Source organism: Martelella mangrovi (assembly GCF_040545495.1).
Lineage (GTDB): Bacteria > Pseudomonadota > Alphaproteobacteria > Rhizobiales > Rhizobiaceae > Martelella > Martelella mangrovi.
In genome coordinates this window covers 55,776-164,233 of the sequence record NZ_JBEPLY010000013.1, presented here as the reverse complement: position 1 = coordinate 164,233, position 108,458 = coordinate 55,776, and the positions used below count along the sequence as shown (strand labels likewise).

The window sequence follows — 108,458 nt, the reverse complement described above, 5'->3', positions numbered from 1 at the left end:
AATGAAAATGGCACTGGAAAAACAGGCCGCTTGAGGCCAGATTAAAAACCCAAGACTCTCCCGAAAAATGGAGGGAAGTCGGGTCTCAGGTCAGGGGGTACGGCCTAGCGCCCCACTTTGTTATCAAACCGGCGGTCGCGGGCACGCAGATGCCGTCGTAGCCAGTAAACAGCCCGGCGTTTCATACGGTCTGCCGCAGTCTCGGCCCATGGCGTTTCATTGCGATAATCCCAGTAGAGCTCGGTAAATGGATGCGTGCATTTAAGATGCCAGGGCTTGCGTTTGTCGGTGAAATGGACAATCGCCGGATCACTGGCCGCTTCCAGCGCTTCTTCTTCGTCATAAGATGGCTCAAGCGGATTGTCCCGGTAGATGCGCGAGCCGGCATTCCACCGCAAATGCAGCATCTTCGTATTCTCGCTGAACAGGATGTTGAGAATGTCCTGATCCTGCGAAATGATGCAGGAACCATGCTTGCGGAAGGCTGAAATAATATCTTCCTTCAACTCCATCTTCCTGAAAGATGCGACGTCAAATATCATGATTCCAGCATTAAAATAACGATGCCTGCTGCTAAGCTGCAACCTTCTGGCCTGCTGGAAACCTGCATCGTCAGGCGCGCCTGCAACGGGATGATCTTCTAAATCAGTCATCCAGAGGTCTTCCAACGGATCAACCACAACGGTATCGGCGTCAAGATAAATAGCCTTCTCTACCGTCTTTGGCAGATACTCCTGCATTACCAGCCGGTAATAGGTGGCTATGGAAACATAATCACGGTTTAAGGGCAGCCATCGCAAGTCGCTGTCATCGATATCAAGAAAATTGAGCGTTGCCCCTTCACCTTCGATCAGCGTTGTCAGTTTCCGGCGATTGTCATCTGTAATATTTCGGCCGTTCAGGACATGAAAACGGAGTTGGTCCGGCATGGATGAAGTCCTGATCGCGGACAGCATCGTGACTGCAGAATGAGGAACATAATTGTCATCTACCGCGAGAACGACTTCGATTTTACTGTCGGAAGACGTTTCCGCTAACCTTTCCCGGTGACGCTTCGTGCGGGCCTTGGCGAGCACGGCCTCCGGTGAAACAGATGGTCGGGGTCTTGTTCCCCAAGTCAGAGGTAGTTCCTTTACTTTCGCCTTGTGGACCGACTTTGCATAGGCAACATACGCATTTGTCAGATATTCTGCCAAAAAGCCCCAGGTGCGCGCCTGATAGCCATCATATCCAGCTCGATCAATCCGCTGTTCTGCCACTTCCAGCGTATCAATAAGCCAATCGGCATATTCGCGAAAAAGAGCCTTCTTCATTACAGAGATATTATTGAAAAAGACCTTCCGGCCCGTCAGAATCTGGACAAGATAAGGATAGATTTCGGGCGAACGCTCTTTGACGATCGCCTCCAAGATGTCCATGTCGCGGCCATGGTGCTGATGCGAATAAAACTCGCTGGCGGTCATCAGTACTCCCGGCATACCGGGCAGATAGATATCGCGAACCGGCGGGGTCAGGATATCGGCGCTCTCACAGGCCTTCTCGATCAGGGCATCATCCCAGCCAAAGCGCTCGAACTCGCGTTCGGTAATATCGGAAAATGTAACAGCTTTCGGCTTTTTCTCGGCGAAAACCATCAACCGCCGATAATGCATCAGCCCGTAATATTCAGCGTCGACATTATGACGCATCCAGTAAAGCGCTGTCAGTTCATTCCAGCTGACATTCTTTTCTGAAATATTCTTGCCGGTGTCGTCACCGATCGCGCCCTCGACATCATAACGCCCTAACGCTCGCCCAGCCTGCACGGGGTTGAGATACTCCGTTTTGACCAACGGTGCCGGTTTGAAATACACAACCGAGATAAAGATTTTCTTCGAAATCATAGACGCTGCACTATCGCCGAAATCTGACCGGCATCCCGTTTCCAATTGATGACGACGTTATTGCGCAAACAGCTGGCATAGTCGAGACCGTCCCGATTCCGAACGGCACCCATACAGATGATCACCAGTGGAAAAGCCTCACCGCATGATTCTGCGTGCTTTCCGGTTCTCGAAGCGCCAGCTTTATCGCGTCGCCCCTGACATCAGCGGGAATACGGTTCCAAACCGGCGATGGAGTCGATGAGCGATCCTCCAGCCCCCAACGCCAGATCGCTGAAACCGGCCACGCCAGCGCTAAAAGGTCTGCTGTGGAATGGCGAGTTGTTCCATTCTCTGCTCGGCCGCGACCTCTTTCAGGTCGCGTGTTTCCCAACGTGATGCCTTCACCTCATCCGTCTTTGCGACCTCTGCTGCATGGTCGGCCAGCCACCGCTTGCCGGCCTCGAGAAATTCCTTCGACCAAATGCAATACGTGTGTTTAGTCCCGGCATTTGATGGATTGGGCCGAGCATGAAACCCTCGGTCTCTTTTTGTCCAAACGCTGGGATCAAACCAATAGAAAAGCTTTTATTGTTCCATGTCTTTGTTTTGTATAGTAGTGCCTGAAGACCATAAAAAGCTAGGGAAACGTTGATTTGGATATCAAAAACACCGAGATCGGTGACCTGATCCTCCTAACCCCCAAGCGGTTCGGTGATGAGCGCGGGTTCTTTTCGGAAAGTTGGAACAGGAAGACGCTGGCTGATGCCGGCATCGATATTGATTTCGTGCAGGACAATCACTCGCTGTCGCGCGCGGTCGGAACTGTCCGTGGTCTTCATTTTCAGTCGCCGCCACATGCACAGGCGAAGCTGGTGCGTTGTGGGCGCGGCCGGCTTCTTGATGTCGCTGTCGATGTGCGCAAAGGCTCGCCGACATACGGTCAGTGGTTCGGCGTTGAGCTCTCTTTCGAGAATGGAAAGCAATTGTTGATTCCTGCAGGTTTTCTGCACGGTTTCATGACGCTCGAGCCTGATACAGAGATCGTTTATAAGTGTTCGGACTACTATGCGCCGGAATGCGATGGTTCCGTACGATTTGACGATCCCGATATCGGCATTGAATGGCCGCTTTCAGGCGTTGAACTCACGATTTCAGCCAAGGATCGTGAAGCACAGTCCTTCGCTGACTTCGAAAGTCCGTTTACTTACTAAGGTGATCTATGAAAATCCTTGTTACCGGCGGCGCCGGCTTTATCGGGTCAGCCGTTGTTCGTGCGGCGATTGCCAAGGGCTATAGCGTTGTTAACCTCGATGCTTTGACCTACGCTGCATGTCTCGACAACGTTGCCAGCGTGTCGGAAAGCCCGGCTTATGCATTTGAGCATGCCGATATCCGTGACCGCGCAGCACTTGACCGGATTTTTGCTGAACATCAGCCCGATGTTGTGATGCATCTTGCGGCCGAAAGCCATGTCGACCGTTCGATTGATGGACCGGGCGAATTTATCGGGACCAACATCAACGGCACCTACAATATGCTGGAAGCCGCCCGTAGCTACTGGGTTTCAAATGACAAGCCGACGGATTTCCGGTTCCATCATATTTCGACAGACGAAGTGTTCGGGTCTCTTGGGGCGACAGGTATGTTCACCGAAGATACGCCCTATGATCCGAGATCGCCATATTCTGCTTCAAAAGCGGCTTCCGATCATCTGGTGCGCGCATGGCATGAGACCTATGGTTTGCCGGTGCTGATCACCAATTGCTCGAATAATTATGGTCCATACCACTTTCCGGAAAAGCTGATCCCGGTGGTTATTTTGAATGCGCTCGCTGGAAAGCAGATCCCGATCTATGGCAAGGGTGACAATATTCGCGACTGGCTTTACGTCGAGGATCACGCTGACGCACTGCTGACAGTCGTTGAAAAAGGCAAGCCTGGCCGCAGCTATAATATTGGCGGGGAGAATGAGCGGACCAATCTGGAGCTTGTTCAAACCATTTGCAAAATTCTGGATGACAAGCGGCCTCTCGATACGGCTTCATACGCCGATCAGATCACTTTTGTGACTGACCGGCCCGGTCACGATATGCGCTATGCCATTGATCCGACACGTGTTCGAAACGAGCTCGGCTGGCGACCGTCAGTGACGGTCGAGGAGGGGTTGGATAAGACAGTGCAGTGGTATCTCGACAATGAGGACTGGTGGCGTGCACTTCAAAGCCGTTTCGGTGTTGGCGAGCGACTGGGAGTAAAGGCATGATACTGGTATTCGGTAAAACCGGGCAGGTAGCCTCGGAGCTTCAAGCGCTTGTTCCTGATGCTCGCTTTCTTTCACGCGAAGAAGCTGACCTCTCCAACCCACTGGCTTGCGGGGACCTGATCCGCGAAATCAAGCCGGAAGTGGTGATCAATGCAGCAGCTTATACGGCGGTCGATAAGGCTGAAGATGATGAAGAGCTGGCTCATGCCATCAACGGTGCCGCGCCCGGTGCGATGGCGAAAGCCTGTGCTGAATTAGGCATCCCCTTCGTTCATATATCGACGGATTATGTGTTTGACGGCGGTGGTGATCAGCCGTTTTCACCGAGCCACGCGACGAACCCGCTGGGTGCTTATGGCCGGACCAAGCTGGCGGGTGAGACGCTGATTGCCGAAGCGGGGCCGGTTTATGCAATCCTGCGCACAAGCTGGGTGTTCTCATGTTTTGGCAATAATTTCGTGAAAACGATGCTGCGTCTTTCTGAAACGCGTGACACGCTGAACATCGTCTCAGACCAGATTGGTGGCCCGACATCGGCGCACTCAATCGCCGTTGCTGCCATGACCATGGCTCGCCAGCTGATCAATGCACCTGAGAAGGCGGGCATCTATCATTTTTCCGGAAGGCCAGATGTAAGCTGGGCTGATTTTGCAAGAGCGATCTTTGTCGAGGCCGGCAAAGAGATGACGTTCAATGATATTCCGTCTGTTGAGTATCCAACGCCGGCAGCGCGCCCGATGAACTCAAGGCTTGATTGCGCCACACTTGCCGAATTCGGGTTGTCTCGGCCGGATTGGCGCGCAGATCTCAAAGATGTTCTGACCAAGCTGGGAGCAAAAGCATGACTGCACGCAAAGGCATTATTCTGGCCGGTGGCTCCGGCACCCGGCTTTATCCGCTAACGCTTGCGACTTCCAAGCAGCTCATGCCGGTTTATGACAAGCCGATGATTTACTATCCGCTTTCTGTCCTGATGCTGAGCGGCATTCGGGAAATCGCGATTATCACCACGCCTGGAGATCAGGCTCAGTTCAGGCAGCTTTTGGGGGATGGCAGCCAGTGGGGACTATCGCTTACCTATATCGTTCAGCCTTCGCCGGATGGACTGGCGCAAGCTTACATTTTGGCCGAAGACTTCTTGAACGGCGCACCATCAGCCATGATCCTTGGCGATAATATTTACTTCGGACATGGCCTTCCGGAGATGTTGGCAAAAGCCGATCAGAAGGAAAGTGGCGGAACGGTCTTTGGCTATTATGTTGCTGACCCGGAACGCTATGGTGTCGTTGCTTTCGATAAGGCAGGAAAAGTCAGCGAGATCGTTGAAAAGCCCGAAAAACCGCCATCGCATTATGCCGTAACCGGGCTTTACTTCCTTGATGGCGAAGCCCCGAAACGTGCAAAAGAGGTTAAGCCTTCAGCGCGGGGGGAGCTGGAAATCGTAACTCTGCTGGAAAGCTATCTTCATGATGGCAACCTCAACGTTGAGCGGATGGGACGTGGTTATGCCTGGCTGGACACCGGCACGCATTCAAGCCTTCTGGATGCGGGCAATTTCGTGCGAACGCTTTCGGTTCGGCAGGGCATGCAGTCCGGTTGCCCGGAAGAAATCGCATATCGTCATGGCTGGATTGATGCGGATCAGCTCAGAAATCATGCTGAGAGGTTCAAAAAGACAGCCTATGGTGCGTTCCTCTTCGATCTCCTCGAAGCATCGCCTGAATACCCGATGGGATGACGCCTCTCTCCGATCGAATGCCATCTGTCATAAAAGGAAAATCTCAGGAGCAGGGGCGTGTTTGGACGTCAAACGTGCCCCGGTTTCTGAGCACAGATATGTCTCACATAAATGTTGAACAAAAATCTTATGCCATTGATTTCTTATTGGCTTCAATCGCTTTCGGGTGAGGGGAGCGTGGTTCGAATCCATGTTACCCAGCCAAATCAATCTTCAAGTCATTGAAATTAAAAATAGTTTTATATGTTTCCCTGAGAAAACACACCGCAGTGTCACACATGACTGTATTACAAACGGTATCAGATTGCTTCAGATAAGGTTGAAGCCGATGCCGATGATCGCCCATGTTTTCCACCAAGGTGCCGTATACACCTGGCGCCGTCGCCACTCAACCCTAGGATGGAAAAGTCCCTTGGCTTTCGAGCGAAAGGTAGCTTAAGTGAGAAATCGGAGCGGCACAAATACGCGACAGGTCCAATCGATAAACTAGACGAGCTATTATCCTCCTGATAACCGGCCCCCGGTCTGTCCATAATCATTCGACGACGGACATCGACAGGACCCAAACACCGCTTACGATAGGTCACATCATTACCCGTCTTCCTCATTAGCGTTCTCACATGCGGATGCCCGGCGAGAATGCTGCTCTTCAATCACAGATTTTGAGGGTGAACGGTGAGAGATGGCAGCGTGGGGGTGAGGTCACGCAAGCTCGAGGCGAGATAGACGAATTGCAGAAGTGCAGCCGGACGGTCTGCTTCGAGCGAGTTCACAAGTCGTCGGAGCGCGTCTGAAAGTGGCGCAAGCCCGGCCTTGTCGAGACGGGCGCCCGCTGTTTCGAGTCTGGCCATTCGACGGTGATCTGCCATGCGCCCGCCCAGTTCAGCGAGAGCCAGAGCATCGTCAATCGCAGTTTTGATCCACTGATCCGTGAGGTTTTGACCACCGTTGTATCGTTTGTAGACAAGCGCCTTCCCGCCACGCTGCAGCCCTTCCACAAGCTGGTCCAACACGGTCCGGTCACCTGTACTGTCAGAGCTTCCGCTATTCGATGGCAGTATGTCGAACAGAACGAGTTCATCAAACCTGATGGCATCCGACTTGTTCTTCTGACCGATAAACTTGCGCCCGAACGTTGCCAGTCGGTCTGAAACGCTTTCCTCTTTGGGAGCGCGGGCGAGAAGCCCGAGTGGTGTCAATCGGGTGTTTCCTTCGGCCGCCGTCACATTCACGGCAATGGCACTGCTGGCGGCTTGCTCACGCACCAAGGTGATATATTCAAGTGCACGAAGCATTGCTTGTTCGCTGCCCGACACAGTCAGCTCCACCCAAAAGCCTTTATCGTCGCACACCGGAATGGCCAGTTCCTGCGCGAGGGGGTCGAACCAAGGCTTGCCGATTGTCTCCACATCGATGAATGCGGCAATGGGGCCTTGTCGATCCGGGTGGGCAGCAGATGCTACGAGCGCGGCAAGACTGGAAAAATCTTGCAGCAACCCCGTTTTTTGCGTCGCCTCTTCCTGCCTTCCTTCCGCAACGTCATCGGTCTCGCGCGAAATAACGCCTGCGATCGTCTGATCGAGCTTCACAGCACTGCCGTGATTGCCGACGGAAAGCCGCCCTTCGGAACTGCAGCGGGCACCGCTAAGCCTGAAAACCGACGTGGCGAGTGCGGCGAGTGAATGTCCGAAGACCTGTTCGCTTTGCGCTGCGGATGTCGGGTCAAAGCCGGGGTCCTGACCCGCTGCGCGGGCGAGCGTGATCGTGTAAATCACCGGGGCGGCGTCAGCGCCGTTATCGAGAGAACGAAAATAGGCCGTCACGCCGCGGGCGCCGGTGTCCGTTCGCCAGATCGAAAGCCCGTGGCCTGCGAGGATCCGGTCGTCCAAAGGTTCCAGCTTCGCCCGCACTTCGCCGCGCAACTGGACATCATCCGGATGCGACGTCAAAGCGGTCGCCAAGGCATAGGCCTCGGCGATATTCTCCAGAACCGCCAAGGGCGCTGCACCCAACTCACCCTTGTCAGCCTTGCGGCGTATCTGACCGGCAACCTGAAGGACCGCGCGGGAGAGACGCGGCAGGGCGTCGGCGCGCGACGAAAGCGCAAGATCGAAAAGCCGGTCGGCAAGCGCTTCCGATGGCGTGGACAGACCAAACCGGGCTGCATTTTCCAGAGCATCGCGGACCTGATTGAGAAAGCCTGCATCGCTCGCCTCAACGGCCGTTCCCGTGCTCTTGTCCGCCGCCGCCCGCTGGAACGGTGCCTCCGGTTCGGCCCCGGTTTGCCGTCGCAGAGCAAGAAAGGCTGCGGCATGGCGAACCTTCGTAGCGCGGATACCCGGATCGCCTTTCGAAATCATCGCCTGCGGTCCGCCCCCGGCGATATAGTGCACGCCTGGTTCGCCCGGCACATCTATCAACGCCTTGCGCTCTTCAAAACGAATGGTTGGCTCCTTGCCTGTTTCGGACAGCGCGGCAAGAAGCGTTTCGGCATCGCGCAGCACGGCACGGCCGAAGAACCTGGAAAGCTGTGATGAGCGGAGTTCAGCAACTTCCGCTGCAATCGCCGTTTCACCGGTCCTGTCAGGGGCCATATCCGGCTCGGACGGGGCGACGATGCCGGTTTCGTTCCCGGCTGGCGCGGTTTCCTGAATAACGGGTTCCACACCCGTATTTGGAGCCACGTCATCGGGAGCGCTCGCTCTGACGGCCAGGATGCCGGAGAGGATATGGCGGCAGATACCGGTCGCGCTACAGCTACAGCTTGCGCCGTTGAGCCCTTGGGCGACAAGCCGTTCATCCTCAAAACGGACGGTCTCGCCATCGACGGCGAGCATGATTTCGGTTGAACTTTCTCCTTCAAGATCGACCTTGCCCGATTCACAATCGCGCGCTGCCCGGCGAAGAAGACCGCGCGATGTCGCCGCCTCCAGGGCAGCGTCGTCGAACAGGGTGAGGCGTGCGCGTATCGATGAGGGGCGGTGGGCAATGTCAGTCATCGCATTGTCTCGGATACCCAGTCGGCCAGACGGTCGGGCGTTAATGCGGAAACCGGCATGCCGGCATCGGCCAGACGTTCGGCCATGTTGCGGTCAAAGTCCGCCCGCCCGGTTTCATCAAGCGCTGCAACACCCAGAAGCCGCGTTCGGGCCCCGGCCATGCGGCGTATGGCGGCAAGCAGCGGTCCCGGCGCTGCACCTTCGTAAAAGTCGCTGACAAGAATGAAAAGCGTGCGGGCCGGCACCTTGATCAGCCGGTTTTCACAATAGGTAACGGCATTGCCAATATTGGTCCCGCCGCCGAGCTGCACGGCCAGAAGCAATTCGACCGGATCCCCCACCTGATCCGACAGGTCGACGATCGAGGTGTCGAAGGCAACGAAACGAACCGTCACGCCGGGCAGGCTGGCAAAGATTGTCGCCATCACGGCAGCGTGGATCAACGAAGGCGCCATGGAGCCAGATTGATCGACGCACAACACAATGTCCCAAGGCATGGTGCGTCTGCGGCGCTCGTAAAAGCGCACCTTGTCGACGATCAGCTTCTTCCGTTCGGGGTCGTAATTTTTCAGATTGGCCCGAATGGTTCTGTCCCAGGCAATATCGCGCACCGAACCCTTGCGGGACGTTGTCGAGGCGCGTGCCCGCGCACCGGTCAGCGCCGGAAGGGTTTTCGTCCTGAGACGCTTCAAAAGATCCTCGACGACACGCCGGGCAATCGCCCGCAGAAGCGTTGCCGCCGCAGGATCGGCACGGTTTTTCAAGGAGAGCATCGCTGCCAGAAGCTCCGGTTTTGGCTCGATCTCTTCAAGAGCCTGTGCGTCCTCGAGAAGTTCGGTCATGCCGAACGCCTCCAATGCGTGGCCCTGAACATCTTCACGGACGGATTGCGGAAAAATATCACGCATTTCGCCAAGCCATTCCGGTAGCGTCATCTGTGTCGGCTCGAGGCCCGCCGAACGCTTTTTGCCACGGCTGCGGCCGCTTTCAAGGTCAAGCGTCAACCCCCGCTGACGATATGCACGGCCATAGACGTGATCGAGGGCGTGATCCATCCGCGCGTCGCTGCCGGTAAGGCATGCCCCGCCGCCCATGCAGGTGCTCAGTTGATTTTCCGAGAAGCGGCCAAGGGCAAGTCGCCAGCGGCGCAGGCTATGCTGTGTGTCATCCGGTCTTTCGGTCATTTTCCTGTCTCCGGTTCAATTCCGGCATGGACCCAATTGCCGAGGCCGCGTGCTTCCATCAGCTTCGTGAGCGCATTCGCGCGTTCGATATTGCCGAGCAGCTCCCGTTCGTCGAGACCGTTCATCTCAAGATCGAGCGGGCTGGACGACGACTTCAATGTCGCGATCTGTTCGGCGAGCGCATCGACTTCATCCGGGTTCAGCACGCTCAATGTCTTGCGCAGCGCCGGGAGAATTGAAACAAACGCGTCTTCACTGGATCGGGCCAGGAAATCGTCGACCACGGCCAGAACCTCTTCCGACCGGCGCAGCAGGACCGACGAGACGGCCAGCGCGCCGGCAAACGGACCGCAGCGTTCATCCGGGGAAAGGGTGGTCGCATCGAAGCCCTGACGGATCGCATCGGCGACATCGCGCTCCGAGCGCCAGCCCGAAAGATAACCGATCGCGGCCAGGACGCCGGAAAGCGGCCCGCCCGGCACGGCAGCGGCCAGAGCGCGAAGTCTTTCCTCCAGAACAACCGGATCCAGGCGGGGAGCGGCCAAAGCGCCGGACTTGTTTTCACCTGCCGAAGGTCCTTCCGTCCGTGCGTCAATGGTAAACCGTTCGGTGAGGTGGTAGAGATCGGCGAGCGCCCGGCTGTTTGAAGCCATGGCATCCTCGCCGGCCTCGGCAAGCATCGGGATGAGATCAAGGGCGCGGCGATAGGCGGTTTCAAGCAGCGGACCGAGAGCCGCGGTTCGCTCCAGGCCAAGCACCCGGCGGCCGCGCCACAGGCCTTCAAGGCGGGTGAGCGTGCGCACCAGCCGGGAAAATTCTGCATCTTTGGTCAACGCTCTGGTCAGATGCGGAACAATATCCGCAGCATGCGACAGAACCCCGGCCTTGGCCGCATCGCCAAGGAGGAACACCGCCGCTTCGGAATCATCGCCGCGTCCGGTATCCTCAAGCGAGGTTATGGCATCGCGCAGCACAAAAACGCAGGCCGCCTCCAGTGTATCTCCGGTCGCGGCAAGTGCTGCCAGCCGTGCCTCCACAGAGGGCAGCCACGCATAGGACCAGACCTCGAAGAGTATGGGTTTCATGCCGTTGGCCGCCGAAAAATCCGGTCCCCGCTTCAGCGTTGCAAAGCCTGTTGAAAGAAGCGCCATGGCATGGGCAAACCGGCTGGCTGCGCGGTGGCGCGGCTTTCGATGAATATCGAGCTCGCGTGTTCTCACCGAAGGGTCTTCGATTGTGAAGCGCAGCGCCTCGGCCCGTTTTCGCGCGGCGGCAAGAAGCGGCGGCGCTCCGGCTTCTTTGGGAACCGTTCCAACGCCGGAACCCGTCATCAGTTCGTGAAGCGTTTCCAGGACGGGCGAGCCATAGATGAGATCCTCGTCTTTCAGAAGACAGGAGCGCGCCGCATCCAGTATCTCGAAACGTCCCGGCCCCGGCAGGTCGCGGAGCGTCGCCAGGGCCTCGGCGTGGCGGACCGCTTCCCTCAGGCTTGGCAAGGCCGGCGGCAATGCCGTTTCCTTGCGGCGCAGAGCCTCCGACAGGTCCAGGAAGGTTTCCACGGCAAGGCGCGAGGCAACGTCTTTCGAGGAAAGACCATCCCCCTCGGCCATGGTGAACAGCCGTGCGTAATGGCGTGGGCTCGGCATGCCGCTGGCATAGCCGTTCAGCCGGTCCAGGGCGGCCTCGGTATAGCGCACGACATAGGAGCGGGCGGCGCTCTTCGTCTTTGTCCGGAGCGTGTCATCCGTTGTTTTTGAGCGTTGCGACGGATCGACAAGCGCCGGTGTGTGAAAGCCGCCGAAGATCGCCGCAACCGGGCGTTCGCCTGCCTTTTCCTTTGCCTTGGCAAGAACGCTTCGCATCATTTTTTCGCGCGCAATAGTGCCGTCTTCGACGATCTGGCGCGCAGATGTCGTTTCGCGGCAGAGCAGGCAGTCCCGGCCGACATCGGCGAAGAAGGAGCGCCAGTCTCCATCGCCCAACCGCGCCTCGAAAAGCCGATCCCAGACTTCATTGTAATCCCGCGCCCCGATCCTTCGAACAAGGCCCCGGGCGTAGTCCGAATAGGTTATCGACTGATCGTCGGCGAGAACCCGTGGCGCAAGGCGCGGCGTTTCTCCGTTGTCTTCCTCCGCATCGCCCTGACTGGCAAGCCGTGTGCCGCTTGGCAGGTCGGCAAGATGCAGCGTCGCGCCAGTCTCGGCGGCAGCCTTCAGCGCCACCCATTCCGGCGCGCTGGCCGAAATCGGCCAGTAGCCGACGACTGCCGGTGTAAACCGGTCCTGACTGTCACGATCCATGACCGACACAATGGCTGCCGGCGGTTCCGTCTCCGGGTGTAGAAGAAGCGGCACCAGAGGTTCGAAGTCGGCAGGCATTTCGACGACGATAGCCGCGGGCTTTAACTCTTCAAGTGCGTATTTCAGATGAAGCGCGCAGGCCGGGCTGTGGTGTCGGATCGGAAAATGAAAGACCCCGTCGACGCCGGCAACGAGCCGTTCTCCATACGCCTGCAGCCGCTGTCGCAGTTCATCGGCATTCTCCTGCCTGCCGGATGCGGCGTCTGTTTCCTGACTTGATGGCGCCTGGCTCACCGGCTCCCGCCCTGTCGTTCGCCCTGTCGTCCGATGGTGTGCGCGATCTCGTAAAACTCGCGCCACGCCTTGCTGGACCGGGCCCGATCCTTGACGACATGATCGACATAAGACTGGAATTTGCGAATATCAGCCTCGTCGTCCTTCAGGACAACGCCGGCCATCTGCCGCGCCATATGCGCGCCGGTCACCTGCCCGTCCGACAGATAGGCGGCTTCAAGGCTTGCCGAATGCGCAACATTGACGGCCTCGGCCGTCGACATGACCGCCGTTGGCTTGTCCAGGGCAACGCCTTCCGCCGTCTTGCCCGAGCGCAGATCCGAGAAGACGGCGACCAGCACGTCAAGAACGTCATCCGACAGGCGAGGTTCGACGCCCTGACCGACCAACCGGGCCGCGACGCGCTGCCCGATCAGCTCGCGCTCGAAGCCGCGATCGGCGATCGGCAGCACGGTTTCGAAATTGAACCGGCGTTTGATGGCGCTCGACATTTCATTGACGCCACGGTCACGCAGGTTGGCTGTGCCAATGACGTTGAAGCCGGGGGCCGCGCGCACCGCCGTTTGCCGTCCCAGTTCGGCAATCGCAATGGTCTTTTCCGAAAGGATGGATATCAGCCCGTCCTGAATTTCCGGCGGACAACGGGTAATTTCCTCGACGCGCACGATCTGCCCGGCCTCCATTGCCTGCATCACGGGTGAGGGAACGAGCGCGCGGCGACTGGGCCCTTCAGCGATCAGGAGAGCATAGTTCCAGCCGTAGCGGATCGTATCTTCGGACGTGGAGGCCGAGCCTTGAATCAAAAGATCGGAAGCCCCCGAAATCGCGGCGGAAAAGAGTTCGCCCAGCATGGACTTGGCTGTTCCGGGCTCACCGACGAGCATCAGTCCCTGTTCGCCCATCAGTGAAACGATAGCCCGCTCGACCAGCGCGTCATCGCCGTAAAACTTGCGCGCGATGCCGAGCGCTTCGTCGCCGAGCACGAAACGGCGGACGGCCTTTGGCGAAAGACGCCAACCGGGGGGACGCGGGCCGCTATCAGCCTCCGCGAGACGCTCCAGCTCCTCGCGATGGAGGGTTTCGGCGGGTTGACGCAGCACAGCGTCCTCGGCGTTTTCATCCATCGTCAGCACCACGTCTTCTTCTGCCATTCAGGGTCATACCCGATCCCGGCCGCCGCCATTGCGTGATAATCGCCAATCGCTTCGGCAAGCATCACCTTTGGCAGTGAATTCAGGGGAAGCGGCTTGGAGTAGGCGAGAGCCTCATTGCCCCGCATGCGCACGAAATTGAGATTTTCGAGCGCCGTCAGGCTTGTCAGAGCAATGGCATCGCCAACGGGATCGCCGGTAAAATTCACCACCGCGGCGAGTTTTGCGCCCGGAAAGTGACGCTCATAGCTGGAAAAAACACCGCCATCTTCGACAGATCCGCGCCGCCAGCCAAGCTTGTCGGCGGTCGATCGCAGGGCCGAAAGCGAGATCAGCCAGCCTTCGCGGTCCTTTATTTCCGTTGCCTTGCCGTCGGCGATCTCCACATTGCGGGAAAACTGATCGAAAAGCGGCGCAATCTCGTAGTCGCGGAAATGCTCGCTCCAGGCGCTTGCCGCATCTTCGCCTGCTGTCATGCGATGGGCGATGGAAACCTGGTTGACCGTGTCGAGTTGAACGGCGTCGTCTTCGACATCCGTCAGCGTGCCATCGTCCATCGGGCGGAACAGGCACAGGATTTCGCCTTTCGCATCGCGGCCCTCGAAAACAAGGTGCTGGGCGAGGCGGTTCATGATCGGATGACCGAGTACGAAAGACTCGAAGTCGTCGCGCGTCCAGCGCCGCTCGGTGCACATCGCTTCAAAAAGACGCGCTTTCTGGTTTTCGACGGTCTGTTTCAGCTCCTTGCGCGCGTCCGACAGAAGCTTCCTGGCGGCCTTGGCCTGGGTCGCCTCGTCCTCTTCGCCTTCCGCTGCGGGAGGGGCGTCCGGATCGGGCTTGATCATCGGCAGGGAACTGACCGGCTTGCCTTGCGGGTTGAGCAATTGCAGTTTGAGCGTCAGTTTCTCATCCTCGACAAGGCGGGCCGCATAGGCCTTCTCGCCGATGGAAAGATCGAGAAGACCGGCGTCGTCAACCCCTGCGGTCGGTACCACGCGGTCCGCCATCTCCTCACGTGTCCAGTCGTTTTCCTCCGCGATCCGGTCGACAAGTTCGCCGGCAAGCCTGCGCCCGCCCGGCTGCTTGTGGCGCTTGGAGACATCAAGAAGCGCCTGAATGACGACCGGCTGGGGATTGGCGGCCATGGCTTCGAGAATGGCCCGGCTTTGCGGCGCGCGCTTGCCATAATCCTTGAGATAGCGGCGTCCCACGCGCGCCATCTCCGCCGCCGGCATGAAGGCGCAAAGCGCCAGAAGTCCGCGATGCGGCTGCGCCGAGTTCGGCAGGCGCGCCAGAACCTCCCGCCGGATTTCGGCATAGGCCATGGCTTCCGTGAAGTCAGGGTTGTATTTCTTCCGCCAGTTCGCGACCTGTGCTGCATTCGCGGCCGCCTCGGCATCGGCCTCCTCGCTGGAGAAGTGCACCGTATCGAAAGCAATCCAGGCGTTGAAGATTGTCTGGCCAAGGGTTTCGGCGTCTTTACGTTTCAGCTTCTCCAACGCCATTCTGAGCAGCGGATCGCCGCCGGGCGCTTTCAGCTTGTGCGCGCGTGCGAACCACCATTTGACAATCGTCTCGTCGACCTGTTCGCCGCTTTCCCAATGGAGAACCGGCAGATTGTCGGCGTCGAAGAGGTCCGAATAGTCGGCCCTGGTCTTTGCGAGCCCTTTTTCGGCCTCGTCTTTCAATGTCTCCCGCGAGAAGAAATGGGAAACATCCTGGCCGAGCTGCGTCAGCGCTTTCAGGATTGCCGCCTTCGTCGCGACATCCTTCTCCTTCTTCGCAGCCTCCAGCAAAGGCGCGACAGCATCCTGACTGCCGCGTTCGGCCAGCCACTGCGCGGCATCGCCACGCGCTTTCGCTTTGCCGTCCGTCAACCCCTGGGCAATGATCGGGGTGATGCCGTCGACGGGTGCGAGAAGAGCGCGGCAGTCCGCTTTCATGTAGCGATCGCCTTCATAAGCGCGGGTCAGAACCGGGTTGAGGAAGCGGCCGGGCAGTTCCGGAAAGACCCACAGCATTGTAATGGCATTGTCCTCACAGCGTTGGCCGCGGCCGCGATGAAACTGCTTCTCGATGACATCCAGATAGGGAAGCAGTGCCATCCACGCTGAAGCATTGGCAATATCCCAAGAGCCGCCCATATAATACTCGTCGAAAGCTTTTTGCAGGCGCTCTTCGATATCAACGCCGCACCGTTGAAGTTCAGCGAGAACGCGGCGCAGGTCTTCACCCTTGCGCAGCCTGTCCACGCGGGCAAGGGTAGCGTGTGATAAATTGTCCCTTTCGTGGAATGCGGATCCGATGAAATCAGAATAAAAGCCCCAATTCCGATCGGCGGCCAGGACTATTCGTGTAAGGGTCTCCAGCGTCACGTCGGGTCGCGCTAAAATCCGTTTGATACCCGCGTCATACTGCTCTCTTGCCTTGCGATATACCCAACGGACAGGGTAGGTGAAAAGAGATGCAGCCTTTCGGCGCGCCTCTTGGTCGAGGGGCTCATCCCGAAGAAGCGCCATCATCTTGTCGGCGGCTCCGGCGGGGAAGGGGGCATCGAATGGCTCTTTCTTTATGTCGTCGCGCTCCGACCGCTCGACCCATTCGGCGTGGTCGATTTTCGCCTGTGCGGTTGTGGCGGCAATCAAATCGGCCAGTTCGGCCCGAACCTCCTCGGCCACCAGAGTCTCGTCCCGCGGTTGAGGTGGTTCAGTCGGGATCAGCCGACCGTCATAGGTGTAATAGCCTTCAGGCCCGTCTTCCGGGCGCGTCGCGCCGGCAGTGTCAGGAGTGGCGACAGCAAGCGTTTCGTCCAGGACAAGCGCCGCTTCGATTTCCTTCTTCAATGCCTTCGCGGTTTCGTTTGGTGCATGTTCACGCAGGATACGCAGCGATTCCGGGTCGCCGAATGCGCAAAGGATCATGATCGCAGGCTTGCGGTCTGCCGCTGCCTTCGCGCCCAAAGCGGTTTCAATAAGAGGCTTGAGCGGCTCGACGCCGCCACTGCGTAGCAGGGCGATTGCGGACGTGCTCACTTTGCGGGAACCATCGCCGGCGGCACGGAATGCGATTTCGCGATAGGCCGGTCCGGCCTTTTCATCGCTCAACAAATCGCGTTCGAGCGCCAGGCGCAACATATCCTGTCGTGCCTTGGCGTCCAGCCAGTCGAGCGCGGCGTCAAAATGCTGCGGTTCTGCAAGCATGAAATCATTCAGATCGTTCAGGTACTGCCAGTCGGTTCTCCCGCTGTAGCGCAGTTCGCCATTCGGATAGAGCAACTGGTAGAGCTGATCCCGCGATGCGCCGGTCATGGCAAAAAGCTCCGCCAGTCGCTCTATCGATTGGGTGGACGAGCCGAAGTTCTCAACTGGATTTCGGGTACGCTCATTGTCGGGCGAGAGAAGTTCGCTTACGTCAGCGGAGAGAATGAAGGAGTGGCTCTCACGCAGATAGACACTCAGCCAATCCACCAGACCTGCTATTTCGTAGTAGCCATAACCCCAACTTCGATTGGGCACGACTTCATAAAGCACGTGCGCAAAACGTTGCATGGCAGGCGCATCCCAACCTTCGGCAAGAACGAGCAAATGCGCACGCGGCAAGGCCCGCGCTTTCCAGGCGGCTTCGTTTTTTCGCGCTTCGGCAGAAGATGGGTTCGAACTATACGGGGAGTAAGGAAGCACATTCAGTGCCTGAAAGACCGCTTCTTTGTTTGCCTGGACGTGCGACTTCAAACGCAAGAGCGCCGTTTCCGGCGCGCCCAGCACCACATAACGCGCCAGATCATAGCCAAGCCCCGGTTCAAGCGCATTGGCGTGACGCATGTCCTCAATGATCGCGGCTTTGTCGACTTCAGTGAGATTGCCCGGAGCCTCGCGGACATCCCGCAATTGTTTCTGGGAAGGCTCGAAGAAGGACCGAATTTTTTTAAACACCGGAAGATCCTATGAATGCGGGAAAACTACAGGATGATACGTTGACGCTTTGGCTGAGCTAGGCGCCAAGATTGGCGAAATTGGGTTGCTGGACGGTCATGTGAAGCGGCTCGGATTGTTTAAACAGGCGGATAAGTGGTTGTCGGTTTCATTTATGCTGCCGCTGATATTGCAGCCGTGCGTAGAATTATGTCTCATCCTGTTCCTGCCCGTAGAGCGGTGAATGCCGATGGAGGCAATTGTAAAAGGTCAGGTATCGTCCGACGCTGGAGCGGATCTCGATGAAAGATTCGCAAGTATGGAGATAAACCTCTTCGTACCTGATACCAGTTTCCTTCAAAACGCCAGTGCAATCAATGGGTGTGCGTTGCGATCCCCGATCCGATCTGAATATTTCGGGCTTGTCGTCTGCAACCGGTTGACCGACAGGCACAAACTGCAAGTTTTCTTGATGAAGTCTTGCGCCTCTTGACGGCATCGGCCGCTTGCCCGTTTTCGGGTCCGTCACCATGTCACGCTGAAACAATCCTGGTGACGGATGGGACACGAAGCCGGGCATCCTTCGCGCGGAGCCGCCATTTTCTTCGGCAGAAGTGACGTTTGAAATGCCTTATGTGGTTTCAGCGCTTGCAGTCATGCTCCAGTCGAGGCCGAATTTCGACAGGTATTTGCGCAAACGGTCGGCATCGTTCTGGACGCGCCGTTTGTCGCGGGACTTTGCGTAGAGCGCGCGCCCTGCCTGACTGAGACTTGAGGATTGGCGGCAGGTGCGGATGACCAGAGCCAGTTGCACCATGTCGAACGGGTCGATCTCGCCCGCCTTCTCTCCCAGCAGCGCCTCCACGAGTTGTAAATCGCTGTCGGCGCTTGCGCTGTTCCAGTCGCGCTGAAGGTTTTCGATTTCCGTTTCCACCATCGCTTTGGTAATGCGCCCGCGTGGCGAAAGAATGCACAGGCGGCGCACGGAACCGCGAAAATCACGAAAATTTCCCGGCCATTGCGTTGCCGGACTGGTTGCGAATTTCAGATATCTGTTGCGGGCGTCCGCATTGAAACCCACCTGGTTGCCCAGTTCCTTTTCCGCGCGGGCCAGTTCATGGAGCAGGTTTGCCTCGATATCCTCGCGCCGCTCACGCAGCGGCGGAAGCTCAAAGCGCCACATATTGAGACGCGACAGCAGATCGGGCCGGAAACGGCCCTGGGATGCAAGCGTGCGCAAATCACGATTGGCGCCCGCGATGATCTGGAAGCGGCTTGAGACCTCGTGGTCCGAGCCCAGCGGATAGAAACGCCCCGTTTCGATGGCATGCAGGATGATAGACTGTTCGCTCAGGCCCAGCTCGTCGACCTCATCGAGAAACAGGATGCCGCCATCGGCCTCGCGCAACAGGCCGCGACGCTCCGAACCGGCCTGTCCGGTATAGCCGCGCTGCTGGCCGAACAGCATGGCGACGGCATCGCCTCCGTTCAGCGTTGCGCAATTCACATGCACGAGCCTGCCTTTGACGCGCCGGCGGTCGAGCTTCAGATTGTAGATACGCTCGGCCAGCTCGCTCTTGCCCGTGCCGGTTTCGCCAAGAAGCAGGATCGGTTCGTCGGAATTGCCCGCCACCAGTTCGATCCGGTCGATCAGGGCATTGTATGTGTCGTTGCGGGTTTCGATGCCGCCCTTCAACTGGTCGCCATATTCGCGGGCCAGCTTGTCGAAACGTTGTTGTAGCGCGTTGTAGCGGCTGAGATCGAGGTCGATAATGTCGAGCTTTGGCCGAGCGTCATCCTCCCGCGGCGGGCCGGTCTGGAGCAGGCGCGCCGGCACATGGCGGCTTTCGGTAAGCAGAAACCAGCAGATCTGCGCCACGTGAGAGCCCGTGGTGAGATGCACATGATAACGTTCGCGATGTTCATCAAACCCATAGGCGCGGGCGAAATCGAAGAGCTTTCCGTACACTTCCTGGAAATCCCAGGGGTTCTTCAGGTCCAGATTGCGCAGCATGACCTCGGTGTGCGGCGAAACTTCCTCGATGGAGCGCTTCACCTGCTGGGCCAGACGATTGAAATTCATGTCGTAGAGGATTTCCAGCCGCTCGACCGGGAAATCGGCGTGCTCCACCAGGCTGACGGTGGGCCGCCACCGCCGTTTCTTGCCCATATCGAGCTGCGTTCCGAGGAAGCCGATGACAACATTCTTCATGGTCGTATCCGATTTGATATAATGCTATAATAATTTATATGAATCAAGAAAGTCAAAACCCGAGAAATTAGATATTATTATTTATATTCAGTTAGTTATGTAATTTCCGCTTTTTTCTTTTTTTGGCGCGTCCGTCGTGACAAAACTCGGTCATCAAAACGGAAGGACGAAGCAAATGGCGAACAAATCCGTGTTTGCGACAATCGCAGGAAAGCTGCTCCCGAAGGCAACGGCCACCAATATGCAAGGCGCAAAGGCCTATGCCTATGAAGATGAACACGCACTGGCACAGCTGGCCGTTACAGGCACTTTCGGCGGTCTCTTCTATCAGGATGCACAGGCCGAACTGGACAAGGTGCTCGACGTTGCCGAGCGCATCGCCCCCGATTTTCTGGCACAGACAGCGATCTACGCCCGCAAGAAGGGGCACATGAAGGACATGCCGGCCGTGTTGTTGGCGGTTCTGGCGCGCCGTGATCCGGCGCTCTTCCGCGCTGCCTTTGGCCGCGTGGTGGACAATGGCAAGATGCTGCGCAATTTCGTTCAGGTGGTTCGTTCCGGCCAGACCGGGCGCAAATCACTGGGGTCGGCGCCCAAGAGCATGGTGCAGAACTGGCTCAATGGCGCTTCGGACCACGCATTGCTGCAGGCCAATATCGGCAATAACCCATCGCTGGCCGATGTGCTGAAGATGGTTCACCCGAAGCCTGTCAGCCGCGAACGCGAAGCCCTGTTTGCCTGGATCATCGGTCGCCCGTGCGATGTGGCGCTCCTGCCGGAAGCCGTTCGCGCATGGTTGACCTTCAAGGAAACGGGCGAAGGCAAAGTGCCGGATGTGCCGTTCCAGATGTTGACGCAGCTTGATCTTACGACCGGGCAATGGGCTGAAATCGCCCGCAAGAGCTCGTGGCAGATGGTGCGACAGAACCTGAACACGTTTGAGCGCCACGGCGTTTTCAACGATCAGGTCAATGTGGACCATGTGGCCGCGCTGCTTGCCAACCGGCAGGCGATCGCCCGGGCGCGTGCGTTTCCCTACCAGCTGATGGTGGCGGCGCACAACGTGATCGGCAAGGCGCCGTGCGAAATCGTGGACGCGCTGCATGACGCGATGGAAATCGCGGTGCAGAACGTGCCGAAGATCGACGGTTCGGTTGTCGTATGCCCTGACGTGTCGGGCTCGATGACCGGTTCGGTGACGGGATATCGCCCCGGCGCGACCTCGACCGTGCGCCATGTGGATGTTGCCGCTCTGGTGGCGGCTGCGTTCCTGCGGACAAACCGGCGCTGCCAGGTTCTGCCGTTCGACTTCGACGTGCGGGAAACACGTCTGGAGCCGCGCGACACGATCCTGACCAATGCCGGACGTCTGGCCGCGCTCGGCGGCGGCGGAACAAACTGCTCCGCACCGCTGAAGTGGCTGAACGCGCGCAGGAAGGCGCCGGATCTCGTCGTATTCGTCTCGGACAACCAGTCCTGGATGGATGCAGGAGACGGCGGGCGCACGACGGCCATGGCTCAGGAATGGGCTGCCCTGAAACGGCGCAATCCGAAGGCACGGCTGGTGTGCATCGACATCGCGCCTTACGGCACGACGCAGATGAAAAGCCGTGAGGATGTCTTGAACATCGGCGGATTTTCCGACGCGGTCTTCGATCAGATCGCCGCCTTTGCCACCGGCCAGAACGGCCCGGAGCACTGGGTGGAACAGATCAAAAAGATCGAGGTTTGAAAACAGGTCTGGCGGAATGCACATGGGACTACATCCTGTCCTGTTGCACACGATCTCATGGACATCTTGTCCGCCAGACCTGACCGGAACCCTTCGGAGATGCGCGGGTAGAGTCGCGCCGGGGCGAGACCGCCCCGTCGTCCAAACGATCGCAGGACACCGTCGCGGCTGAATTTTGAGACAAGAGAACCGAAAGGAATATCCTGGCGAATGCCGAAGGAACTACATGGCACAATACGGGAAGGTGTGCGGGTTCAACTCCCCTCCAGGCCAGCGCCCATACGGCAAACGCGCAAGCCAAAAGCGTGCGCGGGGCGGCCTCCCGACGTTTCTTCACTTTTGTCGCCGGGACATGAAAACGAAAAACCGCAATTCGCACTCAAGGAGATACGGCGCGGCGAATGCCAGTGGAACTACATCATCCGTAATGCCCAGGTCGCGGGTTCGAGTCCCGCCGTGGTCTTGGCCACGTAGCTCAGTGGGTAGAGCAGAGCAAATATGTTTCACGACACACTTGTCGCCGCGGTTTTACCATGGAAGGCGAAACGACACAGGAGGAATGCCTGTGGGACTACATTGGGTATCAGCCTGTTCGAATCAGGCAACGTCTCGCAATCAATTGTCCTCCACCTGAAGACTTGAAAGGAATATCCCGGCGAATGCTGAAAGAACTACATGGCTCCAAAATCGGGAAAAGGGTGAACGGGTTCGACTCCCCTCGCGCCAGCGCCCAGACGGCAAACGCGCAAGCCAAAAGCCTGCGCGGGGCGGCCCTCCCAACGTTTCTTCACTTTTGTCGCCGGAACCTCCTTTCAAAGGGGCCTGAAATCCCCGCAAATCACGAAGCCCGTAACGGGCTTTTCGGAATGAAACAGGACGGAAAGCGGGGAATACCCGCAGGACTACAGGTAGACGCACTCTTCGGAGTGGCATGGGCAACCATGCTGTGCTGGTTCAACTCCAGCCCGGGACACCCCGGTGGCGGAAAAAAAGATGTCTTGCAAAACCTTGTCCCCCATGCTCCCTCATGCCGAGGAAAAGACGATGACGGAAGAAAACGCAATTGAGACCATCACCGGAAACCACCTGAAACAATGGGGGCACGAGCCGGGCAAGCAGTTTCCGAAGCTGATTGAACGCGCCAATGCCATGCAGGCTGAAGGTTTGTCAGCGGAGAGGATCCGCGAGGCGCTGGAAGGCGAGAAAGTCGTTCATCTGAAGCTGCGCGCGCCGGGCGAACTGGCATTTCACGAAAACATTCAGGTTGTTCATACCGATGAGGAGGACAATCTCTCCAGGGTTCGTGAAACCATGGTCGAGCTGATGCGCACGCCGACGATCGTTGCCGGCGCGGTCATGCCCGATGCCTGTCCCGCCGGACCGGTCGGCACGATACCGGTTGGCGGCGTGGCGGCTGCGCGCAATGCAATTCATCCGGGCATGCATTCAGCCGACATCTGCTGCTCGGTGATGATGACCGATCTGGGTCATGCAGATCAGAAAACCGTGCTGGATGCCGCGCAATCCGTGACGCATTTTGGCCCGGGCGGTCGCCCGCAGGGTCAGCACTTCACCGTTTCGCTTGATCTGCTGGATGCCTTTCGGGAAAACCCGTTTCTGAACAATCCCAAAGCCTTGCGCATGGCGCAGGAGCATATGGGAACGCAGGGAGACGGCAACCACTTCCTGTTTGTGGGCCGTTCACGCAAAACCGGGCGAACGGCAATGGTAACCCATCATGGTTCGCGCGGCCCGGGCGCTGTTCTCTACAAGCTTGGCATGGCGGCGGCGGAGCGTTTCCGCAGGAAGCTTTCGCCGCAGACCCTGAAGCAGAATGCCTGGATACCGGCTGACACAGAGGAAGGAAAGGACTATTGGGAGGCCTTGCAGTTGATCCGCAAATGGACAAAGGCCAACCACAACGCCATCCATCAGGCCACCGTCGAGATGGCCGGGGTGGAGGACGTTGGCGCGCGTTTCTGGAACGAGCACAATTTCGTCTTCAGGCGCGGCGACCTTTTCTATCACGGCAAGGGCGCGACCCCGGCCTGGAACGATTATGCAAGCGATGCGACGGGACTGACCCTCATCCCGCTCAACATGTCCGAGCCGGTGCTGGTGGTGCGCGGCAGGGATGCGGAAACGGGCCTTGGCTTCAGCCCGCATGGCGCGGGACGCAACTTTTCCCGTTCCGAGCATCGACGCCGCTCAAACGGCGCGACGCCGGAAGCCATGCTGGATGCGGAAACGGAAGGCTTGGACATTCGCTTCCAAGCCGGCGGAATCGACATTTCCGAACTGCCGTCCGGCTACAAGAGCGCCGAAAACGTTGTGTCCCAGATCAGGTCCTACGGTCTTGCGGAGATTGAGGACTATATCGATCCCTATGGCTGCATCATGGCCGGCGATGTTCCGCCGGTCTGGCGGCAGCGCAAGGCAACCGGGCGCTGAACATGCACCGGGTTTCGGTCTTCCGGCTCGGCAGGCTGCCTGAATGAATGCCATCACCGCGATGATCAACGGTTGTTGAGTGCCCTTCTGACTCATTTTCTAAATCTGTCCACTAACGTCTATTGGCGATACGCCTTGAAAAGGAGTGCCTCTATGAAATTGAACGCAATTTTTGCCGTAATCGGTAGGTTCAGGAAGCCGATTTTTGAGTATCTCCGCAGCGACCGCATGCCTCGCGCACTGCTCGGCGCCGGGACCGTTTTGGTCGCAGGACCATCATGGCCAACCCTGGTCGCCTTTTGGTACGGGACGCCATTGAGGGAAGCAATTAAGTTAAGCGCCGAGACTTTCTCCCTCTTCGTCCAGCTCTTTGGAATTGGCCTTGCCCTATTGGGTATTGTGGCGTGGATATCCGCGAACAGGAAGAAATCTCGAAAAACCGATTTTGAGAAGGAAAAGACGTTTCACAGAGCTTATGGTTCGCTCTTGGTCGGCGAAAAGCAGGTCTGGTTCAAGGAGGTTTATAGGCGTCCGGCCCCGGTCAACGTAATCGATGCTTTGATGCAACATGGACTCAATCCGATGCTTCTTTGCGCGGATTTCAAGCGCGGCGGTGACCTTGTGGAACTCGACGGCGATTGGTTTTCTCTTAAAAACAGACACCACAAGAGAGACAGAAGGCTCTCGAGCGTCATGTATTTTGCTTGCGGGATCGTATCAGTCATATTTCTGGGTATTGGCACATCTTTGCTGACGCACGGCATCATATCGGGAAACAGAACCGAAGCTACTGCAGGTGTAATGGCCTTTGGTTTGATGCTCGCTACCGGCGGGCTTGCGGGCGACAGATTACCGCGCATTGCTGCCTATGCAGCGGCTGAAAGGGTGGTCAATGAAGGTCCAGCGACACCTTATGACAGCTAGATGTTTGATCCCAGGGTTTGATAGTGCGATATTTTCCCTGGAGTAGAAGGAAGCGCTATGGGGCAGATACGTCACGGCAGCGCCACGACCACGCACATAGTCCGAGCTGCAATAAAGCGATCGCATGCTTCGGCCGCGGCGTTGAGCCGAACTTACGAGATCAATCCGAAAACAGTTCTCAAGTGGCGTAAGCGGGCAACGGTCGAAGCCTGCACCGCATTTATGTTGCATCAAGCTGTAGAACAGCAGGTTGATGCTCATTTTAATCATTTTATTTCAACGCTTTGGATTTCGATCGGACTTCACTGAGAATCCATGTCCCTAGCCATTCCTTTCAAGAAAATTCCGAAAATGGCCGATGTTGCGGTTTAAGGCTCGTATGCCGCGCCCACGAGTGCTTTCGCGTCGTCGCTTGCCCATTCGGCGGGGCCGTTCATGGAGCCGAGCAGGCAGCCGTTTTCGTCGATAAGGACGGTGGAGGGCAGACCGAAGGCGAGGCCGTCCTTTTTCAGCGTGTTGAACACGCCCATGGTTTCGTCACGATAGTAGGCCAGCGACGAAATACCGATTTCGTCGAGGAATTTCTTCGGCTTTTCATCGGAGCCGGTGTCGATATTGACGGCGACGACCTCGAAATTCTCGTTCCCCATTGTCGCTTCGAGTTCATCGAGCGCCGGCATTTCCTCGCGGCAGGGCACACACCATGTCGCCCACAGGTTCATCAGCACAGTTCTGCCCTTGAAGGCGGCGAGCGATGTTTCGCCGTCATCGCTGCGAAAGGCAAGGTTTGGCATCGGGCGTGGCTTGTCGGCGGGAATGAAGGCGGCGACCTCGCCTTTTGCCAGCGGTTTCAGCGCGGCCGCGGTCTCGACCGCCATTTCGCATTCGCCGGCTGTGGCCAGTTCGTTCGCGCCATTGCCAGAAAAGGTATTTTTCACGTATACCGCCACAGCGCCGGCGATAAGCCCGGCAACAAGCGCGATAAGAACAAGTCTGGCGGAGATGGGGCTCTTGCGGCTCTTCTTCGTCATGTCACTCTCCAGATAGGCACGTCATGGCTTCCGACAACAGCACCTCGAACACAATGTGGGGCGGGCGTTTCGCCTCCGGTCCCGATGCGATCATGGAGGAGATAAATGCCTCCATCGATTTCGACAAGGCTCTCTATAACGAGGATATCGACGGTTCGATCGCACATGCGACCATGCTTGCCGAAAAAGGCATCATTTCGGAAGAGGACAAGGCCTCAATTCTGGAAGGGCTGACAACAATTCGTCGTGAGATCGAAGAGGGCGGCTTCACCTTCTCGCGCCAGCTTGAAGATATTCACATGAATATCGAATCGCGCCTGCGCGAGCTGATCGGCGCTGCGGCCGGCCGCCTGCACACGGCGCGCTCGCGCAACGACCAGGTGGCGCTTGATTTTCGCCTGTGGGTGAAGAAGGAACTGACGAAAACGGAAGCGGCCCTGACGCGCCTGATCGGCGTGTTCCTGGAGCGCGCCGAAGAACATGCCGAAACGGTGATGCCGGGCTTTACCCATCTGCAGACCGCCCAGCCGGTCACCTTCGGCCATCATTGCCTCGCCTATGTCGAAATGTTTGGCCGCGACCGCAAGCGCGTGCGCCACGCCATCGAGCATCTGGACGAAAGCCCGCTGGGGGCTGCCGCGCTGGCAGGCACCGGCTTTGCCATTGACCGCCACATGACGGCCGCCGCACTCGGCTTTGCCCGCGGACCGACGCGCAATTCCATCGATACGGTTTCCGACCGCGATTTTGCGCTGGAGTTCTTGTCGACAGCCTCGATCTGCGCCACACATCTCTCGCGTCTGGCTGAGGAAATCGTCATCTGGTCGACGCCGCAGTTCAATTTCGTCCGGCTTTCCGACAGCTTTTCCACCGGCTCCTCGATCATGCCGCAGAAGAAGAACCCGGATGCCGCCGAACTGGTGCGCGCCAAGACCGGCCGCGTCAATGGCGCGCTGATCGCGCTTCTGACGGTGATGAAGGGCCTGCCGCTCGCCTATTCGAAGGATATGCAGGAAGACAAGGAACAGGTCTTCGACGCGGCAAAGAGCCTCGAACTTGCAATCGCCGCCATGACCGGCATGGTCGGCGACCTGACCGTCAATGCCGTCTCCATGAAGGCGGCTGCCGGTTCCGGTTTTTCCACCGCAACGGATCTTGCCGACTGGCTGGTGCGCGAGGCGGGGCTTCCCTTCCGCGATGCCCATCACGCCACCGGCCATGCGGTTGCCCTTGCCGAGAAGAAGGGCTGCGACCTTGCAGGCCTGACGCTGGAAGAGCTTCAGGCGATCAATCCGGCGATCACCGAAGGGATTTTCGACGTGCTGACGGTCGAGGCCTCTGTTGCAAGCCGCAAGAGCTTTGGCGGCACGGCGCCGGACGAAGTGCGCAGGCAGATTTCCTGGTGGCGCGATCACGTTTGATTTCCTGCGCGTTTGAGGGTGCACAAGTTCTCCCTGATCGGCTATCAGGGAGAAGATCGGGTTTTGAAAAGGCTTGCGGTGGAACACGCCATGAGAAAAGACAGGATTGCCGTTGCGGCATTATTGGTAAGTGCGCTGGCGCTGACGGCCTGTGGGCGTCGTGGCCCGCTGGAAGTGCCCCCGGCAACGCCCCAGCAGGCCGAGCGCGAGGCGCGTGATGCAAACACGCCGGCCATCCAGATCGCGCCGAACGACAAACCGGTTGTCTTCGACGGCTCCGGCAACAATGTCATCAATAACGGGCCGGACGCCGCCATCAGCGAACCGGCGTCCACTGCCACTGGCGAGCCCGATACCTTCTTTCTCGATTCCCTCATCAACTAGGCCAGGTCTTTTTTCGTGAACCATTTCGAGTATCGCGACGGCGTGCTTTATGCCGAGGGTGTTTCCATTCCGGCGATTGCCGAAGCCGTGGGAACGCCGTTCTATTGCTATTCCACGGCAACCTTTTCGCGCCACTACAAGGTCTTTGCCGAAGCCTTTGCCGGTTCGGATGCGCTGGTCTGCTATGCGGTCAAGGCCAATTCCAACCAGGCGATCCTGAAAATGCTGGCCGGTCTCGGCGCCGGCATGGATGTCGTTTCGGAAGGCGAATTGCGCCGGGCGCTGGCCGCCGGCGTGAACCCGCAAAAAATCGTGTTTTCCGGTGTCGGCAAGACCGTGCGCGAGATCGATTTTGCGCTGGAAACGGGCATCTACTGCTTCAATGTCGAATCCGAACCGGAGCTTGAGGTTCTCAATGCCCGCGCCGTGGCGAAGGGTATGATCGCGCCGGTGTCCTTCCGCATCAATCCGGATGTGGATGCGAAAACCCATGCGAAGATTTCGACCGGCAAGAAGGAAAACAAGTTCGGCATCGCCTTTACCCGTGCCGAGGCTGTTTATGCCCGCGCGGCAGAACTGCCCGGCATTCGTGTGACCGGGATCGACATGCATATCGGCAGCCAGATCACCGAGCTTGTGCCTTTCCGCGATGCCTTTCGGCTGATGAAGGCGCTGGTTCTGAAACTCAGGGAACAGGGGCACGCGATCGATCATGTCGATGTCGGCGGCGGTCTCGGCATTCCCTATCATTTCGACAATGATCCGCCGCCGGAACCGACCGCCTATGCCGCGATCATCCGCGACGAACTGGCCGGTCTCGATTGCCGGATTGTCGCCGAGCCGGGCCGGATGATTGCCGGCAATGCCGGTATTTTCGTCACCGAAGTGCTGTATGTGAAGGATGCGGAAGCCAAAAGCTTCGTGATCGTCGACGGTGCGATGAACGATCTCATTCGCCCGACACTTTATGAAGCCCATCACGAAATCCGTCCTGTGGTGCCAAACCCGAAAGCTGAGCGGATGACGGCCGATGTCGTCGGCCCGGTCTGCGAGACCGGCGATTATCTGGCGCTCTCGCGTGAAATGGGCCGGCCGGAACCGGGCGATCTTCTGGCGGTTTCGACAGCCGGGGCCTATGGCGCGGTGCAGGCGGGCACATACAATACCCGTCTTCTGGTGCCGGAAGTGCTGGTCGATGGCGACCGCTATCATGTCATCCGCCCGCGCGGCAGTTATGAAGACCTGATCGGACTGGATTCGCTGCCGGACTGGATGTGATCCCGCTCGCTAAGTTTTGAAGGCGGATTTTTACGAATTTGGCGCGGCCTCCTCGCTATCGTCATAAAGCGTGCTATGTTTTTTGAAACGTTCACGCTCACGCCGCCGCCTTCGGGCGCGACAGACAGGGCCTATGACCGCTGGTATGCACGACACCGGAACACAAGCGCCTGACCGGGGCCGGGAAGGCGACGCACTGATGCGGCGTATCGCCCGCAAGTGCGCTGTTGCCCGCTTCAATCTTGCTGTCGAACGGCTGTTGCCGGGGCTGCTCTGGCCCGCCTGCTTTGTGGCGCTTTATCTCGCGCTGTCATGGCTCGGCCTGTTTCATGCCGTGCCGTTTGCGCTCAGGATCGCTCTTCTTCTGCTGTTGGCCGGTGGTTTCGTTGCCGGTTTCTGGCCGTTGCGCCGTTTCAGAAACCCCACGCGCGCCGAGGCCGAACGGCGGCTTGAGGGCGAGAATGGGCTCGCGCATCAGGTGATTTCGGTTGCCGGCGACAGGCCCGCGCGCGAAACGCCCGAGGCCATGGCGCTCTGGCAGGCGCATCAGCGGCGCATGGCCGAAAAACTCGGCGCCATCGACAGCGGGCTTGCCCATCCCGACCTTTCCTCCGTTGATCCGTATGGTTTGCGCGCCGTTCCCGCGCTTCTTCTGTTTGTGGCGTTCTTCTATGCAGGCGCGACGGGGTCCGGCAGGCTTGCCGATGCCTTCCTGCCGCCGGCGGAGGAGGAGGGCGCGCCCGTGCTGGCATTGCGGTTCGATGCCTGGATTTCGCCGCCGCCCTATACCCGCAAGGCCCCGGTCTATCTTCAGGCCGAAGGTGCCGATCAGATCGACGCAATCCCCGAAGGCTCCATGCTGACGGTCCGTCTTTCGGGCGAGGGGGCCGATGCGCCGATATCCTTCACGCCGGATGAGGCGGATCAGGCGCAGGCGCCGGACGAGGCCGAAGACGGCGAACTGATGCGCAGCGCGAGTTTCACGCTTTCTGCAAGCGGCGTGCTGGATGCGGCCGGCCGGCAATGGGCGATCGGCGTCGTGCCGGATGCAATGCCGGTGATCGCCTTCAAGGGAGAGCCGAAAGCAGCGGCAAACGGCGCGCTAGAACTCGAATACACCGTTTCCGACGATTACGGGGTAACGGCCGCCCGTGCCGAAATCGCTCCGGCGGGTGATGTCGATGAGGACGCCAAAACGCTTTATCCGCAGCCGGAATTTCCGCTGAACATGCCATCGCGTTCCAGCGAGGATCATTCCGCCTTTACCAGTCGCAACCTGACCGAACACCCGCTTTCCGGCAAGCCGGTCACGATCACGCTGATTGCGGAAGATGCGGCCGGCCATGTTGCCCGTAGCGCGCCGTTTGAAACGGTGCTGCCCGCGCGCCCGTTCTACAATCTGCTCGCCGGCTCCGTTGCCGAACAGCGGCAGATTTTCGCGCTCGACACCCGCGCCATGCCAGAGGCGCTGCAATACAGCGCCGCAATCACGCTGCGTCCGGAAGAAACCATCCCCGATCTCACACAATACCTGCTGATCAAGTCGGCGCAGACGCGCATGCTTCTGGCCCGTGACGAGGAAAGTTACCGCGATACCGCGGATTACCTCTGGGAGATTGCGACCGGCATCGAGGACGGCGAATTGTCGGAGGCCGAGCGGCGGCTGCGCGAGGCACAGGATGCGCTGAGCGAAGCCCTGCGCGACGGCGCATCCGATGCTGAAATTGCTCAGCTGATGGAAGAACTGCGCCAGGCGATGCAGGAATACCTCTCGGAAATGGCCGAGCGGATGCAGCCGTCCGACATGCAGCAGGGCCAGCAGCAGGCATTGCGCCAGCGCGATCTCGACAACCTGCTCAACCAGCTGGAAAACCTTGCCCGGTCCGGCGACCGGGCTGCCGCCCAGCAGCTTTTGTCGGAACTGCAGCGGATGATGAACAACATCCAGCCGCCGTCGTCCATGGCACAACAGGGCGAGCAGCAGAATTCCGAAATGCGCGAACAGGTCGACAGGCTCGGTGAGTTGATCCAGGAACAGCAGCGGCTGATGAACGAGACCTTCGAACTCGACCAGCAACTGCGCGACCGTGAGCAATGGGGCGATCCGCCGCCTGACCAGAACGGCGAACAACAGGGCGAAAATGGCGGTGAGCGTTCGCCGCAGGAGATGACGGCGGAGGAATTGCGCGAGGCGCTGCGTCAGCTTCAGGAACAGCAACAGGCACTGTCGGAACAGCTGGGTGAAATGCAGCAGAAGCTGTCCGAACTCGGCATGCCGCCGGCCGAAGGCTTCGACCGCGCTGGCGAGGCGATGGATGGTGCCGCCGAATCGCTTGGCGAGGGCGAAGGCTCGGGCGCGCTCGAGGGCCAGGGCAATGCGCTGGAAGCGCTGCGCCAGGGCGCCCAGCAGATGATGAATGCGATGATGGCGCAAGGCCAGGGGCAGGGCCAGCAGGGGCCGAACGGCCAGACCGGCTGGGGCAGCCACACCGGCCGCGATCCGCTCGGCCGCAATCCCGGCGCTGACGGGTTTGATTTCGGCAATGATGTTCAGGTGCCGGATGAGTTTACCGTCGAGCGCGCCCGCGAAATCCTCGACGCCATCCGCGAACGCCTCAATGAACAGGCCCCGCTGCCCTCCGAACCGCCCTATCTGGAGCGGTTGCTGGAGCCCCGGTCACAGAACTGATTTTCTGTCGATATGCCTTTAAAAAGCGGGCCTTCGTGGCTACCTCATTTGTAGGCGCCCATATGGGCGCTTCGGTATTGAGGAGTATCGTTATGTCCAGGAGATTTGAAAACAAGACCATCATCGTAACCGGGGGCGCATCCGGCATTGGCGAAGCCTGCGTACACCTTCTGGCGGGCGAGGGCGCCAATGTGGTTGTCGCGGACCTTAACGAGGACCATGCGCTAAAAAACGTCGCCGACGTCGAGAAATCCGGCGGCAAGGCCGCGGCTTTCGCCGTGGACGTCGGTGATGCCGGGGCCGTGGAAGCGATGGTGCGTTTCGCGGTGGATCGCTATGGCGGCCTTTACGGCGCGGTCAACAATGCCGGCATCGGCGGCCCCTCGGAGCCGATCGGCGATTACGATATCGAGGCGTGGCACAAGGTGCTCGATGTTGACCTGCATGCGGTGTTCTACTGCATGAAGTATGAGCTTGCCGCCATCGAGGCATCTGGTGGCGGCTCGATCGTCAACATGTCATCGATTCTCGGAACCAAAGGTTTTTCGACGGCCCCCGCCTATGTCGCGTCGAAACATGCTGTGATCGGGATGACGAAGTCTGCGGCACTCGAATATTCCAAACGCGGCATCCGTATCAATGCGGTCGGCCCCGGCTTTATCCGTACCCCGCTGCTTGACGACAATCTGGAGCCTGACGAGATCGAAGGTCTGGTTGCTCTGCACCCGATCGGGAGACTTGGCAAGCCGGATGAAGTCGCCAGCCTCACGGCCTTCCTGCTGTCGGAAGACGCCTCCTTCGTCACCGGCAGCTACCATCTGGTGGATGGCGGTTACGCCGCGCAGTAAAACGAGCGGATGGAACGAGAAGGTCGTCGTCCTTTTTTTAGGGCTGCGGCTCGGACTGCGTCAAAGCCGGAGGCAGGCAGATTGAAACCCGCCACCGTCCCCCCACAAAGGTGTCATGCTCGGGCTTGACCCGAGCATCCATTTTGCTCAAGCCCTTGAGTATGAAGAGTTTTCGTGAATTCGGGTCGTGTGGCCCTGGATCCTCGGGTCAAGCCCGAGGATGCCCCGGAGGCAGAAGACAGGTTCATCGACAAACAGGCTGCCGGCTCTGATGATGCTCAGGCTGCCAGCGCCCGGGCCACGGCCTTGCGGATATCCGGCAGGGCGAAAGGCTTGGGCACGACATCGACGATCTTTTCCATCAGGTCGTCGGCGCGTTCGCGTTGTTCGGCAAAGCCGGTCATCAGCAGGATCTTCATGCCCGGATGGGTGCTGGCTGCCTGATGGGCCAGCGCAATGCCATCCATGATCGGCATGCGCACGTCGGAGAGCAGCAGGTCGTAGTCACTTGCAGACAACAACTCCAGCCCTTCCGCGCCATCGCCGGCCTCGACCGTTTCATGGCCGTCGAGCCTGAGCGCGCGGGCGACAAATGCCCTCAGAGATTCTTCGTCTTCCGTGATCAAAATCCTCGCCATGGCGCTGTCCAGTTCTTTCTGTCTTGTCATAACCCTGTTGGCATGCCCATTGTTCCGGGCTTTGTTGCCATAGAGATCACCAGAACTTTCCTAGCGAGAAGTAAACATCGAAAAATGGCGATTTATGTAGTTAACAAGGTATGTTACCGCGATTTAATCTTGGTTAAGCATCACCGGTAATAATGCCGACAAAGGGAAGCTCGCGGAAGGCATAGGCGACATCCATGCCATAGCCGACGACAAAGCGGTCCGGGCAGTGGAAACCGGCGTAATCGGCTTCCAGAACCTCTTCGCGCTTGTTCTGCTTGTCGAGCAGGACGGCGATCGAGACATTGGCCGCACCGCGCTCCAGCATCAGGTTGCGGGCAAATCTGAGGGTCCGGCCGGATTCGAGGATATCGTCGATCAGCAGAACGTCGCGGCCCTCCACCACGCTGTCAATATCCTTGACGAGGCGAACGCCGCGGCTGACCGTGCCGGTTCCGTAGCTTGAAAGCGTCATGAACTCGACTTCGGGCGCAAGGCCGATCTTGTGCAGCGCGCGGATCAGATCCGCGGCAAAGACGAACGAGCCCTTGAGAATGGCGATGACGAGCAGGTCCTCTGCCGGTCCCTTGGCAATTTCAAGCGCCAGCTCCTCGTTGCGCTTGGCGATTTCCTCGGTGGAAAACAGGACCTCGATATTCTTTCCGCGAACGACGTGCATGGGTGCTCCTCTTGTCTGCACGCCGCCGGTTAAGTCTGCCGGGGCGCCGCTGTCATTGCCTGTCGGGAGTATCCGGTTTTAGTGGGTTTGCACGCGGGCGGCAATCGCAACACCGGAAAGCGCCTGCCACAGCCTGCATTTCTCCGTGGATAATCCCCGAACCATATGCACCTTTGCGGGTCTGTTCACCTCCTGTTATTCATAATCGCGTAAAAATGGCGCTGATCGAGAAGACGAGGCTGCCTGCTCACCATGGCATTGATCCAGTTTGAAAATGTTGGTCTCCGGTACGGAATGGGGCCGGAAGTCCTCAGGGACCTGACATTCGATGTCCCGAAACATTCCTTCCAGTTCCTCACCGGCCCGTCGGGCGCCGGCAAGACGACGCTGTTGCGGCTGATGCTGATGGCATTGCAGCCGACGCGCGGCCTTATCCGTCTGTTTGGCCGCGATGTCGCCGTCATTCCCCACAAGGAACTGCCGATGCTGCGTCGTCGCGTCGGCATCGTATTTCAGGATTTTCGCCTGCTCGACCACATGACGACCTATGAAAATGTGGCTCTGCCGCTGCGGGTGCGCGGCAAGGAGGAAGTGACCTATCGCAATGATGTGATCGAGCTGTTGAAATGGGTCGGGCTCGGTGAGCGGCTGCATGTGCGCCCGCCGGTGCTTTCCGGCGGGGAAAAGCAGCGCGCGGCAATCGCGCGCGCCCTGATCGACCAGCCGGAGGTGCTTTTGGCCGACGAGCCGACCGGCAATGTCGATCCGCCGATGGCACGGCGCATTCTCAGCCTGCTTGTCGAACTCAACCGGCTGGGCACGGCGGTGGTGATTGCGACCCACGATATCGCACTGATGGATCGTTACGCTGCACGGCGGATGATCCTGTCGGAGGGAAGGCTCGATATCTATGACTAGGCCGCCCCGCTCGATCCGCGATCCCCGTCTGGAGGAAGAGCGTCTTCAGCGCCAGCGCGAGGAAGAACGCCGCCGTGCTGAAGCGCGTGCGCGTGAGGAACGCCTGCTTGAGGCGCGGATCCTCGAGGAGCGCCGCCGCGAGGAGATCCGCGTGCACGAGACCGAAGCTGCGCGAAAACGACAGATGCAGCAGGAAGCCGCCGCCCGCCAGAAAGAGCAGGAACAGCAAAGGGCCACAGAGGCAAAGGCTGCACGGGAAAAGGCCGAAGCAGAACGCGTCGAAAGGCAGGCCAGGATGCAGCGGCCGCCAACGCCGCCAACCCCGCCTGCCGATGGCAGGCCGCCACTGCCGCGCGCCGAAGCCCGTAAAACACCCTTAGATGACAAGCCCGCGCCAACGCAACGCACGCCGCAGGCGCGCCCGGCAACAGCGAAAGCGGGCGATGCTGTGTCCGCCGCGAGACGCAACATCAAAAAGCCGCTGATCGCCGGCTCGGGAAGCCGCAAGCCGACGCCGATCGTGCCGCCCTCCAATGTTCAGTCGCGCGCACTGATGGCGGTCATCGCGATCATGGCGTTTCTGGCATGTCTGACACTTGGCGGCGTTTCCATGGTACGGGCCACGGCGGCAAGCTGGCAGGGCGGCATTTCCCGCGAGGTCACCATCCAGATCAAGCCCGCAGAGGGCCGCGACATGAACCAGGCGCTTCTCAACGCCAGGGATGTGGCGCTGCAGTTCGTCGGCACGATTGACGGACAGGTTGTGGATGAGGCGGCAACCGAAAGGCTGCTTGAACCTTGGCTTGGCACCGGTCTCGATTTCGATGAACTGCCGGTGCCGCGACTGGTGATCGTCACCATCGATGAAAACAATCCGCCGGATTTCGCGGCGATGGCCGATGCGCTGCAAAGTGTCGTGCCCGGCGCCTATCTCGACGATCACCGTGCATGGGTGGACCGGCTCTCCGCGATGGCGGATGCGACGACCACAATCGGCGCTTCGGTCATGGCACTGGTGTTCTCGGCCATGGTGCTGACCGTGGTGTTTGCCACCCGCGGCGCGCTTTCGGGCAGTCGCGATATTGTCGAGGTGCTGCATTTCGTCGGAGCCGAAGGCAGTTTCGTGGCGCGCCAGTTTCAGAACCACTTTCTCAATGTCGCGCTGAAGGGCGCGTTTCTCGGCGGCGCGCTGGCTTGCCTGTTCTTCGTGATTGCGCGGTTCTGGCAGGGGCGTTTCCTGGCAACTCCCGGCGCCGATCAGGCAACGGCGCTGTTCGGCTCGATCTCGATCGGCTGGGGCGCCTATGCGGGTATTTTGCTGACCATTGTCATCATCGCCGCGCTGACCACGCTGACCGCCCGGCTGACGGTGATCCGCACGATCCGGGAAATCGATCATATCCGCTCGGACCCGGAGCGCACAGACAGCCTGTAGACCGGTCCGATTTGCAACCTATCCGGTGTCGCCCTGCCGCCTGAATTTCAGCTATATCGTCTGTCATGTATAGAGAACCGGCGGCCGGTTGATTCGGACAGTCGCTGAAATGTTGTCCTGCCGGAAACAACCGGCAACTGCGGCTGGAAAACGGCTGGAATGGAAGGGATATGGCGGAGCGGGTGTGCAAGTCGCCTGGAACAAGCGGGCACGGGGACGGTGCGCGGAGCGGTGAGACTTCGCGTGGGTGTTTTCTGCTGCGCGCCTTGCTGGCCGCCGTTGTTGCCGTCGTCATCGCCTTTGGCGGCGGGTTCCTGTGGTTTTCGGTCAGTGTGATGACGACCAGGCCGCCTGCGCTTTACGAAACCGATGCCATTGTCGTGCTGACCGGCGGATCGCGCCGTATCGACGAGGCGCTCTTGCTTTTGGCCGAAGGTGCGGGCGAGCGTCTGCTGATCTCGGGCGTCAATCCCGCCACCACACCGGAAAGCATCCGTGTTCTGACCGGCGGCGACAGCCAGTTGTTCGAATGCTGTGTCGATGTCGGCTACGAGGCGCTGGATACCCATGGCAATGCGGTGGAAACCCGCAAATGGATCGAGGAACACGACTATCGGCGCGTGCTGGTCGTCACCAGCGCCTACCACCTGCCGCGCAGTCTGTTCGAATTGCGGCATATCGATCCGGATACGATATTCGTCGGCTATCCTGTGCAGATGGGCGAGGGCGACGGCCCTTGGTATGGCAATCTGCGTTATGTGAAGGTATTGGCGTCGGAATATCTCAAATTCATCGGGGCGCATGTGCGCGCGGTGACCGGGCTCAGGGTGCTGAGCCCCGCAGGGCAGGAAAAATAGAGACATGGGCGTTCTTCGTTCTCTTGCGTTCAATACCGCCTTTTACGTCGGCACGGCGCTCAGGATGATCGTCCAGTCGCCCTATTATTTTTCCGCCTCGCGCAAGAATGCCTATCGTGTGGTGGTTCAGGGCTGGGGCCGTTTCGTCAATCGCCAGATGCGCTTCTGGGTTGGCACCACCTTCGAGATCGAGGGGCTGGAAAATCTGCCCGACGGTCCCTGCATCATCGCGCCGAAGCATCAGTCGGCCTGGGATACGATCATGCTTTTGCCGTGGGTGCCGGATTCGGTCTTCATGCTGAAGCGCGAACTGATCCAGATGCCGCTTTTCGGCTGGTATCTGAAAAAACAACGCCAGATTGCCGTCGACCGCGCTGCAAGCGGCCGGGCCATGGCCGATGCGATCAAGCGCACCAAGGCTGAGGTCGAGACCGGGCGGCAGCTGATCATCTTTCCGGAAGGAACCCGGCGTCCGCCGGGGGCTGAACCGGATTACAAACGCGGCATTCAGCTCATCTACAGCGGACTTGCGGTTCCCGTGGTGCCGGTGGTCATGCATCCGGGGCTGTTCTGGCCGCGCGGCAATTTCCGCCGCCAGAAAGGCCATTTCAAGGTGAGGGTCCTGCCGGCCATTGCGCCGGGCAAACCGCCCAAGGCGTTTTTTGCCGAGCTTGTGGAGACCATGGAGCGGGAAAGCGACCGCCTGCTTGTGGAAACCGTTGCCGAAAACCCGCATCTCGACCTTCCAGCCGTGACGCAGGAGCGCGTTGCGGCACTGAAGTCCGGCGGGTCTTAGGACAGGGGCGGCGTTTCAGGGGCCGTCGCCGAATTTCGGGCGTGGTTGTTCATTGCGCAGCAGTCTGGCGAGTGATTCCAGTGCCGCGTCGCCGATCTGCAACTGGCGCAGATGGTCGACCGTGTTGAGAACGTAATCGCGGTTCGCGCCCGACTGGCCATGTCCGTTGCGCACCAGTTCAGCGGCGTGTTCGGGCGCCACCTTGCCCGCATATTGCGTGTGGGAATGATCGACGACATAGGCAACCGCCGGGACCGTGGAGCCGTTTTCAAGCCGGACCGGCAAAACCAGTTCGCGGTAGACCCGGGTAACAAGTTCGCGGGCGCGCAGATAATCCATCACCGCCTCTTCATCGTCGCTTTTGGCGGCGAAGGCGACGCCCTCGCAAAAACCGCCGCGGTCGAGACCGAGCACAAGGCCGGGCATTTCCGCGGTGCCGCGATGAACATGGGAATAGACGCACAGGCTGCGATGATAGCCTGAAAGGCGTGCATTCACGCGCTTGTGGTTCGGGAAACCGGGGTTCCACATCAACGAGCCGTAGCCAAATACCCAGAATTCGTCCATATGCTATGCCTGACGTCGTTTGGAACGAAGGACAGAATGGGAAGCTTTCATGGCAAGTTCAACCCGCACGCGAAAATTTCTCAAGTGGTCACTCATCGTGCTGGTCATCCTCCTGGCTGTCTATGCACTGGGCTGGTTGTTCATTGCCCGCACCGTCAAGGCCCGGATGTTCGAGCTTCTGGAAGGCCAGGACGGGCGCAATACGGTCGTGAGCTGCGAGGATATCGGTTATCAGGGCTTCCCCGCAAGGTTCGGTTTCTTCTGCGATGGTCTTCATGTCCGCGATCGTAAAACCGACGCAGTGTTCGATACGCCGCAGCTTCTGGCCGAAGCGCCGGTTTATGCGCCCTGGTCCGTGATGGCAACGGTGACCGGACCCGCCACACTCGACAACGACGCCGGCATGCTGCTGCGGACGGAATGGGAACACCTCGGCGGCAAGCTGATTTACGGACGTTCGGCGCCGCGTCTGATTTCCTACGATCTTGAGGGGCTGACGGCCCGTTTTGCCGGGCCGGCCGGTCAGCAGGGAACGCTGACGGCCGAATATGCCGAGGGGCTGGTCCGCAATGATGACGGTGATCTCGATCTTGCCCTCACGGTAACCAACGGGGTCTTGCGGCCGCAAAACGATGCCGAAGCCCTGCCGGCGGTTTCGGTCAATCTGCTCGCCACGGTTGACGACGGCGGATCGCTGCTGGCAACGAAAATCCGTCCCAGCGCCCTTCGCGGCAAGAGCGGTATTTTGAACCAGGCAACGCTTGCGATTGGCGAACAGGAATCGCATTTCGCCGTCTCCGGCCGGTTTTCCTTCGATCAGGACGGCTATCTGGACGGCCGGTTCAGCGTCGAGCTGACCGGTATCGACGGTATCTCGCAGGTTATTCAGCTGGCGTTTCCGCAGGCCGCCAATCCCGTTGCGACGGTGACCGGGCTGATCAAGTCGTTTACCGGCGGTCAGCGCACCATGTCGCTCGATGTCCGCGTTGACCATGGCCGGGCCCGGATCGGTTTCATTCCGCTCGGCCAGATCCCGCCGGTCTGACGGGGCGCAGAAGGGGGCTCAGTCCTTCTTGTCGAGCCCGTGGCGGCCGAAGTCGGGGGCGTCGACATCTTGGCCGGCTTCGATGATCGAGCGGCGGATGTCGCGGGTGCGGGTGAACAGTTCGAACAGCTTGTCGCCTTCGCCCCAGCGGATGGCGCGCTGCAGATAGGCAAGATCCTCGGAAAACCGCGCCAGCATTTCCAGAATGGCATCCCGGTTGTGCAGGCACACATCCCGCCACATGGTGGGGTCGGAGGCCGCCAGTCGGGTGAAGTCGCGAAAGCCCGAGGCCGAATATTGGATGACTTCGGATTGCGTCACCGTCTCCAGATCATCGGCGGTGCCGACGATGTTGTAGGCGATGATATGCGGCAGGTGCGAGACGATGGCCAGCACCTTGTCATGGTGTGCCGGCTCCATCCGGTCGACCGTCGAACCCAGCGCCTGCCAGAATGCGTTGAGCCTGTCGATTGCCGTTTCGTTCGTGCCCTCAAGCGGGGTCAGGATGCACCAGCGGTCGACGAACAGGCCTTCAAAGCCCGCATCCGGTCCGGAGCGTTCCGTACCGGCAATCGGGTGGCCGGGAATGAAATGCACGCCGTCGGGCACATGCGGCGCCATCTGCGCAATCACCGAGGCCTTGGTGGAGCCGACATCGGTGAGGATCGCGCCGGGCTTCAGATTGGGGGCGATCCTTTCGGCAACCGCGCCGGACGCACCGACGGGCACGGAGACGATCACCAGATCGGCGCCGCGCACGGCATCTTCGGCGGCAGCGGTGTAACGGTCGCCGAGCCCGAGTTCTTCCGCGCGCCGCAGCGTTTCCGGCGAGCGCGTCGAAACCACGATTTCGCCCGCAAGCCCCTTGGCGCGGATATCGCGGGCAAGCGAGGAACCGATCAGCCCGATGCCGATCAGGGCGATGCGTTCAAACATAAAACCGCTCATGCCGCATCCGTTTCGCTGTTTTCGGCCATGAATTCCTTCAGGGCCGCGATCACGCCGCGATTGGCCTCTTCTGTGCCGACACTCATGCGCAGCGCGTTCGGGAAACCGTAACCGGCGACGGCGCGCAGAACATAGCCGCGCGCAGAAAGGTAACGGTCGGCGTCGGCTGCGCGCGCACCGTCCCGGTCGGGAAAGTGGATCAGCACGAAATTGGTAACCGAAGGCGTGACCTTGAGACCGATTGCGGAAAATTCCCGGGTCAGGGTCTCGATCCATTCCGCGTTGAATTCGATGGCGTGCTGGGTAAAGCCGTCATCCTGAATGGCCGCGGTTGCCGCTGCAATGGCCGGGGCATTCAGATTGAACGGGCCGCGCACACGATCCAGCGCACCGACGATTTCCAGCGGGCCGTAAAGCCAGCCGACGCGCAGGGCCGCCAGTCCGTAAACCTTCGAGAATGTCCGGGTCATCACCACATTGGCGCTTTCGGCAACCAGTTCGAGACCGGCCTCATAGTCGTTGCGGCGGACATATTCGGCATAGGCGGCATCAAGCACCAGGATGACATTCTTCGGCAGGCCGGCATGCAGGCGGCGAACCTCGGAAAACGGGATATAGGTGCCGGTCGGATTTGCCGGATTGGCAATGAAGACGAGCCGCGTTTTATCGGTGACGGCGGCCAGAATGGCGTCGACATCGACCGTGGCATCCTTCTCCTTCACGGTGATCGGCGTCGCGCCGTTCGCCATGATCTGGATCTTGTAGACGAGGAAGCCGTGCTCGGTGATGATCGCCTCGTCGCCTTCGCCCAGATAGATGTGGGCGAGGAGACCGAGCAGTTCGTCCGAACCATTACCGCAGATGATGTTCTTGGTGTTGAGACCGTATTTGGCGGCAATCGCCTCGCGCAGCGCGGTCGCCTGGCCGTCGGGATAAAGCGCAAGGGTTTCGGCAAGGTTCCGCATCGCCTCGATCGCCTTCGGGCTCGGCCCGAGCGGGGTCTCGTTCGACGAAAGCTTGTGCACCTTCGCAACACCCTCCACATGGTCCTTGCCGGGGACATAGGCGGCAATCTCCATGACACCGGGGCGGGGTGTCGGCTTCATCGACTGGTCAGGCATAGAAAACCTCGAAAACAACATGTGGCCCAGACGGCCGTTTTGAACGGGAGAAGGAATAATCAGGATTGCCGGCTTTGTCGAGGGCGCTCAGGCCCCGTGCCGCCCGGTTTGATGGCGGCTGCGGGTTGTCGGCACGCCCTGCGGCGCAAGGGCGGGCACCAGCACCTTGCGCGATGCGCGGGCAGCCACCGGCAGGCCCTGATAAAGCCGCTTTTGCGCTTCGACGATGTTGACACCGGAAAAGGCCGGCCAGAAGGTGCGGCCCGAACGCTCGAAGCTGGAGCGGAATTTCAGCACGGCCCGGCTTTTCGACGGCGGGAAGAACAGCGCCTCGGCAAAGGCGCCGGGGGTGAAGTTGGTCTCGCGCAGAAGCTCGGTGATCTGGCTCTTGGAATAGGGCCGGCCATTGCCGAACGGGGTGTGTTCCAGCCGTGCCCAGACCCCGCGCCGGTTGGGTGCGACGATGACGAGGCGGCCGCCGGGGGCGAGGATGCGCCAGAGTTCGCGCATGGTCTCGCGCGGGCTTTCGGTGAATTCCAGCGCGTGGACCATCAGCACCCGGTCGATCGAGGCATCGGGCAGCGGCAGTTCGTCGTCCAGCACAAGCGCGGTTGCAGAAGCGCCCGAGGTCGGCCAGTTTATGGCGCCCTGTGCTGCCGGCATGAACGACATGACGCGCTCGGCATCGGCGCCGAAGCGGTCGAGATAGGGCAGGCAATAGCCAAGGCCCAAAAGCCGCTCGTCCGGCAGCTTCGGCCAGACCGGCGCCAGCGCCATGGCAATGGAATGGGCGGCAAGCCGTCCAAGCCGTGTGTGGTAAAAGGCGCGAAGGTCAACGATATCGGCGTTCATGAGCGAAGTTCAGACTGCCCCGGTTGGACTTGAGACCGCACAGTACTACATTGAAGCCGAATGGGTAAGCAATCGCGAGGCTTGAAATGGGTTCACTGGAAATCGCCGTCTTCATGTGCCGTTCCGACAATTACGGGGTGCTGGTGCACGACCCGGACACGAAAAAGACGGTCAGTATCGATGCCCCCGATGGCGAAAAGGTGATTGCGGAGGCCGAAAAACGCGGCTGGGTGATTACCGATGTCTTCACCACGCATCACCACAAGGACCATGTCGAGGGCAATCTTCTGCTGAAGGAACGTTATGATTGCCGGATTGTCGGGCCGGTGGAAGAGGCCGTGGTCATTCCGGGACTGGACCTTGCCGTCGGCGAGGGCGACAAGCTGGATTTTGCCGGACGCACCGTCGATGTGATCGAGACGCCGGGCCATACGGCGGGTCATGTCTGCTACCACTTCATCGATGACAACCTGCTGTTTTCCGCCGATACGCTGTTTGCCATGGGCTGCGGTCGCCTGTTCGAACGCCCTGCCTCCGACATGTGGCCGTCGCTGAAAAAGCTTCTGGCGCTGCCGGATGAAACGGAAGTCTATTTCGGTCATGAATATACGCTGACCAACGCGAAATTCGCGCTTTCGGTCGACCCGGACAATCAGGTTCTGAAGGAGCGCGCGGAAGCGGTGGCGGCGTTGCGGGACGCCGGCGATTTCACCATCCCGACCACGATTGGGCTTGAGAAGAAGACCAATCCCTTCCTCAGGGTCGCCGATCCGGCAATCCGGGCGAAGCTCGGCATGGAAGATGCGAGCGATGCCGAGGTTCTGGGTGAAATCCGCCGGTTGAAGGACAGTTTCTGATGGCGGTGCCTGCCGCAATCACCGCAGAGGCCGTGATCGATACGCTCGGGATGAAACCGCATCCCGAAGGCGGCTGGTTTGTCGAAACCTTTCGCGATATGGCAGGCGAACCGGGGCGCGGCGCTTCGACTCTGATCTATTTCCTGCTGAAGGCCGGCGAGCGCTCGCACTGGCACCGGCTGCTGACCACCGTGGAGATCTGGCACTATTATGCCGGCGCGCCGCTGAAACTGATGATCTCGGCAGATGGTAGGGCAAGCAAGACCATGACGCTCGGGCCGGATGTCATTGCCGGCGAGCGGCCGCAATGCGTCATTCCCGCCGGCCAGTGGCAGGCGGCCGAAACCACCGGCGATTTCACGCTTGTGGGCTGCACGGTCGCACCCGGTTTCGTTTTCGATGATTTCGAGCTTGCTGCACCGGACTGGACGCCCGCCGGTTAACGCTTCTTGCGGGCGATCATGTCGCGGGCGGCCAGCATGGCGCCGCCGGTGATCAGCAGGCAGGCGACGATCACCCGCCAGCCGGGCTCGCCGAACCGGGCCACCAGCAGAATGATCGTCGAAAGCAGCGGCGCGGCATAGCTTGCAGCGCCCAACACCTGGATATTGCCCTTCTTCACGCCGTAGTCCCACGCATAAAAGGCAATGCCGACCGGAAACAGGCCGAGCCCCAGGACGGCAAGCCATTGGCCGGGCGATTGCGGCCAGACCGTGGTTTCAAGCAGCAGATGGCAGAGGAGCGATAACACCGATGTCGCCAGGCAGAAGCCGGTCACCACATCGGTCGAAACCTTGGAAAAGGACCGCGAGATCAGCGAATAGCCCGACCATGTGAAGGCGCAGAGGAAGGCGGCGATGTAGCCGAGCGTGTAGTCTCCGCTGACGGTCAGCCCGCCGCCGCGCGTGATCAGCAGCGCCGTTCCGGCAAAGCCGGCCACAGCGCCTGCCACGTGGTGCAGTTTCAGCTTTTCGCCCGGCAGAAGGGCCGAGCCGACGACGATCAGCAACGGCCAGAGATAGGCGATCAGCCCGGCATCGACGGCCGGCGCGTTGCGCAGCGCGGTAAAATACAGGAAGTGGTAGCCGAACAGCCCGGTAATGCCCGCGATCCACACCTTTGCCGGCTGGCGTAGGGCATGGCGGCGTTCCGGCCGGGCAATCAGCACGGCAATGCCGGGAAGGCTGGCAATCGCAAAGGCAATCGCCGACAGCTGGAACGGCGGCACCTGGCCGGAGGCCGCGGTGAACAGGGCCAGAAACGACCACATGATGACGGCTGAAAAGCCGATCAGTGTTGCGCGCATGATGGAAAACCCGTGTGCTGGAGGTCAGACGCCGAATTTCGAGGCGTAGATCGTCAGCCGGCCGATCTTCAGCGGGATCTGCGCCGTGACCGGGGCATAGACATTGAGCTCTTCGTTGAAGGCGAACCAGACGACCAGTTCCCGGGTGTTGGCGAGATACTGGATATCGTCGTCCTTGCGCTCGTAACCGGCAATCGGGCGGAAGCGCATGGCGCAGCCGACGGCGCGTCCGGAAAAGCCCTTGGTGGAAAACGGTTTGGTGCCTGCCGGGGCCAGTTCCAGATCGAGCCGCGTCTCCCCGTCGAAGATCGCGATCTTGCCCTGGCAGGGGTTGTTTGACGGCGGCAGCAGCAGCGCCGAGATCGGGTCGATGACGCCGCGCAGATGCTTTGCCGTCACGTCGACCCAGTCATTACCGCGCGGGCCGGGATCGGGCTCGATTGTCGAGGAGACCACGCGCCTGCGGGAAAATTCCGCGCCGTAGTCGCGAGCATAATCGCCGTCACGGTAGCTCAGCTGAAACGCTTTGGTCTCCGGTCGGCCGTCCTTCCAGTCGCCCTGTGCATCGACCTTTACGGCAATGGAGGTGAAAAGATTGCCGATTCCCGCCGCCTCGATATCGGCCCGGATCCGGTAGTCGCCGTCATTCACGGTGGTGTCGAAGACAGCGTCGGCAATCTTGATCCCGGAAAAGGCGATGGTATAGACGGTCTGCTGTGTGATGTCCTCGGCCCTGGCGGCGGCCGTTCCGGCAAGAAAAACCAAAGCAATTACAATCTGATAAATGGCGGTTTTTCTCATATCGCTCTCTCGTACCCTTGATCCGGTCGTTCCTGCTCATCCGTTTATGTCTCAGGCAGGCACAAAAAAACAGCGGTAAATTTCCGCGTCCCCGTGAAAATACCCGAACTTGCCTTGACCTTTGGGCACCACGCGATTATAGAACCGCAACTTTCCAATTAGCCGCCAATTGGATCGCGGGACTAGGCCGTCCCGTTGTAAGCCGTTGGCTGAAGACGAGTATAGGTGAAATCATGTCCCGCACGTGTGAATTGACTGGTAAGGGCGTGCTGTCCGGCAACAATGTCAGCCACGCCAACAACAAGACCCGCCGCAAGTTCCTGCCGAACCTGTGCCGCGTGACGCTGATGTCCGAAGCCACGGGCCAGAGCTATCGCCTGCGCGTTTCCGCTGCCGCACTTCGCTCGGTCGAACATCGTGGTGGTCTTGACGCATTCCTGATCAAGTCCGGCGAAGGCGATCTTTCGCCGCGCGCCCGTCTGATCCGCAAGGAAATCATCAAGAAGACGGCCGAACAGGCTGCCGCCTGATCAACAGGCACTTTATCAAACTGGAAAGCCTTGCTGTTTCGCAGTAAGGCTTTCTTTATTGCTATCGCCAACTGGTGGCATCACCCAGGATAAAAAAATGCGACAGTCGCAATCTGTTATTCTTTACAGCCTGCTGATGGCAGGTGTCGTTCTCGCCTCCAACATTCTGGTTCAGTATCCGGTTCAGGGTACGGTCTACGGCATTTCGCTTGCCGACCTTCTGACCTGGGGGGCATTTACCTACCCGTTCGCCTTTCTGGTCAACGACCTGACCAACCGCCAGTTCGGCCCGACGGCCGCGCGCAAGGTGGTGATTGCAGGCTTTATCGTCGGCGTTGCCTTTTCCTTCTACGCCTCTATGCCGCGGATCGCGATTGCATCGGGCACGGCGTTTCTGGTGGGCCAGCTTCTCGACACCACGCTGTTCAACCGGCTGCGCCGCCAGAGCTGGTGGAAGGCGCCGCTTGTCGGCTCGCTGTTCGGCTCTATCCTGGATACGGTGCTGTTCTTCTCGATCAGCTTTGCCGCCGTCTTCGCCTTCATCGGCGCCAATGACGAATTCGCGCTCGGTGTCGCACCGCTCTTCGGCGTGTTCCCGTTCATGGACGTGCCGCGCTGGGTGTCCTGGGCGCTTGGCGACCTCTCGGTCAAACTGGCCTTCAGCCTGATCATGCTGCTGCCTTACGGCGCGCTGATGACCTGGCTGAGGCCGATGCGCCCGGTGAATGCGTAAGGGCCGGCGGCCCCCGTTTGGCAGTATTGCCACATTCCCTTCAGCACATCTCGTCGTCATCCCGGCCTTGAGCCGGGATCCAGGGCCATCCGACGGGCCCTTCGGTTCGATATACGTGCACCACATTCGTCTGTGAAAGTTGCTCTGCATGCCGGCGCAAGCCCGGCATGACGGAGAGAAAAAGATCCGTGTCAGCCGGAGCCAGAAAGCTTCGGCGGCAAAGCGTCCACTCTATTCCTTCAAAACAGCCCGCACCGCACCGCGCGGGCCTTTCTCCACGATATAGCGATAGGCGCCAGTGATTGCCGAGCGGAAGTCCGGTTCGCGGCGCAGTTGCTCGTCGAAGATCGCTTCATTGGAGAGGATGCGGTCGACAAGCTGGTCGCCGTCATAGTCTTTCGCTTCCGCCAGCAGTTCTTCCGAGAGCGGATCGGTCAGTTTGCCGCCTTCATCTGCCGTGACCTTGACGAAACGGATCCAGCCGGCCACCGCCAGCGCCAGAAGCGGCCAGGGATTGCTGCTTTCGACATTTTCGGCAATACCGTGGAGAAGGCGCTGCGGCAGTTTCTGGCTGGTGTCCCAGGCGATCTGCGATGTGCGGTGTTTCAGCTTCGGATTGGAAAAGCGCTGGATCAGCGCATCGGCATATTCTTCAAGGTCGACGCCTTCGATGGCCGGCAGGGTGGGGCGCTGCTCGTCGAGCATCAACTGGCGCGCGGCCTTGCGGAACACCTCGTCCTCCATGCAGGCCGACACGGTTTCAAGGCCGGAGAGGCTGCCCAGCATGGCGAGGAAGGTATGCGCGCCGTTGAGCATGCGTAGCTTCATCATCTCGAAGGGGCGGACATCATCCGTCATCATCGCGCCGCCTTCTTCGAATGGCGGGCGGGCGGTGGCGAAGTCGTCCTCGATCACCCACTGGCGGAAGGGTTCGCAGACGATGCCGTTATCGTCTTCCTTGCCGTCATTGAGGGAACGCAGCACGCCGCGGCCATAATCATCGAGCGCCGGAACCACACGGTCGACCATGGTCGAGGGGAAGGAAACGTTGGCGTCGATCCAGTCTGCAAGCTTCGTGTCGCGCTGATGGGCATAGGAAAGCACCGCCGCGCGGGCAAGCTTGCCATTGTCCGGCTGGTTGTCGCACGACAGCACCGTCAGCCCGTCGCGTCCGGCCTCCCGGCGTCGGCTCAGGCCCTCGACGATCACGCCGATGGCCGTGCCGGGTTCTTCCGGATTTGCCAGGTCGGCGATGATCCCCTTGTTTTCAAGATCGAGATGACCGTTTCTGACGCAGTAGCCTTTTTCGGTGATGGTGAGGCTGATGATCGCCATTGGCTCGGACGCGATCAGGTCGAGCAGCGTGTCGATGCCGTCGCGTTTGGGGTGACAGGTGCCGACGACCACGCCTATCTGCCGCGCGGTCACGGTTTCGGCGTCCATTTCGGCAATCAGATAGCTGTGCCCGGCCTCATCCAGCGCCGTCAGTTCTTCCGCCCCGGAATTCAGCCGCACGGCAACCACGCCGAAATCGCCGTCGGCCTTGTTCATGCCCTCCTGCAGATAAACCATCGGGTGGGCGCGGGCGAAACCGCCGAAACCGATATGCAAGATGCGCGGGCGAAGGGCCGCCGTGTCGAATTGCGGATTGGCGCGGATGATTGTCTCTTGCATCGGTTGTTCCTTCTGATCGCCGGTGATCGCCGCGGGGAGGGTATCGTTGCGGCGGGTGACACCCGTCAAGTCTTGTTTGCATAAATCCGCCGCCGGCGCAAAGGCGCTTGAGTTCACAATCGCGCCGTGGGAAGGAACTTTAGGATCAGGCGGCCGTTTCCCGTCGGATCACGACAATCTGCGAGGGCGCCATGGCCGGCCGTGTACTGCTTCAGTTTTTTCACTGGTACTACCCGGCGGGCGGAACGCTCTGGGACGAGGTCGCGGGCAAGGCCGCGGAACTGGCCGAAATGGGTATTACCGACCTCTGGCTGCCGCCGGCCTACAAGGGCGCTGCCGGCGGTTATTCGGTCGGCTACGACACCTATGACCTTTTCGACCTCGGCGAGTTCGACCAGAAGGGAACCGTGCCCACCAAATACGGCGACCGCGGTGCGCTGGAAAACGCCTGCAACACCCTTGCCGGCCATGGCATCGGCGCCATCCATGATGTGGTTTTCAACCACAAGATCGGCGCTGACGAGAAGGAGCAGGTGAAGGTCCGCCGCGCCGATCCGAAGGACCGCACGAAAATCGAGGACGAGGCCTTTGGCGCGCTGGCCTATACCCGTTTCACCTTTCCGGGGCGGCAGGGACAATATTCCGAATTCATCTGGACACAGAAGTGTTTCTCCGGCGTCGATCATATCGAGGAGCCGGATGAAAAGGGCGTCTTTCGCCTCGTCAACGAATATGGCGCGGGCGAGTGGAATGACGAGGTTGATGACGAAAACGGCAATTACGACTATCTCATCGGCGCCAATGTCGAACTCCGCAACCGGGCGGTCAGCGAGGAACTGAAATACTGGGGGCGCTGGTTTTCGGAGCAGATCCCGGTGGCCGGCTTCCGTCTGGATGCGGCCAAACACATCCCCGCATGGTTCTTCCGCGACTGGATCGCCCACATGCGCGAAACCGTGAAGGCGGATATGTTCGTCGTTGCCGAGTACTGGCATCCCGAAATCGATGCGCTGAAGGCCTATCTGGAACTGGTGGACCGGCAACTGATGCTGTTCGATGTCGGTCTGCATTACCGCTTCCATGATGCCGCGGCGGCAGGCAGCGCATTCGACATGCGCACGATCTTCGACGGCACGCTGGTTGCCGCGGTGCCGGACCATGCCGTCACGCTGGTGGCCAATCACGATACCCAGCCGCTGCAATCGCTGGAGGCGGTCGTCGAGCCGTGGTTCAAGCCGCTGGCCTATGCGCTGATCCTGATGCGCGAACAGGGCGTGCCCAGCGTCTTCTATGCCGACCTTTACGGCACGCAGTACCGCGACAAGGGAAGCGACGGCGAGGAATACGATATCGACATGCCGAAGATCGAATGCCTGCCGGCCCTGATCCGGGCGCGGCAGCGCTTCGCCAATGGCGCCGAGACGATCCTTTTTGACGACCCGCACTGTCTGGCGGTCATCCGTCATGGCACGCAGGCGGCTTCAGGTTCCGTCACCGTGCTGACCAATGGCGAGGAGACGGCAAAGGCGGTCGACCTTGGCTCAGGCCATGCAAATGCGCGTTTTTGCGATTTTCTCGGTCATCGCACCGACATGGTCGTCACGGATGATGACGGCCGCGCCGCGTTTCCGGTAAACGGCGGCAGTGTCTGCGTGTGGGTGCGTGAGGACAGCCTCTGACGATTTTCGCCGGCAATTGCTCCGGCGGTGCGGCCCCTGCGGAGATCAGCCGCGCGGCAGTGTGCGAAAGGCTTTTTTGGTGGAGCCGGTATTCCATTCGGGATGGTCCTTTTCCGCCTCTTTCCAGGCCCGCATGGTGCGCAGATAGGCGCCGGGTGTGGTGATTTTCGGGATATGCGCCAGTTCCCAGTGAATGCCGTTGATGGGATCGTCGAAGAAGACGCCGTAATAACCCGGCGCATAGACCGGGTATTCGGCGGGTGTCTCGGTGACGGGCACCGAATTCCAGACCAGAAACTCGGTGTGGAACCGGTCGATCTCTTTGCGGTTTTTCGCCCACAGCGCGATATGGTGAATGCCGGTTGCCCGCGCCTCGTGATCGAGCTTGCCGCCGGTTCTGGCAGGTTGAAAACCGATATAGCTGTGGGGGAAGGGGAACCGGGTCATGTAATAGGTCGAGTGATAGCCGATATCCATGGTCCAGAAGCTCTTGTAGCCGAGCCAGCCGAACATCTGGTCGTAAAACGCGATCGACTTCTCATAGTTGATCACCGAAAACTCAACATGATTGACACCCCGCCAGCGCATCGGTCATCTCCTTTTTTAACATCGACGGTGGCAAGGCCGTCGTTTTCCTGATCGAAAACCGGTATTAGACCAGTGGTCTAATTTCGTCAATGAAAGTGAGTCGATGGCGGCAAAAAACAATGCAAAGCCGATGGCAGAGGGCGAAACGGCGCTTGAACGGCTGACAACGCTGCCGCCGGCGCGCCGGGCCCAATTGCTGGATGCTGCGACTAATGCCTTTGCCGAACGCGGATTTTCAGGCGCTTCCATGAACGCGATCCTGAAGCAGGCGGAGATGAGCAAGGGGCAGGTCTATTACTATGTGCATGACAAGGCCGATCTTTATTCTGCGGTGATCGCCCGTGCGCTGGATGGCCTGACCGGGCGCATCGATTTTGCAGCCGCCCTTGGTGCGCACGACGCTCAGGCGTTCTGGGCAGCGCTCAACGCTGCCTTCGAACAACTGGCCGGGCTGCTGATCGCGGACCCGGTTCTGGCCGCGCTGGCCCGCACCATGTATGAGGGGCCGCAGACCGAAGCGGCCCTGAAAGCGCCGCTTGAGCGCCTCAGAGCCGGGGCGGTGCTTCTGGTGGAACATGGGCAGGCCCTTGGCGCCATTCGCGCTGACATGCCGCGCAGGCTGATTGTGGACATGCTGTTTTCTGCTGCCCGCGCGCTGGACCGGTGGTTTGCCGAAAACTGGGATGCTCTGGCTGCCGATGAAGCGCAGCGCATCAACGCGCAAGGCCTCGCCATGCTCCGCGCCATGGTCGCGCCTGCCGAAAATCTCAGTCGACCAGCCTGAATTCCAGCATCAGCGTATTCTGCAGTGGGGAATCATTGTCATCGGAAACGAGGATCACATGGAGCGCGCCGTCATCGGCCCGGACAACATCCATGCCCTCCATATTGTCGATCCGGTGCGTGCCGCCATAGGCCTGCATGATCGTCGGGCCGTCGACGGTGGAACCGGGCCGGACAGCATCGCCCGGCAGGCGGCGGATGCGCATGGCAACACCGGAAAGCAGCGAGAACCGTCGCTCCTGCACCAGAAGGTCGCCATCCGGCAGGAAAGCGGCATCGGTGACATCATAGCCTTCCCGCTTGACCACCTTGAAGATGCCCCGGTCAGGACCGCGAATGACGGCGGCGAACAGGTTGCCTGCCGTGTCGATGCTGTTTTCCGCGATCACCACCATGCGGCCGTCAGGCGCGGTCGCCAGCGCCTCGAAACTGCCGTTGCGTCTCAGTTCATAGGTCGGGATCAGAAAATCCGGTCCCGGGGAGGCATTTGCCTGATCATGGCCGGAAAGCGGGTAGCTGTCGATCCGGTGGCGGCCCTCGAAGCCGACATAGAGGTGGTCGTCCTGGATGGCGAGGCTTTCGGCATCCATGCCGCTCTTGCCGGCATGCACGCCTCTGGCGTTCTTCATCGGCGTCACGGTGACATCGGCAAGGCCCGAAAGCGCGCCCGAAGCGTCGCGCGTCACTGTGCCGTCGACCCATTCGCCGGTATCGGCCACGGCGATGAAATGCATGCCGTCGGGCAGGAAACGGATTGCCGACAGCGACTGGAATTCGGGATCGGGAGAGGTGAGCTTCAACCCGCCCAGAAACTGCAGCCGGCCGAAGCGGTCGGTGTCCTTTTCCGCGGCGAATTTTTCGATTTGGACGGCATTGACCGTGACACTGGCCGCAGCAGCCGGTGCTGCAACAAGCGCCAGCGCCAGAAAGGCGAAGACTGCCCTCATCTGGTCCGTCTTCTGCCCTGCGAAATGCCGGCTGCCTGCTCCTCGAACAGGGCGGCAAGCTGATCGGTCATGGCGCCTGCCAGTTCGTCAGCGTCGACAATGGTGACAGCGCGGCGATAGTAGCGGGTGACATCGTGACCGATGCCGATGGCCAGAAGCTCCACTGGCGAGCGCGTTTCGATATGCTCGATGACTGCGCGCAGATGTTTTTCCAGGAAATTGCCCGGATTGACCGAAAGTGTGGAATCATCCACCGGCGCGCCGTCGGAAATCATCATCAGGATGCGGCGCTGTTCTGGACGGCCCATCAGCCGGTCATGGGCCCAGATCAGCGCCTCGCCGTCGATGTTTTCCTTGAGCAGTCCCTCGCGCATCATCAGGCCCAGATTGGCGCGTGAGCGCCGCCAGGGGCTGTCGGCGGACTTGTAGATGATGTGGCGCAGATCGTTGAGGCGGCCCGGCGTTGCGGGTTTTCCCTCTTCCAGCCATTTCTCGCGCGATTGACCGCCCTTCCAGGCCTTGGTGGTGAAGCCGAGGATCTCGACCTTCACGCCGCAGCGCTCCAGCGTGCGCGCCAGAATATCGCCGCAGGTGGCGGCAACCGTGATCGGACGGCCGCGCATCGAGCCGGAATTGTCGATCAGCAGCGAAACCACGGTGTCGCGGAACTGGGTGTCGCGTTCCATCTTGAAGGAAAGCGGTTGCATCGGATCGATGACCATGCGCGGCAGGCGCGCGGTATCGAGATAGCCTTCCTCGAGATCGAAATCCCAGGAACGGTTCTGCTTGGCCATCAGGCGGCGCTGCATGCGGTTGGCCAGCCGGCCGACGGCACCCTGAAGATGGGCAAGCTGCTTGTCGAGATGCGCGCGCAGGCGCTGCAGCTCTTCCTGGTCGCACAGTTCCTCGGCGCGGATTTCCTCGTCGAATTCCTCGGTGAAGACCTTGTAGTCGACCTTTTCGTTCAGCTCGTCAAACGGCGTATTGGGGCGCTGGGTCTCGCCGGCGACTTCGCTGTCGGGGTCGGCGTCCTCGTCGAGCTCGGTGTCGGCCACTTCCGCGCCGTCAAGCTCGCCTTGATCCATCTCCTCGTCGGAATTGTCGCTTTCGTCTGCGGGCGCTGAATCATTGCCCGCATCCTCGTCGAACTGCTCGTCATTCTGGCGTTCGGAGCGCGGCTGTTCTTCCTCGGAAACATTGTCCAGTTCGTCTTCGCTCTCGATATCCTCGTCGGAATAATCCTCGGCAAGCTCCATCGAGGACAGCATCGAACGGATGGTGCGCGCGAAAGCGTGCTGGTCGTCGATGGTTTCGCTCAGCCTGTCGAGATCGACGGCGGCCTTTTCCTCGATGAAATCGCGCCAGAAATCGAGCACCTGCCCGGCCGATTCCGGCGGTTTTTCGCCGGAAAGCTTTTCGCGCACCAGCATGGCGACGGCCTCGGAAACCGGGGCGTCCTCCTTGCGGTCGATGGTGGCGAAATTGGCCTTGTCATATTTTTCCGCATGCATGGCGGCAAGGTTGCTGGCCATGCCGGGCATGCGGTTGGCACCGATGGAATCGACCCGCGCCTGCTCCACCGCATCGAAAATCGCCTGCGCATCGGCGCCGCCGGGCGACATCTGCGCATGGGTCACCGGGTTGTGGCAGGCCATCCTCAGCGCCATGGAATCGCCAAGCCCGCGCACCACGGCCAGTTCGCTTGCCGTTGGCCGCTTGGAGAATTCCGGCAGCCGGATCTGGCTGCCGGTCATGCCCGGCCGGTCGCGCGAGAACACCACTTCTGCGTCCCTGTCGCCGGAGACGGCGCGCACGCAGCCGGAAACGGCGCGGTGCAGCGGCTCGAGGTCTACAGGCGCATAAGGGTTGGACTTTCGATTGTCGCCGGGGCCAGCCATGGACTTATCCTCAGGCGCTGATGACGACGTTGGCAGCGCTTTCCGTCAGTTCCTCGCCGAAGGCGCGCTGATACTGTTCGGCCACCAGCGTGCGCTCGAGTTCGTCGCACTTGTTGAGGAAGGTGACCCGGAAAGCAAAGCTGACATCGCCGAAGATTTCGGTGTTTTCAGCCCAGTTGATCACGGTACGCGGGCTCATCACGGTCGAAAGATCGCCGTTGACGAAGGCCGAACGGGTGAGATCGGCAACGCGGACCATGTTGGAGATTGTCTCGCGGCCTTCTTCGCTGGCGGCAAAGCTCTTCACCTTGGCGAGGATGATGGCGACTTCCTGCTCATGCGGCAGATAATTGAGCGTGGTCACCAGCGACCAGCGGTCCATCTGGGCCTGGTTGATCTGCTGCGTGCCGTGATAAAGGCCGGTGGTGTCGCCGAGGCCGACCGTATTGGCGGTGGCAAACAGACGGAAGGCCGGGTGGGGGCTGATAACGCGGCTCTGGTCCAGCAGCGTCAGACGGCCGGAGGACTCCAGCACGCGCTGGATCACGAACATCACGTCCGGGCGGCCGGCGTCATATTCATCGAAGACGAGCGCGACATTGTGCTGATAGGCCCAGGGCAGGATGCCGTCCTTGAACTCGGTGACCTGCAGGCCTTCGCGCACCACGATGGCGTCCTTGCCGACCAGGTCGATACGGCTGACATGGCTGTCGAGGTTGACGCGCACGCACGGCCATTTCAGGCGGGCGGCAACCTGTTCGATATGGGTCGACTTGCCGGTGCCGTGATAGCCGGAGACCATGACGCGGCGGTTATGCGCGAAGCCGGCGAGAATGGCGAGCGTGGTATCGCGGTCGAACAGATAGTCGGGGTCGAGATCGGGCACATAGGGATCGTCCGTCGAATAGGCGGGAACGGTCAGGTCGACGTCAATGCCGAATGTCTCGCGAACCGAAACCGTTGTGTCCGGTCCGTTGGAATAGTCCAGTTCAATCTTGCTCATCATGTCTCCAGCGCGGCCTTTCAAAAAAGCCGCTCAAACGTCTGTGCTGCTTCTCGATCAATAGCGGTCTAGCAGAAGCCGGCCTGCTTTAACAATTGGTATGCTTGCACCACGGAGCGAAAAGTTTCCTCCGAACCGCGATCGCCGCCATTGGCATCGGGGTGGTGCTTCTTGACCAGTGCCTTGTACTGTTTCTTGATGTCGTCCGGGCTTGCTTCGCCGGTCAGCCCCAGCGTGTCGAAGGCCTTCGACTCAAGCGTCTTGAGCTTTCGCTGATGCCGCGGGCGTTTGGGTGCGCCGCTCTTGTCGTCATCGACAAAGCCGAAGGGGTCGCGCATGTGCGAAAATGACGCGGTGCTGCCGGCTTTTTTCGAGCCGTTGATCGGCGTCTTGCGCGCATCGCCATTGACGCCGACCGTCCAGGTCGGGCGATGGCCGGTCAGCGCTTCCTTCTGGTAGCGGGCGATTTCGCCGTCGGACAGGCCATCGAAATAATTGTAGCCCTTGTTGTAGGCCTTCACATGCTCGAAGCAGAACATGAAGAACTGCCCCTCGGCATTGCGGCCCACAGGCGCGCGGTGCTTGGCGGGCTTGTTGCAGCCGTCCCACTGGCAGATAGCGGCAGCGGATTCCGCCTCGGTCTTGGCCGATGCCGGGCGCTTGCGCTTCGTGCGGAGACGATCGAAATATTTGGAGTCAAGATTCATGGTGCTTGATTATGACCTTGTGGCCCCGTCACAACAAGAATTGACAACGGGATTTCTTACTGGCTTCCTGAACCGTTAACGCGCAAAGCGCGAAGCAGGGACAGAAATCAGGAGCAGACAGTGTCGTCAACCGCCGAAATCGAAAACAGGCTGAAAAGCCTTTTCAACCCCGAACGGCTGGTGCTGATGGACGAAAGTGCCCGGCATGCCAGCCACTATCATGAGCCGAACGCCCCCGAAGTCACCCATTTAAGGATTCGGATCGTGTCCGGCAAGTTCGAAGGGTTAAGCCGTGTTGCACGTCATCGTGCCGTCAATGAGGCACTGGCCGGTGAAATCGCCGACGGTTTGCACGCGCTGGCCATCGAGGCGGCAGCACCGGGCGAGAAAACGCGTTGGTAAGGGGCGGCTTTCCGGTTGAGGACTGCTGATGAGCTGCGCGGTCCGGAGGTTCGTGTCGCCCTCCGCCCCATCCACATGGGTCATACCCGGGCTTGACCCGGGTATCGATTCCGTCCAAGGTCTCTGGCGGCAGGGCTGATTTACTGACCTGCATCGTGTGGCTCTGGATCCTCCGGTCAAGCCGGAGGATGACGCGGAGTGCGGGGATGGGTTTGTCGACACACCGAGGCGTCTTGCCGCACGACTTTTAACGCTCACTCCGCTGGCGACGTTGCCGTTTCTGTTGCCCCATCCATATGGGTCATACCCGGGCTTGACCCGGGTATCCATTCCGTTCAAGGCCTCCGGCGGCAGGGCTGATTTACTGACCTGCATCGTGTGGCTCTGAATCCTCCGGTCAAGCCGGAGGATGACGCGGAGTGTGGGGATAGGTTTGTCGACACGCCGAAGCGTCTTGCCGTTTCCCGCCTCACTCCGCCGGTGCCGTTTCTGCCGCCGCGCCCCCAAGCGGACGGATCCTGAGCTTGGTGATCCGGTTCTTTTCCCGTTTCATCACAATGAAGCGCTTGCCGTAAAAGGTGAAGGACTGGCGCTCTTCGGGGATCGTCTGGCTTTCGTGGATGACGAGGCCGGCAATCGTGGTCGCTTCCTCGTCCGGCAGCGTCCAGTCGAGCGCACGGTTGAGGTCACGGATCGGCACGGTGCCGTCCACCACGATCGAGCCGTCGGCTTCCTGCTGCACGCCGGAAATTTCCAGATCGTGCTCGTCGGAGATATCGCCGACGATTTCTTCCAGAATATCCTCAAGCGTGACGATGCCCTGTACCTCGCCATATTCGTCGACGACGACGGCGATATGCACCTTGCGGCGCAGGAAGGCGTTGAGCTGATCCTTCAGATTGGTGCTGTCGGGCACGAACCACGGCTTTTGCGCCACCTTGACGATGTCGATCGTGGAAGGGGCTGCGTGCGGTTCGGCCAGCGCCCGCGACAGGTCCTTGGAATGGACCACGCCGATAATGTTGTCGATCGAGCCGCGCCAGACTGGAAGCCGCGTATAAGGGCTTTCCAGTACCGTCTTGATGGCCACTTCCGGCGGGTCATCGGCATTGACGGCGCGCATGGCGGTACGATGGATCATCACGTCGGAGACTTCGAGTTCGCCGAGGTCGAGCACGCCGCCGAGCCGGTCGCGGTCGGCCTTGATCACCGAGCCCTCGCGGTGCAGCAGATCGACGGCGCCGCGCAATTCCTCATGCGCCGTCAGCATGCCGCCGCCCTTGGACAGGGTGACCCCGAAAATGCCGAGAATGGCGCGAACGATCATGTTGACCAGGCTCGACAGCGGGCCGATCACGAAAAATAGCACCCGCACCAGCGGGGCGACGGTCAGCGCAAAGCGGTCGGTTGCCGAGATCGCCCAGCTTTTCGGCAGCACTTCGGCAAAGACCACCAGAAGCGCGGTCATGATCAGCGTGGCGTAGGCAACGCCGTTTGCACCGAAAATTTTCAGAAACAGCGTCGTCGTCAGCGACGAAGCTAGAATATTGACCAGATTGTTGCCGATCAGCAGCGCGCCGATCAGACGGTCGCGGCGGCTGATCATCACGCTGACAAAGCCCGCGCGCCGGTCGCCCTGTTGTTCGAGCGTGTGCATGCGCGCCCGCGAAACCGCCGTCAGCGCGGTTTCAGAACCAGAAAAGAATGCGGATATGACGATCAGACCAAGAATGATGGCCATCATCAACCCGTACTCGCCGAAGAAGTGCGAAATATCGCTCATCGTCATTGGGAGTGTTTTTCCGTGAGGAAAGCCAGCACCTCCGACGACGGTACGTCATCGGCGATGAAGGATTTGCCGATGCCGTGCGTCAGAATGAAGGTCAGCTTCCCGCCCTTTACCTTTTTGTCCTGCCCGATTGCATCCATCAATATATCGGGTGAGGGAAGGCTTCCGTCAATATCGCCCAGCGTGGTCGGCAGACCGGCATCGCGCAGATGCGCTGCAACGCGATGCGCATCATCCGGGCTTGCAAGGTTCATGCGCGCGGAAAATTCATGCGCCAGCACCATGCCGATGGCAACGCCTTCGCCGTGAACGAGGCGGGCACTGTCATAGCCGGTCGCCCGCTCCAGCGCATGGCCGAATGTGTGGCCGAGGTTCAGCAGCGCCCGTGCGCCGTTTTCGTGCTCGTCGGCGGCCACAACGGCGGCCTTGGCCTCGCAGGAGCGCGCAATCGCCTCCGCCCGGTCCGTGCCGCCGGAAAAGATGGATTTCCGGTTCTTCTCCAACCAGTGGAAGAAGTCGGGCTGGTCGATCAGGCCGTATTTCACCACTTCGGCATAACCGGCGGCAAATTCGCGGGGGCTGAGCGTGTCGAGCGTATCGGTATCGGCCAGCACCAGATGCGGCTGGTGGAAGGCGCCGACGAGGTTCTTGCCCTGGCGGGTGTTGATCCCGGTCTTGCCGCCGACGGAGCTGTCGACCTGGGCCAGCAGCGAGGTCGGCACCTGGACAAAGTGCACGCCCCGGCGCACGACGGAAGCGGCAAACCCTGCCAGATCGCCGATCACGCCGCCGCCAAGCGCAATCACGGCATCAGAGCGCTCGATGCGGGCATCGAGGATGAAATCGACGGCGGTCTGGAGGTTTTCGAAGCTCTTGGTCTTCTCGCCGGCGGCAAGGGTGAGCGAAAATGTCTCGATCCCGTCGGTCTGAAGGCTTTCGGTCAGCGTGTCGAGGTAGAGCGGCGCGACATTGGTGTCGGTGATGATGGCCGCCTTGCGGCAGTCAAGCCGCGCCAGCGTTTCGCCGCCCGCACTTTGCAACAGGCCGGACCCGATCAGGATATCATAGCTGCGCTCGCCGAGATCCACGCGGACAATACGTTTGTCGGTAACCTGTCTACTCTTCACTCGTCTTTCCTCCGTCAAGGGCCGCAAGGGCCTTCAGCACGTCGCGCGTCACCGTTTCCTTGCGGACATTGCGCGACAATACGGTCATATCCGCTTCGGCATAAACCGGATAGCGCCTGTCCATCAGGTCTTTCAGCGTCTGTTTCGGGTTTTCGGTCTTCAAAAGCGGGCGGGTCTGGCGCCGCCGCACCCTGTCCCACAGGGTTTCGAGATCGGCCTTCAGCCACATCGACAGGCCGGATTGCGAAATCAGCGCGCGGTTGACCGGATTGACGAAGGCGCCGCCGCCGGTGGAGACGATGGCCGGCCCCTCCGTCAGGATGCGTTCGATGACCCGGGTTTCCAGGGCGCGGAATTCCGGCTCGCCATATTGCACGAACAGGTCGGCGATGGTCATGCGCGCGGCGGCCTCGATCTCGTGGTCGGTATCGACATAGGGCAGGTCGAGCGCGTTTGCCACCAGCTTGCCGATCGCGCTCTTGCCGGCGCCCATCAGGCCGACCAGTATCAGATTGCGGCCGGCAAGCCCGGCAAGCGCCTTTTGCCTCAGCCCGGGTTTGCCGTTATCTTGCTTTGCGTTCATAGTCCGCCCATTGTTTTCAGCCACGTATCGGCAAATGCTGGAAGGGCGTCAAGCCGGACGGTGAAGAATTCGGGCTCCGGCCCCAACAGGATAATGCCATTGGATCTTTCCGGCGCACATATCGAAGCTTTTATCGAGATGTTGAGTGCAGAGCGCGGTGCGGCCAACAACACGCTTGCCGCCTATCAGCGCGATCTTGACGACTTCCGCGACTTTCTGATCGATCGCGGCGTTGCCGCCGACGCAGCGAGTACGGCGGATATCACCGCCTATCTGGCAGAACTGGGCAAGCGTGGTTTTGCTGCAAGTTCGCAGTCGCGCCGGCTTTCGGCCCTTCGCCAGTTCTACCGGTTTCTCTATGCCGAAGGGATGCGCGAGGACGATCCGACCGGCGTCATCGATGCGCCGAAAAAGGCCCATCCCCTGCCGAAGACGCTTTCGGTTGCCGATGTCGACAAGCTTCTGGATCGCGCCAGCCTTGAGGCAGGCGAGGCGGGGCCCGGACAGTTCGAGCGCAAGCGGATGTCCGCCCTGCTTGAAACGCTCTATGCCAGCGGCATGCGGGTTTCCGAACTGGTGAGCTTGCCGGCGGCGGCGCTGAAACCCAATCAGCGTTTCCTGACCATCAGGGGAAAGGGTAACAAGGAGCGGGCGGTGCCGCTGTCGCTGCGTGCCCATGAGGCGCTGATGGCCTTCAATGCCCTGCGCAAGGCGCGCTCGGCGGGAAGCGATGATGATAATCCCCATCTTTTCGCCTCCCGGGGGGCGGACGGTCATCTTTCCCGGCAGGTGTTTGCCCGTGACCTGAAAGGCCTTGCCGCGCGGGCGGGGTTGAAAACCACCGCGATTTCGCCACATGTGCTGCGACACGCCTTTGCAAGCCATCTTCTGCAAAATGGCGCAGACCTGCGCGCGGTGCAGGAAATGCTCGGTCACTCCGATATTTCCACCACGCAGATCTATACGCATGTTCTGGAAGAACGGTTGCGGGAATTGGTGGAAATGCATCACCCCCTTGCAAAAGATGCTAAAAAACGGGAATAAGCGGCACTCAATCGTCATAAACAGCCTTTGGGCGGCGGTCCCGGGCATATTCGTTAACCCACGGAAAGTTCGACAATGTACAGCTATCTCGATTTCGAAAGGCCGATTTCCGATCTGGAAGCCAAGATTATCGAGCTGAAAAAGCTAGCCTCAGACGGCGAAAGCATCGACACCTCCGAGGAGATTGCGCGCCTTGAAACCCGTGTCAGCGAGGCGATGAACGAGATTTACGCCAAGCTGACGCCATGGCAGAAGGCGCAGGTTGCCCGCCATCCCCAGCGTCCGCATTTCGTCGATTATGCCAAGCGCCTGTTTACCGACTTCACCACCCTGGCCGGCGACCGCAATTTCGGTGAGGACGCTGCCATTCAGGCTGGTCTTGCGCGCTTTCGCGGCCGTCCCGTCGCCGTGATCGGCGAGGAAAAGGGCCACGACACCAAAAGCCGCCTGAAGCATAATTTCGGCATGCCGCGGCCGGAAGGTTACCGCAAGGCGATCCGTGTCATGGAGCTTGCCGACCGCTTCAACCTGCCGGTGATCTCCGTGGTCGATACCCAGGGCGCCTATCCCGGCGTGGGTGCCGAAGAGCGCGGCCAGGCCGAGGCGATTGCCCGTTCGACACAGATGTGTCTGAGGATCGGCGTGCCGATGATCACGCTGGTCATCGGCGAGGGCATGTCCGGCGGCGCGATTGCGATTGCAGCGGCAAACCGTGTCTACATGCTGGAACACGCGATCTATTCGGTGATTTCGCCCGAAGGCGCGGCTTCGATCCTGTGGCGCGATTCCGCCCGCGCCAAGGAAGCGGCGACCAATATGAAGATCACCGCCCGCGACCTGAAGGACTTCGGTGTGGTTGACCAGATCGTTGCCGAACCGGTCGGCGGTGCCCACCGCAATGCGGAAACGGTGATCGATGCTTCCGGCGACCAGATCGCCGATGGTCTTGCGGAATTTGACGGCATGTCGGCCGATGAGGTCCGCAATGAGCGCCGCCAGAAATTCCTCGCGATCGGACGCAATCTCTGAACTTTCGCTGTTGCCTTAAAGGTGAGAGACGTCCTGCTTGCGCCAATCGCGAGAAACGGTTAACGCTTTCTTGAAGTTTGGCTGTGCATGATGATCTTTGACGACGTGATGGCTGAGGCGTTGCGTTTTGAGGCAAAATCCGGCAGGTTCTATCCATGCGTTTGAATGTCCTGGCCCCCATGGTTTTCGCCACACTGGCGCTGACGGGCTGCAACAGCTTTTTTGACAGCACCGACTTCTCCACTGTGCAGGAGAAGATGAACTATTCGCTGCCGTCTTCCATGGTCGCCAAGATGCGCGCCCAGGACATGGACAAGCTTGCGCCGATTACGATCCGGATCTTCAAGGAAGAAGGCGTCCTCGAAATCTGGAAACAGAAGCGCGACGGCACCTATGGCGAACTCGAGAGCTACGAGATCTGCGCCTGGTCCGGCAAGCTCGGCCCGAAGAAGAAGGAAGGCGACCGTCAGGCGCCGGAAGGCTTCTATCCGCTTTCCAAGGGGCTTCTCAACCCCTATTCGCAGTACTTCCTGGCCATCAATACCGGCTATCCCAACCGCTATGACCGCGCCAACAAGCTGACCGGCTCCAACCTGATGATCCACGGGGCCTGTTCCTCGCGCGGCTGCTATTCGATGACCGACGAGCAGATCCTCGAAATATTCGCCTTTGCCCGCGACGCCTTTTCCGGCGGCCAGCAGTCGATCATGCTGCAGGCCTATCCCTTCCGGATGTCTGCGGAAAACATGGTGCGCCACCGCTACAACGAGAACTATCCCTTCTGGCAGATGCTGAAGGAAGGATACGATTATTTCGAGGTCACCAAGCAGGTCCCCGATGTCGATATCTGCAGCGGAAAATATGTCTTCAACAAGGACCCGGCCAATGGCGCCGCGCTGGCTTCCGATCAGGCCTGCCCGGTGCTCGCCTCCAATATTCCCTCGCAGCACATGATGGCGCTGGCCGAATACCGCACCGATTACCAGGACGCTTTCGACAAGGCGCTGGCGGAAAACGACGACAAGGTCTGGGTCGATCCGAGCGAAGCCGAGCGCAAGGCGCTTGTCGCCGACCAGCGCAAAGACCCGACCGATCCGCTCTACCAGCCCACGGGTTCGTCGCTGGAAGCCGGACGTTATGTCTCGATCGAGAAATACCGCCTGACCAAATACGGGCCACTGGAAACGCCGGTTGAAATCGATACGGTGACCCAGACGGCAGCCATTCCCGATGTGCCGACCGATCTGCCGGCGGCGTCCAATGTGCCGATCCCGCAGCGAAGCCCGATGGCGGCTTATGCGGAGCCTGCACCGCAGCCGAAGGCGGACAAGCCGTTCTGGAAGTTCTGGTGACCCCGGCAGGGCACGCTTTCGAAACCTACGATCTTCGCGGGCTGAAATGCCCCTTGCCGGCACTCAAGGCCGAAAAACGCCTTGCAGCCCTTGCTCCGGGTGCATTGCTTGCCGTGGAGACCAGTGATCCGCTGGCCGTCATCGACATTCCGCATCTGTGCAATGAGCGCGGCCACAGACTGATCTCCACCGAGGAGACAGACGCGGGCCATCGTTTCGTTATCGCGCGGGGCTGAAACGCTCTATGCCTTGAAGCCGAAGGCCGAAAGCGGGTTGTCATCGAGCGCGGCCCGGTCGGGCCGGTCGATGCCGGGGCGGTCGAGATAGGTTTCGAAAAGCTCCCGCACGACCGTTTCCGGAAGATCGCGCGTGATCACTACCAGCCGGGTTTGCTGGTTTTCCGCACCGCTTTGCGCTGCAAGCCGGCTTGGTGGGTAGACCATGTCCCGCACCCCGTGAACCACCAGCGGCCGGTCATCGCCGGAAAGCGCGACAACACCCTTCAGACGCAGGAGATTGTCGCCATATTCGGCGGCAAGCCGGTGCTGAAACGCCTCGATGGCCGCCGGCGACGCCACCCTGCCGGCGGTGAGCGCGAAGGCGCGGATGTGTTCGCCATGGCGATTGACGTCATGATGGTGGTGATGGCTGTGCTGATGGTCTTCTGCCGCAAGCCATTCGCCGACAGACGGCGCCTTGCGGGCCGGGTCGAACAGGCCCGTCACCAGAAGAGCAGGCCCGGACGCAGGCGCATCGGCAACATCGATGATCTCGGCCATCGGGTTGAGGCGTTCCAGCGTTCTGACGAGATCGTCACGATCCGCGGACGCCGCCAGATCGGTCTTGGTGGTCACCAGCCGGTCGGCGACGGCGGCCTGGCGCACGGCCTCGTCATGGCGGGCCAGCGTATCGGCGCCGGTCAGCGCATCAACCAGGGTCACGACACCATCGATGCGAAACGCCATGGCGATGGCCGGATGAGCCATGATCGCCAGCAGAACCGGAACCGGATCGGCCAGGCCGGTGGTTTCGATGATGACCCGGCTGACCGGTTTCACCTTTTCCGTCTGGATCCGGTCGAGCAGGTCGGCAAGGGTGTCGATCAGTTCACCGCGCACCGTGCAGCACAGGCATCCGTTGGACAGCTCGATGATCGAATCTGAAGAGCCTTGCACCAGAAGGTGATCGATGCCGACCTCACCGAACTCGTTGATGATGACTGCGGCATCACTCAGCGCGGGGTCTTGCAGAAGCCGGTTCAGGAGCGTCGACTTGCCGGCGCCAAGGAAGCCGGTGACGATCGAAACGGGAATGGGGGCAGGGGGCATGTACATGGATGGCGCTACTGGACGGGCCGGGCATAGGGCAGCGGCACGGTTTTCAGATCATCGAGCGTGCTTGCCGCCATTTCCGTATCGTTGGGCAGGCGATAGGCATCGACCGTGGCAAAGTCTTTCGAAAGCGGCTTCAGATAGGGCGAGGAAAACATCAGATTACCGTCGTCATCCCGCAGGATGACCCGGTTCTGGACCGCTTCGGCGCTGCAAATCGCGCTGGTGACGTCGGTAACCGGCCTGTCCGGCGCCGGTGGCGGCAGATAGCTGTCCAGTCTCGGGCCGTTGCGCTCGGTTGCCGTCAGCCCGCGTTGCAGCAGTTCGGCGGCCTTTTCGGCCCGGGCGGGAACGCTCGGTGCGCCAAAGGCGACAACGACGACTTCGCGGCCTTTGCGCTTGGCAAAAGACACCTGATTATAGCCCGAGGCGCAGACGAAACCGGTCTTCATGCCGATGGCACCGTCGAAATTACCGATCAGGAGATTGGTGTTCCGGTATTTTCCGCTATCGGTGGCAATGCCGGGAATGTCGAAATAATCGAGATATTCCGGAAAGGTCTTTTCAATCGCGATGGCCAGCACGGCCATGTCGCGGGCCGTGGTATGCTGGCCGGGTTGCGGATCGCTCATCGAGTTCATGCCGTTGGCGTTGACGAAATGCGTATCCGTCATGCCGAGCCTTTTGGCGGTGTTGTTCATCCGGTCGATGAAGGCCTGCCGTCCGCCGACAGCGTGTTCGGCGACAGCGCGGGCAGCATCATTTGCCGAATGCACCAGCATCATCTTGAGCGCATTGTCGACGGTCACCCTGGTGCCGGGGGCGAAGTACATTTTCGAGGCCGGTTCGTTGGCCGCCGCCGCCGAGAATGTGATCGTCGCCTCGGGATCGAGCCGCCCGGCCTTCATGTCCTCAAACACCAGATAGGCCGTCATCAGCTTGGCGAGCGAGGCCGGATACCAGCGTTTGAACGGTTCATCGGCGGCGAGCACGCGCTCCGTCCGGGCATCGACAATGATATAGGGGTTGGCAGAGGCTTTCCCCGCAGCGCCGCACATCGCAAGCGTGGTGGTGACGATCCATAAAGCGATCAGGGCGCTCAGCCGTCCGTGCGCGGGTCTTGACGGTATCATTTGAAACACGAAGCTTCTCCACTTGCCTGATGCTTCTTATCGATATACCCCTTGAAAGGCAAAATCCTTGTGTGCGGATATGTCCGATCCCACATCTATTAGCGTCTTTTACAATGAATTTCGAAAATTTTCAGGGGTATGCTTAATGCCGGTGTTGAACAGTGCCGCAGAACTTCAGGATGAAGCCACGAAATGGCGGCGGTTTCTCCACCAGCATCCCGAACTCCTTTATGACGTTGTCGATACGGCGGCGTTCATTGCCGACAAATTGCGGTCTTTCGGTGTCGATGAGGTCGTCGAGGGCGTCGGCGGGATCGGTGTTGTCGGGGTGATCCGCGGCAATCGCGCCGGTGATCGCACGATCGGGCTTCGTGCCGATATGGATGCCCTGCCGATTGCCGAGCAGAGCGGCAAGGAATGGGCCTCGAAAACGGACGGCAAGATGCATGCCTGTGGCCATGACGGGCATATGGCGATGCTTCTGGGGGCTGCAAACCTTCTGGCCGAAAACCGCAACTTCGCCGGCACTGTGGTGCTGATCTTCCAGCCGGCAGAGGAAGGCGGGGCCGGTGGCAAGGCGATGATCGACGACGGTCTGATGGAGCGTTTTGCGATTGCCGAGGTCTATGGCATGCACAACTTCCCCGGCCGGCCGGTCGGCACCTTTGCCATCCGTCCGGGGCCGATCATGGCTGCGACCGATGAATTCCGGATTGTGATCAAGGGCGATGGCGGGCATGCCGCACAACCGCAAAAATCGGTCGATCCGATCGTGATCGGCAGCCAGATTGTCAATGCGGTCCAGACCATTGTCTCGCGCAATGCCGATCCGGTGGGCGCGCTGGTGGTCTCGATCACGGAGTTCCATGCGGGCTTTGCCCACAATATCATCCCCGGCGAGGCCGAGCTTGGCGGAACCGTGCGTTCCTTTACGCCCGAACACCGCGATCTCGCCGAGCGGCGGATCAAGGCGATTGCCGAAATGACGGCCGTTTCCCATGGCGGCGTGGCGGAAGTGAGCTATGTCCGCAACTATCCGCCGACGGTCAATCACCCGGAAGAAACGCGCCATGCCATTGCCGCCGCGCAAACCGTGGCGGGTGACGAGGCCGTCGACAAGGAATTTGCGCCGTGGACCGCAGCAGAGGATTTTTCCTACATGCTGGAAGCGCGCCCGGGCGCTTTCATCCTGATGGGTAACGGCAGCACGGCCGAGCTTCACAATGCCGAATATGATTTCAACGACGCGGCTTTGCCCTACGGCATTTCCTATTGGGTCCGCCTTGTTGAAACGCGACTTGCCGAATAAGCATCTCGCTGCATTCGTGCAAATCAGGGCTTTTCATCAAGCCCTCGCTTTTGTATTGAGAGGCGAGTGGTCCCGTAGCTCAGCAGGATAGAGCATCAGATTCCTAATCTGAGGGTCACGCGTTCGAATCGCGTCGGGATCACCAACAAAATCAATAAGTTAGATAGTGTTTGCGTCGGTTTTCTTATCGTCTGATTTCACAGGGGATTGTCGTTTATTTTCAACGGTTTTCTGGAAATGTTGGCAATTTGATGCGACATAGATGCGACATACAGCACGTTCTTTGTGCTGCTTTTGTTCTTGCTAGCGCGGCGAATCATCTGGCTGGCTCTACGACAATGTGCGTTCTGCAAGGCATGCCCAAACCAGCTTTCGTGTATTTAGTTTTAAATGAAGTATAATATTTTCTGTCATCCGTCACCTTTGTTGGCTTCTTCGGTTGTTACGGTTGTTACGGTTGTTACGGTTGTTACGGTTGTTACGGTTGTTGCGATTGTTACGGTGCCGCTTGCTTTTTGATTGTGTGGCCTTCCAAGTATCGTGGGTAATAAAGTGTGCGAGTCGCTCGCGCGCATGCTCTATCTGTAGGTCCGTGCGGCTCATCGCTTGTATCATTCGAAAATATCGTTGAGCAGCTGATTTTGCTGCCGCTTTCTGTTTGTGCTTCAGTAACGTTGAAACATGGTTGTTGGCCAAAGTTACAATCGGGTAAAAGTCGGCTTGAAGATTCGGTGAAGCATGCAAGTCCTCCAGTGTTTCCACGGCATCGCCGATCAGTGCTAAAGTCACGGCGTCGTATACAGGTCGGTCGTGCGCTACCCTCAATTGCAGATCTGCTAAAGCGTGTACCGCAAAAACGTTTCCAGGATAGGCTGCGATCGACTTTTGTAGTGCATCCAAAGCGCGTTCAAGTTCACCGAACATGGCCAAGTATTGGCCGAACTGAAGCCAAAAATGACCGTCAAGCTGGAATTCAATCTCGAAGCTTTCATAGGCCCTCAAGCCTTCTTCGATCTCGTTTCGTCGCCGTGCCAATTCGCCGATAAAATTGTGATTTAATAAAAACTTGAAAAGTATGCCATCCAATCTACTGACGTTTTTTACAATCGGTATGGAGTATTTTGTATAAGTCCTGAGTATTTCTACTTCTGCATTCATTACATCTTTAAAAGATGCAACATTATCTAATATATGCCTAACGTATAGTTCATGTCTTGCGACAAGGCGTCCGGCATTATCGATGCTAACAATACCTTCCAGTTGACGTAGTGCTTCTTCAAACGACAGGGATTCTCTACGTTTTCGGTATGCCTCTCGAGCTGTTGTCTGATGAATCCCTGTGCGGGCCATAGTTGCCAGGCCCGCAATCAAGAACAGGAACTTTGCATCTCGGTCGGGTAGGTTCTCATATTCCTGAGTTATAACGTTTGTGAACTTTTCGGAAGAAGTAGTCTCCTTTAGAGCGATTAGCAGCTGCTCTTGAGATGATGCGAGTCGCCGTTCACGTTCCCTTGGCGCCATTTTAAGGAATTTAGGTGACGGAACGTATTGCAGCAGCCTTTGGATTAACGCCGCATAGTCTTTCCTTACAAATCTTTGGAACTGAAAAGCGGCTGTAAAATCACCAACACGCCTTTCGATATGGTGTCGCCATTCGCTCGACCTCGCACTTGTCACCAGAGTAAATTTGCCACGTGGAAATGCGAGGACATCCTCTCGGAGCGCGTCACCATACAGGAATGCATCGCCGACATAGATGATTGCGCCACCGTCGGGATGCAAACGAGAGATTAGTTCGAGCGATGCACGAAGCGATTTGACATCGCATTTTAGCTCATAGATTGCGGCGTCGTCGTTTTCGCGGAGGTATTTTAGGAGAGATTGGATAATAGCGGTCGTTTTTCCGCTGCCCGATTGGCCATAAACCAAGAAAATTCTTTCTCTTTCTTCTATGGCCTTTTTCAGGTTTTGGTAGAGAAAATCGGTGGATTTCAACCAAACTGGGACATTACTAGCACAGAGCTTCCAGCTAGGCGAACCTCCTTCGAGAAAATCTCTTGCTGTCTGCTTTAGATTTAGATTTGTGAGGCTATCTGCCGCTTTCTTAGTGCCATTCCAAGTGTGAATAATAATGTCATTAGCTGTATTAATTTCATCGCTCGTAACATCTATTCTTGTTGAAATTTCATTGGTGAATGCGTTTTTTCGTTTGCTTATTTCTTCGGGGCTTGACGATGCACCAATAGTCGAACCCAGCCAGCTGACAAAATCAGCAAGAGTTCCTGGGATGACTACGATACCACGCGCCTCATATGCTGCCTTTTGTAGAGCGGTGAATTCATCAGGAGTGACTAAGAAAGCTGTACCCAATGAAGTGTTTTGATGGGGGCGTGCGCGATCAAGTTCTGCGGAAAGAATTGGCTCTTTGAGTGTGCTACCAATGAATATTGGTACGTGCGCTGCATAGTCGGATGCAGCCTGCCGATACCAGTCGTGCTTGTCTTGATTAAGTCTTCGGTTATATTCAGATTGGCTGAATATCAATCCATGCTCAGGCTTGGCGGCTTCGCCGTGAAGATGTACTACATGAACGTATTCTATGCCGCCATCCAGGGCAACTCTATCAATTATTCCATTATAATAGTGTCGAGTCTGTGTGGAGTATCTTATGTTTTCTATGGAGTCGTCGATATTCCATGTATAAACACGCTTCCAGCTATACTTGAATAGATTATTTAATTCGGTGGATGGCTTTATTTTTAAATATTCTTTCGCGAAAAATTGTTCGAGCCTTGGTTGTCCGATAGTTGGAAGGGTTGCCTGAATGACATCGGGCAAATCTTCGTTTTCGTAGGGCAGCCCCCCCATCTCAGCAAGTGCTGCGGCGAGCGCTCTACCCTGCTTGACATTTTCCCCTTGGGCGTTTTTGGATGTCGCCGTCGATCCAGCGCCGAGCAACAAAACCGCATCGCCTTCCTTGACCGCTTTTCCAAGGATATTTTGATCTTTTTCGCTTATTTTCACCGGACGCCTCTCCAAACATTCTAGCGTTACTAGTAGAGGCATATTTAGAGATTGGCCATAGCAGAGTACTGTTCGAACAATATCTCTGAGTATGGGACTGCGAAAATAAGTCCGAGTGGCAACAGCTTGTCGAAAAGCGCCGCTGCTGGATGGTATTGGTTCTGTCGCTCGTTCCAATGGGTGTGAGACCTACCCAGCTGCATCTGCTCCCACTTCTGTTTCCGCCTCGGCCTCTCAAAGTCCGCCTTGATGGAGCGCTCGAGGCAAGAAATAGGAATTCGTCTTTGCCGGCATAAGCGCGGTTCTGCAGCGGCAGCAAGTGGGGGCCTCACTGGCTTGAGATTCTAAGAGTTTTCGGCCCGAGATAGGTCACGCGCAAAGTGCTGAAAGAAGCGGCTATGAGACTTGCTCGGCCTGGACGATGTGTCGCATTCCTTGCATTTCATTAGCACCGCGCGGAACTTGGGGCCTGCCGCCTTCAAGTAGCTGGAGCGAGCGCTCCGCCGCGCGTGGCGAAAAATAGCCTGTCACACTTTATTGACCGGGTTTGAACATCTTTTGCAACAGCCTCGCACGTTTCCGTGCCGCTGGACTTTTAACTTTGGATATCAACCACTGCGCTGAGGATTGCTATGCTGATGCTAACCCGTCTTTTCCCGTTGTGCGACTCTCTCAAAAATACGCCATCTCCTCCGACCATTCGTCGCTGTCATAAACGGACAGGCTGCTTTCCCCGGCAGCGGCACGGCTGATGGCCATGGCAGCGGCGACCGCGCCGTCAATGCGGTCCTTGCTCTTGCCCTTGTGGAAGGCCTTGTTGCCCGCTGCATCGGTGTGAATGGCGATGTTTTCAAAATTCCAGCGTAGCACCGGATGCCCGCCATGGACGAGGCGACGGCCGAGAATGGCGCGTTCGAGTTCCTTGATCGCCGGTGCCATGGTCACCCAGCCTTGGCGCATTTCAACGGCGGGGAAGCCGTCTTCCTGTAGGTTGTTCAGCATATTGCGGGCCATGTGCGGGTCGAAGGCGATTTCGTGCACATCGAAACGGGCGCAAAGCTCGCGAATGTGATCCTCGACAATCCGGTAATCGATCACCTCGCCGGGTGTCGGAATGATATGGCCCTGTTCGGCCCATTCGGGATAGGGAACGCCGTCACGGTCGGCACGGCCGCGCAGATTGTCCTCCGGGCAGAAGAACCATGGATGGACGATGTAGCCGTCGCCATTGCGCCATGCGGCCACCACGGCGGTCAGGTCGCTGACCGCTGAGAGATCAACGCCGATCCAGCACGGTTGATCTTCCATCTCGTCTGGATCGACGGGGAAGCTGCCTTCATCATAGATCAGCATATCGACAAACGGGTCGGCGGAGTGATCCAGCCAGACATTGAGATGAAGCTGGCGGAAGGCCTCGCGTTCACCGGGGCGCTCCTGTGCCTCGCGGGCAAGCTGGCGCAATCCATCGATATCGGGGAAGCCATCGGCAAGGCCGGGGTTGGCCCGGTACCAGTGTGCTTCATCGCGCCAGTCGGCATCGCGCGGGGTTTCAAACAGGATCGGAAGCGTGCCGGGATCATCGATCTCACCACGGGCGACCTTGCGGGCATAGTCGTAAAAGTCGGCGGCAACATTCTCGCTGCCGCGTCCGGCCGTCGAGATCACCATCAAAAGCGATCCTGGCACTTTCGTAAGCCCCGTGCGCACCACGTCCCATAGTTCCCGTTTCTTCCACGCATGCAGCTCGTCCACGAGGGCAAACATCGGCGTGCGGCCGTGTTGCGTGCCTGCATCGGCAGAAATCGCTTCCAGAAAGGCATTGCTGCGCGGCGCTGTCAGCCGGTTCTTGCTGTCGGTGAGCTTCAGGCGGCTTTCCGCCTTCGGGATCGCCCGGACAATGCCGATGGCTTCATCATAGGCGATACGCGCCTGCTTGCGGTCGGATGCGGCAAAGATCGCCTCGCCACCGGGCACGGCTTCCGGGCCGATGGTATGGAGAAGGCCAAGGGCTGCGCCCAGCGAGGTCTTGCGGTTACCGCGCGGCAGAAGCATCGCGACATTGCGCACCGTCCGGCGGCCATTGGCATCGCACGGGCCATAGATGCGCCGGACAATCCGCTCCTGCCATTCGGTCAGGTCGAAGGCATGGCCGGGAAGCCGTGACTTCGGGTGTCGGAGCATGCGCAGGAACTGCACCGCCCTTTCGCCATAGCCGAACGGATCGGGGATCTCGGAACCGTCATAGATCCAGTCAGGGTAAGCATCAGAAACTGAAGAGGCCGAACTGGTCACTGTCATCATCCTTTTCCTGTTTCATGCCGGAGCGGGCGCGGGAGGCCGGTGTCAGGCCAAGTTCGGCCGATAGCCGGACAATGACCGCCTGAGACTTGCCGAGAAGGCTGCTGGCGGGGTTTTGCTTCAAACTGCCGTCGGATGCCCGCACCACCGCCCCATGCTCGTCTATGGCCTTCTGTGCCTGCCGTTCGTTCCACTTGGCGCGGATATAGGTTTCCACTGTGCCCAACATGGCTTCGTTCAGGATTTCCCGTTCGGTGAGATCGCTCACCACCGTATCCCATTCGCCGGTCATGGCCTCCGGCAGGCTCGCGGGCATGGGCGGGGCTTCGGTGAAGGCGTCTTCCAGCGCATGGGGTGCAGCTTTCGGGCCGCGTGTTGTGCCCATGGTCAAAAGCTCCAGTTGCGGTATTCGTTGACGATCTCGCGCACGCCAAGCGGCACATAGCGCGGGCTGGCATCGATCAGCACGGCATCGCGGTTGGCGTACCAATGGCCGGTCAGCATCAGCACGGCCTGTTGCAAAGAGGCCGGGATCGGGTCTTGGCCCTCGCCCTCATTCCCAAAGGTCTTTTCAATGCGAAAGCCCAGAAGCCGTTCAATATGGTTCTGGGCTGCAATCAGCTGGTTTTCGATCAGCGCGTCGTCATCGTCAAAATCGACACGCAGGTGAAGCTTTGCCTGTTCAAGGCTCACGATAGCCATCGCCTTTCCTTTCTGAGGGAGCGGATTTAAGAGGTGTTCTATGGAGATTGACTGGACACAGTTCAGGCAGGTTGCGCAGATGACGGTGGATGCGTCCGGCCGCATGACGTTCGAGGTGAACGATCCTGAGGCGGCAAAGCTGGAACAGGTTCTCTATGTTTGGCAGAGCCATACCGGCCAGATTTTGCGGTTTGGGACCACCAAGTCCCCTGTCAGCAGCAGGCTTCGACAATACCCGAACCACATCAACCGCAGTCTGGCAGGCCTGAAGAGCCCAACGCCCGAATGGGAAGCGAAAGCCTGGGTGGACTATGCCAATAAGGGGCCGGTGGTTGCCCTCGTTCACCAGCCGCCTCAGATCAATTCGGTGATCGGCCCGATCAGACCCTACCTCGATCTGGAACGCGAACTGATCGCTGCCTTCAAGCCGCCGCTCAACAGAAGTCATCGCTGAGCCTTCCGCATCCGCCGTTCTTCCGCCTGTTTGGCGCTGTTGTGGCAGGGCGTACAAAGCGGCTGCCAGTTTGCCTTGTCCCAGAAGAGATCGTGATTGCCCTTGTGCGGGCGGATATGATCGACAAGGGCGGCCGGTGAACCACAGCGGACGCAGACGGGATGCGCTGCCAGATACGCCTTGCTTTCCCGCTGCCATTCGGCGGTATAGCCGCGCTGCCGTGCGGATGGCCGCTTGGCATCGAACCGGGCCTTGCGGTCCCGGTTCTGCTTGGCAACGCGCTCACAGCGCATGCCGCTGTCATGAAGCTTTCCGCAATAGCCGCAAACGCGCGCACCTTTCTTCGGCATGTCTGTCTCTCCGGGTGGTGGATGAATGAAGTGCGGCCGTGTCACCTTGAACCGTACGTCAACGCCAGGAAACGAGCAGCGCCGGGGGTGGCAGGTGACTTTTCGTTGTTCGGCGGGCCGCGTCGCCGTCAAAGAACCCCCCGTTAGTGAACCGGCCGCGTCGATGCGCTGCCGAGAATGAGAATGGCGGCAACAGCGATCGAGGTGCCACTGTTCTTCGCCAGGTGAAGCCGCAGGAAGCGCCTGTAGCCGCGATAGCCGATGCTGGTCATGCTATCGGCTTCAAGGCTTTCCGGCGTGTTGCTGTCGAGCTGATCGGCAGCAACGGCGCTGAAGTCTTCGCCGTCGTCGCTTTCTTCCAGCGTGGCAGTAAAATCGCCATCGCCTTCAACGCCGCCGGTGCCAATGATCACGGCCGCACTGTCAAAGCCCTGAAGGTCGATGACCGGGCCGTCTTGCGTGGCGGTTGCAATGCCGGGTGTCAGGGCCGTGCGAACGGCAATGTTGTTTGCGAGATCGCGCATGGGAATGTCCTTTCGGTGTTTGGCTTACTTCGTGGCCATCTTCAGCTTGCGGAAGCGGGCCGCCTGCAGAACCTTGCCGCCCACGCGCCTTGTGGCGTGAATGCGGGTCAGGCCGGAGGTTGCCAGCAGGTAGGGATTGACGAGGACGGACAGGCCGATGCGGTCGACGATGCGATAGGCCGAGAAGTCGCCATAGATGATCGGAAAGGCGTTTTCCTCGATGCCGGGCATGTCGGTCATCTCGACAACGGGACGACCCAGCAGTGTTTCCGGCTGGCCTTCCTGATAGCTGGATTGCCAGAGAAAGCGGCCGTCACCATCCTTCAGCGTGCGCAGACGGCCAAGCGTGGTGCCATTCATCGCCCATACGCCGCGATTGCGATAGGTCGCAGGCAGCGAATAGAGAAGCGCAATCAGTGCGGCCGGGTCGATATTGGCGGCATGGCCATTGGCAAGCGGCCGGATATCGGCATTGGTCATGAAGCCTTCGGGCTGAAGCACGCCATTGCCGTTGACGAATGCCGCCCCTTCCTTGACGCCAAAGTCTTCCGACAAGGCCAGATTGACTTCCGCCTCAGCCTGTCCGGCGCTGTCGGCCAGAAGCTGGTTGGAGACATCGACATAAGTCTTCAGCTCTTTCACCGGGATTTCCGCCTGTCCGAAGCCCGGCTGTGATTCCTGCTGTTCCTGGGTCTCGCCGCCCCATGTGGCATTGGTGATGCCGGTGCGCTTCGGATAGATCACCGAAGCCCCGCCGGTCGAAGACACGGTGGCAACGGAGCGAACCGGCGAGAACTCGTAAAGATCGCGGATGAACTCATTGGCCATTTCGGCCGGGGCCAGATAGCCGCCGCCGGGATCGGAGGAAACCGTCAGCGCCTTGCGCTCTTCCGAGGGCATGGCATCGCCACGGGTGAGATAGGCGGCAAAGGCCTTGCGCTCTTCGCTGATATCGTCATGGCCGGAACCGCCAAAGCCGCCATCGGGGCGGTTGGCTTTGGTCTCAAGCGCCTTCAGCCGGTCTTCGAGCTTGTCGGAACCGGCCTTTGCCTCGACGGCCTTCAGGCGTTCGTCCACCGTGCGGGTGAGGTCTTCCAGCGCCTTGTTGACGATACCGGCCGGATCGTCCTCTCCGCCGGTTTTGGTGATGATCTGCGCCGAACCGTTCAGCGCTTGCATGTGAAGGTGTTTCATTTGCTTACCTTTTGAGATGCGCCGTAGCGCGGTTGAGGGCTTCGGCCAGAGACAAAGCCCGGATGGCGTGTTTGGCGCTTGCAACATGTGCGCCGGGATGCATGGGAACCGTCACAAGGCTGACCTCAATCAGCTCAAGCGCGGTGATGGTGCGGCCGCCGCCTTTGCGGGGCGCTGCCTTGCGGGTGACAAAGCCGACCGAAAGCCCGCGCACCGCGCCGGCCTTCACCAGTGCATGGACTTCGCGGGCGCGGGTGAGATCGTTCACCAGAAGCGAACCCTTGACCTTCAGCCCGTCGGCCTCTTCGAAGGCGTCCGTCCATGTGCCGACCGGATCGCCGTGGTCATGGGCAAACAGCATCGGCAGCGGCAGGGAGATGCCAGCAAACGCGCCTTTCTCGATCACGTCGCCAACGCGATCAGGCGCACCGAAGGGCCATGCCAGCCCCTCGATTGCGCCGCTGTCGTCGGGGACAGCCAGTTTGGTTTCGATGAAGAAGCGTTCCATGGTTCAAACGTCTCCCTTGCCGGTCGCTTCAGGCTTGGCAGCCTCAGTGTCGGCATCGGTGTTGATATGCGGGTTGGAAAAGGCTTCGCCGCCCTCGTAAGGCGGCAGGTCCAGCCAGTGGCGGCCTTCATTGGCGTTGAGAACGCGCGAAGCAATCAGCGAGGAAATCGCCGTGGCTCGGTGTGTCAGGTCCGCGCGGGTCAGGTCGTCACGGTCGAAGACAAGGCGATAGTCGGCGCGTTCGTCAGCCGTGAACAGCGCCACGCGGAAAGCGCCCTCAAGGGCGCGCAGCCAAGGCTCCAGCGTATAGGACAGGAATTCCTTGCCCATCTGCTCGGAGTTTGACCATGTAGCCCGCTCAAGGTCGTAGATCATCGACGGCGGCACACGAAAACCACGGGCGATTTCGAGGATCTGGAATTTGCGGTTTTCCAGAAACTGCGCATCGGTGGAATTGAAGGTGATCGGGCGGAAGGTCGCACCATCCCAGAGGATCGCCGTGCGGCCGGAATTGTCCGTGCCCTCATGCGCCTTGCGCCAAGCGACGGACATTTTCTTGAGGCCTTCGTCCCCCAGCCCCTTTGCCATTTCGATCACACCGGACGGGCGCGCGCCATTGCGAAACAGCTTGCGGGCATGGGTTTCCATGTCCTTCGCCGTGCCGATAGCGTCGGCTGCCAGAGACAGGCACGACCGGCCGAACGGGCCGCGCAGGTAGATCACGTTGCCGGCATCTTCCGGGCGGTTGTTGATGCGAAAGCGCGGCTCGCTGCGGCCATCGGTGGAAAAATCCACCGTCACATGCGACGGCTCGTAACGGATAATCTCGCGGACTTCACCGCCGACACGATTGATCCAGGCCACCGCGCCCCGGTCATGGGTCAGGGCCGTTGCGACAAGATCGCGGATCAGCTCGAAGGTTGAGGTCCAGTCATTCGGCCGGTCGGCCAGAAGTTTCGAGACCGGGTGCGTGGCATCCGGCGTCCATATCGTACCCTCGCGCCGTTCCACCCGGATATCGAGCGTTGCGCAGGCTTCGGAAATCAGGCGGATGGCGCTTTGAACGGCAGGAACCGTCAACGCCACCGCAAGCGAAACGCCAGAGCCGGACCCCGTGCTGCCGGTAAACAGCGCAAGCTCTGCCTCAGTCGGTTCGGAAAGGGATTTCTGTTCGGTTTTGGAAAATGGCCATATCTTCATAGGCCGGGAGAATAAAATAAACGCGCGATATTTTAAATATATCGTTTATTTTCAATAGCTTAAATAGACTTCCAATTACTCCAAACACATACAAACGAATGTCACCGATGCCCACGCATTGCATGAAAAAAATCGAGAATTAAGAAGAAACATCGCAACAAAGTGGTCCCAATCATATCAACTATTTGTTTTAAAACATATTTTCTCTCTAATTAGGAAAAATCACGCGCAAACCTACCCGCGCCGGTCCCGCAAAACGGCCAAAAGTTTAAGACCACCCCCGGCCCTCAGCTTCGCGGTTTCGTCGACGTTCAGAATCTTCGAGAAACTGCCTGCAAAATCACCCGACCCAGCCGCTCGTTGCGGTATCAAGCAAACTCTCATGGTTTCGCTACCGTCGGTCATCTCGATGTTATCCTGCGCACGTTGCTCGCTTCACCGATAGCCTGTTCGTTCAACGCGGCCTTGAGGCGCGCAAGAAAGCGGTCAAAGCCTTTCGGGCCGCAATCGGGGAAGTGAACCAGTTGACCTTGCGCAGGCGGCAGCGGCCAACCTTTATTGCGATAAACCGCCGACCATTGACGCCATAGGCGGTTGTCTTCCGATGCCGCAACAGGCTCCATCTCATAAGCCAGATCATCGAAAGTATCTGCCCAGCGTTCGGGGTTGCCGAGGTTATCGTAGACGTTCGGCCAGCCATGCTGCGCCTGATGATCCATCAGCCATTCTGGTCGTGGATCTCTTCGAACGATTGGCGGTGGTGGTGGCAACGGTCCCGGTCCCTTGATCAGGACAGACAGCACAGCAACGGCCGCTGCCGCAGGTGTGATGCGCTGAACGTCCAGCTCGCTCCCTTCCTCCCGAGCCTTCTGCCGGTCGGCTGGGTGCAGCGTTTGCGGTGTCGGTTCGTTTTCCGTCTGAGTGCCTATATCATAGATTTCATTCAAAGATTTATTCAAAGAGGTTTGGGGGACACATACGTCCACCCCAGAAGGACGCTCATGTCCTCCCTGAGGGACACCAGTGTCCACCCCAGAAGCCTTCAAACCATCGCTATCCGTCAAGGGTGGACTCTCGTGTCCACCCTCTCCATATGTTATTGTATCCTTTGTCTTTTTTATGCTGCGTGATGATACAATCGCGAAATACTGCAGTGAAACGTGACCGCCGCCATAATGCCTTGTCTTGATGTGCCCGCGGTTCCGCAAAAGGCTGACCGCTCGCTGAACGCTTTTTTCAGAGCATCCGACGCGTCCGGCCAATGTCGCGTAGCTTGGCCACGCGTTGAGAACCCCGCTGTCGCCAAAACGCTTGCGGTTGAAATGCTGTGAAATGAAGAAGGCGACATTCGTCGCAACGCTCTTGCTCAAAGCTTCATCGCTAAAGACCTGATCAAGCCAGGCCATGCGCAGGCGCGTATATTCATCGCCGCTCATAGCCTTCTCCAACATTGCGATAGTGCTGTGAAATCGACTGTCCGAGCGCTGCGATGACATACAAAACGAATGGAGCCGCAGAAGCGGCTCCAGAATGTGTCTTTGCTGATGAAGTCATCAGGCCATTTCCTTCCTGATGACGTTGGGCACCGGCTCAAATTTCTCAAGCCTGTCCAAAGCCTGATCAAGGCGCTCGATGGCAATATCAGTCACCCGGCTGATTGACCCTGCCTGAATGTCGCTTACCATGCCGGCAGCAAGCTCGATGACCCTCATAAGATCGCGAACGGAGCAGAGTTCGTCATTCAGATTGATGTAGTCGTCACGCGTAAAGGCCTTTGTGCTGCCACCTGCGCTCCGTGCCGAGGTCGAAACGCCGGGTGTTGAGGCAATTGTCTCTCCACCCGAAGCCATGCTATCGGTGTTTCCGTTCATATTTACTTCCTAGCGGGAAATTTGAACCATGGCTCGGAGAGGTTGCCGCCTCTTCCGAGCCGTTTTGTGCTAGTCACGCAGCAGCTTCACTGAAGAAGTGCTCAAGGTCACTGCGACGAGCCACCCAGCGGTTGCCGACTTTTTTTGCTGGCAACTCTCCCTTTTGAAGCATGAAAAATGTTTGCTGCGGTGATCGGCCAATTATCTTTGCGATCTTGCTGGCTCCCCAAATCAGGTCCATGGCTGCGTTTGATCCGCTTTGCATCGCTTAACACTCCATTAGAATTAACGACACCAAATTAGTGTCGCACCAAATTGGTGTCAAGACATGGTGTCAAAATAGTGCTATTGATCATCCGTATTGAATAGAAGGGTGCGTTGAATGGCTGATGAGAATGAAGTTCGGATCACGTTACGGCTGCCAGAACCCTTGCGAGACCGAATTGCGGCGGCCTCGGCAAGGAATGAACGTTCCATGAACGGGGAGATCGTCGCTACGCTTGAGGACTACTATCCTGATCACATGACAATCGGCGAATTCTTTGAAGCATGGGTTCCAAAATTTGCTGCGCAAGACGACAATTCAGGTCGCAGGGAAGTCATTGCGGAAGCGAACAAAGCTGCTGCTGCGTCTGGTGCCAACTTCCGAGTGGTCGAAGAAGAACATAACGGCGATGTTGTTTTCTTGGTTAGGTTCACTGACTCCGATATGGATAACGTAAAAATAGCCTTGTAGAGATGTTTTATGTCTGTTCGAAAGCGCACATGGAATAATAGCAAGAAAGAAGAGAGATCGTCTTGGGTTGTTGACTATGTTGATAACCAAGGCAAGCGTCGCCAAAAGACATTCCGGCTCAAGAAGCAAGCTGATCAATTTGCGCTTAGAGCCTCAACTGAAGTGCGTGACGGGATTCATGTTGCGGATAGTGCCAGTGCAACGGTTAGCCAGGCTGGAAGGTTCTGGATAGCTAGCGCGGAAGCCGCTGGCCTTGAGCGCACTACGGTTGCCAACTACCGATGTCATCTTGACCGGCATATCACCCCCTTTATAGGTGAGCTAAAGCTCTCTGGGCTCAATGTGCCAACCATCCGTGCATTTGAAGACGAACTCCGCGCGGCTGAACGCTCGCCACAAATGGTGCGCAAGGTACTTGTGAGTCTCGGTTCGCTGCTGGCAGATGCTCAGGAGAGGGGTCTCGTTGGACGCAACGTTGTGCGCGATCTCAAAGGCCGTCGCCGGACCAATGAGAAACGCCAGACAGTCCGTCAGAAAGGCAGACTTAAGGTCGGCGAGGACATTCCCTCGCGCGAGGAGGTCAAAGCGCTTGTTGCGGCTTTGCACGGCCGATGGCGGCCACTGCTGCTGACTGCGATCTTCACCGGCTTGCGTGCATCCGAGCTGCGCGGCCTACGCTGGCAGGACGTCGATCTTGACCGCCGCGAAATCCATGTGCGGCAGCGCGCCGACCGTTTCAACGAGATCGGTCCACCGAAATCTGGAACCAGCGAGCGGTCGGTTCCAACCCCGCCCATGGTTATCAATGCGCTCCGGGAATGGAAGTTAATCTGCCCGAAGCGCGACACAGGCGAATTCGATCACAATGGCAACCGCGTTCTGGAACAAGAGCTCGTGTTTCCGAATGGTGCAGGTAATATCGAGGGCTTGAACAATATCGTTCGGCGCGGCCTTCAGCCGATCCAGATCGCGGCCGGGATCACGATAGATATTGGCGAAGTTGACGGGGAGGGGAAAGCAATCCTCGCCGCCAAATATCCCGGCATGCATGCTCTGAGGCACTTCTACGCTTCATGGTGTATCAATCGGCAGGAAGACGGCGGCCTCGCACTACCGGCAAAAGTGGTCCAGGAGCGAATGGGGCATTCGACCATCGCAATGACCATGGACCGATATGGCCACCTTTTCCCGCGCGGTGACGATGCTGACGAACTTGCGGCGGCTGAAAGGGCGTTATTGGCGTAGCTGGCAGGAGGGGAAATGACGATAGCGGATGTTGTAGCCACATTGGCGCTGGCCATATCCATTGCAGCGTTCGTGCATTCTGTTCATGCGTGGAAGCGGTCTTTTCGACCGATTGTTACGGCGATGGTTCGCACGAAGCATGCCAGTGTAGACTTCATCGCGCATGAACTTGTTATTCTCAACTCGGGCACAATACCGGCCAAAAACGTGTCGATATGTGTTGAAAGCCGAAAGGCGCTTGAAGAAGCGCTCAGTTATGCGCCGTCAGAAGATAGGCGACTTTGGTTAACCTGCTTTGACGACGAAACCGTCATTCGGATCATACATAACGGCTCCCATGTCTCTTGTTCTTTTGGCACGACGCAAAAGACTCAATATGCTTCGGGCCGACCAGAAGACAAAGGCTTTTGGAAGTATGGGGCCGAGCTTCCAGTCATCGTGCGCTACCGGGGATGGTTCGGTCGGCGGCACGAAGAACGGCAGGTGCTAGATATCACTGATAGTGAAAGCTTTACGGGCCACTTGTGGGGGACGACCCCATCTGGGTAGATGCAACATGGATGCGGCACGTTGCCATTTTAGTCAAATAAATCAATCTACCCAGTTTTCTTCCTAATCTGAGGGTCACGCGTTCGAATCGCGTCGGGATCACCATTTTTCCTTGTTCATTTCAGCCTGAAACGCTCTGAGGGTGTCGGCCTCGCTCGCAACCGGTCAGGGACGCCGGCATGCGTTTGGGCGTTTTGCCGGGCGCGGTTACAGCGCCCGGGCCGCCCAGAGCAGGCCACGGGTTAATATGGTGCGCACTTCGGGAAGGTCGAGCTCGTCGGCCGTGTGGCCGAGCGAGGAGTAAAACACCCTGCCTTGGCCATGTGTCGTGGTGAACACCACCGGCATGACGACATCCTTGCGCCAGGGGTGGAATTCGCCGGAAAATGTCGTGGTCGCCAGCACTTCGACTGCCGGATCGTAATTCAGATAATATTGTTCCGATGTGTGTTCGAAGCTCTCTATGCCCGCCATGATCGGGTGGTCCGGGCGGGTGACGTCGACCGTGTAAGTGATGATATTGCCGGGATGGGACACCCAGTAGCAGCTTGCGGCATAGCGGAACGGCACGCTTGAGCGGAAGCTGGTCGCAAGCCCCATGTGATAACCGGCAAGACCGGTTCCCGCCTGCACCGCTGCGATCAGATTGGCCATCCTGTCCTTTTCAAGCGCGCCATCGGTGATCACCGGCACCACGAGCGCATTGTCGCCGACATCCGCAGCGCCGAGCGCGTCATAGTCGTCGGTCACCTCGACTGCAAAATCATGTTCCTCCAGGATATGACGAACGGTTTCCGCCCCTTGTCTGGGCGTGTGAAGCTCCATGCCGCCGTAAACCACAAGCGCCTTTCGCCTGGCCATAATTGTCCTCTCCCCGTTGATTGCGGCTTAAAGTCCGAGGCCGACGGCCTCGGTGCGGTGAACGCCCTTTGGCACATAGCAAAGCGCATCCTGCCGTTTCAGCAGCTTTGCTGCCAGATGAATGACCGACAGCCACATTTCCGTGCCCTGAAGCCCCGGCTCCTGTCCGTCGGCGAAGGCGAAACCCGCGCCCTCCTGCCAGCGCGACGGCGCGCGCGTGATGATCGCGCGGGCAATCGCCTCCGCCTCTGCGCGGCGGTGATCCGTCTGGGCCAGGCATATGAGCAGCGGGTGGATGGTATCGAGCAGATTGCAGGCGGTGTAGGTTGCGCCTGAAAATCCGTCGTGATTGCGATAGTTGGCGAGCACCGAATTGATCGCCGCCTCGGGGTTGGGCACCGGCAGGCCGAACTGCACATAGGTGCCCCGTGTCAGGCGGTAAAAGCCGTTGACCGGTTGCAGCAGTCCGTCCGCCGCGCGCGGCGAACCCCAAAGCCCGGTTGCCCTGTCGACATGAAGCGCAAGCCAGCCGAACAGGATTTCACGCGCCCGGCCGGTCGAGAAGTAACGCGCATTGAAATAAAGCGCGGTTCCGATCGCATCGACGGCTGCCCCTGCACCCCAGGCATTGTCTCGCCAGGGCAGGCCTTCCAGCCAGGCGCAGAGGTCCGGTGCATCAAGTTCGACAGCGCTGACGGGATGATCCGGGCGGCTGCCGAGCACTTCCAGAGCGTAACCGACCGAGAGAACATTATATAAGGCGAGACCGTCTTCGCGTTGCGGCCGGTCGGGCTTCGGTGGCTGGCCGGGATCGGGGAAAAGACCTGTTTGGGGGTCCTGAACCGCCTTCAGCGTCTCGATAGCCGCAGCGATATCGAGCTCCTCCGGCCTTTCATCGAGGCCCGCGGCAATCTCGATTGCATCGCACAGATGGCGCATGCTGGGGCGGAGGGCGCCGTCGGCTTCGCGCGAGACATAAACGCCATCGCGCATATTTTGCGCCAGGATCGCGCGCCACTCGGCCTTCACTTTGTTGCCGACTGCCTCAAGGGCGCTATCGATATCCGCAGTTGCATCCGCGCGCTTTTCGCCGCGCCTGCGGATCGGCTTGGCAGGCACGCCGGCGGCGATCATGTAAGGCGGAATATCGCGGGTGACGGTTGCGCCGGCGGCGATCACCGCGCCCCGGCCGATCCGCACACCGTCGAGCACCACCACATTCGCACCGATCCAGACATCGTCCTCGATAATGATGCCCCGGCTTTCATGCGGCTGCCGCGAGATCGGGATATCGGGGTCTTCATAGCCGTGGTTGAAGCCCATGATCTGCGCGTGCGAGGCGATCCGCACATGATCGCCGCAGGAAACCGTGCCGGCCAGGCAGGCATAGGCATTGACCGTGCAGTCCGCGCCGATGGTGATGTCGCCGCGCACGACGGCATAGCCGGCAATATAGGATGTCGCCCCAAGTAAAAGCCTGTCGGTAAAGACCGCCGCCTTCTCCGCGATATAGGCCGTCGCATCGATCTCGGCGCCGGCATTTTTCGCAAGGTCGGCGCAGCGTGCGCGGTGGGCAGGCGCATCGATATCCGCCGGCGTGCGCTCCCATGTCAGAAACTGCAGCCGTGCTTCGTGCAGGCGTTTCTCGTCATCATCGTCTTTGAGGGCCAGGCTCATGCCAGTCGCTCCAGTAGGTGGGGATCGATTGCGTGTTCAAGCGGCCGGCCGGAAACGAATCGTTCGATCTCCTCCACCGCCATTTCTCCCAGCCGCAGCCGTTCAAGCCCGCCAGCGCCTGCGGCATGCGGCGTGAGAAAAACATTGGGCAGGGTATAGAGCGGCGAGCCGGGGTCAAGAACTTCCGGGCTGGTGACATCAATGATAGCATTGATCCGACCCGTCGCCAGCTCATCGACCATGGCATCGTGATCGACGAGCATGCCACGGGCGGTGTTGATGAAAGTGGCGCCGTCGCGCATCAGTGCAAACTGTTCCGCGCCGATCATGTGTCGCGTTGCCGGCAGCGCCGGTGCATGCAGCGAAATCGTATCCGATTCCCGCAGCAATGTCTGAAGATCGACGAGTTTCGCCTGCGCAGTAACGGGGTCGTCGGCCGTGACATACGGATCGTAGAGCAATACCTCAACGTCGAGCACTTCAAGCAGCTTTGCCACCTTGCGGCCGATGCGCGATGCGCCGATCAATCCGACCGTACGGCGATAATTTCCGATCGGCGTGTTCATCAGCGCCCAGGTCGCGCGCCTGTCGCAGTCCTTACGGTAGATATCGCGCAGTTCGAATAGCCGCTTGTTGGCGAAAATGATTGCCGCGAGCGTATATTCTGCCACCGGCACGGCATTGGCCGCCGCCGCATTGGTCACGGTGATGCCGGCTGCGTAAACCGCCTCGTCGATCGTGTGTTTCACCGTTCCTGCGGCATGCGCAATCAGGCGCAATCGGGGTGCAAGGGGCAACACATTCGCTCCGACAAAAGGAGCACCCCATCCGGTGACCAGAATATCGGTCACCGCCAGTTGCGCGCGAGCCTGAGGCGTCGTGAAATCCTCCATCGGGGTTTGTGATAGGATCTCGCAGCAGGCAGAGAGCCGGTTGTAAAGGCGCTCATCAAAGACGTGCAACGTCGTTGCAGCCGCCATGGCGAAGCTCAGGCGCGGGCGCATCAGGTTCTCTCCGCGATATCGATGGCGCTGACCGTCACGCCGTCGCGTTGAAACAGCATCTCAAGTTCGGCGATATCCGGCATTATCGGTACATTGCCCGGATCTATGCCTTCCTGCGTCACCGAAACTGCGGTTGCCAGTACGGTCGTGCCCGCCGGAATTTCCCCCAGAAGTTGGGGCACGATGGTCTTTGCGACAATCAGATTGGTATTTGGCAGAGCCTTCTGTGCCCGGCCTTCGCGCCTGACTTTCGGCGACAGATCCCGGATCTGGCTTCGGTCCGTATCCGATTGCGCAAGCGCAAAACCGGCTTCCTCCTGGCAGAAATCGGCGTCGAGATCGGCGCGTGCGATGGCAAAACCGCCCTCGGTTGTGTGAAGTCGACGCGGCGTTTCGATGCGGTGTATCCGCAAATGCCAGTCTCCGGCCGGAACCAGCCAGGTCTCCACCGTCACGTCCTCCCACGGTTTCCAGCAGGCGAACAGCTTGTCGCCGGCGATCTGAGCGATTTCATTGTCCTCGCGGACACGATAATGACGCATGTCATCGGAAAGCGCCAGCATGCCATCAAAGGTGCCGCGCCGATAGCCGCGCTCGTCAACCTCAACCGAAAAGGCGTAGCGCGAGGAATAGACGAATTTGGCATATTTCTCCGCACCGTGCCGCATATGGTGGTTCTGCTGACCGGAAGACAGCGCGACGACATTGCCCTTCTGATGGTTCATGACCATGCCGGGATGTTTCAGGGGGACGGGGGCACTGCCGAAATCGGGGGGCGCCTCCTCCGCCTGCCAGAACGGATGATCCGCGCCAAGCGCCAGCGGCAGAAAGGCTTTCAGCGCCCAGTAGGGGGAGCCTGCTGAATTGTAACTCTCGCTCATGAACAGGTTGGGATAGCCGTAACCGACCGACAGCACGCCGTCGCGATCGGCAATGGGGTGGCGGGACCACCACCTAAGATGCCGCATGAAATGGCCCTTGATCTCGGCCCAGGGCAGCGCCTCGACATCGGCAAAGGCAAGTGCGCCCCAGAACCCGCCGCAGGCGAAACGATAGGTGAGGCTGCGGCCAAAGGCTAGCGCCCCGCCATCGTCATCGAACCAGTGCTGAATGTCTTTCGCAAAAAGCGCCGCGCGCTCGCGATAGGCGTCTGCCCGCGCGTCACCGGGTGCGGCGAGCTTTGTGTAGATCAGCCCGTAGAAATGCATCGCGAAGGGAATGTAGTGATCGATCCGGCGGACATTGCCGTCGCGGTACCATCCATCGCCCAGATAAAACCCGTCGAGTTCTTCCAGATATTGCTCCGTCAGCGTCCGGTCGAAATCGACACCGACCCGCTCCAATCCCATATCCACGAGAATGCGGAAGAATTTCCAGTTGTTGTCCGCATAGGGAAAACGACGAAGATTCTTGAGATAGGTCGCGATATTGTCCTTGGCCTTGCCCGGCAGCGGGTCCCAGACCTTTTCGGGAACCATGCGCAGCGTGAAGCCGATCGCGGCCATTTCAACCATGCGCTGGTCGGTGCGCTCGACCGTACCCCAAAATTCCGGGTGGTCGGGGTCCATGCCGTTGGCAATGCCTTCGCGGAAATAATCCCAGTAATCGAAGGAACCGCCACCGGCGGCATAAGGCGTTACCCCCCAGAGCGGGCGGGCGAACCCCTCGACGTCGGCGGCAATGCGGTCGAAATGGGCGGCACTGCCACTCAGCCTGACACGGGCGTGGCCTTCGGAGAAAAACGGCAGCAGCGGGTTGAACAGGCCGTGAAGCGCTGTTTCGATATCGCCCCGCGTCTTGAGCGGATTGCCTGAGAGCGGGTTGGCGGTGTTGGGATCGTAGGTCATCTAGGCATAGGTTCCTGTGGCAGGGCTGCCCGCAAAGGCGCCATTGAGTTCAATCGTTTCGGCAAAATGACAGGCGGCCTCGCTCGGGCCGCCATTGATCGGCCTCAGCGCCGGTTTTTCCTTGCGGCAGCGGTCTTCGGCGAATTTGCAGCGGGAGTGGAAAGGACACCCTTCCAGCCGGTCGCCGAGGAAGGGGATTTCACCCTTGACCTTGTCATGCCGTTTGGCGCGCCGGGTCGGGTCGGCAATCGGCAGGGCATCGAGCAGCACTTCGGTGTAGGGATGACGGGGACGTTCGAACAGCGCTTCCGTCGGCGCAGTTTCCACCACATGGCCGAGATACATCACCACCACCCGGTCGGCGAGATAGTTCACCACGCCGAGATCGTGACTGATGAAGATGTAGGTCAGGCCGAAATCGGCCTTCAGGTCTTCCAGTAGGTTGAGGATCTGTGCCTGGATCGAAACGTCGAGCGCCGAAACAGCCTCGTCGGCGATCACCAGTTTCGGTTCGAGCACGAGCGCGCGGGCAATGCCGATCCTCTGGCGCTGGCCCCCGGAAAAGGCATGCGGAAACCGCTGCAGCGCATCCTTCGGCAGGCCGACCTTTTCCAGCGTCGAAACGACCCGGTGTTCCAGCTCCGCGCCGCGGGCGGCTTTGTGAATGCGCAACGGTTCGGCAACCAGATCGAACACGCGCATATAAGGGTTGAGAGAGGACATCGGGTCCTGAAAGATCATCCGGATATCGCGCCGCCAGGTCTTCAACTGCCGTTTGGAAAGTCTGGAGAGCTCGACGGGGTCGCTCTCTTCGGGGCGATAGGTCACCCGCCCGCCGGATGGATCGACGGCGCGCACGATGCAGCGTCCGAGCGTGGTCTTGCCGCAGCCGCTTTCGCCAACGATGGCCAGTGTCTCACCCTGTCCAACCGTCAGCGATACATCGGAAAGCGCGGCGAGCGAAATGGCGTCCCCGAAAAGGCCGGCCTTGAGCGTGAAGACCTTGGAGAGGTTTTCGACTTCGAGAAGCGCACTCATGCTCGTTCTCCCTGATTGGCGGGTGCGTTTTCAACAGTTTTGCGTTGCTGTTTCAGGCCGGTGACGGAAGGCGCCTCGTCATGGGTCAGCAGATGGCAGCGCGCCCAGTGTGCCGCGCCGGTTGCCGTGCGTTCGGGGTATTCCCCGGCGCAAGGGGCAAAGGCATGGGGGCAACGCGAGGTGAAGGCGCACCCCTGCGGCCGGTTGCGTGGCGACGGCACATTGCCTTCGATCGGCGTGAGACGTTTGCGCTCGCTGCGCCTGACCATGCGCGGGATGGAGCTCATCAGCGCCTGCGTATAGGGATGCTGCGGCGCCCGGAAGACATCGAAGACATTGCCCTGTTCGACGACGTCGCCAAGATACATCACTGCCACTTCATCGGCGATTTCGGCCACGACACCGAGATCATGGGTGATGAACAGCATCGCCATGCCGTATTCATCCTGCAACGCCCTCAGCAGATCGAGGATCTGCGCCTGGGTCGTCACATCGAGCGCCGTCGTCGGTTCGTCCGCAATCAGCAGGTCCGGCTTGCAGGCAAGCGCCATGGCGATCATGGCGCGCTGGCGCAGGCCACCGGAAAGCTGGAACGGATAGGCATCCGCGCGCTGACGGGCACCGGGAATACCGACCTGTTCCAGCAGATCGACGGTGCGGGCGCGGACGGCCTTCCGGTCGATTCCTTCGTGGATCATGATCATTTCGTCGATCTGGTCTCCGATCGTATGCACCGGAGACAGGGAACTCATCGGTTCCTGAAAGATCATCGAAATGCGGTTACCCCGGATCGCGCGCATCGCCTGGCTGTCGGAACTCAGCGACACGATATCGACCGGTTGCCCGCCCTCGGCCTGAAACAGGATGCGGCCATGGCCGATCCGCGCATTTCTGTCGAGAAGGCGCAGGATCGTGCGGGCGGTGACGGACTTGCCGCAGCCGCTTTCGCCGACGAGCGCCAGCGTCTTGCCGCGTGTGAGGGTGAAATCGACCTGGCGGACAGCTTCGATATCCGCTTCGTCGGGCGAGGAGAACACGATGCTGACTTTCTCCATTCTGAGCAGTTCTGCACTATCGTCCATAGGGGTCAGCGGCATCACGAAGGCCGTCTCCTAGAAAGTTCATGGCAAGGATTGCGACAACGACGACGACGCCCGGCGACAAAAGCCAGGGCGCGCCGGCAAGCGTGCGGATGTTCTGGGCATCCTGCAGCAGCGTTCCCCAGCTGACGATCGGCGCCTGCAGGCCGAGGCCGAGGAAGGAGAGCGCCGTCTCCGCCAGGATCATCCCCGGAATGGCGAGCGTGGTCGCCGCGATGATGTGGCTGGTGAAGGAGGGCACCATATGCTTGACGATCACCCGGTAATCCGATGCCCCGTCAAGCTTCGCCGCGGTGACGAAATCCTCGGTGCGCAGCGCCAGAAACCGGCCCCGGACCACGCGTGCGAGTTCCGTCCAGCCCAGCATCGACAGGATGATGGTGATGGCGAAATAGGTCTGCAGCGGCCCCCAGTCCTGCGGAAAGGCGGCGGCAAGGCCGAGCCATAGCGGGATGGTCGGCAGCGAGCGGATAAACTCGATCGCCCGCTGCACCACGCTGTCGAACAGGCCGCCGTAATAGCCCGAAAAGCCGCCGATGATCACGCCGAAGAACAGGCTGAGGATCACACCGACAAGGCCGATCGAAAGCGAAACCCGCGTACCATAGACCAGCCGGCTCAACTGATCGCGACCGAGCCTGTCGGCGCCCAGCACATAGAAGGGCGCACGCGGCTCAAGCGTGCCGAAGAGCTTGCGGCTCATGGGGATGAAGCCCATCAGCCGGTAGGGCTCCGACGGCACGAAAAAGCCGACCGGGTGGCGCACCTCGGGATCGATCGTGAACACGCGACGCAGCGCCTCCCGATCGATCTCGGTCTTGTAGCCGTTCACATAGGGGCCGAACTGCCAGCCGCCGTCCTCATCGCGGGCAATGAAATGGATGCCCTGAGGCGGCGCATAGGTGTAGCGCGGATTATAATCACCCGGCGAGGTGGGTGCGACAAACTCGGCGAAGATCGCAACGAGATAAAATGCAATGACGATCCATAGCGAGACGAAGGCGAGCTGGTGCTGCTTGAAGCGGCGCCAGGTCATCTTCAGCTGCGTTTCCCGTCCCGTCAGCGTGCGTTTTGCGGATTTTTCGTCTGCCGCGGTGGCAGGCATGTCCGTGGTCATGGCCATTTCAGCGCCCTCCATAACGGATGCGGGGATCGATCCAGGCCAGGATCAGATCGGAGATCAGCGTGCCGATGACGGTGAGAACACCGAGAAGCATGATGATGGCGCCGGCCAGATACATGTCCTGGGTGGTCAGCGAGCGCAACAGCAGCGGGCCGGAGGTCGGCAGGTTCATCACCACGGAAACTACGACCGAGCTTGAAACCAGCGTCGGCAGCAGCCAGCCGATGGTCGAGACCAGCGGGTTGAGGGCGACACGCACCGGATATTTGAGGATCGCGCGCCATTCCGGCAGGCCCTTGGAGCGGGCTGTCGTCACATAGGGCTTGGTCAGTTCATCGAGCAGGTTGGCGCGCATCACGCGGATCAGCTGCGCGGTTCCGGCAGTTGAAAGGACAAGGACCGGCGCCCAGGCATGCGCCAGAAAATCGAGAATCCGTTCGAGGTCCCACGGCGTGCCCTGAAGGTCCGGTGAATAGAGACCGCCGAGCGTCTGGCCGAAATAGATGTACCAGAAATACATCAGGACCAGCGCAAACAGAAAATTGGGGATGGCGAGCCCGATAAAGCCGCCGATGGTGGCGAGATAATCGCCAAGCGAATATTTGCGCACCGCCGCATAGATGCCGATCGGCAGGGCGACGAGCCACATCACCAGTATGGCAAGGCCTTCGACGAGGACGGAATTGCCGAGCCGGCCCCAGATCAGGTCGGTCACCGGCGCGCTCCATTCGAAGCTGTTGCCGAAATCGCCGTGAAGCACGCCGCCGATCCACTTGAAATACTGGATGATGAAGGGATCATCGAGACCATATTGCCGGCGCAGTGCCTCGATGGTCGCCGGGTCGATCCGGTCACCGGCGGCACTCAGTTCAGCCATATAACTTGTGAGATAGTCGCCGGGTGGCAGCTGGATAATGGTGAAGGAGACGAACGAGACCGCCCAGATCGTCAATGCCATTGCGATCAGCCGCCGAACAATGAAACCGAGCATGAAACTTGCCCTTTCTGCACGCTCCCGACGGCTCCTCCACAGCCCGAAGACTGCGAAGGATACGCCCGGGAGGAGGTGTCGTTGTCCCTAGTCGAAATACCACTGCTGCGGGTCGTAGGGTGCCGGCGTTGGAAACAGCCAGGCATGTTTCATCGGTTCGGAGACATTGCGCAGATTGTTCTTGGCAATGTAGTAGCCGTCCGGTGAAAGGCTGACGCCGATTACGGGGAAGTTTTCCTTGGCGATTTCAAGGATCTGGCGCATCAGCGCGTCGCGTTCTTCAGGGTCAGGCGAGGCTCCGAGCTGATCGTAGAGGTCCATCTGCTTCCTGGCCCAGTCGGCCGGTTCGGACGCAATCTCGGGGTCGGTGCCGTTAAACCAGGCCTGCCACTGGAAGGCCCAGGCGGATTCCGCATTGGCCGGGAAATAATAGCGCGGCTCCTGAACGACATCGAGGCCGCCATCGCCCTGCCAGACCTGGGCATCGAAGTCTCCGCTCGGCCGCTTGTCGTAGAACAGCGTGCGGTCGATATTGTTGATCTCGAGATCGATGCCGACCTCGCGTAATTGCAGCGACATCAGTTCCAGCATATCGATCCATTCCGGGCGGAAAGCGGAGATCACATCGACGGTGATGACCGCCGGCTTGTCGTTGCTCATCAGCCGGATGCCCTGACCATTGGTTTCCGTCAGGCCGGCCGCTTCCAGATGCCCGATCGCGGATTCCGGATCGTATTCGGTATACTGCTTGGCCATTTCCTCGTCGTAGAACGGCGATTCCGGGCGCGGCGCCACCTGATAGGGTTCGCCCTGACCGGTGAAAACGGCGTCGATGATTTCCTGCCGGTTGATGGCCTCGGAAAGGCCGATACGGAACTCCTTGTTGTTGTAAAGTTCGGCCTTGACCGGATCGGAGTGGTTCAGGTTGAGCTGCAGGACCAGCGTCGAGGATTGCGACGGCACGTTTGCGCCGAGCCGGTAATCGCCTTCCTTCTGACCGTCATAAAAGAGCGGCCGGTTTGCGACCGTGGTGATATGGCGGTCGGTGAAATCCATCTCGCCATTGAGCGCCATCAGCGTCAGTTCCTCGGCGCTTTCGCTGACCCGCATTTCCAGCCGGTCGATATAAGGCAGCTGATTGCCCTCCGGGTCGACCTTCCAGTAGTAGGGATTGCGTTCGAAGGCCACGCGGCTGGTATTGGCCGTCCAGGGTTCGGTAACGACCCAGGCGTTCATGAACGGCAGATCGGGGTTGCCCCAGCGCTGCGGCTCCTGCCCGAACGCGCATTTGTCTTCCATCATGAAGGCCCAGTTCTCGTAGCCTTCATCCCTGGCCTGCTGTTCGGCATTGTCGCTGAGGGCTGGATAAAACTGTCCGCAATAGGCCTTCTGCAACGAGACAAGCGTGATCCCGTTGACCCCGGCAAGCTCGTCGAGCAGCAGGCCGTTCGGCTTCTCGAATGTGAATGTGAAGGTCGTATCATCTGCGACTTCGATGGTGACCAGATTTCCCGGATCGGTCAAAAACAGGCCGCCGACGGGATAATCGGGATCCTGGATGAGTTCGGTGGCGAAGGCGATATCGGCGCTGGTGAACGGCGTGCCGTCCGACCACTTCAGTCCTTCGCGCAGATGAAACGTGTATTGCCGCGCATCCTCGCTGACGTCCCAGCTCTCCGCGAGATTGGGAATGATCTCGTCCCATTCGCGATTGTAGCGCACCAGCCCGTCATAGTTCAGCGTGCGTGAAATCCAGGCCGTGTCGCCACGCCCGCGCAGGCCGGAATGCCAGGTGCCACCATATTTGCCGATGCTGTCCACCGGCTCCACCACCAGCGGGTCCTGCGGCAGGCGCTCGTCCACCGGCGGCAGGGATCCGTCCTCGACCAGCGGGTCGAGCATCGGCGCCTGCTGCTGCGAGAGGGCGGAGCCTGCCAGAAGCAGCAAGGCCGAAGAAGCCAGCACGACGCCCTTCACTGACAATCGTGTCAGGGAAACATAAGTCATTGATTTTCCTCCCTCGAAGCCCCTCCCGGGCCTCGTGTTACTCAGAACGGAGGAAAGCGTAGGTGCAAATCCGCAATTTATCAATAGTTATGCATAAATTTGCGTAATTTGCATTATGTTTGAAATAATTGCGAATTCCATTTCGTATGTTGTTGTTTTAAATAACTAAAATAGAACACAATAAACCGCGCGGCGCAGTAGGCGATGCGCTTTCGTTACGCCGATGTGTCTGAGGGCAATTTTTTACTGACGGTATAAGTTGTCGTTCAGGCTCGTGCGTGAACCGTGCCGCCGGGGACCAGTGACACGCCGATTTCCAGCTGCCGAACCGCCGTTTCGCCTTCGATCTGATCGGAGAGCAGCCTGATGGCGCCGCGCCCGATCGCATCCCGATCCACATGGATCGTGCTGAGACGCGGCGCTGTCATCGCTGCAAGCGGCAGATCATCAAAGCCCATGATCGAAAAGTCGCGCGCTACCTGACCGACGCCACCCTGGATGCCTTCGATGATTTCCACCGCCGCGATATCATTCCAGCAGAACAGGGCCGTGACGTCATGTTTCCCTTCGGAGATATCTTGCAGAAGCTCCATCGGCTTGCGGTCGTCGCTCATGACCAGCGCTGCCTCTTCCCCGGTGACCTCGGCCATGGCCGTGACGAAGCCGCGGCGGCGCTCGAGGATTGTCGGTCGGTGGCCATGGGTATAATGCAGAATTTTCCGGTGACCTGCCGAAAGCAGATGCCTGGTGGCCATATAGGCACCGTAAAAATTGGACGGCGCCACCGAACTGATGCGCATCAACGGGTCGCAGCCGTTGACAAGCACTGCATGGACTTCATTTTCCCGGCACCATGACGCAAGCTCGTCGCTGGCATCGATCCCGGCAAGGAGAACGGCGCTGGCCCCGGCCGCTTGCACATGCCGCGCCACGAGTTCGAGCGTCACCTTGCGTTCGCTGATCAGGCGGATATCGAGATCCAGCCCGCAGACCGAGGCCTCGCTGCGGATGGCGTTGAGAATGTCGACATAAAAACCCGACAGGCCGCCAGTCGCATTGGCAAAGGGCACGAGCGCGACAACGCGGCGGTCGGTCGCCCGCAGACCGGGCATGCGCTTGGAGCGATATCCAAGCGACCGCGCCATCCTCTGAACATCGCGCCGTACGACCTCCGAGATGCCGTCCTCATTGGCAAGCGCCCGCGATACCGTGCTTACAGAAACGCCGAGTCTGGATGCGATATCGGCCTGGTTCGGTCTGCGGGTGGTTGTGCTCATCGGGACTCGCTCGATCAAATGTTTCAGCTTTTGATTACGCAATTTTTGCGTTTTTTGAAAGAGCCGATATCACATGCTGGCGTTTTTTGCGCCATCGCGCATATCTTGTCCGGAGAGGGGCTTTATCCCGACAAACCGGCGTCGTCTGCCGAGGCGATCGCCCATCGGGTGGCGTTGATCGTGCTTTGCGAGACGGTTCCCCTGTCCAGGAAAGTGAGAGAGGGCGCGAGGTTGACGACGACGCAGGCGTGGTTGGGGTAGATCAGCAGGCGTTCGCCGATGGCAAGATCGGTGCCTGCCCGTGAGACCATGCCGTGTTCTTCCGACAGTTTCACGACGGTCAGGGGCGCGTCGAGGGTTGTGCTCCATGCCTCGCCGAAGCCGGAGCCCGTGCCGGTGCTGTGGGCGCCGAGGTCGGAGCTGAGCGTCTTCGATCCGGCGTCGATGATGTAGAAATCCCGGTTTTTCGAGATGATCGTTGCCGAGACGGCCAGTGCGATCTGGCTGCGATCGATGATGCCGAGGCGCACGGCGGTCATGTCGTAAAACACGTAATTGCCCGGCCGGATTTCATCGATGCCGTCGAAACCGTCATTGGCCAGCAGGGACGGGGTGCTGCCGATGGAGATCAGCGGCACGGTGATGCCCTGCTTAGCGAGCTTTTCCCGAAACGAGAGCAGTGTGTGCCGTTCATCGGCGGCAACCCTGCGCACGGCATCGGCCGAGCCTGCGCCGTAGGCATGGCCGGCGTGGGAGAGGAGACCGGTGAAGGTCAGGTGCGACGATACGAGCCTCCGGACGAGGGCGATGCTGTCTTCCGCCGCCGGATCGACGCCGCAGCGGTGCAGACCGACATCGACCTTGATGAACACGTCTGCCGCCGTTCCTGCCTGTTGTGCGCCGGTTTCCAGCGCCTCAATGCCGGTTGCGCTGTCGGCGATGAAACGGACTTTTGTGCCGTTCTCGCGTGCGAGCGTCAGCAGCGCCGCAACCGGTTCCGGGCGCACCAGCGGATAGGCCAGCGTCACCGGGGAAAAACCGGCGCGGATGAAGACGGCGGCCTCGCTGGGGTGGGAGGCTGTGACGCCTGTGGCCCCGGCCTTGCGCTGCATGCCGGCAATGGCGAGCGATTTATGCGTCTTGATATGCGGATGCAGCGCCACATTGCCGGCGGTGGCGATGGCCTGTATGTGTGCGATATTGGCCTCAAGGCGTGCCGCATCGACAACGACACATGGGGTTTCCAGCCGATCGACGCCGTCGAATGCCGGATGCGGGGTGATTTCCGTGTTGTTGTCCATCATCTACCAGACCACCTTGTGCGTTGCGCCGGTCGCGACATTGACGAGGCCTTCGGGCGCATAGTCGGACGGCGCCACCAGCACCCAGCGCCAGGGTGCGCAGGTGAGCGTTGCGAAGGCGAGCCGCTCGGGGAAACCCGGCCACCAGCGCGGCGAGGACGAGGGTTCGAACATCCATTCGATCTTTTCGCCCTCGGCATAAAGCTGCTGCATATCGGCATCGAGGTCTTCGGCGGAGCGCTGCGACATCAGCCCGGCGATCTCGTAGCGCACGGTGGCAACGACCTTATTGTCGCGCACCAGCGTCCAGCCGCCACCGATTTCGCCAAGCGCGTTGACCGCTGCCGCCATCGCCGTATCCGATGAGCCGACGCACCAGATATTGTGCTTGTCGTGGGCGAGCGAACTTGCCAGCGCGCAATCCGGCGTCTTCGGCCCCGTTCCGGCCCAGAACATTTTCGAGATGGACTTTTTGCCGGAAAAACGGTCGACAATGGCGAATTTGGTGATGTTGCGCGCCGTATCGCGCTGCACGAGGCCATCTTCCACGGGCAGTTCATAGGTCAGGAAATCATCTTCCCAGTGGAACGGGCGCAGCACCGCCGCCGTCATCGTCTTGCGGCCCGGTTCGGCTGCAATCGCGAAATCGTCGGCGCTGAAGAGGCCGCCCGCCTGAACCGTGTTCTTCGCCCAGTCCGGCCAGTCGATATCGGGAACCGGGAGAACATAGTCTTTGCCCTTCGAGACCTGCTTGCCATCGGCCCAGACCTCGGCGATTTCGAAGCTTTCGAGGTCGGACAGGAGAACGATATCGGCAAACCGGCCCGGCGCAATCGTGCCGACCCATGGCGTCAGCCGCATATGCCGGGCGGGGTTGATGGTGACGCACTGAATGGCGATTTCGGGGGCGAGGCCGGACTGGATGGCGAGGCGCACATTATAGTCGGTCGCGCCCTTCTCGAGGGTTTCCGAGGCGGAACGGTCATCGGTCGCAAAGGCGATCTGCGACCAGTCGGCAAGGCCGCGTTCCAGAAGCCCCTTGATGACATCGGGCATGGAATGCGGTCTCAGTTCCGCAAACAGCCCGTGGGTGAGTTTGTCCCAGAATTCCTCTGCCGTCCACGCCTCGTGGTCGGAGGCCAGACCGGCGGCGGCAAAGGCGTTGATGGTCGGCAGGTCCCTGATCCCGGCGGCATGGCCCTCGACCACGCCGCGCGCGGCGAAAGTGGCCTCGATCATGCCCCAGAGCCGGTCATGGGAGGCGTTTTCCGGGTTCCAGACGGCCGGCCAGTCCATCACTTCGTCAAGACCGGCAACCATCAGGCTTCCGTTCATAAAGTCGCGCTGCTCGTCATGGCCGAGCCAGCCGCCACCATGCTCATAGGCCGTCGGCGGCACGGCGGAACCGGGCAGCGGAAAAATCTTCAGCGGCGAGCCGTTGGCCCGCGCCGTCATCCAGAAATCAAGCGTCTTCGAGCCGCGCACATTGGAGAATTCGTGGCTTGCCTCGCAGGTCCAGGTATTGCCGCGCGGCATCACCAGCGCCGCCTCCCATTCCGGCGTCAGATGCGAGCTTTCGATATGCTTGTGCACCTCGCCGAGGCCGGGGATCGCCATCAGGTCGGGGCGTTCGTCAATGACATCGCACTGGCCGGGCCATGACCCGGCGGGGCCGACATAGGCAATCCGGTCGCCGGAGATGACGATTTCCTGATTATCGCTCCATGTCCGCGTCGCCGTGTCGAGCAGCCTGCCGACCCGCAGAATACGGTCGGCAGGGGCTTTGGCGAGCGCGACAAGGGTCAGCTGCTGGCGCAGCCGGACTTCGGAACTTGCATCGATCATGAGGACACCGTGAACTGGTCGGGCGCATCGCCCGAACCGGAATAGCAGATGGAAAGAATGCGGGCATTGCCGGGGCCTGCGGCATAAAACCCGTGCTCGGAGGCGGCGTCGAAATAGACGGTGTCGCCTTCCGCCAGCAAGACCGGCGCATAGGGCGACATTTCGAAAATCACGTCGCCGGCAAGCACATAGACGAATTCCTCGCCGCTGTGGGTGCTGCGGGCCGGTGGCATATTGTCGTCACGCGGCGGGATATCGATCACCATCGGCGTCAGCGCCTTGTCCGCAAGCTCGGTGGAAAGCATCCGGTAGGCGCCCATGTCGTTTTCCAGATGCCGGCCTTCGCCCCTGCGGGTAATGGCGCGGGCGGCACGGGCAAAGCTCGGGCGCGCGGCCTTTCCCTCCAGAAGATCGGCAAAGTCGAGGCCGAGACCGCCCGAAAGCCGGGTCAGCACGGAATAGGCGGGCTGGCTCTGGCCGTTTTCGATCTTGGAAAGCGCTGAAATCGAAACGCCGGTTCTTTTCGACACTTCGGCAAGCGTCCAGCCGTTTTCACGGCGCAGGTCGGACAGGATGCGGGAGACCGAACTGGTTTCGCTCTGTTCGCTGGCAGATGCCGGTTCCGGCTGGCTCATTGTCGTTCCTCCCCATGCGTCGGATCTTGCATTCAATCAGTCCGTGACCGGTCCCTTTGTCTCGACAATCAGCCGGTACTGTTCCGGCTCACGGTGACGGGCGAAATCGAAAATCGTCTTGCGGTAGAGCTTCGCCATGTCGAGATCGCATTTCGCCACCACCACTTCGTCGGCGGTCGAAACCGCCATGGCGACGATCTGGCCGGAGGGGGCGACAATCATCGACTGGCCGATCAGGTTCGAGCCCTCCTCATGGCCCGCCTTGGCCGTCGCGATGACCCAGTTGGAATTCTGATAGGCGCCCGCCTGGATCGACAGCTGATTGTGAAACTGCGTCAGGCTGTCGAAATCGAAGTTGCCGGTATGGTCGTCCGGCGTGTTGTAGCCGACAAGGATCATTTCTGATCCCTTCAGCGCCATCACCCGATAGGTTTCCGGCCAGCGGCGGTCATTGCAGATCGCCATGCCGATGCGCGTTCCCATGGTCTCGAACACGTTGAAGCCGAGATTGCCGGGTTCGAAATAGTATTTTTCCAGATGCTGGGACTTCAGATCCGGCTGTGGCGCATCCCAGCCGGGCAGATGGATCTTGCGGTATTTGCCGACGATCTTGCCGTCGCGGTCAACCAGAACGGATGTGTTGTAGCGGTGCTTTACGCCATCCTCGACGGTCAGTTCCGCATAGCCGAGATAAAAGCCGATCTTCAGCCGCTTCGCCGCGTCGAAAAGCGTCTGCGTTTCCGGCCCCGGCATCTCGGTTTCATAGAAGGCATCGATTTCCGCCGGGTCGGTCATGTGCCAGCGCGGGAAGAAGGTCGTCAGCGTCAGCTCGGGAAAAACCACGAGTTCCGCCCCGCGCGACGATGCCTCGCCCAAAAGCGCGATCAGCCGTTCGACAACTCCCTTGCGCGTGTCCGAACGGGCAATCGGCCCCATCTGCGCGGCGGCGGCGACAAGGGTCCGGCTCATGGCGTTTCCCCGGCATCCTCGAGAATGCAGCAATGGGCGAAATCGAAGGCGAGGCCGACATTCTGTCCGGCATCGATCGGGTTTTGCAGCGGGCCGTTGGCGATCAGCACGCCGGCCGAAGTCTCGATCTTGTACTGATAGGCGCGGCCGAGATAGGAGCGCATATGCGTCGTTCCGGCGATGGCATTGGCGCTGCCCGCATCGGTGAGCGTCAGCCCTTCCGGGCGCGCACCGATGGTGAAACGCTCGGGCAGCGTCCCGGTGAGGGCCTCGTCGAGGACGATCTCGCCGCCATTTTCCAGCGCCGCCGTCACCTTTGCGCTGTCCCTGCGGATCACCCGCATGGCGATCAGATTGTCGAAACCGACGAAGCGGGCGACAAAGGCGTTGACGGGGCGCGTATAAAGCACTTCCGGCGTATCGAGCTGGACGATGTTGCCGGCATTCATGATCGCCACGCGGTCGGAAATGGAAAATGCCTCTTCCTGATCGTGGGTCACATAGATGGCGGTGCGGTTGTTGGCCTTCTGCAATTCGCGGATTTCCACCCGCATGTCGACGCGCAGCTTGGCGTCGAGATTGGACAGCGGCTCGTCGAACATCAAGAGCGGCGGGTCGATGGCAAGCGCGCGGGCCACGGCGACGCGCTGGCGCTGGCCGCCGGAAAGGGCAGCGGGCAGGCGGTCGGCAAAGCCCGTCAGCCCGACGCGGGCCAGCATGTCGGCAACGCGCCTTTCCCGTTCGGCCGTGGCCACCTTGCGCTGTTTCAGCCCGAAGCCGACATTTTCGGCAACGGAAAGATGCGGGAACAGCGCATAGTTCTGGAACACGATGCCGGCATCGCGCTTGTGCGGCGGCAGGCCGGTGACATCGCGCCCGGCAACGGAAATGCTGCCGCCGGTGGGCTGCAGGAAACCGGCGAGCAGGCGCAGCGTCGTCGTCTTGCCGCAGCCGCTGGAGCCCAGAAGCGAAACCAGTTCGCCCTCGCCAACGGACAGGTTCAGCCCGTGCAGAACCTGCGTCGTGCCGTAATGGGCGGTGACATTGTTCAGAATGACGGCGTTTTCAGCCATTTGAACTCCTATTGAACGGTCTTCGACAGACCGAGACTGCGTTCGATCAGCACCATGACGAGAATGGTGACGCCCATCAGAAGCACGGAAACGGCGCTGACGGTCGGATCGAAAAACTGCTGGACATAGGTGAAGACTTCGATCGGCAGCGTGGAAATGCCGGGACCGGTCAGAAACAGCGCCACCGCCATATCATTCAGCGAGGTGATGAAGGCGAGCACCATGCCGGCGATCACGCCGGAGCGGATATTCGGCAGGACAATGGTCCAGAACGCCTTTGCCGGATGCATGCCGAGGCTGACGGCGGCTTCCTGAATCGAGAAGTCGAAACCGGCAAGGCTGGCGCCGATCACCCGCACCATATAGGGCAGGCACAGGATCGCATGGCCGAGGATCAGCGACGGCAGGATCGGCAGTTCGAACTGCACGATCAGGGTTTTCAGCAGCGAAAAGCCGAAGACGATTTCCGGAATGAAGAACGGCAGGAAGAACACCGAGCCATACCAGCCCGGAATTTTCATCCGGTAGCGGTTCAGCGCATAGGCTGCCGCCAGCCCGGTGACGAGCGCGATCAGCGTGCCGCCGACGGCCACCTGCATCGAGATGATGAAGGTGTCGAGAAAGCCCGAATGGTTGAACACATTGGCATACCATTTGAGCGTGAAGCCCTGCGGCGGAAACGCCAGATAGCGGGTATCGCTGACCGATGTGCCGATGACGATGACGATCGGGCCTGCCAGAAACAGGATGACCAGCCAGCCGAAGGCCTTTGAAAGCGGGTGAATGCGGCGTCCGGTCATGCTGCCGCCCTCCGGGCCGTCATTCTGCCGGCGATGGTGCCGAGCACGACCACGCAGAAGATCGCGGTCCCCATCATGATCGCGGCAATGGTGTTGGCCACGCCCCAGTCGAACGAGATCATCGCCTTCTGGTAAAGCAGTGTCGCCAGCGTCATCTGCGGCTCGCCGCCCAGCAGCGTCGGCGTGACGAAGGTGGCGAGCGATCCGGTAAAGACGAGGATCGAGCCGACGATCATGCCGGGCACGGCCAGCGGCAGGGTGACCTGAAAGAACACCGAAACCGGCGACGCGCCGAGCGAACCGGCGGCAAGATAAAGATCGTCCTCGATATTTTCGAGCACGCCGACCAGCGACAGGATCATCAGCGGCGTGAACAGATAGGCAAGACCGGCAATCACCGCGCCCTGCGTGAACAGCATTTCGAGCGGTTCGCCGATCAGTCCCGCTTTCATCAAAAGCGTGTTGACGACGCCGTTGCGGCCGAGGATCGCCATGAAGGAGAACGAGCGCACGACCACGCTGGTCAGCAGCGGAAACACCGACAGGATCAGCAGCACGCGTTTGAGACCCGGCGATGCATTGGCGATCATGTAGGCCCCGGCGAAACCGAGGATAAGCGCCGTCACCGTCGACAGAAAGGCGATGCGGAACGAACGGATCATCACCGTGCGGTTATAATCGTCGGCGAAGAAGTCGCGATAATTGGCGAACAGGCCTGCCGGATTGGAAAAGCTCTCGGCAAGGGTTCCGGCCACCGGAATGACCAGAATGAAAACGAGCACCGCGGTTGCCGGCAGAACCAGCAACCACGGGCCAAGCGCGCTGATGCGCTGTGCGGGGGAAACGCGGGAGGTCAACTTTGCGTCCGTCAGCGTCCGAACACGTCGTTCCAGCGGCGTTCCCAGTCGTCATTGACCTTCAGCAGCTTGTCATAGGGTGTCGGCTGCATGCTGAGCACGGCCTTTTCGCCATAGACGAGCTTGGAGGCTTCTTCCGGCGTCAGCTCGACCGTCTTGTTGACCGGGCCGGAGCCGCTGACCAGTTCGACGGCCGCATCCTTCTGGGCCTGTCGGGACAGCGAGAAGTCGATGAAGGCCAGCGCCAGATCCTTGTGCTTGGCGTTTTTCGGGATGTTGTAGGTGTTCATCATCCGGAAATCGCCTTCCTTCAGCTCGGCCCAGCCGATATTCGGGTTGGCCGACTGGATGGCCGGGAAGGCATAGTCCTGCGCCAGGCCGATAAAGGCTTCGCCGGTGGAAAGCAGGTTGGTCAGTTCCGAGCCGGACGAGAAGGTCTTGACGATATTCGGCTTCAGCTCCGCCATCTTGGCAAAGGCCGCATCCGGATCATCAAAGGCATTCGTGCCGAAGCATTTTGCGGCCATCATCACCGTCAGCGGACCGCCGGTGGTGTTGAAGGCGGGCATGGCGATAGAGCTCTCAAAGTCTTCCCGCCACAGGTCGCACCACGAGGTGATCGGGGTATCGGTGCGGGTCTTGTCATAGACAATGCCGTAGCGGCCGAATGTGTAGGCCGGGCCGTAATCACCCTGCGGATGCTGGGCGGCATCATAGAGTTCGTCGAGATTGGAAAGCTTCGAGGAATCGATTTTCTCGAATGCGCCCTGATCGATGCCGATCTGGGAGAACTTGTCGGTCAGCAGAATGACATCGACGCCGCCGCGGATACGGGCCTTGTTCAGCCGCTCCGGCGCGCCGCCGGTCTCGACCACGATCCTGACGTTATGCTCCTTCTCGAAGGGTTCGAAAATGAAGGGCTCATAGAAATCGTTGGAATAGCCCCAGTTGGAAACGACGAAGGTTTCCTCGGCATGGGCGGAAAGAGCGGGCAGCGAAAACAGGGCGGCAACCGCGCCGGCCCGGAGAAAAGTCTTGATATGCGGCATGCGGGAGGTCCTTCGCTATCTCGAAAGGGAAAACTTTTTTCCAACTAGAGAAATTTTGGGAGTATGTCAATTTATTATGCACTGGTCTTTTTTGCGTAAAGAATAATCTTTGCCCTCGTCGAGGCATGCGCCCGGATGGCTGGTCGTGCAGGTGCGGGCGGCATGGTTTCCCATCGTGAAAAACCCTTCTGTATCAACCCGTATGAGCCGGTACCGCGTCTGGGAGGCTGTGCTCGAAACCGTGCGCTGGCGCCTGTCCAGAGTCATTTCAAATGCCGCGGGATTGGGCCGTTGCGATCCATTCGGCTGCCTCGAAACGCCGTCCGCGGAAAGTTGAAGCGGGTACTTGACAGCCGCGTCGTTCTGGCCACTAATATCATAATAATAACTGTTATGCCATTATAACGGAATAAATGAAGGGAACTTCCTCATGATGAAACGACTGCTGCTTGCAGCGACCTGCATGATTCTGCCGCTTGCACCGGCTGCCGCTCTGGCCGATGGCATCGTTGATGTTGCGACCATCGGTGAACCGCCGACACTCGACCCGATGGCCTCGACCGCCGATGTGGTCGGCATGACCACCCAGCACATTTTCGAAACGCTGTTTACCTATGACGATCAGTGGAACGTCGTTCCGCTTCTGGCCGCCACCATGCCGGAGATTTCGGAGGACGGCACGGTCTACGACATCACGCTTCGTGATGATGTGCCGTTCCATGACGGGACGATCATGGATTCCAGCGATGTTGTCGCTGCCATCGAACGCTGGATGGATATCGCCTCGCGCGGCAAACAGGCCGCCCCTTACATCAAGGAAGTGACGGCGACCGGTGACGACAGTGTGCAGATCGTGCTCAACGAGCCCTATGCGCCGCTGATGTCGCTGCTGGCCTTCAATAATTCGGCTGCTGTCATCATGCCGAAGGAAAACCTGGCCGAGCCGCTGACCAAATTCATCGGTACCGGCCCCTATATGCTGAAGGAGCATCGCCCCGACCAGTATATCCAGCTTGTGCGCTTCGACGATTACGCGGCCCGTTCCGAGCCGGCCAATGGCTTCAGCGGCAAGCGTGAAGCTGTGCTGGACGAGATCCGGTTTGTTCCGGTTTCCGACCCCAACACGCGTCTTGAAGGCATCGTTTCCGGCCAGTTCGACTTTGCCGAATCGCTGCCGACCGAGAATTTCAGCCGCATCGAAGACTCCGATCAGGCCGTTCCGGTCGTGCTCGATCCCTACGGCGCGCCCGTCTTCGTGATGAACACCAAAGAAGGCATGATGACCAACAAGGGCATCCGCCATGCTGTTCAGGAAGCGCTGAACCCGGAAGACATGCTGCTTGCAGCCTTCGGCGATCCGAAGTTCTTCGCTGTCAACGGTGCGCTTTATCCCGATAATTATGTCTGGCACACCGAAGACGGGATCGAGCGCTATGGCGATGCCGATCCGATGGCCGCAAAGGAGATGCTCGAGGAAGCCGGTTATGATGGCAGCCCGCTGCGCATCCTCACCAGCCGCCAGTACGAGTTCCACTACAAGATGGCGCAGGTTGCCGCCGAATATCTGAAAATGGCGGGTTTCCCGGTCGAGCTGGAAGTCTATGACTGGGCTACGCTGACCCAGCGCCGTGCCGATCCGGCCCTGTGGGATATCTTCATCACCCATGGTCCGTTCCCGGCCGAACCGGCGCTGAACGGCTGGATGTCGGATGACTATCCGGGCTGGTGGGCGTCCGATGCCAAGCATGCGGTGACCGGACCGTTCCTGGCGGAATCCGATCCGGAAAAGCGCAAGGAACTCTTTGCCGAGGTTCAGAAGGCCTTTTATGAAGACGCGCCCGTCTTCAAGGTCGGCGATTTCAACTCGCTGAGCGCCGAAGCGGTGACGCTGGAAGACTTCCAGCCTTCGCCCTGGCCCTATTTCTGGAACGTCAGCACGGAAAACGGCAAATAAGCCGGTTTCCTTCAAGAAAACAATGGTGTTTCCGGCGACTGTGCCGGGGACACCTCTGCCGATTGTATTGTGTCGCCGGAAGCCGCGATGACCGCGCCGCTCCGGTATCCCTTTCCGAAAGCTGACTGATGGCCCGAAACTTTCCACCCGATTTTCTCTGGGGGGCTGCCGCCTCCGCCTATCAGACCGAAGGCGCGACCGAAACCGATGGTCGCGGTCCGAGCGTCTGGGACACTTACGCGAAAGTGCCGGGCAACATCGTCAACGGCGATACCGCCGATATTTCCTGCGATCACTATCACCGCTATCCCGAAGATGTCGCGCTGATGCGCGGGCTTGGCGTCAAGGCCTTCCGGCTGTCCACCGCCTGGCCGCGTATCTTCCCCGAAGGCAAGGGGCAGGTGAACCAGCTTGGCGTCGATTTCTACGACCGGCTGATCGACCTGATGCTGCATGAGGGCATCGAACCCTGGATCTGTCTGCACCACTGGGACATGCCGGTGCCGATCGAGGAAGCCGGCGGCTGGCGCTCGCGCGAGACGGCAAAGATCTTTGGTGACTATGCTGCCGAGGTCATCCGCCGTTTCGGCGACCGGGTGAAGCGTTTTGCGCCGATCAACGAGCCGAATGTCATTCCGTGGGTTGCCTATAATCTCGGTCGTCACGCGCCGGGCAAGCAGAATTACGATGCCTGCCTGCAGGCGATCCACAATCTCAATCTCGCCCACGGCAAGACGGTGTCCGCCGTGCGTGCCGAAGCGCCGGATGCCGAGATCGGCAATATCGTCTCGCTCGGACCCGTCCGCCCGCATTATGACGATGCCGCCCACGAGGAGGCGCGCGTTTTCGGCGACTGCATGTGGCGGCGCGTCATGGTCGATCCGCTTTGGCTCGGCACCTATCCCGAGCCGATTGCCGAAAAGATCGAGCCGCTGATCCAGCCCGGAGATATGGAAGAGATCAGCCAGAAACTCGATTTCTTCGGTCTCAATCATTACAACCCGGTCTTCGTCGCGCCCAACCCGAATGCCACGCTGGGCTATTCCGAGGTCATGCCGCCGTCCGGCATGGGGCCGCTTACCGACGTCAACTGGATCGTCGATCCGGATGCCTTCCTCGAGCAGATCCGCGATACCAGCAATCGTTACGGCAATCCGGTGATCTACATCACCGAAAACGGCGCCTCCTATCCCGATATGCTCCGGCCCGACCGCACCATCGTCGACAATGAGCGCATCAGCTATTTCGACAAATATCTCGGCGCACTTCTCGATGCCATCGATGAAGGGCATGATATCCGCGGCTACTTCGCCTGGTCGCTGATGGACAATTTCGAATGGGGGCGCGGCTATTCCAAGCGCTTCGGGCTGGTCTATGTCGACTATCCGACGCTGCAGCGCATCCCCAAAGCCTCTTATCACTGGCTGAAAGGCGTGATTGCGAACAATGCCCTTTGAAGACCGTTCCGTCCCGGCCCGGCCGGGCTGCCGAAACAGGAAAACGAATTCATGATCCGGTATATTCTCAAACGCCTGTTTGGAATGATCGTCGTGATGTTTCTGGTCGTGACCATCGTGTTCGTCATCGTGCGCGTCACGCCGGGCGATCCGGCCGCCGTGATGCTCGGGCCGGATGCGACACCGCAGGACATTGCCGAACTGCGATCGCGGCTCGGTCTCGATCAGTCGATCCTCCAGCAATATGTCATCTATATCGGGCAGATGCTGCAGGGCAATCTCGGCCGTTCCATCTTCCTCAATATCCCGGTGACCACGGCGCTGGCGCAGCGCGCCGAGCCGACCTTCTTCCTGACGATGTTCTCGCTTCTGCTTGCTGCGGTCATCGCGTTGCCGGTCGGCATTTATGCCGCCTACCGGCGCGGCTCCTTCGTCGACCAGGCTTCGACCGTCGTGGCGATGACGGCGGCAAGCGTGCCGAGCTTCTGGCTGGGGCTTATTCTCATTCAGGTGTTTGCGGTGCGTTTCGGGGTTTTTCCCGTTTCCGGCTATGGCGGGCCCGGTGCCAGTTTCTGGGACCGGCTGCATCATCTGGTCCTGCCGGCGGTGTCGCTTGGCGTGGTGTCTTCCGCGCTGATCCTGCGGTTTACCCGCGCGGCCATGCTCGATGTCTTCAATGATGATTACATCCGCACCGCCCGCGCCAAGGGCCTTGCCGAAGGCCGCGTGGTGCTGAAACACGCGCTGAAGAATGCGCTGATCCCGATCCTCACGGTTCTCGGGCTGACGGCGGCCGTGCTGGTTGCCGGTGCGGTGGTGACCGAGACGGTGTTTGCGCTTCCCGGTGTCGGCAGCCTTGTGGTGTCTGCTGTCCTCCGGCGTGACTACCCGGTCATTCAGGGCGCGCTGCTGGTCATCGCCGGGCTTTATGTCCTTATCAATTTTGCAATCGACATGCTTTATCTGCTCGTCGACCCGAGGGTGCGTTACTGATGGCCGATACACAAACCGTCGCAAGCCCCGGCAGTGAACGGGCGAAATTCATCAGGCAGCTTTTGAAGCGCAAGAGCGTGGCATTCGGCCTTGCCGTCTTGCTGATATTCGTCGCCCTTGCCGCTCTTGCACCGTGGATCACACCGCATTCCGCCTACAAGCTGTCGATTGCCAACCGGCTGACACCGCCGGGTGCCGAATACTGGTTCGGCACGGACGAGTTCGGCCGCGATGTCTTCGCCCGCACGCTCTTTGCCGGACGTCTTTCACTTCTTGTCGGTGCGGCCGTTGTTGCGCTTTCGACCATCATTGGCGTGACGCTGGGCCTGATTGCGGGCTTCTTCAAAAGCCTCGATACCCCGATTGCCCGGTTGATCGACGCCATGATGGCGTTTCCCGATATCCTGCTGGCGATCGCGCTGGTGGCAGCACTCGGTCCTTCGCTGATGACAGTGATTGTTGCGCTCTCGATCGTCTATGCCCCGCGACTTGCCCGCATCGTGCGCGCCTCGACCCTCGTTCTGCGCGAGCTTCCCTTCGTCGAGGCCGCCCGCTCGATGGGTATATCCACCGGTCACATCATGACCCGGCATGTGCTGCGCAATCTGATCTCGCCCATTCTGGTGCAGGCGACCTTTCTGTTCGCCAATGCCATTCTGGCCGAAGCCGGTCTTTCGTTCCTCGGCCTCGGCGTCAGCCCGGAAGTGCCGACCTGGGGCACGATGATTGCCGCCGGCCGTCAGTATCTGGGTGCGGCCGACTGGATGACGCTGTTTCCGGGG

The 108,458-nt window shown here is 59.6% G+C and carries 95 protein-coding genes and 1 tRNA gene (1 of these 96 only partly in view); 39 read left to right on the top strand and 57 right to left on the bottom strand.

The genetic code is table 11. The features are described 5' to 3' along the window. Positions 1-104 precede the first annotated feature (104 nt). A complete protein-coding gene (locus tag ABID12_RS17080; protein ID WP_354435314.1) occupies positions 105-1,883 on the bottom strand; it encodes a DUF4422 domain-containing protein in 1,779 nt (592 codons plus the stop codon). Between the two features lie 635 nt (positions 1,884-2,518). On the opposite strand from ABID12_RS17080, the gene rfbC reads away from it, so the two are divergent. Genes rfbC through rfbA form a run of 4 tightly spaced genes read left to right on the top strand, consistent with a single transcriptional unit; the run spans position 2,519 to position 5,866 of the window. Next, complete coding sequence (rfbC, locus tag ABID12_RS17075; protein ID WP_354435313.1) at positions 2,519-3,076, top strand: dTDP-4-dehydrorhamnose 3,5-epimerase; 558 nt, start codon at positions 2,519-2,521, stop codon at positions 3,074-3,076. An 8-nt stretch (positions 3,077-3,084) separates the two neighbouring features. Then, positions 3,085-4,128 carry a dTDP-glucose 4,6-dehydratase gene (gene rfbB / locus ABID12_RS17070; protein ID WP_354435311.1) on the top strand — a complete coding sequence of 348 codons (1,044 nt, stop codon included), beginning with the start codon at positions 3,085-3,087 and terminating at the stop codon, positions 4,126-4,128. Then, positions 4,125-4,973: a dTDP-4-dehydrorhamnose reductase gene (gene rfbD / locus ABID12_RS17065; RefSeq protein ID WP_354435310.1), complete on the top strand. Its 849-nt coding sequence runs from the start codon at positions 4,125-4,127 to the stop codon at positions 4,971-4,973. Before rfbB ends, rfbD begins: the two co-directional genes overlap by 4 nt. Next, positions 4,970-5,866 carry a glucose-1-phosphate thymidylyltransferase RfbA gene (gene rfbA / locus ABID12_RS17060; protein WP_354435308.1) on the top strand — a complete coding sequence of 299 codons (897 nt, stop codon included), beginning with the start codon at positions 4,970-4,972 and terminating at the stop codon, positions 5,864-5,866. The genes rfbD and rfbA overlap by 4 nt, the downstream gene beginning before the upstream one ends. Before the next feature lie 653 nt (positions 5,867-6,519). On the opposite strand, the gene ABID12_RS17055 is transcribed toward rfbA, so the two are convergent. The 6 genes from ABID12_RS17055 to rtcR form a co-directional block, all read right to left on the bottom strand. Next, on the bottom strand, positions 6,520-8,703 hold the full coding sequence (locus tag ABID12_RS17055) for a hypothetical protein (RefSeq protein WP_354435306.1): 2,184 nt from the start codon (positions 8,701-8,703) through the stop codon (positions 6,520-6,522). Between the two features lie 158 nt (positions 8,704-8,861). Next, positions 8,862-10,049, bottom strand: a complete 1,188-nt coding sequence (locus ABID12_RS17050; RefSeq protein WP_354435305.1) for a VWA domain-containing protein — start codon at positions 10,047-10,049, stop codon at positions 8,862-8,864. Next, the gene (locus ABID12_RS17045) at positions 10,046-12,643 is read right to left on the bottom strand and encodes a DUF5682 family protein (RefSeq protein WP_354435303.1); all 2,598 of its coding nucleotides are present in this window, start codon (positions 12,641-12,643) and stop codon (positions 10,046-10,048) included. The genes ABID12_RS17050 and ABID12_RS17045 overlap by 4 nt, the downstream gene beginning before the upstream one ends. Further along, positions 12,640-13,794, bottom strand: a complete 1,155-nt coding sequence (locus ABID12_RS17040) for an ATP-binding protein (RefSeq protein WP_354435302.1) — start codon at positions 13,792-13,794, stop codon at positions 12,640-12,642. Before ABID12_RS17040 ends, ABID12_RS17045 begins: the two co-directional genes overlap by 4 nt. Next, positions 13,770-17,726 (bottom strand): DUF4132 domain-containing protein, encoded by a 3,957-nt coding sequence (locus ABID12_RS17035; protein WP_354435300.1) that lies wholly within the window; start codon positions 17,724-17,726, stop codon positions 13,770-13,772. The genes ABID12_RS17040 and ABID12_RS17035 overlap by 25 nt, the downstream gene beginning before the upstream one ends. Before the next feature lie 610 nt (positions 17,727-18,336). Beyond that, a complete protein-coding gene (gene rtcR / locus ABID12_RS17030; RefSeq protein ID WP_354435298.1) occupies positions 18,337-19,917 on the bottom strand; it encodes an RNA repair transcriptional activator RtcR in 1,581 nt (526 codons plus the stop codon). A gap of 175 nt (positions 19,918-20,092) precedes the next feature. Between rtcR and ABID12_RS17025 the strand changes: the two genes are divergently transcribed. The 4 genes from ABID12_RS17025 (at position 20,093) to ABID12_RS20875 (ending at position 25,333) form a co-directional block, all read left to right on the top strand. Then, on the top strand, positions 20,093-21,649 hold the full coding sequence (locus ABID12_RS17025; protein WP_354435296.1) for a vWA domain-containing protein: 1,557 nt from the start codon (positions 20,093-20,095) through the stop codon (positions 21,647-21,649). Positions 21,650-22,693: 1,044 nt separating this feature from the next. Next, positions 22,694-24,100 (top strand): RtcB family protein, encoded by a 1,407-nt coding sequence (locus ABID12_RS17020; RefSeq protein WP_354435294.1) that lies wholly within the window; start codon positions 22,694-22,696, stop codon positions 24,098-24,100. A gap of 153 nt (positions 24,101-24,253) precedes the next feature. Continuing rightward, the gene (locus ABID12_RS17015; protein WP_354435293.1) at positions 24,254-25,024 is read left to right on the top strand and encodes a hypothetical protein; all 771 of its coding nucleotides are present in this window, start codon (positions 24,254-24,256) and stop codon (positions 25,022-25,024) included. A gap of 57 nt (positions 25,025-25,081) precedes the next feature. Continuing rightward, positions 25,082-25,333, top strand: coding sequence for a hypothetical protein (locus ABID12_RS20875; protein ID WP_435528251.1), 252 nt, complete (start codon positions 25,082-25,084; stop codon positions 25,331-25,333). A 59-nt stretch (positions 25,334-25,392) separates the two neighbouring features. On the opposite strand, the gene tlpA is transcribed toward ABID12_RS20875, so the two are convergent. After that, the gene (gene tlpA / locus ABID12_RS17005) at positions 25,393-26,055 is read right to left on the bottom strand and encodes a thiol:disulfide interchange protein TlpA (protein ID WP_354435291.1); all 663 of its coding nucleotides are present in this window, start codon (positions 26,053-26,055) and stop codon (positions 25,393-25,395) included. Between the two features lie 23 nt (positions 26,056-26,078). On the opposite strand from tlpA, the gene argH reads away from it, so the two are divergent. The 5 genes from argH to ABID12_RS16980 all read left to right on the top strand — a co-directional run bounded on the left by argH (position 26,079) and on the right by ABID12_RS16980 (position 32,675). After that, positions 26,079-27,476 carry an argininosuccinate lyase gene (gene argH / locus ABID12_RS17000; RefSeq protein ID WP_354435290.1) on the top strand — a complete coding sequence of 466 codons (1,398 nt, stop codon included), beginning with the start codon at positions 26,079-26,081 and terminating at the stop codon, positions 27,474-27,476. A 90-nt stretch (positions 27,477-27,566) separates the two neighbouring features. After that, positions 27,567-27,860 (top strand): LPS translocon maturation chaperone LptM, encoded by a 294-nt coding sequence (lptM, locus tag ABID12_RS16995; RefSeq protein WP_354435288.1) that lies wholly within the window; start codon positions 27,567-27,569, stop codon positions 27,858-27,860. Between the two features lie 15 nt (positions 27,861-27,875). Then, positions 27,876-29,138 carry a diaminopimelate decarboxylase gene (gene lysA / locus ABID12_RS16990; protein ID WP_354435287.1) on the top strand — a complete coding sequence of 421 codons (1,263 nt, stop codon included), beginning with the start codon at positions 27,876-27,878 and terminating at the stop codon, positions 29,136-29,138. Between the two features lie 199 nt (positions 29,139-29,337). Beyond that, positions 29,338-31,827, top strand: a complete 2,490-nt coding sequence (locus tag ABID12_RS16985; protein ID WP_354435285.1) for a TIGR02302 family protein — start codon at positions 29,338-29,340, stop codon at positions 31,825-31,827. A gap of 92 nt (positions 31,828-31,919) precedes the next feature. Next, entirely contained in the window at positions 31,920-32,675 is a 756-nt protein-coding gene (locus ABID12_RS16980) for an SDR family NAD(P)-dependent oxidoreductase (protein WP_354435283.1), read from the top strand. Positions 32,676-32,953: 278 nt separating this feature from the next. Here the strand turns inward: ABID12_RS16980 and ABID12_RS16975 are convergent, their stop codons facing one another. Together ABID12_RS16975 and hpt are read right to left on the bottom strand one after the other, a co-directional pair. Beyond that, positions 32,954-33,313, bottom strand: a complete 360-nt coding sequence (locus ABID12_RS16975; protein WP_106307964.1) for a response regulator — start codon at positions 33,311-33,313, stop codon at positions 32,954-32,956. Positions 33,314-33,476: 163 nt separating this feature from the next. After that, on the bottom strand, positions 33,477-34,019 hold the full coding sequence (hpt, locus tag ABID12_RS16970) for a hypoxanthine phosphoribosyltransferase (RefSeq protein ID WP_354435281.1): 543 nt from the start codon (positions 34,017-34,019) through the stop codon (positions 33,477-33,479). Positions 34,020-34,277: 258 nt separating this feature from the next. Between hpt and ftsE the strand changes: the two genes are divergently transcribed. From ftsE to ABID12_RS16950, 4 genes are all read left to right on the top strand, one after another. After that, a complete protein-coding gene (gene ftsE, locus ABID12_RS16965) occupies positions 34,278-34,937 on the top strand; it encodes a cell division ATP-binding protein FtsE (protein ID WP_106307961.1) in 660 nt (219 codons plus the stop codon). A 553-nt stretch (positions 34,938-35,490) separates the two neighbouring features. Continuing rightward, positions 35,491-36,372, top strand: coding sequence for a cell division protein FtsX (locus ABID12_RS16960; protein ID WP_354435325.1), 882 nt, complete (start codon positions 35,491-35,493; stop codon positions 36,370-36,372). 170 nt (positions 36,373-36,542) lie between these two features. After that, positions 36,543-37,229, top strand: coding sequence for a YdcF family protein (locus ABID12_RS16955; protein ID WP_354435279.1), 687 nt, complete (start codon positions 36,543-36,545; stop codon positions 37,227-37,229). A 4-nt stretch (positions 37,230-37,233) separates the two neighbouring features. After that, positions 37,234-38,025, top strand: a complete 792-nt coding sequence (locus ABID12_RS16950; protein WP_354435278.1) for a lysophospholipid acyltransferase family protein — start codon at positions 37,234-37,236, stop codon at positions 38,023-38,025. Positions 38,026-38,040: 15 nt separating this feature from the next. Here the strand turns inward: ABID12_RS16950 and ABID12_RS16945 are convergent, their stop codons facing one another. Next, positions 38,041-38,592 (bottom strand): gamma-glutamylcyclotransferase, encoded by a 552-nt coding sequence (locus ABID12_RS16945; protein WP_354435276.1) that lies wholly within the window; start codon positions 38,590-38,592, stop codon positions 38,041-38,043. A 49-nt stretch (positions 38,593-38,641) separates the two neighbouring features. Between ABID12_RS16945 and ABID12_RS16940 the strand changes: the two genes are divergently transcribed. After that, positions 38,642-39,637, top strand: a complete 996-nt coding sequence (locus tag ABID12_RS16940; protein ID WP_319518051.1) for a DUF2125 domain-containing protein — start codon at positions 38,642-38,644, stop codon at positions 39,635-39,637. Positions 39,638-39,655: 18 nt separating this feature from the next. Here ABID12_RS16940 and ABID12_RS16935 read toward each other — a convergent pair whose 3' ends face one another. The 3 genes from ABID12_RS16935 to ABID12_RS16925 all read right to left on the bottom strand — a co-directional run bounded on the left by ABID12_RS16935 (position 39,656) and on the right by ABID12_RS16925 (position 42,558). Beyond that, entirely contained in the window at positions 39,656-40,585 is a 930-nt protein-coding gene (locus ABID12_RS16935) for a prephenate/arogenate dehydrogenase family protein (RefSeq protein ID WP_354435274.1), read from the bottom strand. After that, positions 40,582-41,691 (bottom strand): histidinol-phosphate transaminase, encoded by a 1,110-nt coding sequence (hisC, locus tag ABID12_RS16930; RefSeq protein ID WP_354435273.1) that lies wholly within the window; start codon positions 41,689-41,691, stop codon positions 40,582-40,584. Before hisC ends, ABID12_RS16935 begins: the two co-directional genes overlap by 4 nt. 102 nt (positions 41,692-41,793) lie before the next feature. Next, positions 41,794-42,558, bottom strand: coding sequence for a class I SAM-dependent methyltransferase (locus ABID12_RS16925; RefSeq protein WP_354435271.1), 765 nt, complete (start codon positions 42,556-42,558; stop codon positions 41,794-41,796). Positions 42,559-42,644: 86 nt separating this feature from the next. On the opposite strand from ABID12_RS16925, the gene gloB reads away from it, so the two are divergent. After that, a complete protein-coding gene (gene gloB, locus ABID12_RS16920; RefSeq protein ID WP_319518047.1) occupies positions 42,645-43,415 on the top strand; it encodes a hydroxyacylglutathione hydrolase in 771 nt (256 codons plus the stop codon). Further along, the gene (locus ABID12_RS16915) at positions 43,415-43,858 is read left to right on the top strand and encodes a cupin domain-containing protein (RefSeq protein WP_435528250.1); all 444 of its coding nucleotides are present in this window, start codon (positions 43,415-43,417) and stop codon (positions 43,856-43,858) included. The genes gloB and ABID12_RS16915 overlap by 1 nt, the downstream gene beginning before the upstream one ends. Here the strand turns inward: ABID12_RS16915 and yddG are convergent. Both yddG and ABID12_RS16905 read right to left on the bottom strand, forming a co-directional pair. After that, positions 43,855-44,721 carry an aromatic amino acid exporter YddG gene (gene yddG / locus ABID12_RS16910; RefSeq protein WP_354435270.1) on the bottom strand — a complete coding sequence of 289 codons (867 nt, stop codon included), beginning with the start codon at positions 44,719-44,721 and terminating at the stop codon, positions 43,855-43,857. The genes ABID12_RS16915 and yddG overlap by 4 nt on opposite strands. A gap of 24 nt (positions 44,722-44,745) precedes the next feature. Further along, entirely contained in the window at positions 44,746-45,522 is a 777-nt protein-coding gene (locus ABID12_RS16905; protein ID WP_354435268.1) for a DUF3108 domain-containing protein, read from the bottom strand. A gap of 233 nt (positions 45,523-45,755) precedes the next feature. Here ABID12_RS16905 and rpmB point away from each other — a divergent pair, with 233 nt between their 5' ends. Continuing rightward, positions 45,756-46,052: a 50S ribosomal protein L28 gene (gene rpmB, locus ABID12_RS16900; protein WP_106307561.1), complete on the top strand. Its 297-nt coding sequence runs from the start codon at positions 45,756-45,758 to the stop codon at positions 46,050-46,052. A gap of 97 nt (positions 46,053-46,149) precedes the next feature. Continuing rightward, positions 46,150-46,785, top strand: coding sequence for a VUT family protein (locus tag ABID12_RS16895; RefSeq protein WP_354435266.1), 636 nt, complete (start codon positions 46,150-46,152; stop codon positions 46,783-46,785). A 231-nt stretch (positions 46,786-47,016) separates the two neighbouring features. On the opposite strand, the gene ABID12_RS16890 is transcribed toward ABID12_RS16895, so the two are convergent. Then, a complete protein-coding gene (locus ABID12_RS16890) occupies positions 47,017-48,459 on the bottom strand; it encodes a mannitol dehydrogenase family protein (protein ID WP_354435265.1) in 1,443 nt (480 codons plus the stop codon). A gap of 191 nt (positions 48,460-48,650) precedes the next feature. Here ABID12_RS16890 and amyA point away from each other — a divergent pair, with 191 nt between their 5' ends. After that, a complete protein-coding gene (gene amyA / locus ABID12_RS16885; RefSeq protein ID WP_354435263.1) occupies positions 48,651-50,138 on the top strand; it encodes an alpha-amylase in 1,488 nt (495 codons plus the stop codon). A gap of 45 nt (positions 50,139-50,183) precedes the next feature. On the opposite strand, the gene ABID12_RS16880 is transcribed toward amyA, so the two are convergent. Continuing rightward, positions 50,184-50,726: a VOC family protein gene (locus ABID12_RS16880; RefSeq protein WP_354435262.1), complete on the bottom strand. Its 543-nt coding sequence runs from the start codon at positions 50,724-50,726 to the stop codon at positions 50,184-50,186. Positions 50,727-50,829: 103 nt separating this feature from the next. Here ABID12_RS16880 and ABID12_RS16875 point away from each other — a divergent pair, with 103 nt between their 5' ends. Further along, entirely contained in the window at positions 50,830-51,510 is a 681-nt protein-coding gene (locus tag ABID12_RS16875; protein ID WP_354435260.1) for a TetR/AcrR family transcriptional regulator, read from the top strand. Here the strand turns inward: ABID12_RS16875 and ABID12_RS16870 are convergent. The 4 genes from ABID12_RS16870 to ABID12_RS16855 form a co-directional block, all read right to left on the bottom strand. Then, positions 51,494-52,456, bottom strand: coding sequence for an esterase-like activity of phytase family protein (locus ABID12_RS16870; RefSeq protein WP_354435259.1), 963 nt, complete (start codon positions 52,454-52,456; stop codon positions 51,494-51,496). The two genes, ABID12_RS16875 and ABID12_RS16870, sit on opposite strands and share 17 nt — an antisense overlap. Next, positions 52,453-54,354 carry a cobaltochelatase subunit CobT gene (gene cobT, locus ABID12_RS16865; RefSeq protein WP_354435257.1) on the bottom strand — a complete coding sequence of 634 codons (1,902 nt, stop codon included), beginning with the start codon at positions 54,352-54,354 and terminating at the stop codon, positions 52,453-52,455. Before cobT ends, ABID12_RS16870 begins: the two co-directional genes overlap by 4 nt. 10 nt (positions 54,355-54,364) lie before the next feature. Further along, positions 54,365-55,357, bottom strand: a complete 993-nt coding sequence (gene cobS, locus ABID12_RS16860) for a cobaltochelatase subunit CobS (protein ID WP_106307945.1) — start codon at positions 55,355-55,357, stop codon at positions 54,365-54,367. A 68-nt stretch (positions 55,358-55,425) separates the two neighbouring features. Then, positions 55,426-56,064 (bottom strand): J domain-containing protein, encoded by a 639-nt coding sequence (locus ABID12_RS16855; RefSeq protein ID WP_354435255.1) that lies wholly within the window; start codon positions 56,062-56,064, stop codon positions 55,426-55,428. Between the two features lie 120 nt (positions 56,065-56,184). Between ABID12_RS16855 and ABID12_RS16850 the strand changes: the two genes are divergently transcribed. Further along, positions 56,185-56,466, top strand: a complete 282-nt coding sequence (locus ABID12_RS16850) for a BolA family protein (protein ID WP_106307537.1) — start codon at positions 56,185-56,187, stop codon at positions 56,464-56,466. 469 nt (positions 56,467-56,935) lie between these two features. On the opposite strand, the gene ABID12_RS16845 is transcribed toward ABID12_RS16850, so the two are convergent. From ABID12_RS16845 to ABID12_RS16835, 3 genes are read right to left on the bottom strand one after another with little or no spacing between them, the layout of a single operon-like run. Continuing rightward, positions 56,936-58,210: an HlyC/CorC family transporter gene (locus ABID12_RS16845; protein WP_435528255.1), complete on the bottom strand. Its 1,275-nt coding sequence runs from the start codon at positions 58,208-58,210 to the stop codon at positions 56,936-56,938. 41 nt (positions 58,211-58,251) lie between these two features. Then, positions 58,252-59,382 carry a 3-dehydroquinate synthase gene (gene aroB / locus ABID12_RS16840; protein ID WP_354435254.1) on the bottom strand — a complete coding sequence of 377 codons (1,131 nt, stop codon included), beginning with the start codon at positions 59,380-59,382 and terminating at the stop codon, positions 58,252-58,254. Beyond that, the gene (locus tag ABID12_RS16835; RefSeq protein WP_354435252.1) at positions 59,372-59,965 is read right to left on the bottom strand and encodes a shikimate kinase; all 594 of its coding nucleotides are present in this window, start codon (positions 59,963-59,965) and stop codon (positions 59,372-59,374) included. The genes aroB and ABID12_RS16835 overlap by 11 nt, the downstream gene beginning before the upstream one ends. Positions 59,966-60,058: 93 nt before the next feature. Here ABID12_RS16835 and xerD point away from each other — a divergent pair, with 93 nt between their 5' ends. The 4 genes from xerD to ABID12_RS16815 all read left to right on the top strand — a co-directional run bounded on the left by xerD (position 60,059) and on the right by ABID12_RS16815 (position 63,626). Beyond that, a complete protein-coding gene (gene xerD / locus ABID12_RS16830) occupies positions 60,059-61,009 on the top strand; it encodes a site-specific tyrosine recombinase XerD (RefSeq protein WP_435528249.1) in 951 nt (316 codons plus the stop codon). 75 nt (positions 61,010-61,084) lie between these two features. After that, a complete protein-coding gene (locus tag ABID12_RS16825) occupies positions 61,085-62,038 on the top strand; it encodes an acetyl-CoA carboxylase carboxyltransferase subunit alpha (RefSeq protein ID WP_106307525.1) in 954 nt (317 codons plus the stop codon). 155 nt (positions 62,039-62,193) lie between these two features. After that, the gene (locus ABID12_RS16820; RefSeq protein WP_354435250.1) at positions 62,194-63,390 is read left to right on the top strand and encodes a L,D-transpeptidase family protein; all 1,197 of its coding nucleotides are present in this window, start codon (positions 62,194-62,196) and stop codon (positions 63,388-63,390) included. Then, positions 63,387-63,626 (top strand): sulfurtransferase TusA family protein, encoded by a 240-nt coding sequence (locus ABID12_RS16815; RefSeq protein ID WP_354435248.1) that lies wholly within the window; start codon positions 63,387-63,389, stop codon positions 63,624-63,626. Before ABID12_RS16820 ends, ABID12_RS16815 begins: the two co-directional genes overlap by 4 nt. A gap of 6 nt (positions 63,627-63,632) precedes the next feature. On the opposite strand, the gene ABID12_RS16810 is transcribed toward ABID12_RS16815, so the two are convergent. Next, entirely contained in the window at positions 63,633-64,724 is a 1,092-nt protein-coding gene (locus ABID12_RS16810; protein ID WP_354435246.1) for a CobW family GTP-binding protein, read from the bottom strand. Between the two features lie 8 nt (positions 64,725-64,732). Continuing rightward, positions 64,733-65,854: a D-alanyl-D-alanine carboxypeptidase family protein gene (locus ABID12_RS16805; protein ID WP_354435320.1), complete on the bottom strand. Its 1,122-nt coding sequence runs from the start codon at positions 65,852-65,854 to the stop codon at positions 64,733-64,735. Between the two features lie 145 nt (positions 65,855-65,999). On the opposite strand from ABID12_RS16805, the gene ABID12_RS16800 reads away from it, so the two are divergent. Together ABID12_RS16800 and ABID12_RS16795 are read left to right on the top strand one after the other, a co-directional pair. Further along, positions 66,000-67,163, top strand: a complete 1,164-nt coding sequence (locus ABID12_RS16800) for a M20 aminoacylase family protein (RefSeq protein WP_354435245.1) — start codon at positions 66,000-66,002, stop codon at positions 67,161-67,163. 68 nt (positions 67,164-67,231) lie between these two features. Then, positions 67,232-67,308 (top strand) — tRNA-Arg (locus ABID12_RS16795). A gap of 272 nt (positions 67,309-67,580) precedes the next feature. On the opposite strand, the gene ABID12_RS16790 is transcribed toward ABID12_RS16795, so the two are convergent. The 4 genes from ABID12_RS16790 to ABID12_RS16775 form a co-directional block, all read right to left on the bottom strand. Next, positions 67,581-70,187, bottom strand: coding sequence for a P-loop NTPase (locus ABID12_RS16790; RefSeq protein ID WP_354435243.1), 2,607 nt, complete (start codon positions 70,185-70,187; stop codon positions 67,581-67,583). Between the two features lie 672 nt (positions 70,188-70,859). Next, positions 70,860-72,485, bottom strand: coding sequence for a terminase large subunit (locus tag ABID12_RS16785; protein WP_354435242.1), 1,626 nt, complete (start codon positions 72,483-72,485; stop codon positions 70,860-70,862). After that, positions 72,451-72,870 carry a phage terminase small subunit P27 family gene (locus ABID12_RS16780; protein WP_354435240.1) on the bottom strand — a complete coding sequence of 140 codons (420 nt, stop codon included), beginning with the start codon at positions 72,868-72,870 and terminating at the stop codon, positions 72,451-72,453. Before ABID12_RS16780 ends, ABID12_RS16785 begins: the two co-directional genes overlap by 35 nt. 2 nt (positions 72,871-72,872) lie before the next feature. Next, the gene (locus tag ABID12_RS16775) at positions 72,873-73,187 is read right to left on the bottom strand and encodes a head-tail connector protein (protein WP_354435239.1); all 315 of its coding nucleotides are present in this window, start codon (positions 73,185-73,187) and stop codon (positions 72,873-72,875) included. Between the two features lie 40 nt (positions 73,188-73,227). On the opposite strand from ABID12_RS16775, the gene ABID12_RS16770 reads away from it, so the two are divergent. Next, positions 73,228-73,641, top strand: coding sequence for a hypothetical protein (locus ABID12_RS16770; RefSeq protein WP_354435237.1), 414 nt, complete (start codon positions 73,228-73,230; stop codon positions 73,639-73,641). On the opposite strand, the gene ABID12_RS16765 is transcribed toward ABID12_RS16770, so the two are convergent. The 8 genes from ABID12_RS16765 to ABID12_RS16730 form a co-directional block, all read right to left on the bottom strand. Next, complete coding sequence (locus tag ABID12_RS16765) at positions 73,632-73,991, bottom strand: HNH endonuclease signature motif containing protein (RefSeq protein WP_354435236.1); 360 nt, start codon at positions 73,989-73,991, stop codon at positions 73,632-73,634. The two genes, ABID12_RS16770 and ABID12_RS16765, sit on opposite strands and share 10 nt — an antisense overlap. A gap of 143 nt (positions 73,992-74,134) precedes the next feature. Beyond that, a complete protein-coding gene (locus ABID12_RS16760) occupies positions 74,135-74,515 on the bottom strand; it encodes a hypothetical protein (RefSeq protein ID WP_354435234.1) in 381 nt (126 codons plus the stop codon). A gap of 24 nt (positions 74,516-74,539) precedes the next feature. Then, positions 74,540-75,709, bottom strand: coding sequence for a phage major capsid protein (locus ABID12_RS16755; RefSeq protein WP_354435232.1), 1,170 nt, complete (start codon positions 75,707-75,709; stop codon positions 74,540-74,542). Positions 75,710-75,713: 4 nt separating this feature from the next. Then, the gene (locus ABID12_RS16750) at positions 75,714-76,217 is read right to left on the bottom strand and encodes an HK97 family phage prohead protease (protein ID WP_354435230.1); all 504 of its coding nucleotides are present in this window, start codon (positions 76,215-76,217) and stop codon (positions 75,714-75,716) included. Positions 76,218-76,220: 3 nt separating this feature from the next. Next, on the bottom strand, positions 76,221-77,417 hold the full coding sequence (locus ABID12_RS16745; RefSeq protein ID WP_354435229.1) for a phage portal protein: 1,197 nt from the start codon (positions 77,415-77,417) through the stop codon (positions 76,221-76,223). A 401-nt stretch (positions 77,418-77,818) separates the two neighbouring features. Next, positions 77,819-78,853, bottom strand: coding sequence for a helix-turn-helix domain-containing protein (locus ABID12_RS16740; protein ID WP_354435227.1), 1,035 nt, complete (start codon positions 78,851-78,853; stop codon positions 77,819-77,821). Positions 78,854-78,970: 117 nt separating this feature from the next. Further along, a complete protein-coding gene (locus tag ABID12_RS16735) occupies positions 78,971-79,288 on the bottom strand; it encodes a hypothetical protein (RefSeq protein ID WP_354435226.1) in 318 nt (105 codons plus the stop codon). A gap of 73 nt (positions 79,289-79,361) precedes the next feature. After that, entirely contained in the window at positions 79,362-79,529 is a 168-nt protein-coding gene (locus ABID12_RS16730; protein WP_354435224.1) for a helix-turn-helix domain-containing protein, read from the bottom strand. 141 nt (positions 79,530-79,670) lie between these two features. On the opposite strand from ABID12_RS16730, the gene ABID12_RS16725 reads away from it, so the two are divergent. Genes ABID12_RS16725 through ABID12_RS16715 form a run of 3 tightly spaced genes read left to right on the top strand, consistent with a single transcriptional unit; the run spans position 79,671 to position 81,818 of the window. Further along, positions 79,671-80,024, top strand: a complete 354-nt coding sequence (locus tag ABID12_RS16725; RefSeq protein ID WP_354435222.1) for an Arc family DNA-binding protein — start codon at positions 79,671-79,673, stop codon at positions 80,022-80,024. 9 nt (positions 80,025-80,033) lie between these two features. Next, positions 80,034-81,269: a tyrosine-type recombinase/integrase gene (locus tag ABID12_RS16720; RefSeq protein WP_354435221.1), complete on the top strand. Its 1,236-nt coding sequence runs from the start codon at positions 80,034-80,036 to the stop codon at positions 81,267-81,269. Between the two features lie 15 nt (positions 81,270-81,284). After that, entirely contained in the window at positions 81,285-81,818 is a 534-nt protein-coding gene (locus tag ABID12_RS16715) for a DUF8453 domain-containing protein (RefSeq protein WP_354435219.1), read from the top strand. A gap of 207 nt (positions 81,819-82,025) precedes the next feature. On the opposite strand, the gene ABID12_RS16710 is transcribed toward ABID12_RS16715, so the two are convergent. From ABID12_RS16710 to ABID12_RS16625, 18 genes are all read right to left on the bottom strand, one after another. Beyond that, entirely contained in the window at positions 82,026-82,679 is a 654-nt protein-coding gene (locus tag ABID12_RS16710) for a ThuA domain-containing protein (protein WP_354435218.1), read from the bottom strand. A 27-nt stretch (positions 82,680-82,706) separates the two neighbouring features. After that, positions 82,707-84,356 carry an acyltransferase gene (locus ABID12_RS16705; protein WP_354435216.1) on the bottom strand — a complete coding sequence of 550 codons (1,650 nt, stop codon included), beginning with the start codon at positions 84,354-84,356 and terminating at the stop codon, positions 82,707-82,709. Next, a complete protein-coding gene (locus ABID12_RS16700) occupies positions 84,353-85,363 on the bottom strand; it encodes a hydroxyacid dehydrogenase (protein ID WP_435528254.1) in 1,011 nt (336 codons plus the stop codon). Before ABID12_RS16700 ends, ABID12_RS16705 begins: the two co-directional genes overlap by 4 nt. Beyond that, complete coding sequence (locus ABID12_RS16695; RefSeq protein ID WP_354435212.1) at positions 85,360-87,207, bottom strand: DUF2264 domain-containing protein; 1,848 nt, start codon at positions 87,205-87,207, stop codon at positions 85,360-85,362. The genes ABID12_RS16700 and ABID12_RS16695 overlap by 4 nt, the downstream gene beginning before the upstream one ends. Continuing rightward, positions 87,208-88,245: an ABC transporter ATP-binding protein gene (locus ABID12_RS16690; protein WP_354435211.1), complete on the bottom strand. Its 1,038-nt coding sequence runs from the start codon at positions 88,243-88,245 to the stop codon at positions 87,208-87,210. It abuts the gene before it with no gap. Continuing rightward, positions 88,242-89,327, bottom strand: coding sequence for an ABC transporter ATP-binding protein (locus ABID12_RS16685; RefSeq protein ID WP_435528253.1), 1,086 nt, complete (start codon positions 89,325-89,327; stop codon positions 88,242-88,244). Before ABID12_RS16685 ends, ABID12_RS16690 begins: the two co-directional genes overlap by 4 nt. Then, positions 89,317-90,450, bottom strand: coding sequence for an ABC transporter permease (locus ABID12_RS16680; protein ID WP_354435318.1), 1,134 nt, complete (start codon positions 90,448-90,450; stop codon positions 89,317-89,319). Before ABID12_RS16680 ends, ABID12_RS16685 begins: the two co-directional genes overlap by 11 nt. 19 nt (positions 90,451-90,469) lie before the next feature. Beyond that, positions 90,470-91,459, bottom strand: a complete 990-nt coding sequence (locus ABID12_RS16675; protein ID WP_354435208.1) for an ABC transporter permease — start codon at positions 91,457-91,459, stop codon at positions 90,470-90,472. Between the two features lie 87 nt (positions 91,460-91,546). Beyond that, the gene (locus ABID12_RS16670) at positions 91,547-93,466 is read right to left on the bottom strand and encodes an ABC transporter substrate-binding protein (RefSeq protein WP_354435207.1); all 1,920 of its coding nucleotides are present in this window, start codon (positions 93,464-93,466) and stop codon (positions 91,547-91,549) included. A gap of 266 nt (positions 93,467-93,732) precedes the next feature. After that, entirely contained in the window at positions 93,733-94,743 is a 1,011-nt protein-coding gene (locus ABID12_RS16665; protein WP_354435206.1) for a LacI family DNA-binding transcriptional regulator, read from the bottom strand. A 122-nt stretch (positions 94,744-94,865) separates the two neighbouring features. After that, a complete protein-coding gene (locus ABID12_RS16660) occupies positions 94,866-96,047 on the bottom strand; it encodes an alanine racemase (RefSeq protein WP_354435204.1) in 1,182 nt (393 codons plus the stop codon). Beyond that, a complete protein-coding gene (locus ABID12_RS16655) occupies positions 96,048-97,889 on the bottom strand; it encodes an adenine deaminase (RefSeq protein ID WP_354435203.1) in 1,842 nt (613 codons plus the stop codon). It abuts the gene before it with no gap. Further along, positions 97,886-98,524 (bottom strand): helix-turn-helix domain-containing protein, encoded by a 639-nt coding sequence (locus ABID12_RS16650; protein WP_354435201.1) that lies wholly within the window; start codon positions 98,522-98,524, stop codon positions 97,886-97,888. Before ABID12_RS16650 ends, ABID12_RS16655 begins: the two co-directional genes overlap by 4 nt. A gap of 36 nt (positions 98,525-98,560) precedes the next feature. Then, complete coding sequence (locus ABID12_RS16645; protein WP_354435200.1) at positions 98,561-99,493, bottom strand: N-carbamoyl-D-amino-acid hydrolase; 933 nt, start codon at positions 99,491-99,493, stop codon at positions 98,561-98,563. Then, the gene (locus ABID12_RS16640) at positions 99,490-100,566 is read right to left on the bottom strand and encodes an ABC transporter ATP-binding protein (protein ID WP_354435198.1); all 1,077 of its coding nucleotides are present in this window, start codon (positions 100,564-100,566) and stop codon (positions 99,490-99,492) included. The genes ABID12_RS16645 and ABID12_RS16640 overlap by 4 nt, the downstream gene beginning before the upstream one ends. Before the next feature lie 8 nt (positions 100,567-100,574). After that, entirely contained in the window at positions 100,575-101,366 is a 792-nt protein-coding gene (locus ABID12_RS16635) for an ABC transporter permease (protein ID WP_106307465.1), read from the bottom strand. After that, the gene (locus ABID12_RS16630; protein WP_227023676.1) at positions 101,363-102,223 is read right to left on the bottom strand and encodes an ABC transporter permease; all 861 of its coding nucleotides are present in this window, start codon (positions 102,221-102,223) and stop codon (positions 101,363-101,365) included. Before ABID12_RS16630 ends, ABID12_RS16635 begins: the two co-directional genes overlap by 4 nt. Positions 102,224-102,234: 11 nt before the next feature. Then, on the bottom strand, positions 102,235-103,272 hold the full coding sequence (locus ABID12_RS16625; protein WP_354435196.1) for an ABC transporter substrate-binding protein: 1,038 nt from the start codon (positions 103,270-103,272) through the stop codon (positions 102,235-102,237). Positions 103,273-103,702: 430 nt separating this feature from the next. Here ABID12_RS16625 and ABID12_RS16620 point away from each other — a divergent pair, with 430 nt between their 5' ends. The 4 genes from ABID12_RS16620 to ABID12_RS16605 form a co-directional block, all read left to right on the top strand. Continuing rightward, positions 103,703-105,226 (top strand): ABC transporter substrate-binding protein, encoded by a 1,524-nt coding sequence (locus ABID12_RS16620; protein WP_354435194.1) that lies wholly within the window; start codon positions 103,703-103,705, stop codon positions 105,224-105,226. Between the two features lie 128 nt (positions 105,227-105,354). After that, positions 105,355-106,683 (top strand): GH1 family beta-glucosidase, encoded by a 1,329-nt coding sequence (locus tag ABID12_RS16615; protein WP_354435193.1) that lies wholly within the window; start codon positions 105,355-105,357, stop codon positions 106,681-106,683. 51 nt (positions 106,684-106,734) lie between these two features. Continuing rightward, positions 106,735-107,676 carry an ABC transporter permease gene (locus ABID12_RS16610; protein ID WP_181190772.1) on the top strand — a complete coding sequence of 314 codons (942 nt, stop codon included), beginning with the start codon at positions 106,735-106,737 and terminating at the stop codon, positions 107,674-107,676. Then, positions 107,676-108,458, top strand: partial view of an ABC transporter permease gene (locus tag ABID12_RS16605; RefSeq protein ID WP_106307453.1) — the 5' portion only. Its footprint extends 90 nt past the window's final position; the window shows 783 of its 873 coding nt (coding positions 1-783); the start codon lies at positions 107,676-107,678; its stop codon lies off the right edge, out of view. Before ABID12_RS16610 ends, ABID12_RS16605 begins: the two co-directional genes overlap by 1 nt.

Coding starts and splice junctions, on each gene's coding strand:
- ABID12_RS17080 (WP_354435314.1), bottom strand. CDS start 1,883: ATGATTTCGAAGAAAATCTTTATCTCGGTTGTGTATTTCAAACCGGCA.
- rfbB (WP_354435311.1), top strand. CDS start 3,085: ATGAAAATCCTTGTTACCGGCGGCGCCGGCTTTATCGGGTCAGCCGTT.
- rfbD (WP_354435310.1), top strand. CDS start 4,125: ATGATACTGGTATTCGGTAAAACCGGGCAGGTAGCCTCGGAGCTTCAA.
- rfbA (WP_354435308.1), top strand. CDS start 4,970: ATGACTGCACGCAAAGGCATTATTCTGGCCGGTGGCTCCGGCACCCGG.
- ABID12_RS17055 (WP_354435306.1), bottom strand. CDS start 8,703: ATGCTCGCCGTCGATGGCGAGACCGTCCGTTTTGAGGATGAACGGCTT.
- ABID12_RS17050 (WP_354435305.1), bottom strand. CDS start 10,049: ATGACCGAAAGACCGGATGACACACAGCATAGCCTGCGCCGCTGGCGA.
- ABID12_RS17040 (WP_354435302.1), bottom strand. CDS start 13,794: ATGGCAGAAGAAGACGTGGTGCTGACGATGGATGAAAACGCCGAGGAC.
- rtcR (WP_354435298.1), bottom strand. CDS start 19,917: ATGAAGAATGTTGTCATCGGCTTCCTCGGAACGCAGCTCGATATGGGC.
- ABID12_RS17025 (WP_354435296.1), top strand. CDS start 20,093: ATGGCGAACAAATCCGTGTTTGCGACAATCGCAGGAAAGCTGCTCCCG.
- ABID12_RS17020 (WP_354435294.1), top strand. CDS start 22,694: ATGACGGAAGAAAACGCAATTGAGACCATCACCGGAAACCACCTGAAA.
- ABID12_RS17015 (WP_354435293.1), top strand. CDS start 24,254: ATGAAATTGAACGCAATTTTTGCCGTAATCGGTAGGTTCAGGAAGCCG.
- ABID12_RS20875 (WP_435528251.1), top strand. CDS start 25,082: ATGGGGCAGATACGTCACGGCAGCGCCACGACCACGCACATAGTCCGA.
- tlpA (WP_354435291.1), bottom strand. CDS start 26,055: ATGACGAAGAAGAGCCGCAAGAGCCCCATCTCCGCCAGACTTGTTCTT.
- argH (WP_354435290.1), top strand. CDS start 26,079: ATGGCTTCCGACAACAGCACCTCGAACACAATGTGGGGCGGGCGTTTC.
- lptM (WP_354435288.1), top strand. CDS start 27,567: ATGAGAAAAGACAGGATTGCCGTTGCGGCATTATTGGTAAGTGCGCTG.
- ABID12_RS16985 (WP_354435285.1), top strand. CDS start 29,338: ATGCGGCGTATCGCCCGCAAGTGCGCTGTTGCCCGCTTCAATCTTGCT.
- ABID12_RS16980 (WP_354435283.1), top strand. CDS start 31,920: ATGTCCAGGAGATTTGAAAACAAGACCATCATCGTAACCGGGGGCGCA.
- ABID12_RS16975 (WP_106307964.1), bottom strand. CDS start 33,313: ATGGCGAGGATTTTGATCACGGAAGACGAAGAATCTCTGAGGGCATTT.
- hpt (WP_354435281.1), bottom strand. CDS start 34,019: ATGCACGTCGTTCGCGGAAAGAATATCGAGGTCCTGTTTTCCACCGAG.
- ABID12_RS16960 (WP_354435325.1), top strand. CDS start 35,491: ATGGCGGTCATCGCGATCATGGCGTTTCTGGCATGTCTGACACTTGGC.
- ABID12_RS16955 (WP_354435279.1), top strand. CDS start 36,543: ATGGCGGAGCGGGTGTGCAAGTCGCCTGGAACAAGCGGGCACGGGGAC.
- ABID12_RS16950 (WP_354435278.1), top strand. CDS start 37,234: ATGGGCGTTCTTCGTTCTCTTGCGTTCAATACCGCCTTTTACGTCGGC.
- ABID12_RS16945 (WP_354435276.1), bottom strand. CDS start 38,592: ATGGACGAATTCTGGGTATTTGGCTACGGCTCGTTGATGTGGAACCCC.
- ABID12_RS16940 (WP_319518051.1), top strand. CDS start 38,642: ATGGCAAGTTCAACCCGCACGCGAAAATTTCTCAAGTGGTCACTCATC.
- ABID12_RS16935 (WP_354435274.1), bottom strand. CDS start 40,585: ATGAGCGGTTTTATGTTTGAACGCATCGCCCTGATCGGCATCGGGCTG.
- hisC (WP_354435273.1), bottom strand. CDS start 41,691: ATGAAGCCGACACCCCGCCCCGGTGTCATGGAGATTGCCGCCTATGTC.
- ABID12_RS16925 (WP_354435271.1), bottom strand. CDS start 42,558: ATGAACGCCGATATCGTTGACCTTCGCGCCTTTTACCACACACGGCTT.
- gloB (WP_319518047.1), top strand. CDS start 42,645: ATGGGTTCACTGGAAATCGCCGTCTTCATGTGCCGTTCCGACAATTAC.
- ABID12_RS16915 (WP_435528250.1), top strand. CDS start 43,415: ATGGCGGTGCCTGCCGCAATCACCGCAGAGGCCGTGATCGATACGCTC.
- yddG (WP_354435270.1), bottom strand. CDS start 44,721: ATGCGCGCAACACTGATCGGCTTTTCAGCCGTCATCATGTGGTCGTTT.
- ABID12_RS16905 (WP_354435268.1), bottom strand. CDS start 45,522: ATGAGAAAAACCGCCATTTATCAGATTGTAATTGCTTTGGTTTTTCTT.
- rpmB (WP_106307561.1), top strand. CDS start 45,756: ATGTCCCGCACGTGTGAATTGACTGGTAAGGGCGTGCTGTCCGGCAAC.
- ABID12_RS16895 (WP_354435266.1), top strand. CDS start 46,150: ATGCGACAGTCGCAATCTGTTATTCTTTACAGCCTGCTGATGGCAGGT.
- ABID12_RS16890 (WP_354435265.1), bottom strand. CDS start 48,459: ATGCAAGAGACAATCATCCGCGCCAATCCGCAATTCGACACGGCGGCC.
- amyA (WP_354435263.1), top strand. CDS start 48,651: ATGGCCGGCCGTGTACTGCTTCAGTTTTTTCACTGGTACTACCCGGCG.
- ABID12_RS16880 (WP_354435262.1), bottom strand. CDS start 50,726: ATGCGCTGGCGGGGTGTCAATCATGTTGAGTTTTCGGTGATCAACTAT.
- ABID12_RS16875 (WP_354435260.1), top strand. CDS start 50,830: ATGGCGGCAAAAAACAATGCAAAGCCGATGGCAGAGGGCGAAACGGCG.
- ABID12_RS16870 (WP_354435259.1), bottom strand. CDS start 52,456: ATGAGGGCAGTCTTCGCCTTTCTGGCGCTGGCGCTTGTTGCAGCACCG.
- cobT (WP_354435257.1), bottom strand. CDS start 54,354: ATGGCTGGCCCCGGCGACAATCGAAAGTCCAACCCTTATGCGCCTGTA.
- cobS (WP_106307945.1), bottom strand. CDS start 55,357: ATGAGCAAGATTGAACTGGACTATTCCAACGGACCGGACACAACGGTT.
- ABID12_RS16855 (WP_354435255.1), bottom strand. CDS start 56,064: ATGAATCTTGACTCCAAATATTTCGATCGTCTCCGCACGAAGCGCAAG.
- ABID12_RS16845 (WP_435528255.1), bottom strand. CDS start 58,210: ATGATGGCCATCATTCTTGGTCTGATCGTCATATCCGCATTCTTTTCT.
- ABID12_RS16835 (WP_354435252.1), bottom strand. CDS start 59,965: ATGAACGCAAAGCAAGATAACGGCAAACCCGGGCTGAGGCAAAAGGCG.
- xerD (WP_435528249.1), top strand. CDS start 60,059: ATGCCATTGGATCTTTCCGGCGCACATATCGAAGCTTTTATCGAGATG.
- ABID12_RS16825 (WP_106307525.1), top strand. CDS start 61,085: ATGTACAGCTATCTCGATTTCGAAAGGCCGATTTCCGATCTGGAAGCC.
- ABID12_RS16820 (WP_354435250.1), top strand. CDS start 62,194: ATGCGTTTGAATGTCCTGGCCCCCATGGTTTTCGCCACACTGGCGCTG.
- ABID12_RS16810 (WP_354435246.1), bottom strand. CDS start 64,724: ATGTACATGCCCCCTGCCCCCATTCCCGTTTCGATCGTCACCGGCTTC.
- ABID12_RS16805 (WP_354435320.1), bottom strand. CDS start 65,854: ATGATACCGTCAAGACCCGCGCACGGACGGCTGAGCGCCCTGATCGCT.
- ABID12_RS16800 (WP_354435245.1), top strand. CDS start 66,000: ATGCCGGTGTTGAACAGTGCCGCAGAACTTCAGGATGAAGCCACGAAA.
- ABID12_RS16785 (WP_354435242.1), bottom strand. CDS start 72,485: ATGACAGTGACCAGTTCGGCCTCTTCAGTTTCTGATGCTTACCCTGAC.
- ABID12_RS16780 (WP_354435240.1), bottom strand. CDS start 72,870: ATGGGCACAACACGCGGCCCGAAAGCTGCACCCCATGCGCTGGAAGAC.
- ABID12_RS16775 (WP_354435239.1), bottom strand. CDS start 73,187: ATGGCTATCGTGAGCCTTGAACAGGCAAAGCTTCACCTGCGTGTCGAT.
- ABID12_RS16770 (WP_354435237.1), top strand. CDS start 73,228: ATGGAGATTGACTGGACACAGTTCAGGCAGGTTGCGCAGATGACGGTG.
- ABID12_RS16765 (WP_354435236.1), bottom strand. CDS start 73,991: ATGCCGAAGAAAGGTGCGCGCGTTTGCGGCTATTGCGGAAAGCTTCAT.
- ABID12_RS16760 (WP_354435234.1), bottom strand. CDS start 74,515: ATGCGCGATCTCGCAAACAACATTGCCGTTCGCACGGCCCTGACACCC.
- ABID12_RS16755 (WP_354435232.1), bottom strand. CDS start 75,709: ATGAAACACCTTCACATGCAAGCGCTGAACGGTTCGGCGCAGATCATC.
- ABID12_RS16750 (WP_354435230.1), bottom strand. CDS start 76,217: ATGGAACGCTTCTTCATCGAAACCAAACTGGCTGTCCCCGACGACAGC.
- ABID12_RS16745 (WP_354435229.1), bottom strand. CDS start 77,417: ATGAAGATATGGCCATTTTCCAAAACCGAACAGAAATCCCTTTCCGAA.
- ABID12_RS16740 (WP_354435227.1), bottom strand. CDS start 78,853: ATGAGCGGCGATGAATATACGCGCCTGCGCATGGCCTGGCTTGATCAG.
- ABID12_RS16735 (WP_354435226.1), bottom strand. CDS start 79,288: ATGAACGGAAACACCGATAGCATGGCTTCGGGTGGAGAGACAATTGCC.
- ABID12_RS16730 (WP_354435224.1), bottom strand. CDS start 79,529: ATGGACCTGATTTGGGGAGCCAGCAAGATCGCAAAGATAATTGGCCGA.
- ABID12_RS16725 (WP_354435222.1), top strand. CDS start 79,671: ATGGCTGATGAGAATGAAGTTCGGATCACGTTACGGCTGCCAGAACCC.
- ABID12_RS16720 (WP_354435221.1), top strand. CDS start 80,034: ATGTCTGTTCGAAAGCGCACATGGAATAATAGCAAGAAAGAAGAGAGA.
- ABID12_RS16715 (WP_354435219.1), top strand. CDS start 81,285: ATGACGATAGCGGATGTTGTAGCCACATTGGCGCTGGCCATATCCATT.
- ABID12_RS16710 (WP_354435218.1), bottom strand. CDS start 82,679: ATGGCCAGGCGAAAGGCGCTTGTGGTTTACGGCGGCATGGAGCTTCAC.
- ABID12_RS16705 (WP_354435216.1), bottom strand. CDS start 84,356: ATGAGCCTGGCCCTCAAAGACGATGATGACGAGAAACGCCTGCACGAA.
- ABID12_RS16695 (WP_354435212.1), bottom strand. CDS start 87,207: ATGACCTACGATCCCAACACCGCCAACCCGCTCTCAGGCAATCCGCTC.
- ABID12_RS16690 (WP_354435211.1), bottom strand. CDS start 88,245: ATGAGTGCGCTTCTCGAAGTCGAAAACCTCTCCAAGGTCTTCACGCTC.
- ABID12_RS16685 (WP_435528253.1), bottom strand. CDS start 89,327: ATGGACGATAGTGCAGAACTGCTCAGAATGGAGAAAGTCAGCATCGTG.
- ABID12_RS16680 (WP_354435318.1), bottom strand. CDS start 90,450: ATGCCTGCCACCGCGGCAGACGAAAAATCCGCAAAACGCACGCTGACG.
- ABID12_RS16675 (WP_354435208.1), bottom strand. CDS start 91,459: ATGCTCGGTTTCATTGTTCGGCGGCTGATCGCAATGGCATTGACGATC.
- ABID12_RS16670 (WP_354435207.1), bottom strand. CDS start 93,466: ATGACTTATGTTTCCCTGACACGATTGTCAGTGAAGGGCGTCGTGCTG.
- ABID12_RS16665 (WP_354435206.1), bottom strand. CDS start 94,743: ATGAGCACAACCACCCGCAGACCGAACCAGGCCGATATCGCATCCAGA.
- ABID12_RS16660 (WP_354435204.1), bottom strand. CDS start 96,047: ATGATGGACAACAACACGGAAATCACCCCGCATCCGGCATTCGACGGC.
- ABID12_RS16655 (WP_354435203.1), bottom strand. CDS start 97,889: ATGATCGATGCAAGTTCCGAAGTCCGGCTGCGCCAGCAGCTGACCCTT.
- ABID12_RS16650 (WP_354435201.1), bottom strand. CDS start 98,524: ATGAGCCAGCCGGAACCGGCATCTGCCAGCGAACAGAGCGAAACCAGT.
- ABID12_RS16645 (WP_354435200.1), bottom strand. CDS start 99,493: ATGAGCCGGACCCTTGTCGCCGCCGCCGCGCAGATGGGGCCGATTGCC.
- ABID12_RS16640 (WP_354435198.1), bottom strand. CDS start 100,566: ATGGCTGAAAACGCCGTCATTCTGAACAATGTCACCGCCCATTACGGC.
- ABID12_RS16635 (WP_106307465.1), bottom strand. CDS start 101,366: ATGACCGGACGCCGCATTCACCCGCTTTCAAAGGCCTTCGGCTGGCTG.
- ABID12_RS16625 (WP_354435196.1), bottom strand. CDS start 103,272: ATGCCGCATATCAAGACTTTTCTCCGGGCCGGCGCGGTTGCCGCCCTG.
- ABID12_RS16620 (WP_354435194.1), top strand. CDS start 103,703: ATGATGAAACGACTGCTGCTTGCAGCGACCTGCATGATTCTGCCGCTT.
- ABID12_RS16615 (WP_354435193.1), top strand. CDS start 105,355: ATGGCCCGAAACTTTCCACCCGATTTTCTCTGGGGGGCTGCCGCCTCC.
- ABID12_RS16610 (WP_181190772.1), top strand. CDS start 106,735: ATGATCCGGTATATTCTCAAACGCCTGTTTGGAATGATCGTCGTGATG.